The sequence below is a fragment of the Enterobacter sp. JMULE2 genome, from assembly GCF_013337145.1.
Lineage (GTDB): Bacteria > Pseudomonadota > Gammaproteobacteria > Enterobacterales > Enterobacteriaceae > Enterobacter > Enterobacter mori.
Genome location: NZ_SGWD01000011.1, coordinates 229,196 through 338,860, shown reverse-complemented (window position 1 = coordinate 338,860; position 109,665 = coordinate 229,196). Strand labels below are relative to the sequence as shown.

The 109,665-nt window shown below is 53.7% G+C and carries 126 protein-coding genes, 2 tRNA genes, 4 rRNA genes and 1 pseudogene (1 of these 133 running past the window's edge); 32 read left to right on the top strand and 101 right to left on the bottom strand.

Going from position 1 to position 109,665, the window contains the following annotated elements:
- Window positions 1-219: 219 nt before the first annotated feature.
- The 11 genes from EXW94_RS10285 to EXW94_RS10235 all read right to left on the bottom strand — a co-directional run bounded on the left by EXW94_RS10285 (window position 220) and on the right by EXW94_RS10235 (window position 6,993).
- Window positions 220-1,563, bottom strand: coding sequence for a S49 family peptidase (locus tag EXW94_RS10285; RefSeq protein WP_174340061.1), 1,344 nt, complete (start codon window positions 1,561-1,563; stop codon window positions 220-222).
- Window positions 1,564-1,573: 10 nt separating this feature from the next.
- Entirely contained in the window at window positions 1,574-1,909 is a 336-nt protein-coding gene (locus tag EXW94_RS10280; protein ID WP_174340060.1) for a head decoration protein, read from the bottom strand.
- A gap of 9 nt (window positions 1,910-1,918) precedes the next feature.
- A complete protein-coding gene (locus tag EXW94_RS10275; protein ID WP_375336643.1) occupies window positions 1,919-2,971 on the bottom strand; it encodes a major capsid protein in 1,053 nt (350 codons plus the stop codon).
- Entirely contained in the window at window positions 2,971-3,198 is a 228-nt protein-coding gene (locus EXW94_RS10270; RefSeq protein WP_174340059.1) for a hypothetical protein, read from the bottom strand. Before EXW94_RS10270 ends, EXW94_RS10275 begins: the two co-directional genes overlap by 1 nt.
- 796 nt (window positions 3,199-3,994) lie before the next feature.
- Window positions 3,995-5,398, bottom strand: a complete 1,404-nt coding sequence (locus tag EXW94_RS10265) for a helicase RepA family protein (protein WP_174340058.1) — start codon at window positions 5,396-5,398, stop codon at window positions 3,995-3,997.
- The gene (locus tag EXW94_RS10260) at window positions 5,395-5,718 is read right to left on the bottom strand and encodes a DUF4222 domain-containing protein (protein WP_174340057.1); all 324 of its coding nucleotides are present in this window, start codon (window positions 5,716-5,718) and stop codon (window positions 5,395-5,397) included. Before EXW94_RS10260 ends, EXW94_RS10265 begins: the two co-directional genes overlap by 4 nt.
- Window positions 5,719-5,782: 64 nt before the next feature.
- Entirely contained in the window at window positions 5,783-6,151 is a 369-nt protein-coding gene (locus EXW94_RS10255) for a hypothetical protein (protein ID WP_174340056.1), read from the bottom strand.
- Window positions 6,152-6,168: 17 nt separating this feature from the next.
- Window positions 6,169-6,381 carry an aminotransferase gene (locus EXW94_RS10250; RefSeq protein ID WP_174340055.1) on the bottom strand — a complete coding sequence of 71 codons (213 nt, stop codon included), beginning with the start codon at window positions 6,379-6,381 and terminating at the stop codon, window positions 6,169-6,171.
- Window positions 6,374-6,571: a hypothetical protein gene (locus tag EXW94_RS10245; protein WP_174340054.1), complete on the bottom strand. Its 198-nt coding sequence runs from the start codon at window positions 6,569-6,571 to the stop codon at window positions 6,374-6,376. Before EXW94_RS10245 ends, EXW94_RS10250 begins: the two co-directional genes overlap by 8 nt.
- Window positions 6,564-6,746, bottom strand: a complete 183-nt coding sequence (locus tag EXW94_RS10240; protein WP_174340053.1) for a hypothetical protein — start codon at window positions 6,744-6,746, stop codon at window positions 6,564-6,566. The genes EXW94_RS10245 and EXW94_RS10240 overlap by 8 nt, the downstream gene beginning before the upstream one ends.
- Window positions 6,739-6,993: a host cell division inhibitor Icd-like protein gene (locus EXW94_RS10235; protein WP_174339209.1), complete on the bottom strand. Its 255-nt coding sequence runs from the start codon at window positions 6,991-6,993 to the stop codon at window positions 6,739-6,741. The genes EXW94_RS10240 and EXW94_RS10235 overlap by 8 nt, the downstream gene beginning before the upstream one ends.
- A 129-nt stretch (window positions 6,994-7,122) precedes the next feature.
- On the opposite strand from EXW94_RS10235, the gene EXW94_RS10230 reads away from it, so the two are divergent.
- Window positions 7,123-7,296, top strand: a complete 174-nt coding sequence (locus EXW94_RS10230) for a hypothetical protein (protein WP_000106747.1) — start codon at window positions 7,123-7,125, stop codon at window positions 7,294-7,296.
- Window positions 7,297-7,399: 103 nt separating this feature from the next.
- Here EXW94_RS10230 and EXW94_RS10225 read toward each other — a convergent pair whose 3' ends face one another.
- The 3 genes from EXW94_RS10225 to EXW94_RS10215 all read right to left on the bottom strand — a co-directional run bounded on the left by EXW94_RS10225 (window position 7,400) and on the right by EXW94_RS10215 (window position 9,776).
- Window positions 7,400-7,609 (bottom strand): AlpA family transcriptional regulator, encoded by a 210-nt coding sequence (locus tag EXW94_RS10225; RefSeq protein WP_174340052.1) that lies wholly within the window; start codon window positions 7,607-7,609, stop codon window positions 7,400-7,402.
- A gap of 105 nt (window positions 7,610-7,714) precedes the next feature.
- Window positions 7,715-8,491 carry a DUF6387 family protein gene (locus tag EXW94_RS10220; protein ID WP_254797826.1) on the bottom strand — a complete coding sequence of 259 codons (777 nt, stop codon included), beginning with the start codon at window positions 8,489-8,491 and terminating at the stop codon, window positions 7,715-7,717.
- Window positions 8,492-8,555: 64 nt separating this feature from the next.
- Entirely contained in the window at window positions 8,556-9,776 is a 1,221-nt protein-coding gene (locus tag EXW94_RS10215) for a site-specific integrase (RefSeq protein ID WP_174340051.1), read from the bottom strand.
- 367 nt (window positions 9,777-10,143) lie between these two features.
- Here EXW94_RS10215 and EXW94_RS10210 point away from each other — a divergent pair, with 367 nt between their 5' ends.
- Together EXW94_RS10210 and EXW94_RS10205 are read left to right on the top strand one after the other, a co-directional pair.
- A complete protein-coding gene (locus EXW94_RS10210) occupies window positions 10,144-10,308 on the top strand; it encodes a DUF2556 family protein (RefSeq protein ID WP_003860373.1) in 165 nt (54 codons plus the stop codon).
- A gap of 139 nt (window positions 10,309-10,447) precedes the next feature.
- Window positions 10,448-12,529: a bifunctional diguanylate cyclase/phosphodiesterase gene (locus EXW94_RS10205; protein ID WP_148401053.1), complete on the top strand. Its 2,082-nt coding sequence runs from the start codon at window positions 10,448-10,450 to the stop codon at window positions 12,527-12,529.
- Here the strand turns inward: EXW94_RS10205 and envR are convergent.
- On the bottom strand, window positions 12,472-13,164 hold the full coding sequence (gene envR / locus EXW94_RS10200; protein WP_174340050.1) for an acrEF/envCD operon transcriptional regulator: 693 nt from the start codon (window positions 13,162-13,164) through the stop codon (window positions 12,472-12,474). The genes EXW94_RS10205 and envR overlap by 58 nt on opposite strands.
- 391 nt (window positions 13,165-13,555) lie before the next feature.
- Here envR and EXW94_RS10195 point away from each other — a divergent pair, with 391 nt between their 5' ends.
- From EXW94_RS10195 to EXW94_RS10165, 7 genes are all read left to right on the top strand, one after another.
- Window positions 13,556-14,695 (top strand): efflux RND transporter periplasmic adaptor subunit, encoded by a 1,140-nt coding sequence (locus EXW94_RS10195; RefSeq protein ID WP_089598434.1) that lies wholly within the window; start codon window positions 13,556-13,558, stop codon window positions 14,693-14,695.
- A gap of 10 nt (window positions 14,696-14,705) precedes the next feature.
- Window positions 14,706-17,819, top strand: a complete 3,114-nt coding sequence (locus tag EXW94_RS10190) for an efflux RND transporter permease subunit (RefSeq protein WP_174340049.1) — start codon at window positions 14,706-14,708, stop codon at window positions 17,817-17,819.
- Window positions 17,820-18,066: 247 nt separating this feature from the next.
- Window positions 18,067-18,288: a lipoprotein gene (locus EXW94_RS10185; RefSeq protein WP_006178893.1), complete on the top strand. Its 222-nt coding sequence runs from the start codon at window positions 18,067-18,069 to the stop codon at window positions 18,286-18,288.
- 488 nt (window positions 18,289-18,776) lie between these two features.
- A complete protein-coding gene (locus EXW94_RS10180) occupies window positions 18,777-19,802 on the top strand; it encodes an amino acid ABC transporter substrate-binding protein (protein WP_174340048.1) in 1,026 nt (341 codons plus the stop codon).
- Window positions 19,803-19,868: 66 nt separating this feature from the next.
- A complete protein-coding gene (locus EXW94_RS10175; RefSeq protein WP_174340047.1) occupies window positions 19,869-21,050 on the top strand; it encodes an amino acid ABC transporter permease in 1,182 nt (393 codons plus the stop codon).
- Between the two features lie 9 nt (window positions 21,051-21,059).
- Entirely contained in the window at window positions 21,060-22,163 is a 1,104-nt protein-coding gene (locus EXW94_RS10170) for an amino acid ABC transporter permease (RefSeq protein WP_010436209.1), read from the top strand.
- Window positions 22,164-22,170: 7 nt separating this feature from the next.
- Window positions 22,171-22,929 (top strand): amino acid ABC transporter ATP-binding protein, encoded by a 759-nt coding sequence (locus EXW94_RS10165; protein WP_010436211.1) that lies wholly within the window; start codon window positions 22,171-22,173, stop codon window positions 22,927-22,929.
- A 106-nt stretch (window positions 22,930-23,035) separates the two neighbouring features.
- Here the strand turns inward: EXW94_RS10165 and rrf (EXW94_RS10160) are convergent.
- From rrf (EXW94_RS10160) to EXW94_RS10135, 6 genes are all read right to left on the bottom strand, one after another.
- A 5S ribosomal RNA gene (gene rrf / locus EXW94_RS10160) occupies window positions 23,036-23,151 on the bottom strand.
- 43 nt (window positions 23,152-23,194) lie between these two features.
- Window positions 23,195-23,270: transfer RNA gene (locus EXW94_RS10155), tRNA-Thr, on the bottom strand.
- Window positions 23,271-23,284: 14 nt separating this feature from the next.
- Window positions 23,285-23,400: ribosomal RNA gene (gene rrf / locus EXW94_RS10150) — 5S ribosomal RNA — on the bottom strand.
- 72 nt (window positions 23,401-23,472) lie between these two features.
- Window positions 23,473-26,378 (bottom strand): 23S ribosomal RNA (locus tag EXW94_RS10145).
- A gap of 192 nt (window positions 26,379-26,570) precedes the next feature.
- Window positions 26,571-26,646 (bottom strand) — tRNA-Glu (locus tag EXW94_RS10140).
- Window positions 26,647-26,730: 84 nt separating this feature from the next.
- Window positions 26,731-28,270 (bottom strand): 16S ribosomal RNA (locus EXW94_RS10135).
- Together the 16S, 23S and 5S rRNA genes with 2 tRNA genes alongside form the textbook arrangement of a ribosomal RNA operon.
- A gap of 471 nt (window positions 28,271-28,741) precedes the next feature.
- Here EXW94_RS10135 and EXW94_RS10130 point away from each other — a divergent pair.
- Entirely contained in the window at window positions 28,742-29,296 is a 555-nt protein-coding gene (locus tag EXW94_RS10130) for a gamma carbonic anhydrase family protein (RefSeq protein WP_174340046.1), read from the top strand.
- On the opposite strand, the gene EXW94_RS10125 is transcribed toward EXW94_RS10130, so the two are convergent.
- Genes EXW94_RS10125 through dprA form a run of 6 tightly spaced genes read right to left on the bottom strand, consistent with a single transcriptional unit; the run spans window position 29,272 to window position 33,055 of the window.
- Window positions 29,272-29,520, bottom strand: coding sequence for a DUF1488 domain-containing protein (locus tag EXW94_RS10125; protein ID WP_100167609.1), 249 nt, complete (start codon window positions 29,518-29,520; stop codon window positions 29,272-29,274). The two genes, EXW94_RS10130 and EXW94_RS10125, sit on opposite strands and share 25 nt — an antisense overlap.
- Window positions 29,517-30,335 (bottom strand): shikimate dehydrogenase, encoded by an 819-nt coding sequence (gene aroE, locus EXW94_RS10120; RefSeq protein ID WP_174340045.1) that lies wholly within the window; start codon window positions 30,333-30,335, stop codon window positions 29,517-29,519. The genes EXW94_RS10125 and aroE overlap by 4 nt, the downstream gene beginning before the upstream one ends.
- A gap of 4 nt (window positions 30,336-30,339) precedes the next feature.
- Window positions 30,340-30,912: an L-threonylcarbamoyladenylate synthase type 1 TsaC gene (gene tsaC, locus EXW94_RS10115; RefSeq protein WP_174340044.1), complete on the bottom strand. Its 573-nt coding sequence runs from the start codon at window positions 30,910-30,912 to the stop codon at window positions 30,340-30,342.
- Window positions 30,905-31,459, bottom strand: a complete 555-nt coding sequence (locus EXW94_RS10110; protein ID WP_042717082.1) for a type I DNA topoisomerase — start codon at window positions 31,457-31,459, stop codon at window positions 30,905-30,907. The genes tsaC and EXW94_RS10110 overlap by 8 nt, the downstream gene beginning before the upstream one ends.
- Window positions 31,460-31,485: 26 nt before the next feature.
- A complete protein-coding gene (gene smg, locus EXW94_RS10105; RefSeq protein ID WP_042717081.1) occupies window positions 31,486-31,959 on the bottom strand; it encodes a DUF494 family protein Smg in 474 nt (157 codons plus the stop codon).
- A complete protein-coding gene (dprA, locus tag EXW94_RS10100) occupies window positions 31,931-33,055 on the bottom strand; it encodes a DNA-protecting protein DprA (RefSeq protein WP_174340043.1) in 1,125 nt (374 codons plus the stop codon). Before dprA ends, smg begins: the two co-directional genes overlap by 29 nt.
- Before the next feature lie 127 nt (window positions 33,056-33,182).
- Between dprA and def the strand changes: the two genes are divergently transcribed.
- The 5 genes from def to mscL all read left to right on the top strand — a co-directional run bounded on the left by def (window position 33,183) and on the right by mscL (window position 37,963).
- On the top strand, window positions 33,183-33,692 hold the full coding sequence (def, locus tag EXW94_RS10095) for a peptide deformylase (RefSeq protein ID WP_008503479.1): 510 nt from the start codon (window positions 33,183-33,185) through the stop codon (window positions 33,690-33,692).
- A 25-nt stretch (window positions 33,693-33,717) separates the two neighbouring features.
- Window positions 33,718-34,665, top strand: coding sequence for a methionyl-tRNA formyltransferase (gene fmt / locus EXW94_RS10090; RefSeq protein WP_174340042.1), 948 nt, complete (start codon window positions 33,718-33,720; stop codon window positions 34,663-34,665).
- Window positions 34,666-34,717: 52 nt separating this feature from the next.
- Window positions 34,718-36,004: a 16S rRNA (cytosine(967)-C(5))-methyltransferase RsmB gene (gene rsmB / locus EXW94_RS10085; RefSeq protein ID WP_174340041.1), complete on the top strand. Its 1,287-nt coding sequence runs from the start codon at window positions 34,718-34,720 to the stop codon at window positions 36,002-36,004.
- A gap of 22 nt (window positions 36,005-36,026) precedes the next feature.
- Window positions 36,027-37,403 carry a Trk system potassium transporter TrkA gene (gene trkA, locus EXW94_RS10080; RefSeq protein ID WP_089600737.1) on the top strand — a complete coding sequence of 459 codons (1,377 nt, stop codon included), beginning with the start codon at window positions 36,027-36,029 and terminating at the stop codon, window positions 37,401-37,403.
- Window positions 37,404-37,549: 146 nt separating this feature from the next.
- Complete coding sequence (mscL, locus tag EXW94_RS10075; protein ID WP_042717071.1) at window positions 37,550-37,963, top strand: large-conductance mechanosensitive channel protein MscL; 414 nt, start codon at window positions 37,550-37,552, stop codon at window positions 37,961-37,963.
- Here mscL and EXW94_RS10070 read toward each other — a convergent pair.
- The 31 genes from EXW94_RS10070 to rpsJ form a co-directional block, all read right to left on the bottom strand.
- A complete protein-coding gene (locus tag EXW94_RS10070; protein WP_042717069.1) occupies window positions 37,937-38,179 on the bottom strand; it encodes an alternative ribosome-rescue factor A in 243 nt (80 codons plus the stop codon). The genes mscL and EXW94_RS10070 overlap by 27 nt on opposite strands.
- Before the next feature lie 57 nt (window positions 38,180-38,236).
- Window positions 38,237-38,668 (bottom strand): Zn(2+)-responsive transcriptional regulator, encoded by a 432-nt coding sequence (zntR, locus tag EXW94_RS10065; protein WP_042717067.1) that lies wholly within the window; start codon window positions 38,666-38,668, stop codon window positions 38,237-38,239.
- 2 nt (window positions 38,669-38,670) lie between these two features.
- The gene (locus tag EXW94_RS10060) at window positions 38,671-39,039 is read right to left on the bottom strand and encodes a DUF1992 domain-containing protein (protein ID WP_174340040.1); all 369 of its coding nucleotides are present in this window, start codon (window positions 39,037-39,039) and stop codon (window positions 38,671-38,673) included.
- 106 nt (window positions 39,040-39,145) lie between these two features.
- Window positions 39,146-39,529, bottom strand: coding sequence for a 50S ribosomal protein L17 (gene rplQ / locus EXW94_RS10055; RefSeq protein ID WP_001216368.1), 384 nt, complete (start codon window positions 39,527-39,529; stop codon window positions 39,146-39,148).
- A 40-nt stretch (window positions 39,530-39,569) separates the two neighbouring features.
- Window positions 39,570-40,559 (bottom strand): DNA-directed RNA polymerase subunit alpha, encoded by a 990-nt coding sequence (locus EXW94_RS10050; protein ID WP_002919219.1) that lies wholly within the window; start codon window positions 40,557-40,559, stop codon window positions 39,570-39,572.
- Between the two features lie 25 nt (window positions 40,560-40,584).
- Complete coding sequence (rpsD, locus tag EXW94_RS10045) at window positions 40,585-41,205, bottom strand: 30S ribosomal protein S4 (RefSeq protein WP_042717062.1); 621 nt, start codon at window positions 41,203-41,205, stop codon at window positions 40,585-40,587.
- Between the two features lie 33 nt (window positions 41,206-41,238).
- Window positions 41,239-41,628, bottom strand: a complete 390-nt coding sequence (rpsK, locus tag EXW94_RS10040; RefSeq protein WP_003863312.1) for a 30S ribosomal protein S11 — start codon at window positions 41,626-41,628, stop codon at window positions 41,239-41,241.
- A 16-nt stretch (window positions 41,629-41,644) separates the two neighbouring features.
- Window positions 41,645-42,001: a 30S ribosomal protein S13 gene (rpsM, locus tag EXW94_RS10035; protein WP_003863308.1), complete on the bottom strand. Its 357-nt coding sequence runs from the start codon at window positions 41,999-42,001 to the stop codon at window positions 41,645-41,647.
- Between the two features lie 146 nt (window positions 42,002-42,147).
- The gene (rpmJ, locus tag EXW94_RS10030) at window positions 42,148-42,264 is read right to left on the bottom strand and encodes a 50S ribosomal protein L36 (RefSeq protein ID WP_000868187.1); all 117 of its coding nucleotides are present in this window, start codon (window positions 42,262-42,264) and stop codon (window positions 42,148-42,150) included.
- Between the two features lie 31 nt (window positions 42,265-42,295).
- Window positions 42,296-43,627, bottom strand: coding sequence for a preprotein translocase subunit SecY (secY, locus tag EXW94_RS10025; protein WP_003863305.1), 1,332 nt, complete (start codon window positions 43,625-43,627; stop codon window positions 42,296-42,298).
- 7 nt (window positions 43,628-43,634) lie between these two features.
- Window positions 43,635-44,069, bottom strand: coding sequence for a 50S ribosomal protein L15 (gene rplO, locus EXW94_RS10020; protein WP_003863304.1), 435 nt, complete (start codon window positions 44,067-44,069; stop codon window positions 43,635-43,637).
- Between the two features lie 3 nt (window positions 44,070-44,072).
- A complete protein-coding gene (gene rpmD / locus EXW94_RS10015) occupies window positions 44,073-44,252 on the bottom strand; it encodes a 50S ribosomal protein L30 (RefSeq protein ID WP_003863301.1) in 180 nt (59 codons plus the stop codon).
- A gap of 6 nt (window positions 44,253-44,258) precedes the next feature.
- Complete coding sequence (gene rpsE, locus EXW94_RS10010; protein ID WP_003863299.1) at window positions 44,259-44,759, bottom strand: 30S ribosomal protein S5; 501 nt, start codon at window positions 44,757-44,759, stop codon at window positions 44,259-44,261.
- Window positions 44,760-44,773: 14 nt separating this feature from the next.
- Complete coding sequence (gene rplR, locus EXW94_RS10005; RefSeq protein ID WP_003863297.1) at window positions 44,774-45,127, bottom strand: 50S ribosomal protein L18; 354 nt, start codon at window positions 45,125-45,127, stop codon at window positions 44,774-44,776.
- A gap of 9 nt (window positions 45,128-45,136) precedes the next feature.
- A complete protein-coding gene (gene rplF / locus EXW94_RS10000; RefSeq protein WP_003863296.1) occupies window positions 45,137-45,670 on the bottom strand; it encodes a 50S ribosomal protein L6 in 534 nt (177 codons plus the stop codon).
- Window positions 45,671-45,682: 12 nt separating this feature from the next.
- A complete protein-coding gene (gene rpsH / locus EXW94_RS09995; protein ID WP_006178918.1) occupies window positions 45,683-46,075 on the bottom strand; it encodes a 30S ribosomal protein S8 in 393 nt (130 codons plus the stop codon).
- A gap of 30 nt (window positions 46,076-46,105) precedes the next feature.
- Entirely contained in the window at window positions 46,106-46,411 is a 306-nt protein-coding gene (gene rpsN / locus EXW94_RS09990) for a 30S ribosomal protein S14 (protein ID WP_003863291.1), read from the bottom strand.
- 14 nt (window positions 46,412-46,425) lie between these two features.
- Window positions 46,426-46,965, bottom strand: a complete 540-nt coding sequence (gene rplE / locus EXW94_RS09985) for a 50S ribosomal protein L5 (RefSeq protein WP_001096206.1) — start codon at window positions 46,963-46,965, stop codon at window positions 46,426-46,428.
- 14 nt (window positions 46,966-46,979) lie between these two features.
- Window positions 46,980-47,294: a 50S ribosomal protein L24 gene (gene rplX, locus EXW94_RS09980; protein WP_003863287.1), complete on the bottom strand. Its 315-nt coding sequence runs from the start codon at window positions 47,292-47,294 to the stop codon at window positions 46,980-46,982.
- A 10-nt stretch (window positions 47,295-47,304) separates the two neighbouring features.
- Window positions 47,305-47,676 carry a 50S ribosomal protein L14 gene (rplN, locus tag EXW94_RS09975; RefSeq protein ID WP_004160583.1) on the bottom strand — a complete coding sequence of 124 codons (372 nt, stop codon included), beginning with the start codon at window positions 47,674-47,676 and terminating at the stop codon, window positions 47,305-47,307.
- A 166-nt stretch (window positions 47,677-47,842) separates the two neighbouring features.
- A complete protein-coding gene (rpsQ, locus tag EXW94_RS09970; protein WP_008503489.1) occupies window positions 47,843-48,097 on the bottom strand; it encodes a 30S ribosomal protein S17 in 255 nt (84 codons plus the stop codon).
- The gene (gene rpmC, locus EXW94_RS09965) at window positions 48,097-48,288 is read right to left on the bottom strand and encodes a 50S ribosomal protein L29 (RefSeq protein WP_003863282.1); all 192 of its coding nucleotides are present in this window, start codon (window positions 48,286-48,288) and stop codon (window positions 48,097-48,099) included. The genes rpsQ and rpmC overlap by 1 nt, the downstream gene beginning before the upstream one ends.
- Window positions 48,288-48,698, bottom strand: a complete 411-nt coding sequence (gene rplP, locus EXW94_RS09960; protein WP_002919759.1) for a 50S ribosomal protein L16 — start codon at window positions 48,696-48,698, stop codon at window positions 48,288-48,290. The genes rpmC and rplP overlap by 1 nt, the downstream gene beginning before the upstream one ends.
- 12 nt (window positions 48,699-48,710) lie before the next feature.
- Entirely contained in the window at window positions 48,711-49,412 is a 702-nt protein-coding gene (rpsC, locus tag EXW94_RS09955; protein WP_000529945.1) for a 30S ribosomal protein S3, read from the bottom strand.
- Between the two features lie 17 nt (window positions 49,413-49,429).
- On the bottom strand, window positions 49,430-49,762 hold the full coding sequence (rplV, locus tag EXW94_RS09950) for a 50S ribosomal protein L22 (protein ID WP_002919773.1): 333 nt from the start codon (window positions 49,760-49,762) through the stop codon (window positions 49,430-49,432).
- A 14-nt stretch (window positions 49,763-49,776) separates the two neighbouring features.
- Complete coding sequence (gene rpsS / locus EXW94_RS09945) at window positions 49,777-50,055, bottom strand: 30S ribosomal protein S19 (RefSeq protein WP_174340039.1); 279 nt, start codon at window positions 50,053-50,055, stop codon at window positions 49,777-49,779.
- 16 nt (window positions 50,056-50,071) lie between these two features.
- The gene (rplB, locus tag EXW94_RS09940; RefSeq protein ID WP_008457150.1) at window positions 50,072-50,893 is read right to left on the bottom strand and encodes a 50S ribosomal protein L2; all 822 of its coding nucleotides are present in this window, start codon (window positions 50,891-50,893) and stop codon (window positions 50,072-50,074) included.
- 17 nt (window positions 50,894-50,910) lie between these two features.
- A complete protein-coding gene (rplW, locus tag EXW94_RS09935) occupies window positions 50,911-51,213 on the bottom strand; it encodes a 50S ribosomal protein L23 (RefSeq protein ID WP_000617546.1) in 303 nt (100 codons plus the stop codon).
- Window positions 51,210-51,815 carry a 50S ribosomal protein L4 gene (gene rplD, locus EXW94_RS09930; RefSeq protein WP_003031119.1) on the bottom strand — a complete coding sequence of 202 codons (606 nt, stop codon included), beginning with the start codon at window positions 51,813-51,815 and terminating at the stop codon, window positions 51,210-51,212. Before rplD ends, rplW begins: the two co-directional genes overlap by 4 nt.
- Window positions 51,816-51,825: 10 nt before the next feature.
- The gene (gene rplC, locus EXW94_RS09925) at window positions 51,826-52,455 is read right to left on the bottom strand and encodes a 50S ribosomal protein L3 (RefSeq protein WP_042714858.1); all 630 of its coding nucleotides are present in this window, start codon (window positions 52,453-52,455) and stop codon (window positions 51,826-51,828) included.
- Window positions 52,456-52,487: 32 nt separating this feature from the next.
- The gene (gene rpsJ / locus EXW94_RS09920; protein WP_001181005.1) at window positions 52,488-52,799 is read right to left on the bottom strand and encodes a 30S ribosomal protein S10; all 312 of its coding nucleotides are present in this window, start codon (window positions 52,797-52,799) and stop codon (window positions 52,488-52,490) included.
- A 380-nt stretch (window positions 52,800-53,179) separates the two neighbouring features.
- On the opposite strand from rpsJ, the gene EXW94_RS09915 reads away from it, so the two are divergent.
- Complete coding sequence (locus tag EXW94_RS09915) at window positions 53,180-53,653, top strand: A24 family peptidase (protein WP_174340038.1); 474 nt, start codon at window positions 53,180-53,182, stop codon at window positions 53,651-53,653.
- On the opposite strand, the gene bfr is transcribed toward EXW94_RS09915, so the two are convergent.
- From bfr to fkpA, 11 genes are all read right to left on the bottom strand, one after another.
- The gene (bfr, locus tag EXW94_RS09910; protein WP_089600728.1) at window positions 53,637-54,113 is read right to left on the bottom strand and encodes a bacterioferritin; all 477 of its coding nucleotides are present in this window, start codon (window positions 54,111-54,113) and stop codon (window positions 53,637-53,639) included. The two genes, EXW94_RS09915 and bfr, sit on opposite strands and share 17 nt — an antisense overlap.
- Window positions 54,114-54,185: 72 nt before the next feature.
- Complete coding sequence (gene bfd, locus EXW94_RS09905) at window positions 54,186-54,380, bottom strand: bacterioferritin-associated ferredoxin (RefSeq protein WP_003863268.1); 195 nt, start codon at window positions 54,378-54,380, stop codon at window positions 54,186-54,188.
- A 179-nt stretch (window positions 54,381-54,559) separates the two neighbouring features.
- Window positions 54,560-55,744 (bottom strand): elongation factor Tu, encoded by a 1,185-nt coding sequence (gene tuf / locus EXW94_RS09900; RefSeq protein ID WP_014068448.1) that lies wholly within the window; start codon window positions 55,742-55,744, stop codon window positions 54,560-54,562.
- A gap of 69 nt (window positions 55,745-55,813) precedes the next feature.
- Window positions 55,814-57,928: an elongation factor G gene (fusA, locus tag EXW94_RS09895; RefSeq protein ID WP_010436278.1), complete on the bottom strand. Its 2,115-nt coding sequence runs from the start codon at window positions 57,926-57,928 to the stop codon at window positions 55,814-55,816.
- A 96-nt stretch (window positions 57,929-58,024) separates the two neighbouring features.
- A complete protein-coding gene (rpsG, locus tag EXW94_RS09890) occupies window positions 58,025-58,495 on the bottom strand; it encodes a 30S ribosomal protein S7 (protein ID WP_003861706.1) in 471 nt (156 codons plus the stop codon).
- Window positions 58,496-58,591: 96 nt separating this feature from the next.
- Complete coding sequence (gene rpsL / locus EXW94_RS09885) at window positions 58,592-58,966, bottom strand: 30S ribosomal protein S12 (RefSeq protein WP_000246815.1); 375 nt, start codon at window positions 58,964-58,966, stop codon at window positions 58,592-58,594.
- Window positions 58,967-59,090: 124 nt separating this feature from the next.
- Window positions 59,091-59,378, bottom strand: a complete 288-nt coding sequence (tusB, locus tag EXW94_RS09880; RefSeq protein ID WP_100167378.1) for a sulfurtransferase complex subunit TusB — start codon at window positions 59,376-59,378, stop codon at window positions 59,091-59,093.
- Window positions 59,379-59,385: 7 nt separating this feature from the next.
- Window positions 59,386-59,745 (bottom strand): sulfurtransferase complex subunit TusC, encoded by a 360-nt coding sequence (gene tusC / locus EXW94_RS09875; protein ID WP_108417738.1) that lies wholly within the window; start codon window positions 59,743-59,745, stop codon window positions 59,386-59,388.
- Window positions 59,745-60,131, bottom strand: a complete 387-nt coding sequence (gene tusD / locus EXW94_RS09870) for a sulfurtransferase complex subunit TusD (RefSeq protein ID WP_029485212.1) — start codon at window positions 60,129-60,131, stop codon at window positions 59,745-59,747. The genes tusC and tusD overlap by 1 nt, the downstream gene beginning before the upstream one ends.
- Window positions 60,131-60,853, bottom strand: coding sequence for a transcriptional regulator (locus EXW94_RS09865; RefSeq protein WP_023333674.1), 723 nt, complete (start codon window positions 60,851-60,853; stop codon window positions 60,131-60,133). Before EXW94_RS09865 ends, tusD begins: the two co-directional genes overlap by 1 nt.
- Window positions 60,854-61,020: 167 nt before the next feature.
- The gene (gene fkpA, locus EXW94_RS09860) at window positions 61,021-61,839 is read right to left on the bottom strand and encodes an FKBP-type peptidyl-prolyl cis-trans isomerase (RefSeq protein WP_010436293.1); all 819 of its coding nucleotides are present in this window, start codon (window positions 61,837-61,839) and stop codon (window positions 61,021-61,023) included.
- Between the two features lie 238 nt (window positions 61,840-62,077).
- On the opposite strand from fkpA, the gene EXW94_RS09855 reads away from it, so the two are divergent.
- Window positions 62,078-62,296: a protein SlyX gene (locus tag EXW94_RS09855; RefSeq protein ID WP_010436296.1), complete on the top strand. Its 219-nt coding sequence runs from the start codon at window positions 62,078-62,080 to the stop codon at window positions 62,294-62,296.
- Window positions 62,297-62,401: 105 nt separating this feature from the next.
- Here the strand turns inward: EXW94_RS09855 and EXW94_RS09850 are convergent, their stop codons facing one another.
- The 5 genes and pseudogenes from EXW94_RS09850 to kefG all read right to left on the bottom strand — a co-directional run bounded on the left by EXW94_RS09850 (window position 62,402) and on the right by kefG (window position 67,034).
- Window positions 62,402-63,559 carry a DDE-type integrase/transposase/recombinase gene (locus EXW94_RS09850; protein ID WP_174339330.1) on the bottom strand — a complete coding sequence of 386 codons (1,158 nt, stop codon included), beginning with the start codon at window positions 63,557-63,559 and terminating at the stop codon, window positions 62,402-62,404.
- A gap of 232 nt (window positions 63,560-63,791) precedes the next feature.
- Complete coding sequence (gene slyD, locus EXW94_RS09845; protein WP_174340037.1) at window positions 63,792-64,370, bottom strand: peptidylprolyl isomerase; 579 nt, start codon at window positions 64,368-64,370, stop codon at window positions 63,792-63,794.
- A 94-nt stretch (window positions 64,371-64,464) separates the two neighbouring features.
- Window positions 64,465-64,665: a YheV family putative zinc ribbon protein gene (locus EXW94_RS09840; protein ID WP_010436300.1), complete on the bottom strand. Its 201-nt coding sequence runs from the start codon at window positions 64,663-64,665 to the stop codon at window positions 64,465-64,467.
- A 13-nt stretch (window positions 64,666-64,678) separates the two neighbouring features.
- Window positions 64,679-66,484 carry a glutathione-regulated potassium-efflux system protein KefB gene (kefB, locus tag EXW94_RS09835; protein WP_100167375.1) on the bottom strand — a complete coding sequence of 602 codons (1,806 nt, stop codon included), beginning with the start codon at window positions 66,482-66,484 and terminating at the stop codon, window positions 64,679-64,681.
- A pseudogene (gene kefG / locus EXW94_RS09830) lies at window positions 66,484-67,034 on the bottom strand (glutathione-regulated potassium-efflux system ancillary protein KefG). The gene kefB and the pseudogene kefG overlap by 1 nt, the downstream one beginning before the upstream one ends.
- A 138-nt stretch (window positions 67,035-67,172) precedes the next feature.
- Between kefG and EXW94_RS09825 the strand changes: the two are divergent.
- Complete coding sequence (locus EXW94_RS09825; RefSeq protein ID WP_174340036.1) at window positions 67,173-69,077, top strand: ABC transporter ATP-binding protein; 1,905 nt, start codon at window positions 67,173-67,175, stop codon at window positions 69,075-69,077.
- A gap of 15 nt (window positions 69,078-69,092) precedes the next feature.
- Window positions 69,093-70,025 carry a LysR substrate-binding domain-containing protein gene (locus EXW94_RS09820; protein WP_121426098.1) on the top strand — a complete coding sequence of 311 codons (933 nt, stop codon included), beginning with the start codon at window positions 69,093-69,095 and terminating at the stop codon, window positions 70,023-70,025.
- A gap of 101 nt (window positions 70,026-70,126) precedes the next feature.
- Here EXW94_RS09820 and mdcH read toward each other — a convergent pair whose 3' ends face one another.
- The 8 genes from mdcH to mdcA all read right to left on the bottom strand — a co-directional run bounded on the left by mdcH (window position 70,127) and on the right by mdcA (window position 77,176).
- Window positions 70,127-71,023 carry a malonate decarboxylase subunit epsilon gene (mdcH, locus tag EXW94_RS09815; RefSeq protein ID WP_174340035.1) on the bottom strand — a complete coding sequence of 299 codons (897 nt, stop codon included), beginning with the start codon at window positions 71,021-71,023 and terminating at the stop codon, window positions 70,127-70,129.
- Entirely contained in the window at window positions 71,023-71,640 is a 618-nt protein-coding gene (locus EXW94_RS09810; RefSeq protein ID WP_174340034.1) for a malonate decarboxylase holo-ACP synthase, read from the bottom strand. The genes mdcH and EXW94_RS09810 overlap by 1 nt, the downstream gene beginning before the upstream one ends.
- Window positions 71,641-71,642: 2 nt before the next feature.
- Window positions 71,643-72,602 carry an AEC family transporter gene (locus tag EXW94_RS09805; RefSeq protein ID WP_174340033.1) on the bottom strand — a complete coding sequence of 320 codons (960 nt, stop codon included), beginning with the start codon at window positions 72,600-72,602 and terminating at the stop codon, window positions 71,643-71,645.
- Window positions 72,603-72,728: 126 nt separating this feature from the next.
- Window positions 72,729-73,529 carry a biotin-independent malonate decarboxylase subunit gamma gene (mdcE, locus tag EXW94_RS09800; RefSeq protein WP_174340099.1) on the bottom strand — a complete coding sequence of 267 codons (801 nt, stop codon included), beginning with the start codon at window positions 73,527-73,529 and terminating at the stop codon, window positions 72,729-72,731.
- The gene (locus EXW94_RS09795; RefSeq protein WP_172701511.1) at window positions 73,529-74,362 is read right to left on the bottom strand and encodes a biotin-independent malonate decarboxylase subunit beta; all 834 of its coding nucleotides are present in this window, start codon (window positions 74,360-74,362) and stop codon (window positions 73,529-73,531) included. Before EXW94_RS09795 ends, mdcE begins: the two co-directional genes overlap by 1 nt.
- Window positions 74,355-74,654, bottom strand: a complete 300-nt coding sequence (gene mdcC / locus EXW94_RS09790) for a malonate decarboxylase acyl carrier protein (RefSeq protein ID WP_010436321.1) — start codon at window positions 74,652-74,654, stop codon at window positions 74,355-74,357. The genes EXW94_RS09795 and mdcC overlap by 8 nt, the downstream gene beginning before the upstream one ends.
- Window positions 74,655-74,663: 9 nt before the next feature.
- Complete coding sequence (locus EXW94_RS09785; RefSeq protein ID WP_174340032.1) at window positions 74,664-75,521, bottom strand: triphosphoribosyl-dephospho-CoA synthase; 858 nt, start codon at window positions 75,519-75,521, stop codon at window positions 74,664-74,666.
- Window positions 75,521-77,176 carry a malonate decarboxylase subunit alpha gene (gene mdcA, locus EXW94_RS09780; RefSeq protein WP_010436323.1) on the bottom strand — a complete coding sequence of 552 codons (1,656 nt, stop codon included), beginning with the start codon at window positions 77,174-77,176 and terminating at the stop codon, window positions 75,521-75,523. The genes EXW94_RS09785 and mdcA overlap by 1 nt, the downstream gene beginning before the upstream one ends.
- A gap of 228 nt (window positions 77,177-77,404) precedes the next feature.
- On the opposite strand from mdcA, the gene EXW94_RS09775 reads away from it, so the two are divergent.
- From EXW94_RS09775 to EXW94_RS09765, 3 genes are read left to right on the top strand one after another with little or no spacing between them, the layout of a single operon-like run.
- Window positions 77,405-78,427 (top strand): hydrolase, encoded by a 1,023-nt coding sequence (locus tag EXW94_RS09775; protein ID WP_089598579.1) that lies wholly within the window; start codon window positions 77,405-77,407, stop codon window positions 78,425-78,427.
- Complete coding sequence (locus EXW94_RS09770; RefSeq protein WP_089598578.1) at window positions 78,424-78,642, top strand: YheU family protein; 219 nt, start codon at window positions 78,424-78,426, stop codon at window positions 78,640-78,642. The genes EXW94_RS09775 and EXW94_RS09770 overlap by 4 nt, the downstream gene beginning before the upstream one ends.
- Window positions 78,643-78,672: 30 nt before the next feature.
- The gene (locus EXW94_RS09765; RefSeq protein ID WP_010436329.1) at window positions 78,673-79,542 is read left to right on the top strand and encodes a phosphoribulokinase; all 870 of its coding nucleotides are present in this window, start codon (window positions 78,673-78,675) and stop codon (window positions 79,540-79,542) included.
- An 86-nt stretch (window positions 79,543-79,628) separates the two neighbouring features.
- Here EXW94_RS09765 and EXW94_RS09760 read toward each other — a convergent pair whose 3' ends face one another.
- Window positions 79,629-80,033 (bottom strand): OsmC family protein, encoded by a 405-nt coding sequence (locus EXW94_RS09760; RefSeq protein WP_010436331.1) that lies wholly within the window; start codon window positions 80,031-80,033, stop codon window positions 79,629-79,631.
- A gap of 311 nt (window positions 80,034-80,344) precedes the next feature.
- Here EXW94_RS09760 and crp point away from each other — a divergent pair, with 311 nt between their 5' ends.
- Together crp and EXW94_RS09750 are read left to right on the top strand one after the other, a co-directional pair.
- A complete protein-coding gene (gene crp, locus EXW94_RS09755; RefSeq protein ID WP_000242758.1) occupies window positions 80,345-80,977 on the top strand; it encodes a cAMP-activated global transcriptional regulator CRP in 633 nt (210 codons plus the stop codon).
- A 57-nt stretch (window positions 80,978-81,034) separates the two neighbouring features.
- Window positions 81,035-83,122 (top strand): YccS/YhfK family putative transporter, encoded by a 2,088-nt coding sequence (locus EXW94_RS09750; RefSeq protein ID WP_089598577.1) that lies wholly within the window; start codon window positions 81,035-81,037, stop codon window positions 83,120-83,122.
- Here EXW94_RS09750 and EXW94_RS09745 read toward each other — a convergent pair.
- The 4 genes from EXW94_RS09745 to ppiA all read right to left on the bottom strand — a co-directional run bounded on the left by EXW94_RS09745 (window position 83,119) and on the right by ppiA (window position 86,283).
- Window positions 83,119-84,339: an aspartate aminotransferase family protein gene (locus tag EXW94_RS09745; protein ID WP_174340031.1), complete on the bottom strand. Its 1,221-nt coding sequence runs from the start codon at window positions 84,337-84,339 to the stop codon at window positions 83,119-83,121. The genes EXW94_RS09750 and EXW94_RS09745 overlap by 4 nt on opposite strands.
- Window positions 84,340-84,426: 87 nt before the next feature.
- Complete coding sequence (gene pabA / locus EXW94_RS09740; protein WP_089598576.1) at window positions 84,427-84,990, bottom strand: aminodeoxychorismate synthase component 2; 564 nt, start codon at window positions 84,988-84,990, stop codon at window positions 84,427-84,429.
- 29 nt (window positions 84,991-85,019) lie between these two features.
- Window positions 85,020-85,604, bottom strand: coding sequence for a putative adenosine monophosphate-protein transferase Fic (locus tag EXW94_RS09735; protein ID WP_126816059.1), 585 nt, complete (start codon window positions 85,602-85,604; stop codon window positions 85,020-85,022).
- A 106-nt stretch (window positions 85,605-85,710) separates the two neighbouring features.
- Window positions 85,711-86,283, bottom strand: a complete 573-nt coding sequence (gene ppiA / locus EXW94_RS09730) for a peptidylprolyl isomerase A (RefSeq protein WP_010436347.1) — start codon at window positions 86,281-86,283, stop codon at window positions 85,711-85,713.
- A 278-nt stretch (window positions 86,284-86,561) separates the two neighbouring features.
- Here ppiA and tsgA point away from each other — a divergent pair, with 278 nt between their 5' ends.
- Window positions 86,562-87,746: an MFS transporter TsgA gene (tsgA, locus tag EXW94_RS09725; protein WP_089598575.1), complete on the top strand. Its 1,185-nt coding sequence runs from the start codon at window positions 86,562-86,564 to the stop codon at window positions 87,744-87,746.
- A gap of 3 nt (window positions 87,747-87,749) precedes the next feature.
- Here the strand turns inward: tsgA and EXW94_RS09720 are convergent, their stop codons facing one another.
- Window positions 87,750-89,066 carry a cytosine deaminase gene (locus EXW94_RS09720; protein ID WP_174340030.1) on the bottom strand — a complete coding sequence of 439 codons (1,317 nt, stop codon included), beginning with the start codon at window positions 89,064-89,066 and terminating at the stop codon, window positions 87,750-87,752.
- Between the two features lie 239 nt (window positions 89,067-89,305).
- On the opposite strand from EXW94_RS09720, the gene nirB reads away from it, so the two are divergent.
- The 4 genes from nirB (at window position 89,306) to EXW94_RS09700 (ending at window position 93,994) form a co-directional block, all read left to right on the top strand.
- The gene (gene nirB, locus EXW94_RS09715; protein ID WP_089598573.1) at window positions 89,306-91,849 is read left to right on the top strand and encodes a nitrite reductase large subunit NirB; all 2,544 of its coding nucleotides are present in this window, start codon (window positions 89,306-89,308) and stop codon (window positions 91,847-91,849) included.
- Window positions 91,846-92,172 carry a nitrite reductase small subunit NirD gene (gene nirD, locus EXW94_RS09710; RefSeq protein WP_148401269.1) on the top strand — a complete coding sequence of 109 codons (327 nt, stop codon included), beginning with the start codon at window positions 91,846-91,848 and terminating at the stop codon, window positions 92,170-92,172. The genes nirB and nirD overlap by 4 nt, the downstream gene beginning before the upstream one ends.
- A 135-nt stretch (window positions 92,173-92,307) precedes the next feature.
- Window positions 92,308-93,681, top strand: a complete 1,374-nt coding sequence (gene cysG, locus EXW94_RS09705; protein WP_172701518.1) for a siroheme synthase CysG — start codon at window positions 92,308-92,310, stop codon at window positions 93,679-93,681.
- A gap of 142 nt (window positions 93,682-93,823) precedes the next feature.
- On the top strand, window positions 93,824-93,994 hold the full coding sequence (locus EXW94_RS09700) for a YhfL family protein (protein ID WP_008503029.1): 171 nt from the start codon (window positions 93,824-93,826) through the stop codon (window positions 93,992-93,994).
- A 138-nt stretch (window positions 93,995-94,132) separates the two neighbouring features.
- On the opposite strand, the gene trpS is transcribed toward EXW94_RS09700, so the two are convergent.
- From trpS to EXW94_RS09640, 12 genes are all read right to left on the bottom strand, one after another.
- Window positions 94,133-95,137, bottom strand: coding sequence for a tryptophan--tRNA ligase (gene trpS / locus EXW94_RS09695; RefSeq protein WP_174340029.1), 1,005 nt, complete (start codon window positions 95,135-95,137; stop codon window positions 94,133-94,135).
- On the bottom strand, window positions 95,130-95,891 hold the full coding sequence (gph, locus tag EXW94_RS09690; RefSeq protein ID WP_100167359.1) for a phosphoglycolate phosphatase: 762 nt from the start codon (window positions 95,889-95,891) through the stop codon (window positions 95,130-95,132). The genes trpS and gph overlap by 8 nt, the downstream gene beginning before the upstream one ends.
- Window positions 95,884-96,561 (bottom strand): ribulose-phosphate 3-epimerase, encoded by a 678-nt coding sequence (rpe, locus tag EXW94_RS09685; RefSeq protein WP_010436362.1) that lies wholly within the window; start codon window positions 96,559-96,561, stop codon window positions 95,884-95,886. The genes gph and rpe overlap by 8 nt, the downstream gene beginning before the upstream one ends.
- A gap of 41 nt (window positions 96,562-96,602) precedes the next feature.
- Entirely contained in the window at window positions 96,603-97,415 is an 813-nt protein-coding gene (gene dam / locus EXW94_RS09680) for an adenine-specific DNA-methyltransferase (RefSeq protein WP_042715393.1), read from the bottom strand.
- A gap of 67 nt (window positions 97,416-97,482) precedes the next feature.
- Window positions 97,483-98,781 carry a cell division protein DamX gene (damX, locus tag EXW94_RS09675; protein ID WP_174340028.1) on the bottom strand — a complete coding sequence of 433 codons (1,299 nt, stop codon included), beginning with the start codon at window positions 98,779-98,781 and terminating at the stop codon, window positions 97,483-97,485.
- Between the two features lie 92 nt (window positions 98,782-98,873).
- A complete protein-coding gene (aroB, locus tag EXW94_RS09670) occupies window positions 98,874-99,962 on the bottom strand; it encodes a 3-dehydroquinate synthase (RefSeq protein ID WP_042715390.1) in 1,089 nt (362 codons plus the stop codon).
- Between the two features lie 57 nt (window positions 99,963-100,019).
- Entirely contained in the window at window positions 100,020-100,541 is a 522-nt protein-coding gene (gene aroK, locus EXW94_RS09665; protein ID WP_010436374.1) for a shikimate kinase AroK, read from the bottom strand.
- A 286-nt stretch (window positions 100,542-100,827) separates the two neighbouring features.
- The gene (gene hofQ / locus EXW94_RS09660; protein WP_126816061.1) at window positions 100,828-102,045 is read right to left on the bottom strand and encodes a DNA uptake porin HofQ; all 1,218 of its coding nucleotides are present in this window, start codon (window positions 102,043-102,045) and stop codon (window positions 100,828-100,830) included.
- Window positions 101,957-102,361 carry a HofP DNA utilization family protein gene (locus tag EXW94_RS09655; protein ID WP_120159452.1) on the bottom strand — a complete coding sequence of 135 codons (405 nt, stop codon included), beginning with the start codon at window positions 102,359-102,361 and terminating at the stop codon, window positions 101,957-101,959. The genes hofQ and EXW94_RS09655 overlap by 89 nt, the downstream gene beginning before the upstream one ends.
- Window positions 102,351-102,812: a DNA utilization protein HofO gene (locus EXW94_RS28200; protein WP_228864754.1), complete on the bottom strand. Its 462-nt coding sequence runs from the start codon at window positions 102,810-102,812 to the stop codon at window positions 102,351-102,353. Before EXW94_RS28200 ends, EXW94_RS09655 begins: the two co-directional genes overlap by 11 nt.
- A 3-nt stretch (window positions 102,813-102,815) precedes the next feature.
- Window positions 102,816-103,310, bottom strand: a complete 495-nt coding sequence (locus tag EXW94_RS09645) for a PilN domain-containing protein (RefSeq protein ID WP_126816062.1) — start codon at window positions 103,308-103,310, stop codon at window positions 102,816-102,818.
- Window positions 103,307-104,083, bottom strand: a complete 777-nt coding sequence (locus tag EXW94_RS09640) for a DNA utilization protein HofM (RefSeq protein ID WP_126816063.1) — start codon at window positions 104,081-104,083, stop codon at window positions 103,307-103,309. The genes EXW94_RS09645 and EXW94_RS09640 overlap by 4 nt, the downstream gene beginning before the upstream one ends.
- Before the next feature lie 120 nt (window positions 104,084-104,203).
- On the opposite strand from EXW94_RS09640, the gene mrcA reads away from it, so the two are divergent.
- Window positions 104,204-106,756, top strand: coding sequence for a peptidoglycan glycosyltransferase/peptidoglycan DD-transpeptidase MrcA (gene mrcA / locus EXW94_RS09635; RefSeq protein WP_120159449.1), 2,553 nt, complete (start codon window positions 104,204-104,206; stop codon window positions 106,754-106,756).
- 79 nt (window positions 106,757-106,835) lie between these two features.
- On the opposite strand, the gene nudE is transcribed toward mrcA, so the two are convergent.
- Window positions 106,836-107,396 carry an ADP compounds hydrolase NudE gene (gene nudE, locus EXW94_RS09630; protein WP_010436390.1) on the bottom strand — a complete coding sequence of 187 codons (561 nt, stop codon included), beginning with the start codon at window positions 107,394-107,396 and terminating at the stop codon, window positions 106,836-106,838.
- Between the two features lie 321 nt (window positions 107,397-107,717).
- Between nudE and EXW94_RS09625 the strand changes: the two genes are divergently transcribed.
- A protein-coding gene (locus EXW94_RS09625; protein ID WP_089598562.1) for an intracellular growth attenuator family protein crosses the window boundary here: on the top strand, window positions 107,718-109,665 show its 5' portion. 191 nt of this gene lie beyond the right edge of the window; 1,948 of the gene's 2,139 nt are visible here — the first part of the coding sequence; the start codon lies at window positions 107,718-107,720; its stop codon lies beyond the right edge, outside the window.

Here is a 109,665-nt window from a genome sequence, read left to right as displayed (position 1 = left end):
GATTTCACCTAAAGAAAGCCCGGATCATGTCCATTCTAAATTTAATTTTTTATATAAATATCAGCACTTTGAACCAAAGAAGTACGGACACGATTTTTTTCCTGAAAAAATCTCATATGTAGTGAATCCGTGCGGATAATTCACCCTCGGTGCTCTCAAGTGCTGGAAAGTACCTTTTCGGAGGGGTGTACTGCACTGCAGCATACCCCTCCTTGAAAACTATCGCCGCGGAGGTTCTCCGAATGAGCGCAGTAAAGCCATCGTCTCGCTTTCATCTTCATGCCCTGCGGTGTCATGCCCTGCGCAGGGGGCAGCGTCTGAGGCCATAAAGCGCTCAAAGCTGGCCGCCAGCACGGCGCTACCGTTTGGGGGCGGAGCCAGTGAAAGCAGCTCTACAGCTCGCTCTTGCGTCATGCCGGGCTGCGTTGAAAGCGCAGCAGCCAGCGCCTCACGTCCTTTCGCTGCATCGCTTGAGGTAATGGCGTTCGCCGCCGCGCTGTCTGGAATGCCTTGACCTGCACAGGATACAGCCTGCATAACCGCCACGGCCTGATCGACACTGGCATCCGTGAACAGCGCCAGAGCGTTGGCTAACTGTCCGTTACCGCGTGCTGCCTCGCACGTCATGATTGACGCGATACGCGCCTTTTCATCGTTCATCGCCACTCTATTAACCCTTCCGTTAAATTGTTCACTCATTATTCCGATTGCATCCATGCCGTTCACCAGCTCATGAGCCAGTCCCATTTCAACGGCTTCCCTTCCGTCATAAACCGCCGCTTCTGTTGCCAGAATTTTAGCCACCGAAATCCCGGTGTAGCTTGACACTTTTTCGGCGAAAACCTGCCTTGCTGAGTTCATCTTCTTAGAAAAATCAGCCCTGACGCTATCAGGAAGCGCACTGTATGGGTTCCCGTCAACCTTATGAGCGCCCGAGTAGATTAGTGTGATATCAACTCCGGCATTTTTCATCTGCTCCGAACGGTTAGCGTGTGCCATAAGCACGCCGATTGAGCCCATACGCCCCGTCTGCGTCGTCAGTCGCCGCGTACAGGCCGATGCCAGCAACATAGCAGCAGAACAGGCCATATCATTAGCAAGCGCCCAGATGGGCTTCTGTGCACGCAGTCGGGCTATCATATCGGCACAGTCAAATGCCCCTGCCGCCTGACCGCCTGGGCTGTCGATATCCAGCATGACGCCGCGCACCTCCGGATCATCCATCGCCTGTGTGAGCCGCGCGATAATGCCGTCGTAGCCGGTCATACCAGAGAAGGGGCGCATTGCCCCCAGCTTGTGAACCAGCGTCCCTGACACCGGTAGCACGGCGATACCGTTGCGCACTTCGTAGAACCGCGCCGCCTTGCGATCGCCTGACATAAACGACGCTGTGACCGCCTCCATGTCCTGCGCACTCAGCAGGGCGTTGTCCTGCGGGATAATGAGGCTTTCAGTGCCAATCTCTTTTCCCAGCGCAGAAAAGAAAACCCGCGCGTAGGCGGGTTCTAACATCAGGGGTTCGTTAAACGCCGTACTGGCAATGTGCGCCAAATTACGAGACATAAAACCTCACTTAGCCAGCAAGAGGCTGAACAGAGAGCGCAGAACCCGCAAAAGCAGAAAGTTTTTTTTCCAGCGTGGTGACACTTTCCGGCCAGTTGACGATATCAACATTAAAAGTCCCGGTCTTGTACACCTGCGCCCTGCTCTGAGCATTGGATTCGATGTTAAAGCATGTCAGGTACACCGCCGCACCAGCGTTAACGCCGTCCCATGGAGTCATCAAACCGCTGGTTGGCTCTATCATAAGCGGAGTGAATTGCGGGATACTTCCCGAACCACTCAGGCAGACCAGCGTCGTGCTGACCTCCGCCGTTCCTGAATAAATTTCTGGATATGGAACGCCCATCTTTCCCCCTTATGCGACGATGACGGTAACGAATCGGTTGATATTCACTGGCACAGGCTGCGGGCAGGAATGCGTCTGCACAAACTCCATACCCGGATCGCCCTGCTCCGTCCAGTTTCGGATATAATACTGCGCCTGAGTAAGCCCCTCCCGGATTGCGTGCTGATCCTGAATCGCGCCGTAGGCCATTACGCCAGTGTTTTTCGTGTGTCCGAATACCATCATATTCGGATCGAGGTAAGGCTTTTCTTCGCTAGAGGTAGACTCAGCATAAGTCCCGCTGTAAACGATAAGCGCAACGTCGCCGTAGTAACCCTTAAATGAAACGACATCACCCACGTTTTTAAGCGCAAGCTCAAGCTCAGAGTTAGAGCCGCGACGCGTATCCAGATACTCCCGGAACTTCTTGAAAGAACGCAAAAGCCGCCAAACCTCTTTACCCATGACAATGACGTTAATCGGGCCGTTGGCCTGCTCGCCATACAGCTCCAGATCATTGAATGGGTCAAAGGTCTCAGCGTCCTGCGCTGACCACGCTGCGCTACCGGCCTGGGTGATGATGTTCATTTCACCGATTGCCCAGTCAATTTCATATCGCTCGATGCTGTCACCCTCAATGATATTCTTACCTGTGGTGATAGCGTTGACCGCCAGCCACTCCGCACGTGCTTTGATAGCGTCGGTTTGCTTGGCCAGCGAATTGCTTATGTGCTTCGTGCGTCGGTAAGAAGGCGATGCAGCCAACCCAATAGGCTCTCCAGCCATCCTGGCAAATTCTTTCGACGGATCGATAACGTGCTTCGGCTTCTGATAGCCGGGTTTGAAGCTGTGTGTGCTGAAACCTTTATCACGCTGGACGGTAGCGCCGACCATTGGGGAGCAAAACGGGCTCATTACTACCCTTTCCTCTTCCAGACGATCAAGCATGATTTCAGGCGTCGAAAACAAAACCACCTTTGGAAAGAAAAGCTCTGTGAAAAGCGGGCGGAATTTAAATCTTGAGTCCTCTGGGTTATCAACCATGTTCATCATTTCAATTGGCTGCAGATTTTCGTAAGACATTACTTTTCACCCTTCAGCACATTGCGAACCAGGCGGCGGACAAAATGCCCCACAGAAGGCGTATCAACCCCCAGCGCCTCGCGCTTTTCCCGGTCGATTTCAAGATAGCCCTCAATTTGAGTGACCAAATCGCCATCGATGTACACTGAGCGGCCTTTTCGTTCGCCGTTCATTTGGATATCTAACGCCTCGTGAAGTCTGTCTGACTGTGTTTTATCTTCTTTCATGTTGGGTCTCTTGGATGAAAATCTAAACTGTATGAAAAAACAGTGTTGATCAAAGTGAAATGAAAGGCAAATCCGTTTCATAAAATGCAACGATAGGCGTCAACCTCAAATATCTCAGCAAGCGTCTTTTTATTAACATTCATTTAACACCTTGATTAAAAAATGAGTTCCGACATGAAATGAAGAAAATGAGCCAAAAACGGCGCTCGGAATGTCGGTTTGTTACGCACATAAAAATCAATTAATACAAGAAGTTAAAAGAAAAAAGAACCGACATGATTTTTCCCTGGAAAATTTTCATAAATAGCGAATCCGTGCGAGTTTTGCACCCTCGGTGCTCTCAAGTGCTGGAAAGTACCTTTTCAGAGGGGGGGGAGGGGCGACCGTTAAGCCGCCTCTTCAGGGAGGTCCGTACGTATTACGTCCGAACTTAAAATTAGGGTTAATGGTGCACGGGCATAAAAAAACCGGGCAATGCCCGGCGTGGTGGAGTATCTCCAAAAAAGCAGCTCAATGAAGATGTGAGCAGTTTTGCTCATATCTATCTCGACAGAGAGCATCTCCTGAAAATTTAGGAGATTGATTTGCCGCACATTGCGCATTTTTTGCCGCATTTATTTTTGCCGCACTTTGGTGCGGCATTTTCAGGTTAGTGCGCACTGGTAAAACCCAGTAATGGCGCGGCTTTCAGCCTGATAAAGCATCGTTGCCGCACTTTCTCCAGATATATACGGAAAAAGTGCGGTAAACGGGGTTTTTTAGGGTGTTTGCCGCACACGCCGCACTATTGCCGCACTTATTGCCTTCCAGCCATAACAACATCACCATCGGAATTGATCGTGATCAACCCGTCAGAAACCAGCTTATCAAGCCATTTATGGAATGATTTTCTGGCCTTGTCGCCAAGCATTGCCTCCATGTCGTCACGCAGTACCGCGCGGTTGCACGGCTCGCCTTTGGCCTTGCGGCTGCGGATTGACTGCCACAAGGTGGCGTGGTTTTCGCTCAGGTGTTTAATGCCCTCCAGCTCAGGATCAACGCCCTGCGGCTCCCGTGGCACGTCACGCACCACCAGCGAAGAAACCGTTTCGCCGTCTCTGTCCTGGAACAAATCCAGCTCCACCAGGTCGAACGCCGCTTGTTTCGGCTCCTCAGCGTCTTTCATCTTCGTGCAGGTCAGCACGATAGCGCCGCCCTCACCCTCGCGCCTTACGCTAAATTCTGCATCCAGAGCCGCCCTGAACGCGCTGGAGCCGCGAGCGCCTTTGGTGTCGTCCTTACCGGAATGATGCACCACCAGCAGCGTAGAGCGCGTCGCCTGTTTGATGCGGTCACACCCTTCGATGAACGCCCCCATATCCTTCGCGTCGTTCTCGTCGTTACCGCCGAAACAGCGCGCCAGCGTGTCCAGGATGATAAGGCGGATTGGCTGGCCTGTTTTCCTCTCCACGTCACGCGCAGCGTTAATCACCTGGCTGATATCCTCGGAGCGAACCGGGAACACAGGACGATTGACCAGATACAGATTATCCAGCTTAAGCCCGTATTGCTTCTCCCATGCCTTGATACGGCGCGGAACGCCGATACCACCCTCACCGACGACGTACATCACAGAGCCAGCGGAGACCGACTTTCCAGCCCACTTCATCCCGGCGGCAATGTGGCACGCCCACGATACCGCCAGAAAGCTCTTGTAGGAGCCGCTGGGCCCGTAAATGCTGGTCAGGCTCTGCGCCGGGAGATAGCTTTTCAGCGTGTAATCCTGCTCAACGTCGAATCCGTCAGATCCAACGCTCAGCGGCAGCGTGTGCGCGTACTGGCTGTTCTCCTCGATGCTCTGGCGCTGGCGGTCAAGGAAGTCGCCCCAGTCCTCCGGCTCATGCTCAGCGCTGCGGTACATCCGCGCCTCTACCACGCCAGCGGCCGCCAGGCGCATCGCCACATCACTGATTTGCTGTTCTGAGATATCCCCGGCCAGAAAGACGCGGGCGCGGTAACGGCCATCGTCAACCACCCGGATGTTGTGCAGCTGCGCCAGCTCGCGGCCACTCAGATAGACGGGCGGCGTTGTGTCTCCCGATTTTTTGCCCTCGCTCTCGATCCAGTGTCTGGCGTGCGCGTATGCGTCAGCCCCGGCAAAAATAATCGCTTCGGTATATTTGTCTTTCGGCAGAGCCTTAACGTTCGGTGCGTTTTTCATTTCAGTCCCTTATCCCATCCGTCAGATCCAACGCTCAGCGGCAGCGTGTGGCGAATTTCAGCAATGCGGCGTTTGCCTTTCTCTCTGGCCTCCGCCTGGCTTTTCTCCGTCTCCTCCGGCAGGCACGTAAATTCATTACTGAACCGGTATTCAGAGCAAACGCATTCGCTGTCATACCCGTCACGGACGTATGTCACCCGCCCGAACGCCACGCACTTAACCGTGATTTTTTCACCGTAGTTATTTGCCCAGCGGCTGTGAGCCTCGATTTTTGGCTGAGCGATGCCCTCGGGCTGAGCCCGATTAATTTTCTTAACCATATTTTTTTATTCCTTCGTGGAGCCTGTTACGCCATTCGTATTCTGTTTTTCAACTGTCGCAAGTTCATTCCGGTATTCCCCCGCTCATCCGGAATTTACCAAGAAGAGGATGGAACCAGTACGCAGAGCCATATTTACGCTTAGCACTGCGCAGCACCAGTCGAGCCGCTTCACGAAACCTTTCATCAGGAACTACGCATCCACCGGATTTCAGCTTAACCAGCATCACCCCTTTGGCTTTCGCAAGCTCCTCGGCCTTTTGGGTTGAGATACCGTATTCAGCAGCAAGCGTAGATAATGGCGTCATACCCGCCGGGATTTCACCACCCTGGCTTATTGTCAGTGCCTTAACCTGACCTTCAAGGTGCAATACCTTATCCACCAGCAGATCAAAGCGTTTAGTCAGTTCGGTAAATTTCTCATTGCTGATCATTGTTTAATACCTGCTGTTCAGTTTTCAAGGGAGTGATAATTAGAAATATCCAGTGAGTTTGCCAGTTCGTCAGACAGGCGGGCAGCAATGTGCGTTAAGCTCATTACATGATTACGTTCTTCATCGCCTTTGATTTGCGAAAGGTAAGCCGCACATGCTATTAGCGCTGCAACCTCTTGCGCCAGTGACAACAAATCTTTGTTGCTGAGATAGGTGTAAACATTATCCATTGAGCGCTCCCTTTTCCGTCTCGGCGATTAATGCAAAGCGAATTTCGTTGTTAAAATCACAGGCGATTGAAATCAAATCCACCAGCAACGGATGGCATTCTTTATTAGCCCTCTCCAGAATGATCTCGAAGAGTGAGGCAGCCAACGTTGCTTTATGCTCGGCCTGATCAAGGCTGATTGGCTCACGCATTTTGTGCCCCCTGAATAAAAGTGATACGCACGTGTTTATAGCCCGCTGCCTGCGCCAGTTGCTGCGCTGTTGTCCTGGCTTCAACTACGCTTGCGCTGGTCAGTGTGTAATGAATGCCTACCGTGTGACCGCGCTTGTTAACGCCGTATCCGGCGACATGGAAGGTTTTACGCATGGCGCACCCCCACCAGCAACCAGCTGTAATTGTCCTCAATGAATTGGCAATTCAGCGGGCTGGCCGTCCTGATTTTCGCGGCGAACGTCAGATCCCAAGATGGAAACGCGTCACGCGCTGCCTCTTCGGTGTCTGCCTGAGTGCGCAGAGTGACAGGCTTACCCGTCCACTCCTCGCCCTTAGGCTGCCCCAGAAATAGCCAGGTGAATGCCGGCCGTCCTGTTGTGGTAATATTGGCTGTAGCCATTATCGTTTACTCCTTTCGTTGATGGTTAGACGCCCTGATACTGCTCTAACAGTTCGGGGCGTTGCTTTTTGTATTATGGTAAGTACAATGGTAATTACCATGTAGCTATAGTAATTTAGGGTAATTACCATGTCAACACCATTAGAAAAACGTTCTCCTCCATACCAGATGCGTCTGCCTGAGGAGTTCAGAGCCCAGCTGGAAGAAGCAGCCAAAGCGGATGGAGATACTTCTCTGGCAACCTGGATTAAACGAGTGCTTCGAAAGGAATTGCAGCAGCGCGGCATCGAGCCAAAGGGCTGATTTTGACCACCAGATGCAAGCCTGGTAATCTTCCCTCGCTGACAACCGTATCCGCACTGGCGGCCCGGCATGGCCGCCTTTGTTTTATCTGACATATCCCACCTCACGCCGCTTTATTGCAGTTCTGCTGCCAGGCGATCACCTCAGAAAGCAGCCAGCCGACCGCACGCCCACCCAGTTTCCGGCGCGCAGGGAATTTTCCCTCTTTCTCCAGCATGTAGCGGGTTGTACGGCAGAGGCCTGTTAACTGGCGACACTCAGGTTCACGGATGGTTCGGTCTGTAAGGTGTTGAGATTGGTTAAGTTGGTTCATATAAAAATGCTCCCGTTCATTACTGTTCGGGAGCATTTTATTCAATAGAATATGTGAAACCACGGTGCAATTTTTTTTATTTTGATATCCGTTCCCACATTTTAATCAATTGTCTTTAGATAATTCTTTCCTGATTTTCTCTAAAGAATCGTAAGTCATCAACTTATCTAAAAAAGGTTTAACCGTCTGAGCAATCATGATTGAGTCCTTCTCTCCATCAGGAAAGAGAGCTACGGCCAGTACTCCAAGCGAGATCCTATTTTTGGTTGTTCTCTCCCATGAAAGCAAATCAATCATAGGGATTATTTTATATTCAATTATCTTTTTCCTGATACTTTCCCAACCACCAGTGACAGGCTTACTAGGCTCAGGTATATTTAGCTCCCTTCTCCACAATGGAAGCAATTTAGAAAACGTATCAATTAATATCTCATCCCTGTTATCTAAATCTATGGTAATAGCCACGTTATCAATAGCGTCGTTTAAAAGATTCACAGGCTCTCTCATTACCGCCCAAAACATACCATTATCCTGCTCTATCAGTTCATGCCCCGTTTCTTTGTCTATTATTATAGGTCTATCTTTAAAATACCCAGCATCAGCGTTCATTTCATTTATCAAGCTAACTAAAAATCTATCAACTGGTCTTATACCTTCCCCATAGCTGAGACTTAAAAGCTTTGGCTTGTTTTTGCTGGAATATTCCTTTTGCTTTTCTATGAACCATTGTTCTTCTAGCATTTCCCCAAAGGGATCGCCCAGCGTATCAATCATAGGATATTTCGCACCAAACTGTAACCCATAGTCAGGGACATCTACATGATTGCTTCGTAAATCTTCGCTTCTCCAATATAACTGTCTAAATAAATCTTTATCAGACATAGTTTCTAAATCATCGTATTTTTTAAATCAAATGATTCCGGAAGTTCTTTTTTATTATTAATTTTCATTTAGCTACCCTCATAATAGTTACATTGGAGTGTTCGCCAGAGATCAGCTCAAGGCGCTCCATCCACTTATTAAGCGCATCCAGTTTTTCAGGTAAATACTGGCTACGGTTGTAGATTGCCATTACGCCGCCCAGCACATGCCCGAGCAGCTGCTCGACGACGTGCGGAGCGATCCCCATATCATTAAGGGTTGTGGCAAATGTCCTGCGCAGGTCGTGAAGTGACCACGGTTCAGAATGGCCCAGCCTTTTGTAAATCCCCCTCCCCCACTGGCTAACGGCTTCCGGCCGTTTCAGTTCGCCAAGCAGATAGCCGGTGTGAGAGTTCTGATTATGCAGTGACTCTATAAATGGCCTGATCGGGAAAGGGACAGGGCGAGTGATTTTCTCCCCTCCTTTACTGTGCTCCTTCGGCACCGTCCAGACCCAGCTAACCATATCCCACTCTTTCCAGGTTGATAGCCTGACTTCCTGAGAGCGGCAGCCAAACACCACCAGCAGACGCAGCAGTGAGGCGTAATAAGGTTTATACATTTTAGAGGTGGTCGAACGCCAGATATCGGCAAGCTCATTCATCCCGTGAACCCTGTCGCCCTTCTCCTGCTTTTTCCCTACGTCCTGAATAGTCAGATCATCGAGTGCATTACTGATAGCATAGCGACGCACCCGGCAAAACTTTAACGCCTGCTTACAGGCCTGAAAAACATAACCTGCAGCAACGGGGGTTTTACGTTTCGCGCGATCAAAACATTCTAACCAGTGGCGGGTTTCACACAGCGCCAGCGGCATATCCCCTATATACGGGTAGATGTGCTTTTCAAACTGTGCCTGATGCCTTTTCCAGTTCACACGATGGTGAACAGCATATTCATTAAACCAGTGGGTCATGGCATCGCGGACGGTGACCGGCCGGAGAATTTCTTCTGTCTTTCTGTCGAGCTGAAATTTTGGGTTTTTCCCGTCCGCCAGCCACGCCCTGCACTCGTCACGTTTTTCCCTTGCCACCTTCAGCGGCATATCCGGGTAACTGCCAAGCGTCAGCCGTTCGAGCTTTGAACCGCGCCCACCCAGGCGATAGGCAAACATCCAGCTGATACCGCCGGAGCGTAAAAGCCTGGCGCTCAATCCCTCCCCGTCAGAAAGCATTTCCTCTTTGCTTCTGACGGAGCCGAGAAGGGCCCTTAATTTTTTGTCGCTGAGCTTGTTTGTGCCAGCCATAAAAACCTCAGTTCATATAAAACGAGTGATACACCGAGTGATACACGGGTGAGTGTATCCCCGCAAACAAGCACGAACAAGCGCAAACAAGAAAAGCGAAATATTTCTTTTAAATCAGGCAATAAAAAGAATTTTTGAACGTTGACGAACAGCAAAAAACCACTGTTTTCAATATACGGCATGAACTGATACTAATCAGTTAAATGCTTGTTTAAAAAGGCGCTCTTCGGCATGGGGAAGCGCCTTTTTTATTGCCCATAATGGCAACCGTCAACGCTTTGTAAACCTTCACCTCTCCCGCTTTTAAAGCGCGACTTTTCGTGTATATTTCCAGCACCTTACTGGTTCTTTCCTGCGGAATGGCACAATGATTCGTAAATACTGGTGGCTGGTTGTTTTTGCTGTCTCTGTTTTCATTTTCGATGCGCTGCTGATGCAGTGGATTGAACTGATGAGCACCGAAACCGATAAGTGCCGCAATATGAATTCCGTGAATCCTCTAAAACTGGTCAATTGCTCTGAGCTCGACTAGCCTGTGAACATCGCCAAAAACACGATAATCACACAGTAAAAACGGGGATTTAAATCCCTTTGAGTCATTACCTTACGGTGATAATGTCTCGCCCTTCCCAACCGCTCTTGCGTAACCTCACACTCGAGTAGAACCGTCCATGCTGGTAAGCCAATACAATCATATCCTGGTAGTCCTCTCCTTTGTTGTTGCCATCCTTGCTGCGTATACCGCGCTGAACATGGCTGCACGCGTTGCCGGGAGCCAGGGCGTCGCTGCCCGCGTCTGGCTGGCTGGCGGCGGTATTGCAATGGGTATTGGCGTGTGGGCCATGCATTTTATCGGCATGCTGGCGATGGACCTCTCCATGAGTATGAGCTACAACGCCACCCTGACGGTGTTATCCATGATTATCGCCGTGGGCTCTTCGCTTTTTGCGCTATGGCTCGTGAGCTGCGAGCAATTACGCTTGCGCCGACTGTTGCCCGGCGCGCTGGTGATGGGAAGCGGTATTGTTGCCATGCATTACACCGGCATGGCGGCGCTGGAAGTGATGCCCGGGATTATCTGGGACAAGGTCTGGGTGGCCATTTCGGTCGCGATTGCGCTTGCCGCTTCACTCGCGGCATTATGGCTGACCTTCCGCCTGCGTCACGAAGCCGCGCAGGTCGTGCTGATGCGCATGGGCGCCGCCATCACGATGGGAATTGCGATTGCCGGGATGCACTATGCAGGCATGAAAGCGGCGCAGTTTCCGATGTCCACAATGGTTCACCATGAAGGTATCAACGGGAGCTGGCTGGCGGTGCTGGTCAGCGTCGTCGCACTCTCTATTCTTGGGATCACCCTGCTGGTGTCGATGCTGGATGCCCGCCTTCAGGCACGTACTGCCCTTCTGGCCTCGTCGCTTGCAGAAGCGAACCGGGAACTCGCGCAACTGGCGCTGCACGATACCCTGACGCGTTTGCCCAACCGCATCCTGCTGGAAGACAGACTCGATCAGGCTATCAGTAAAGCAGACCGCGAGGGTACGCACTTTGCGCTGATGTTCATGGATCTCGACGGGTTTAAAACCATCAATGACGCCTACGGGCATGATGTCGGCGATAAACTCCTGGTCGCCGTGACGGAGCGTTTATTGCTGCCACTGAAGGGCCAGTTCACTCTCGCCCGTATCGGTGGCGATGAATTTGTTCTGCTGGCGGAGAGTGAAGGCCTGGATGATGCGGCCTCGCTGGCCAATTCGCTGGTTCGCGCTATAGATAACCCATTTAACCTGGAACCTTATGAACTGGTGGTGACCCTCAGCATTGGGATCGCGCTTTACCCGCATGACGGCAAAACCGATCGCGAGCTGATGTTCAATGCCGATGCGGCGATGTACCACACAAAACATATGGGCCGGAACGGGTATCATTTTTTCCAGCCCTCCATGAATACGCTGGCGCAGACCCATCTGCAGTTGATGAACGATCTGTGGCTGGCCATCGATCGCGATGAACTTCGTTTGCTCTATCAGCCTAAATTCCATGCACCTGCTGGCCCCCTCCTCGGTTTTGAAGCACTACTACGCTGGCAGCATCCGAAGCAGGGATTATTGACGCCCGAACTCTTCCTGCCGCTGGCAGAAAAAACGGGTCTGATTATTCCCATCGGTAACTGGGTTATCAATGAAGCCTGTCGCCAGTTGCGTGAGTGGCACCTACAGGGGCACCGTAACTGGTCGATGGCAGTGAACCTGTCGACGCTGCAGTTTGAACAACCTTCACTGGTAAAAACGGTGCTCGACTGCCTGACCCGTCACGACGTCCCTCCGGAAATGCTGATCCTTGAAGTGACCGAAACCACAGCGATGAGCAACCCTGACGAAAGCGTGCGGGTACTGACAGAACTGACCAATGCCGGGGTGAAAGCCTCCATTGATGACTTCGGAACCGGGTATTCAAGCCTGCTATACCTTAAGCGCCTACCCGCCAGTGAACTGAAAATTGATCGTGCTTTTGTGCAGGAATTGAGTGGGGAAAGTGAAGATGCCACCATTGTCTCAGCCATCGTGGCGCTGGCAAAAACGCTCAATCTAAAAGTGGTGGCGGAAGGTGTGGAAACCGAAGCACAGCAAACGTTTCTGACCGAGCTGGGCTGTCACACGCTCCAGGGTTATCTGTTAGGTAAGCCGGTCAGTGCTCAGACCATTGAGGCACTCTGTGAACATGGGGAGATGCTGCCCGGCGCGGAAGTATAAACGTCATCCTGCGGCGACACGCGTATCACAGGGAGTGTCCCCAGGATGTTGTCGACCAGAGCGGGTGCCTGCTGATAAAGATTAAAACTATCGCTATTCATTAACCAGTTTTTAATTATCCCGCTAAAAAAGCCATGGAGAACGATCAGCGTCAAATCAACATTAACCCGCGGTGAAATCACTTTCCGTGAAATGCAATTCTCCAGCGTCGCGCGCAGATAATCATTGTTAAAACCAATACGTTTACGAATTTCACATTCTGAAATCATATCATTTTTAAATTCACATTTATGATACAGGATTTGTAAAAGCGCACACTGCCGTGGTTCACGCGCGATATATTGCAACGCTGTGATAAATTGCTCACGGAGCATTAACAACGGGTCATCATTTTCGGTGAGCGATAGCCTGTCACGAATAATTTCACGCAGGGGGATCTGCTGCTCCCAAATGGCATTAAATATTTCGGCTTTACTGGAAAAATGCCAGTAGACTGCGCCGCGCGTAACCTTTGCGGCATCAGCGATGTCCGTAAGCGTCGTGTTGGCTACGCCACGTGTAGCAAACTCACCGATTGCCGCCTCGATCAGCAATTGCCGGGTTTTCTGGGCATCTTCTTTCTTTTTACGCGCCATAGACAGTTACTCGTTATTCACACGTTGAAGACTTAATTTTGGATTCAGGTAACAAAGTATTCCCTAAAATCGGTTTTAATTTTGAACAAAAAAAGTCAATCCTCTTAATTTATAATTAAGATGAATGAATGAAAGTAATTAAATTCACCCTGGATATGAATGAGACCATTAAATCCCATTTACTTGATTATTCATGCATAAGTATATCGTCTAATGGACCCGGTCTGATTCTGATTCTGATTTTTGTCTTCCCCCCTCTTCATTCGCACTTATAAATTAAAAAACATTAAATACCCTCATTATTATATGCAGCTACATTTTTGTATTTGTACCCTGCCCCTGTCACCGATTTACGGCAAATATCGGTTAATGGGTAGTTAAAGGAACAGTAATGACGAATCATTTCAGACTCTTACCCTTAGCCGGTTTTATTGTCTGCGCCGCACTGCTCACCGGATGCGATGGGCAGGAAAACCAGCAACAACATCCACAAGCCCCTCAGGTGAGTGTACACATTGTCAAAAGCGCTCCACTGGCAGTCACAACGGAACTTCCTGGCAGGACAGATGCGTATCGCGTTGCGGAGGTTCGTCCTCAGGTTAGCGGCATCATTCTGCGCCGTAACTTCACAGAAGGCAGTGATGTGAAGGCAGGCGACTCCCTTTATCAAATCGATCCTGCAACGTATCAGGCGGCCTATGACAGTGCGAAAGGCGAACTGGCGAAAGCGCAGGCGGCAGCGAATATTGCGCATCTGACGGTGAAACGCTATGTCCCGCTGGTCGGCACCCAGTATGTCAGCAAGCAGGAATACGATCAGGCAGTGGCGACGGCGCAACAGGCCGATGCCAGCGTCGTTGCCGCGAAGGCCGGTGTTGAAAGCGCGCGCATCAATCTTGCCTATACCAAAGTGACATCACCCATCAACGGACGTATCGGCAAATCCAGCGTCACCGAAGGGGCTCTCGTCACTAACGGGCAGGCTACCGCCCTGGCAACGGTACAGCAGCTTGATCCCATCTACGTCGATGTGACTCAGTCCAGCAATGATTTTATGCGCCTGAAACAGACCAGCCTGGAAAAAGGGGACGCCACCAGCACCGTTGAGCTGTTGATGGAAAACGGTCAGCCATACCCGCAGAAGGGTACGCTGCAGTTCTCCGATGTGACGGTCGACGAAAGCACCGGCTCAATTACCCTGCGCGCGATTTTCCCAAATCCTCAGCATCAACTCTTACCCGGAATGTTTGTTCGCGCGCGCATTGATGAAGGCACACAGCCGGATGCCATTTTGGTTCCGCAGCAGGGCGTGACCCGTACACCGCGCGGTGACGCAACGGTGATGGTGGTTAACGATAAAAACCAGGTTGAATCGCGGACCGTCGTTGCACCTCAGGCGATTGGCGACCGCTGGCTGGTGACGGAAGGGCTGAAAAATGGCGACCGCGTGATTGTCAGCGGCCTGCAAAAAGTCCGTCCTGGCGTCACCGTCGTGGCGACACCTGACACCGCTGCCACGCCAGCCAGTTAAGGACAACGACATGGCTAATTTCTTTATTCAAAGGCCGGTTTTCGCCTGGGTACTCGCTATTATTTTGATGATTGCGGGCGGGCTGGCTATTCTGAAACTGCCCGTTGCGCAGTATCCGACCATCGCCCCTCCTGCTGTTGCCATCACAGCAACCTACCCTGGCGCTGACGCCCAGACGGTGCAGGATACCGTGACGCAGGTTATCGAGCAGAACATGAACGGCATCGATAATCTGATGTATATGTCGTCCACCAGCGATTCTGCGGGTAACGTCACCATCACTCTGACATTCGAGTCGGGTACAAATCCGGACATCGCGCAGGTTCAGGTTCAAAACAAACTTCAGCTCGCCATGCCGCTGCTGCCACAAGAAGTACAGCAGCAAGGGATTGGCGTTGAAAAATCCAGCAGTAGCTTCCTGCTGGTTGCGGGCTTTGTATCGGACAATAAAAACCTGACACAGGATGATATCTCTGACTACGTCGCGTCGAATGTGAAAGATGCGATTAGTCGCACAACGGGTGTTGGTGACGTGCAGCTGTTCGGTGCGCAATATGCGATGCGTATTTGGCTTGACAGCAATGCGATGAATAAATACCAGCTGACGCCTCTGGATATTATCAATCAGCTGAAAACGCAGAATGACCAGATTGCGGCCGGTCAGCTAGGTGGAACGCCATCTGTTCCGGGCCAGCAATTGAACGCCTCTATCATCGCGCAAACCCGCCTAAAATCGCCGGAAGAGTTTGGCCGCGTGACGCTGAAGGTAAACCAGGACGGCTCCATGGTGCACCTGAAGGATGTGGCTCGCACTGAGCTGGGCGGCGAAAACTACAACATGGTCACCAAGATCAACGGGCAGGCGGCTACGGGTCTCGGGATCAAGCTGGCAACCGGAGCAAACGCGCTGGATACGGCGGCAGCAATTAAGAGTAAGCTGGCGCAGCTGCAGCAATTCTTCCCGCAAGGATTGAAGGTTGTCTATCCCTATGACACCACGCCGTTCGTGAAAATCTCCATCCACGAAGTGGTGAAGACTCTGTTTGAAGCGATCATTCTCGTCTTCCTGGTCATGTACCTGTTCCTGCAAAACCTGCGTGCGACGCTCATCCCGACTATCGCGGTGCCGGTCGTTCTGCTGGGTACCTTCGCGGTTCTGGCGGCGTTTGGTTTCTCCATCAATACCTTGACGATGTTCGGCATGGTGCTGGCGATAGGCCTGTTGGTCGATGATGCGATTGTGGTTGTTGAGAACGTTGAACGTGTCATGGTTGAGGACAAGCTGCCGCCGAAAGAGGCCACGCAGAAGTCGATGGAGCAGATCCAGGGCGCACTGGTGGGGATCGCCATGGTGCTCTCGGCGGTCTTTATTCCGATGGCCTTTTTTGGCGGCTCGACGGGGGCAATCTATCGCCAGTTCTCGCTGACTATCGTTTCCGCTATGGCCTTGTCCGTACTGGTTGCGCTAATCCTGACGCCCGCCCTTTGTGCAACGTTGCTTAAGCCCGTATCCGGCGACCATCATGAGAAAAAAGGTGGTTTCTTCGGCTGGTTTAATGCGCTCTTTGATAAAAGCGTGGAGCACTACAGCAACAGCGTGAGTGGTATTTTGCGTAAGACAGGGCGCTATCTGGTGGTGTACGTCATTATTGTCGGTGGGATGGCGGTACTTTTCCTGCGCTTACCTACCTCCTTCCTGCCCGAAGAGGATCAGGGGGTATTTATGACGATGGTTCAACTCCCGGCAGGTGCAACCCAGACGCGTACTCAGCAGGTCCTCGACCAGGTTCAGGATTACTACCTGACCAAAGAGAAAGCGAATGTTGAGTCCGTCTTTACCGTTAATGGTTTTAGCTTTAGCGGCCAGGGGCAAAACTCCGGTATCGCCTTCGTCAGCCTGAAACCCTGGGAAGAACGCCCGGGTGAGAAGAATAGCGTTGAAGCCATTGTAGGTCGCGCGACGAAAGCATTCAGCCAGATCAAAGATGGCCTCGTATTTCCCTTTAACCTGCCCGCAATTATCGAGTTAGGGACTGCAACGGGGTTCGATTTCGAACTGATCGATCAGGCCAACCTGGGACATACTCAGTTAACTCAGGCGCGTAACAAACTGCTCGGCATGGTAAAGGAGCATCCCGACCTGCTGGTTCGAGTGCGTCCTAACGGTCTGGAAGATACTCCTCAGTTCAAACTGGATGTCGATCAGGAGAAAGCACAGGCCTTGGGCATCAGCCTCTCTGATGTCAACCAGACGATCTCGACGGCATTAGGGGGCACTTACGTAAATGACTTTATCGATCATGGCCGCGTGAAAAAAGTGTACGTTCAGGCCGATGCCCGCTTCCGCATGTTGCCGGGAGACATCAACAACCTTTACGTACGTAGCGCAAATGGTGAAATGGTACCGTTCTCGGCCTTTAGCAACGCCCACTGGGTGTATGGTTCTCCTCGCCTTGAACGCTACAACGGCATGCCATCAATGGAGATCCTCGGTGAATCCGCACCGGGCAAAAGTACCGGTGAAGCAATGGTCATGATGGAAAGCCTCGCCTCAAAACTGCCTTCTGGAATCGGCTACGACTGGACAGGTATGTCATATCAGGAACGACTTTCAGGCAACCAGGCACCAGCGTTGTATGCTATCTCACTGATAGTGGTGTTCTTATGCCTGGCTGCGCTGTATGAGAGTTGGTCTATTCCATTCTCCGTCATGCTGGTTGTGCCATTGGGGGTGATAGGCGCGCTTCTCGCAGCATCATTGCGAGGACTGAACAATGACGTCTATTTCCAGGTCGGCCTTCTGACAACAATTGGATTATCGGCCAAAAATGCCATCCTGATTGTAGAGTTTGCCAAAGACCTAATGGAGAAGGAGGGCAAAGGGATAATTGAAGCGACGCTGGAAGCGTCCCGGATGCGCCTTCGTCCTATCCTGATGACTTCGCTGGCCTTTATTCTGGGCGTCATGCCGTTGGTAATAAGCACCGGTGCCGGGAGCGGCGCGCAAAACGCCGTCGGTACGGGCGTTATGGGGGGAATGCTATCCGCAACGCTTTTGGCTATCTTCTTCGTACCCGTATTCTTCGTGGTTGTCCGTCGGCGATTCACAAGCCATAAAGAATAACCCATTACTAAAAGGCACCTCTGGTGCCTTTTTATTTAAGGTAAACAACAGTTTTAAATTTCTTCAGCTTCATATTTTCTCCATTAATTCTTTTTGCCGCTCATTTTTCTCCATGATTTTTACAATTCACATAATTTGAGATTATTCCCCCTGCAACGCGAACTTCTACCGGTGGTAAAATAGCCACTAATTCGTTAATTGCCGTTTTGGCTTTATGGCGAATGTGAGAAAACACTGAGGTAACATCATGAAAAGATTCATTTCCGTTGCACTTCTCGCTGCGCTGCTTGCTGGTTGCGCGCACGATTCTCCATGTGTACCGGTATACGACGATCAAGGCCGACTGGTTCATACCAACACCTGCATGAAAGGCACCACCCAAGATAACTGGGAAACAGCCGGTGCTATCGCTGGCGGTGCTGCCGCAATAGCGGGTCTGACGCTGGGTATCGTGGCTCTGACCAAATAACCACTGGGGCATGACTCATTCCTGAAAGCGCGGCTCTGTCCGCGCTTTTGCTTTTAAATAGTGCACTAATTTCATATAAGTAAAAAAAGAGCCCTCTTTTATTCACGCCTGGTATTTTTTATAAGATTTACGTCACATCTTTATTGCTTATCTTGACGAATTACCAATTCCATCGTGATGATATTCACATATTAAATCCATTTAATACCCTGCCAATATTCACGGCAGAAACTACCTCTGGCTTTAACCTTATCCTTCAACCAACTTTTGCTCTAATTTGTGGCGCAGGTTGGAATTTCGCACCGTTTCGGGGCATTCGATTTATTTAAGCCTGTCTACACTCAGCATTATGCGTTCACTTGTCTTTATTTAATCGAGCGCAAAACCTGGCATTACGTTTGCTTTATAAACGTTGGCCAAAGCCACAGACAGGTAAAAGCGTTTTAAAACGCCTCTATAACGATAAATTTCGCCACACAGGATCCATTATGAAAAAGACGATGATAGCCAGCCTGGCCGCCGCGAGCGTGTTGTTTGCTGTAGCCGGACAGGCGCTGGCGGGCACGACGCTGGATGCCGTTAAAAAGAAAGGTTTTGTACAATGTGGTATCAGTGACGGTTTGCCAGGCTTTTCCTATGCCGACGCGAACGGCAAGTTTACCGGTATTGACGTTGATGTCTGCCGTGGCGTTGCCGCAGCGGTTTTCGGTGATGACAGCAAAGTAAAATATACTCCACTGACGGCGAAGGAACGTTTCACTGCGCTACAGTCTGGTGAAGTTGATATGCTCTCCCGCAATACGACCTGGACCTCCTCGCGCGACGCGGGAATGGGAATGTCATTTACCGGCGTCACCTATTACGACGGCATCGGCTTCCTTACTCACAATAAAGCCGGTCTGAAAAGCGCTAAAGAGCTGGATGGTGCGACCGTGTGCATCCAGGCGGGTACTGACACAGAGCTTAACGTCGCGGACTACTTCAAATCCAATAAAATGAAGTACACCCCAGTCACCTTTGATCGCTCCGATGAGTCGGCTAAGGCGCTGGAGTCAGGCCGTTGCGATACCCTGGCGTCTGACCAGTCACAGCTCTACGCATTACGCATCAAATTGAGCAACCCTGCCGAGTGGATTGTCCTGCCTGAAGTGATCTCCAAAGAGCCTCTTGGCCCCGTCGTTCGCCGCGGCGATGAGGACTGGTTCTCCATCGTTCGCTGGACATTGTTTGCCATGCTGAATGCCGAAGAGATGGGCATCAGCTCGAAAAACGTCGATGAGAAAACCGCTAATCCGTCCACGCCGGATATGGCACATCTTCTGGGCAAAGAGGGTGATTTCGGCAAGGACCTGAAGCTGGATAACAAGTGGGCTTATAACATCATTAAACAGGTCGGTAACTATGCCGAGATCTTTGAGCGCAACGTGGGTTCGGAAAGCCCGCTGAAGATCAAACGCGGCCAGAACAATCTCTGGAATAACGGCGGTATTCAGTACGCACCGCCTGTACGTTAAGTCTTTGCTGTAACGGGCACTGCAAGCGCAGTGCCCAGTCCAGAGTCATGGTTACCGAGGTTTTTTATGTCCCATCGCCGCTTAGCCGTAAAAGGATCGCTGTCCTTTTCTCATCCCGCGGTCCGCGCCTGGCTTTTCCAGATTATTGCTGTTGTCGTGGTTGTGGTTATCGCCATTTATTTAATCCACAACACCGTTACCAACCTGAATAACCGAGGCATCACCTCGGGTTTTGCCTTTCTGGATCGCAGCGCGGGTTTTGGCATCGTTCAGCATCTTGTTGATTATCAGGAAAGCGATACGTATGGACGCGTATTCATCGTAGGTCTGCTGAATACGCTGCTGGTGTCAGCGCTCTGTATTGTGTTCGCTTCCGTACTCGGCTTTTTCCTTGGTCTGGCCCGACTTTCTGAAAACTGGCTGCTGCGGAAACTGTCGACCATTTATATCGAAACCTTTCGTAATATCCCGCCATTGCTGCAGATTTTCTTCTGGTATTTCGCTGTCCTGCGTAACCTTCCGGGTCCTCGCCAGGCCGTGGATGCTTTCGATCTTCTTTTTCTGAGCAACCGTGGGTTATACATACCCTCTCCGCAGGTCGCTGAAGGGCTTTATGCCTTCATCATCGCAATAATTATTGCACTCGCGATTTCTGTCGGCGTGTTCCGCTATAACCGTAAGCATCAGATCAAAACCGGACAGTTGCGTAAAACATGGCCGGTTGGCGCCGCACTGATTGTTGGCCTGCCGTCAGTCGCCCACTGGCTATTTGGCGCAGCCTTGCACTGGGATATTCCGCATCTACGTGGATTTAACTTCCAGGGTGGGATGGTGTTAATTCCGGAACTGGCCGCGCTGACGCTGGCGCTCTCGATTTATACCTCCTCATTTATTGCGGAAATCATCCGCTCCGGGATCCAGGCTGTCCCTTACGGACAGCACGAGGCGGCGCGCTCGCTGGGCTTGCCAAATACCGTGACGCTTCGCCAGGTCATTATTCCGCAGGCTTTACGGGTCATCATCCCGCCACTGACCAGCCAGTATCTCAATATTGTCAAAAACTCATCACTGGCCGCAGCCATCGGCTACCCCGATATGGTGTCACTGTTCGCTGGGACCGTGCTTAACCAGACCGGGCAAGCGATTGAAACTATTGCCATTACCATGTCTGTTTATCTGATCATCAGTCTGATGATTTCATTGTTGATGAACCTTTATAACCGCCGTATAGCACTGGTTGAGCGCTAAGGATCCATGATGACAAAAGCGATATTGTCGCACTCCTCGCGTCCTGCCAGCACAACAGGTGGGCGCTTCATTATCTGGGCACGTAAGAACCTGTTCTCCAGCTGGAGTAACAGCCTGCTGACGATTGTGTGCCTGTGGTTAATCTGGGAACTGATCCCGCCGCTGCTTAACTGGGCTTTCCTGCAGGCGAACTGGGTGGGCTCCACGCGCGCGGATTGTACGAAAGCGGGTGCATGCTGGGTCTTTATCCACGAACGTTTTGGTCAGTTCATGTATGGATTGTACCCACATGAACAGCGCTGGCGGATTAATCTGGCGCTGGTTATCGGTCTGCTCTCCATCGCCGTAATGTTCTGGAAAAAGCTTCCTCACCGTGGCCGATACATTGCGAGCTGGGCTGTTGTTTATCCGATTATTGTTTGGGTGTTGTTGTATGGCGGTTTTCTGGGGCTGGAGCGTGTTGAAACCCGTCAGTGGGGCGGACTGACGCTGACGCTCATTATTGCTTCTGTGGGGATCGCTGGCGCTCTGCCGTGGGGGATTTTACTGGCTCTGGGAAGGCGTTCAAAAATGCCGGTCGTACGCGTCCTCTCCGTTATTTTCATAGAGTTCTGGCGTGGCGTACCGCTTATCACCGTTCTGTTTATGTCGTCGGTCATGCTGCCGCTGTTTATGGCAGAAGGCACAACGATAGACAAACTGATCCGCGCCCTGGTCGGGGTGATTCTGTTTCAGTCAGCCTACGTTGCTGAGGTTGTGCGTGGTGGTCTGCAGGCATTGCCTAAAGGCCAGTACGAAGCCGCTGAATCTTTGGCACTCGGTTACTGGAAAACGCAGGGTCTGGTCATTCTCCCGCAAGCACTCAAGCTGGTCATTCCGGGTCTGGTCAACACGATCATTGCCCTCTTCAAAGATACCAGCCTGGTGATCATCATCGGATTGTTCGATCTCTTTAGCAGCGTGCAGCAGGCTACCGTTGACCCTGTCTGGCTGGGTATGTCCACCGAGGGATATGTCTTCGCTGCCCTGATCTACTGGATCTTCTGTTTTAGCATGTCGCGCTATAGCCAGCATCTGGAAAAGCGCTTTAACACCGGGCGTACACCGCACTGAGGAAATTATGAGCCAGATTACTATGACACCTGCCGACGCGATGATTACGCTGGAAAACGTCAATAAATGGTACGGACAATTTCATGTCCTGAAGGATATCAATCTCAAGGTGAAGCAGGGCGAACGTATCGTACTTTGTGGTCCTTCCGGTTCAGGGAAATCCACAACTATTCGCTGTATTAACCATCTTGAAGAACATCAGCAGGGGCGTATTGTGGTTGATGGTATCGAATTGAATGAAGATATTCGCAATATCGACCGTGTACGACAGGAAGTGGGGATGGTGTTCCAGCACTTCAATCTGTTCCCGCATCTGACCGTTCTGCAAAACTGCACGCTGGCCCCCATTTGGGTTCAAAAGATGCCGAAAAAAGAGGCCGAAGCGTTGGCAATGCATTATCTGGAGCGGGTGCGCATTGCTGAACATGCCAATAAATTCCCTGGGCAGATATCCGGCGGTCAGCAGCAGCGTGTGGCCATCGCCCGTTCCCTGTGCATGAAACCTAAGATAATGTTGTTTGATGAGCCGACATCAGCGCTGGATCCAGAAATGGTGAAAGAGGTGCTGGATACCATGATTGGGCTGGCGCAATCCGGGATGACGATGCTGTGCGTGACGCATGAGATGGGGTTTGCCAGAACTGTCGCTGACAGGGTGATCTTTATGGATCGTGGAGAGATTGTCGAACAGGCACCACCGGATGAGTTCTTTGCGCATCCGAAGTCAGAACGCACGCGGGCATTTTTATCGCAGGTGATTCATTAATCCTTTGTTATGCCGGGTGGCGGCTTCGCCTTACCCGGCCTACAGTTTGTGTAGCGTAGAAACGCAAAAAGGCCATCCTTTCGGATGGCCTTCTCACTTATTTGATGTCTGGCAGTTCCCTACTCTCACATGGGGAGACCCCACACTACCATCGGCGCTACGGCGTTTCACTTCTGAGTTCGGCATGGGGTCAGGTGGGACCACCGCGCTAAAGCCGCCAGACAAATTCTTTTACTTCTTGCCGAACTTTAACCTAAGTATAAAGTGGTGCTGATACCCAGAGTCGAACTGGGGACCTCACCCTTACCAAGGGTGCGCTCTACCAACTGAGCCATATCAGCACGCTAAATTTGATGCCTGGCAGTTCCCTACTCTCACATGGGGAGACCCCACACTACCATCGGCGCTACGGCGTTTCACTTCTGAGTTCGGCATGGGGTCAGGTGGGACCACCGCGCTAAAGCCGCCAGGCAAATTCTGTTAAATCTGTATCAGGCTGAAAATATCGTGTCTGTCTCTTCGCCGAAACAGCTTCGGCGTTGTAAGGTTAAGCCTCACGGTTCATTAGTATCGGTTAGCTCAACGCATCGCTGCGCTTACACACCCGACCTATCAACGTCGTAGTCTTCAACGTTCCTTCAGGACTCTCAAGGAGTCAGGGAGAACTCATCTCGGGGCAAGTTTCGTGCTTAGATGCTTTCAGCACTTATCTCTTCCGCATTTAGCTACCGGGCAATGCCATTGGCATGACAACCCGAACACCAGTGATGCGTCCACTCCGGTCCTCTCGTACTAGGAGCAGCCCCCCTCAATTCTCCAGCGCCCACGGCAGATAGGGACCGAACTGTCTCACGACGTTCTAAACCCAGCTCGCGTACCACTTTAAATGGCGAACAGCCATACCCTTGGGACCTACTTCAGCCCCAGGATGTGATGAGCCGACATCGAGGTGCCAAACACCGCCGTCGATATGAACTCTTGGGCGGTATCAGCCTGTTATCCCCGGAGTACCTTTTATCCGTTGAGCGATGGCCCTTCCATTCAGAACCACCGGATCACTATGACCTGCTTTCGCACCTGCTCGAGCCGTCACTCTCGCAGTCAAGCTAGCTTATGCCATTGCACTAACCTCCTGATGTCCGACCAGGATTAGCTAACCTTCGTGCTCCTCCGTTACTCTTTGGGAGGAGACCGCCCCAGTCAAACTACCCACCAGACACTGTCCGCAACCCGGATTACGGGTCTACGTTAGAACACCAGCCATTAAAGGGTGGTATTTCAAGGGCGGCTCCACGCAGACTGGCGTCCACGCTTCAAAGCCTCCCACCTATCCTACACATCAAGGACCAGTGTTCAGTGTCAAGCTATAGTAAAGGTTCACGGGGTCTTTCCGTCTTGCCGCGGGTACACTGCATCTTCACAGCGAGTTCAATTTCACTGAGTCTCGGGTGGAGACAGCCTGGCCATCATTACGCCATTCGTGCAGGTCGGAACTTACCCGACAAGGAATTTCGCTACCTTAGGACCGTTATAGTTACGGCCGCCGTTTACCGGGGCTTCGATCAAGAGCTTCGCGTTGCCGCTAACCCCATCAATTAACCTTCCGGCACCGGGCAGGCGTCACACCGTATACGTCCACTTTCGTGTTTGCACAGTGCTGTGTTTTTAATAAACAGTTGCAGCCAGCTGGTATCTTCGACTGATTTCAGCTCCACCCGCAGGGGCTTCACCTACATATCAGCGTGCCTTCTCCCGAAGTTACGGCACCATTTTGCCTAGTTCCTTCACCCGAGTTCTCTCAAGCGCCTTGGTATTCTCTACCTGACCACCTGTGTCGGTTTGGGGTACGATTTGATGTTACCTGATGCTTAGAGGCTTTTCCTGGAAGCAGGGCATTTGTTACTTCAGCACCGTAGTGCCTCGTCATCACACCTCAGCGTTAATAAGGTACCGGATTTACCTGGAACCTCCGCCTACATGCTTAAACCGGGACAACCGTCGCCCGGCTAACATAGCCTTCTCCGTCCCCCCTTCGCAGTAACACCAAGTACAGGAATATTAACCTGTTTCCCATCGACTACGCCTTTCGGCCTCGCCTTAGGGGTCGACTCACCCTGCCCCGATTAACGTTGGACAGGAACCCTTGGTCTTCCGGCGTGCGGGCTTTTCACCCGCATTATCGTTACTTATGTCAGCATTCGCACTTCTGATACCTCCAGCAACCCTCACAGGCCACCTTCAACGGCTTACAGAACGCTCCCCTACCCAACAACGCATAAGCGTCGCTGCCGCAGCTTCGGTGCATGGTTTAGCCCCGTTACATCTTCCGCGCAGGCCGACTCGACCAGTGAGCTATTACGCTTTCTTTAAATGATGGCTGCTTCTAAGCCAACATCCTGGCTGTCTGTGCCTTCCCACATCGTTTCCCACTTAACCATGACTTTGGGACCTTAGCTGGCGGTCTGGGTTGTTTCCCTCTTCACGACGGACGTTAGCACCCGCCGTGTGTCTCCCGTGATAACATTCTTCGGTATTCGTAGTTTGCATCGGGTTGGTAAGCCGGGATGGCCCCCTAGCCGAAACAGTGCTCTACCCCCGAAGATGAGTTCACGAGGCGCTACCTAAATAGCTTTCGGGGAGAACCAGCTATCTCCCGGTTTGATTGGCCTTTCACCCCCAGCCACAAGTCATCCGCTAATTTTTCAACATTAGTCGGTTCGGTCCTCCAGTTAGTGTTACCCAACCTTCAACCTGCCCATGGCTAGATCACCGGGTTTCGGGTCTATACCCTGCAACTTAACGCCCAGTTAAGACTCGGTTTCCCTTCGGCTCCCCTATACGGTTAACCTTGCTACAGAATATAAGTCGCTGACCCATTATACAAAAGGTACGCAGTCACCTAACAAGTAGGCTCCCACTGCTTGTACGTACACGGTTTCAGGTTCTTTTTCACTCCCCTCGCCGGGGTTCTTTTCGCCTTTCCCTCACGGTACTGGTTCACTATCGGTCAGTCAGGAGTATTTAGCCTTGGAGGATGGTCCCCCCATATTCAGACAGGATACCACGTGTCCCGCCCTACTCTTCGAGTTCACAGCAAGTGTGCTTTCGTGTACGGGAGTATCACCCTGTACCCTGCGACTTTCCAGACGCTTCCACTAACACACAAGCTGATTCAGACTCTGGGCTGCTCCCCGTTCGCTCGCCGCTACTGGGGGAATCTCGGTTGATTTCTTTTCCTCGGGGTACTTAGATGTTTCAGTTCCCCCGGTTCGCCTCGTTAACCTATGTATTCAGTTAACGATAGTGTGTCGGAACACACTGGGTTTCCCCATTCGGACATCGCCGGGTCAAAGGTTCATATCACCTCGCCGGCGCTTTTCGCAGATTAGCACGTCCTTCATCGCCTCTGACTGCCAGGGCATCCACCGTGTACGCTTAGTCGCTTAACCTCACAACCCGAAGATGTTTCTTTCGATTCATCATCGACTTGCGAAAATTTGAGAGACTCGAACACACATAACATGTGTGTCGTTTCAATTTTCAGCTTGATCCAGATTTTTAAAGAGCAAATATCTCAAACGTCACCCGAAGATGAGTTTTGAGATATTAAGGCAGGTGACTTTCACTCACGAACCAGCAAGTGGCGTCCCCTAGGGGATTCGAACCCCTGTTACCGCCGTGAAAGGGCGGTGTCCTGGGCCTCTAGACGAAGGGGACGTGAAGTCTCAATCGCAAGACGCCTTGCTATTTACTTTTCATCAGACAATCTGTGTGGACACTACAAAGGCAGGTTCTTTAAGGTAAGGAGGTGATCCAACCGCAGGTTCCCCTACGGTTACCTTGTTACGACTTCACCCCAGTCATGAATCACAAAGTGGTAAGCGCCCTCCCGAAGGTTAAGCTACCTACTTCTTTTGCAACCCACTCCCATGGTGTGACGGGCGGTGTGTACAAGGCCCGGGAACGTATTCACCGTAGCATTCTGATCTACGATTACTAGCGATTCCGACTTCATGGAGTCGAGTTGCAGACTCCAATCCGGACTACGACGCACTTTATGAGGTCCGCTTGCTCTCGCGAGGTCGCTTCTCTTTGTATGCGCCATTGTAGCACGTGTGTAGCCCTACTCGTAAGGGCCATGATGACTTGACGTCATCCCCACCTTCCTCCAGTTTATCACTGGCAGTCTCCTTTGAGTTCCCGGCCGAACCGCTGGCAACAAAGGATAAGGGTTGCGCTCGTTGCGGGACTTAACCCAACATTTCACAACACGAGCTGACGACAGCCATGCAGCACCTGTCTCAGAGTTCCCGAAGGCACCAATCCATCTCTGGAAAGTTCTCTGGATGTCAAGAGTAGGTAAGGTTCTTCGCGTTGCATCGAATTAAACCACATGCTCCACCGCTTGTGCGGGCCCCCGTCAATTCATTTGAGTTTTAACCTTGCGGCCGTACTCCCCAGGCGGTCGACTTAACGCGTTAGCTCCGGAAGCCACGCCTCAAGGGCACAACCTCCAAGTCGACATCGTTTACGGCGTGGACTACCAGGGTATCTAATCCTGTTTGCTCCCCACGCTTTCGCACCTGAGCGTCAGTCTTTGTCCAGGGGGCCGCCTTCGCCACCGGTATTCCTCCAGATCTCTACGCATTTCACCGCTACACCTGGAATTCTACCCCCCTCTACAAGACTCTAGCCTGCCAGTTTCGAATGCAGTTCCCAGGTTGAGCCCGGGGATTTCACATCCGACTTGACAGACCGCCTGCGTGCGCTTTACGCCCAGTAATTCCGATTAACGCTTGCACCCTCCGTATTACCGCGGCTGCTGGCACGGAGTTAGCCGGTGCTTCTTCTGCGGGTAACGTCAATTGCTGAGGTTATTAACCTCAACACCTTCCTCCCCGCTGAAAGTACTTTACAACCCGAAGGCCTTCTTCATACACGCGGCATGGCTGCATCAGGCTTGCGCCCATTGTGCAATATTCCCCACTGCTGCCTCCCGTAGGAGTCTGGACCGTGTCTCAGTTCCAGTGTGGCTGGTCATCCTCTCAGACCAGCTAGGGATCGTCGCCTAGGTGAGCCGTTACCCCACCTACTAGCTAATCCCATCTGGGCACATCTGATGGCAAGAGGCCCGAAGGTCCCCCTCTTTGGTCTTGCGACGTTATGCGGTATTAGCTACCGTTTCCAGTAGTTATCCCCCTCCATCAGGCAGTTTCCCAGACATTACTCACCCGTCCGCCGCTCGTCACCCGAGAGCAAGCTCCCTGTGTTACCGCTCGACTTGCATGTGTTAGGCCTGCCGCCAGCGTTCAATCTGAGCCATGATCAAACTCTTCAATTTAAGTTTGATGCTCGTGAATTAAACTTCGTAATGAATTACGTATGTTCACTCAGAGACTTGGTATTCATTTATTGTCCGAAGACATTAAGAATCCATGTCACTTTGAGTGCCCACACAGATTGTCTGATAAATTGTTAAAGAGCAGTGCAACGCGGCTTTCGCTCACCGTTGCGAGGTGGCGTATATTACGCTTTCCTCTTTCAGAGTCAACCCGTTATTTCAGGATTTGTTCTCTTCAACCGACCCGGTTGTTTGTGAAGTGATTCACATGTTCCGTGTCGATGGAGGCGCATTATAGGGATCCCATGTTTTAGCACAAGTGTTTTTTAGATCTTTTTTTCCGACTGCTGATTTTCCGCGCTTTTCGCTGAAATCCCGCCCGATCTGCTTAAATATTGACGTATTTTGCCTTGCCACGATCCCAAAATATGATCAAAGTCTTCTGTATAGCGCCCATCAGTCGAGGTAGATATGTCTGCAGTACTACGTCCTTATAAAGATCTGTTCCCCCAGAAAGGCGATCGCGTGATGATCGATGTCAGTAGCGTCGTGATTGGCGATGTCCGAATCGCCGATGATGTGAGTATCTGGCCACTGGTTGCGATCCGGGGAGATGTTAACTTTGTGTCTATCGGCGCACGCACCAACATTCAGGACGGCAGCGTTCTTCATGTGACGCATAAATCTTCTTATAACCCGGAAGGTAATCCTTTAATCGTTGGGGAAGACGTTACCGTCGGCCACAAAGTGATGCTCCACGGCTGCACGATAGGTAACAGGGTACTTGTTGGTATGGGTTCAATTTTACTGGATGGCGTAACAGTAGAAGATGACGTGATGATTGGAGCTGGTAGCCTGGTCCCGCAAAACAAACGTCTGGAAAGCGGCTATCTCTATTTAGGCAGCCCGGTAAAACAGATCCGCCCCTTAAAAGAGGCGGAGATCGAAGGATTAAAATACTCTGCAAATAACTACGTCAAATGGAAGAATGAATATCTGGATCAAGACAACCAGACCCAGCCTTGATCGTCTTCCTGCTGATCGCGGATTAAATCGCTGGCTTCCTCTTCAAGATCCCAGCGATTTTCGCAAAATACCGCTAACGGGTCTGAACCGCCAAAACGACGCAGTAGCGTTTCCCCAGTAATTGCACAGGTCAGCTGCATTCCGTGCACCAGCACCGGGAAACAAACCGCTTGCTGATTTTCATCCCAGATTTCTCTGTCAGGAAAGTGGATCGCCTGATTCACGCCATCAGTTCCTGTTTCAGTTTTTCGATCACGGGTTCCACTGCAGGCAACACACCGTGCCAGAGCAGTACTGCATGAGCTGCCTGGCCCACCAGCATGCCCAGACCATCAGCCAGATGCTTCGCGCCGTGTTGTTCACACCAGGTCAGAAAAGGTGTTTTGCCTTTCTGATAGAACATGTCGTAGCAATAAACGTGGGCACTTACCAACGAAGCAGGGATCGCGGGCACTTCACCGCCAATACCGCTGGAGGTCGCATTAATGACAAGGTCGAACTCATGGTCGGCAAGGTCATCAAGCGCAACGGCACTGACGCTACCGGTATGGGCGAACAGCGCAGCCAGCTCTTCTGCACGGGAGAATGTTCGGTTGGTAATCGTTACCGCACAATCCATTGAAAGAAGAGGAAGCAGCACGCCCCGTGATGCCCCGCCCGCGCCAATCAGCAGGATCCGGAAACCACGCTTAATAAATGAGAGTCTTTCTAAATCGCTGAGTAAACCAATCCCATCGGTGTTGTCACCCAGAAGTCGGCCATCCTCAAGCTGTTTTAGCGTATTTACCGCACCAGCAAGCGCCGCGCGTTCGGTCAATTCATCCGCGCGTTCAAAAGCGTCTTCCTTAAAGGGGACTGTTACATTCGCACCTTTACCTCCCGCCTCGAAAAAAGCATTCAGCGTCGTCACAAATGCATCAACAGGGGCCAGCACGCGACCATACGGATGATCTATCTGCAGTTGTTCAGCAAACAGCTGATGGATCAACGGCGATTTACTGTGAGCGATCGGGTTACCAAAAACAGCATAGGTTTCCATGAGATTACCCCTGGCGAAAACGTTCGCCGGTCAAAGCGTCGCGAATTTCAGACGGATTCAGGCGCCCTCCCGTTTCACCGACCGCGACAGGAAAGTCATTCCCGAACTGCGCCAGTACTTCTTCGGTTGTCCGGCAAGGTGGCAATCCGGTCAGGTTGGCGCTGGTTGAGACCAGCGGTTTACCAAATGCCAGACAAAGCTCAACCACCAGCGGATGGTCAGTTACGCGAACGGCGAGGGAATCAAAGCATCCGGTTAACCAGCGCGGCGTTGTCGGCTGCGCCGGGAAAACGAAAGTCACCGGTCCAGGCCACGCGGAGAAGATACTGTCGCGCTGCGCCGGCGTCAGCATGGAATCATCGATGTAGGGTTTAAGCTGCTCGTAATTAGCAGCGATCAAAATTAGCCCTTTCTCGACGGGTCTTTGCTTTAGAGTGAGCAATCGGCTCACAGCGGTCTCGCTGTCAGGATCGCAACCGACCCCAAAAACAGCTTCTGTTGGATAGGCGATGACTTCTTCATTTTTCAGTACGTCCACGGCATGGGCAATGGAGCCTGATGGCAGGTTATTATTCACTGTTTTGATCCGCCGAAACCGGCTTTCCACATTGTTTACTGGCGCAGAAGCGTTTCATGCCTTGCGCGGTTTTCTTTTCTATAAGTAGCGGATAATTGCAATGAGGGCAGGTTCCCGCTACCGGTTTAAAATTGATAACGAACTGGCATTCAGGGTAGCGATCGCACGAATGGAAGTTCTTACCATAACGGGAGCGGCGTTGTACCAGCTGACCGCGCTGACACTGAGGGCACGCAATCGCCGTTTCATCTGGCTTATCAATTTGTTCCGTATGCTCACATTCGGGGTAGCGGCTACATCCAATAAACATGCCGAAACGTCCCTGCCGCAGAGCTAGTTCGCCACCGCAGAGTGGGCAATGCTGACCCTCCAGAATTTTCACGATATGTCCATCCGCCTGGCTCTTCAGGGGACGGACATAATCACATTCCGGATACTGTGAACAACCGAGAAACGGGCCGTGTTTCCCGGACCGAATGACGAGCTCAGCCCCGCACTGCGGGCAGGGCTCGTTTTTATGCACCGTGAATAGTGCTGATTTGGCCATAACAACTCTTGGTCCCGCACATTGAATTAGTGCAGCATACCTTCATTCACTTCAAAGAGTAATTCTTCCATTTGCTGATAGGCATTTTCACAGCCTGGGATATTGAACAGAACCATCAGGATCACCCACTTGAGGTCTTCCAGTTCGAATTCTGCCGTATCCAGCGCCATGACGCGCTCTATCACCATTTCTCGCGTTTCGAGGTTTAGCACCTGAATCTGCTCAAGGAATAAGATGAATCCCCGGCAGCTGGCATCCAGCCTTTCACACTCTTCAGCGGTGTAAATGCGTACAGATAAGGGATCGGAAGCAAGCTGCATCGGTTCGGCGAGGCCGTCCTGATAATCAGCCAGTTTATCCAACCACATCAACGCATTGTAAATATCTTCCCGCTCAAATCCTGCTTCGGTAAGATCCCGTGTCAATTTGTCCTGATCCACGCGCATTTCTGCTTCGTTGTGGATGTAAGTCTCAAACAAATACATCAGTACGTCGAACATGGCATGCCCTCCTTAATCGGACATAGCCGCCGGGTACAGCTGCGATCCACCCTGCTAACTCCAGTTCAAGTAGCTGTGCTACCGTTACTGGCACAGGTTGGCCGGCACGTTCAGCGACAACGTCAACAGGTGTTACCTCATCTCCTACGTTAGCCAGGAGCTTGGGAAATGGCAATGCCACCTTCTCCTGATCTGACGAATAATGTTGCTTTTTAGGTTCATCTGTTAACCAGTGCAAGCCATACCGTAAATTTTCCAGGATATCCTCTATGCAAGTCACAGGCGTTGCGCCTTGCTTTATTAGCCAGTGCGGCCCCTCACATCCTGGATTTCCTATCGGACCGGGTAGAGCAAAGACCTCTCGTCCCTGTTCAAGCGCACATCTTGCCGTAACCAACGAACCGCTTCGCAAAGCAGCCTCAACGACCAGCACGCCCTGACTTAACCCACTAATAATTCTGTTACGTCGAGGGAAATTAGCCGGTCTGGGGGGCGTAGAAAGTGAGAATTCAGACACGAGGGCCCCCTCCGAATGAATAAGCCGCCTAGCCAGGGTCTGATGGCGACGGGGATAGATGCTAAAGAGTCCATTACCCAACACCGCCACGCTTGTGCCTTGTACTGACAATGCAGCGTTGTGGGCCACGCCGTCAATGCCACAGGCCAGGCCGCTGGTAATCGTGAAACCGCATTGTGAGAGCTGTTCACTCAGGATCCTTCCCCATCGCTCACCATACCAGGAGGGCGCGCGACTTCCGACAACAGCAAGTTGAACGACATTAAGGGCCTCAAGGTTCCCCGTCACGAATAATGCCCCGGGATAATCAGGAAAAGTGCGAAGCAAAGGAGGATAAAGGGGATGGTCGGCAGTTAAGAGATAGTTCCCCGGCTGTTCCAGCCACACCAGGCTACGCTCAAGCTCACCTTCACTGAGAGCAAGAAATCGCCCAGCCTGCGTTGCTGACAATCCGGCTTCTCGAAGCGTCACGCCATCAATCGTTGTCTGTTTACTGAGCTGTGATGCGACTTCCAGCATTGCATCACCACATAGAGAACCTATGTGAATTAACCGTAACCATATCTCTGTCGACGTCATCCTTTCCCCTGCCACAAGCAGCCTCCGCAATCATTGCGATTGGTCACTGATGCTGTCAATCGATGAGGGATTTGTCTAGAATAGAGGTAGTATTCTTATCAACTCCTGAACACGACTCTGGAAATTTATGGCAGTTTTGCAAGTGTTACATATTCCGGACGAGCGCCTTCGCATCGTCGCTGAACCGGTTAAAGAAGTGAATGCAGAAATTCAGCGTATCGTCGATGATATGTTCGATACCATGTACGCCGAAGAAGGTATTGGCCTGGCGGCGACTCAGGTAGACATTCACAAGCGTATTATCGTGATTGATGTCTCTGAGAATCGCGATGGCCGCCTGGTGCTGATCAACCCGGAACTGCTTGAAAAGAGCGGTGAAACAGGTATTGAAGAAGGCTGCCTCTCCATTCCGGAACAGCGTGCTTTAGTACCGCGTGCAGAAAAAGTGAAGATTCGCGCTCTGGATCGTGACGGTAATCCGTTCGAGCTGGAAGCAGACGACCTGCTGGCTATTTGTATTCAGCATGAGATGGATCACCTGGTCGGTAAACTGTTTATCGATTACCTCTCGCCACTCAAGCAGCAGCGTATTCGTCAGAAAGTAGAGAAACTGGATCGCTTGCGTTCTCGCGCCTAAGATCCCCCCGGATACAAGGATCAACGTGTCTAAAACACTACGTATTATCTTCGCGGGTACCCCTGATTTTGCAGCGCGTCATCTCGACGCGCTGTTATCTTCTGGTCACAAGGTTGTTGGCGTCTTTACCCAACCGGACCGTCCGGCTGGCCGTGGGAAAAAGCTCATGCCGAGCCCGGTTAAAGTGCTGGGCGAAGAACATGGATTACCCATTTTCCAGCCCGCATCCTTGCGCCCTCAGGAAAATCAGCAGTTAGTGGCAGACCTGAACGCAGATGTCATGGTGGTAGTGGCTTACGGTTTAATCTTGCCAAAAGCCGTGCTGGATATGCCACGCCTGGGCTGTGTCAACGTGCATGGTTCTCTTCTTCCACGCTGGCGCGGGGCGGCACCTATTCAACGCTCTCTGTGGGCTGGCGATGCTGAAACTGGCGTCACCATCATGAAGATGGACGTAGGTTTAGACACCGGTGACATGCTGTTTAAGCTGGCCTGTCCAATTACTAACGAAGATACCAGTGCCACACTTTACGACAAGCTGGCAGATTTGGGCCCGCAGGGTCTTATTGAGACGCTGCAACAGCTTGCTGATAATACGGCGACACCTGAAGTTCAGGACGAAGCGCTGGTAACCTATGCCGAGAAACTCAGCAAAGAAGAAGCTCAGCTCGACTGGTCACTGTCTGCCGCTCAGCTTGAACGCTGCATCCGCGCTTTTAATCCGTGGCCAATGAGCTGGATGATGATTGACGATCAGCCGGTGAAAGTCTGGAAAGCCTCGGTTATTGATGGCGATACCTCTGAAGAACCCGGCACGATTATTGAAGTCAACAAGCAAGGTATTCAGGTCGCAACCGCGAAAGGCATTCTAAATCTTGAGTCTCTGCAACCTGCGGGTAAGAAAGCAATGAGCGCTCAGGATTTGTTAAATTCCCGTCGCGAATGGTTTATTCCTGGCAACCGTCTTGCCTGACCTCCTTCATTTTTAAGGCCCGGTGTTTCCGGGCATTTTTATTTTTACGGCTATGAAAAAACAAAATCTACGCAGTATGGCGGCACAGGCCGTTGAGCAAGTTGTCGAACAGGGACAGTCACTCAGTAATGTCCTGCCCTCACTGCAGCAGAAAGTGTCCGATAAAGACAAAGCGCTGCTTCAGGAGCTGTGCTTTGGCGTTCTACGCACCCTTTCTCAGCTTGAGTGGTTAATTAGTAAGCTGATGTCACGCCCTATGACCGGCAAGCAACGCACCATTCATTATTTGATCATGGTGGGCTTCTACCAGCTACTTCATACACGCATTCCTCCTCATGCCGCGCTGGCTGAAACGGTGGAAGGTGCCGTTGCGGTTAAACGCCCTCAACTTAAGGGTTTGATCAACGGCGTACTACGTCAATTCCAGCGACAGCAGGAAGAGCTTCTGGCTGAATTTTCCCACAGCGAAGCACGTTTCCTGCACCCGGAATGGCTGTTGAAGCGCCTGAAAAAAGCCTGGCCACAGCAGTGGCAGGATATTGCTGACGCCAATAACCAGCGCCCGCCGATGTGGTTACGCGTCAACCGTAATCACCATACTCGGGATGCATGGCTGGCTATGCTGGAAGAAGCCGGAATGAATGGGTTCACACATGAAGCCTACCCGGATGCCGTACGTTTAGCCTCTCCGGCACCGGTACACGTGCTTCCCGGGTTTGAAGATGGCTGGGTCACCGTCCAGGATGCTTCAGCTCAGGGGTGTATGACCTGGCTTGAGCCACAAAATGGTGAGCAGATCCTCGATCTCTGCGCAGCCCCTGGTGGTAAAACGACACATATTCTGGAAGTTGCTCCACAGGCGAGCGTAATGGCAGTTGATGTTGATGAACAGCGTCTTTCTCGCGTCTACGATAACCTGAAGCGTCTTGGAATGAAGGCTCAGGTCAAGCAAGGCGACGGACGTAAGCCTGCAGAATGGTGTGGCGAATCGCAGTTTGATCGCATTTTACTGGATGCTCCCTGCTCGGCGACGGGCGTGATTCGTCGTCATCCAGACATCAAATGGCTACGCCGCGATCGCGATATTACAGAGCTGGCCCAACTGCAATCCGACATTCTCGATGCTATCTGGCCACATCTTAAACCAGGTGGAACGCTGGTCTATGCAACCTGCTCCGTACTTCCGGAAGAAAACAGCCAGCAAATTGCGGCCTTCCTTAAGCGTACCCCTGATGCAACATTACGCGATACAGGCACGCCGGAACGACCTGGCCAGCAGAATCTCCCTGGCGCCGAAGAGGGCGATGGTTTCTTTTACGCTAAGCTAATCAAAGAGTGATGTAGAGAACAGGTCACGAGATATGAAAATTATCATTCTGGGCGCAGGACAGGTTGGCGGTACGTTAGCTGAAAATCTTGTTGGCGAAAACAATGACATCACGATTGTTGATACCAATGGCGATCGGCTGCGCGTTTTGCAGGACAAGTTTGACCTTCGCGTCGTGCAGGGTCATGGTTCACATCCTCGCGTTCTGCGTGAGGCAGGCGCTGACGATGCCGATATGCTGGTTGCCGTCACCAGCTCTGATGAAACCAATATGGTGGCATGCCAGGTTGCCTACTCGCTTTTCAACACCCCGAACAGAATTGCCCGTATCCGTTCTCCGGACTATGTTCGCGATGCAGAAAAACTGTTTAATTCTGAAGCGGTACCGATTGATCACCTGATCGCGCCAGAACAACTCGTTATCGACAATATCTATCGCCTGATTGAATATCCGGGCGCTTTGCAGGTAGTGAATTTTGCGGAAGGTAAAGTAAGCCTGGCAGTGGTGAAAGCCTATTACGGCGGGCCACTCATTGGTAATGCCTTGTCTACGATGCGTGAGCACATGCCACATATCGATACTCGCGTCGCTGCCATTTTCCGCCACGACAGGCCTATACGGCCGCAAGGCTCAACGATTGTTGAAGCCGGTGATGAGGTTTTCTTTATTGCCGCATCTCAGCATATCCGTGCGGTGATGAGCGAGCTTCAGCGTCTTGAAAAGCCTTATAAACGCATCATGCTGGTCGGCGGTGGGAATATTGGCGCAGGTCTGGCGAGACGACTGGAAAAAGACTATAGCGTGAAGTTGATCGAACGCGATCAACAGCGCGCTTCTGAACTCGCTGAAAAGCTGCAGAATACGATCGTATTTTATGGTGATGCGTCCGATCAAGAATTGCTGGCCGAAGAGCATATCGATCAAGTTGATCTGTTTATTGCCGTCACCAACGACGACGAAGCGAATATTATGTCTGCGATGCTCGCCAAACGAATGGGAGCAAAAAAGGTGATGGTACTTATCCAGCGCCGCGCCTATGTTGACCTCGTTCAGGGAAGCGTCATTGATATCGCCATTTCGCCACAGCAAGCGACAATTTCAGCCCTGCTAAGTCATGTCCGTAAAGCGGATATCGTCGGCGTTTCTTCGCTTCGCCGCGGTGTTGCTGAAGCCATTGAGGCCGTGGCGCACGGTGATGAAACCACATCACGCGTTGTGGGTCGTTCAATTGATGAAATCAAATTACCCCCGGGCACAATCATTGGGGCTGTGGTGCGCGGGAACGATGTCATGATCGCCAATGATAATTTACGCATCGAACAAGGGGACCACGTTATTATGTTCCTTACCGATAAAAAGTTTATTACAGACGTCGAACGCTTATTCCAGCCAAGTCCATTCTTCCTGTAATGATTCAGGTGCTCGGGTTAGAGCACCTGATTATTAACCTTTAAATTTCTAAGACTTTTATTTTTCATAACCTTTATTTATCCTCGATGGCAATTAGCTAATCATTTGTTAAACTTATAGTCGTCAGCTGGCACAAGGAGAACATAATGAGTTTCATGAAAGAATTTCGCGAATTTGCGATGCGCGGGAATGTTGTAGATTTAGCTGTGGGTGTCATTATTGGTGCTGCGTTCGGTAAGATCGTTTCATCACTGGTTGCCGACATTATTATGCCGCCGTTGGGGCTGTTAATTGGGGGCATTGACTTCAAACAGTTCGCCGTCACGCTCAGAGATGCACAGGGAGATATCCCGGCAGTCGTTATGCACTATGGCGTATTTATTCAGAATATTTTTGATTTCGTGATCGTGGCGTTTGCGATTTTTATGGCGATCAAGCTCATCAACAAGCTTAACCGTAAAAAAGAAGAACCGGCAGCAGCACCGCCAGCCCCTTCTAAAGAAGAAGTTTTACTGACTGAAATTCGCGATCTGTTAAAAGAGCAGAATAACCGCTCCTGACAGAACACTAAAAGCAGGAAGGCCAGTGGTAAATAAGCGATTCGCTTTTTTGCCACTGGCCTCCCAGTTACCCCGATTCCCATGTTTCCCTTTACGCAGATAACTCCCTTTCCCTTTTTTATTCTTCTCAACGCGCTGTCTGAAAAGCGGGTCGTGAAGTAATGCCTCAATGGCGTTATCCTTAATTTGTCCCTTCGTATGCTGATAGCGGCTCATAATTTCTCCTGAGCATGGTTTATGTTGACGCGAGTGTAGGCCCGGACAGAGGGAAAATCAACACCCCTGCGTTTCCGTTTCGCCACTGGCGCCCTGTTCAAGGGCTTCAAGAATAGAGCAATAAATGCTGCTGTGCGCAGTACCACAGCATGCGTCATTCAATCTTTGCAGGGAACGCTGCATTGTCTGCAATTCCTGAATTCGGGCCTCAACTTCATCCAGTCGGGCCTGGACGATGCTTTTTGATTCCTGGCAAGTGTGGTGCGCCGGATCGATGCGGATCGACAGTAACTCACGGATCGACTCCAGAGTGAAACCAAGCTGCCGTGCATAGCGGATAAACCGAAGACGCTGGAGATCGTTGTCGGTATAAAGACGGAATCCACCTTCCGTTCTCACCTCATGATCTATCATTTGCTGTTTCTCGTAGTAACGGATGGTATCTGGCGTTACGTTAGCGAGCTTTGCAAGTTCACCAATACGATACATAGTTATTCCTCATCGATTTTCTGCATTAACCTTTCACAATATTCACCGCGCAAAAAGTCAGTGCTCACACCAGCCTGGCGGAGTTTAAGCTCAATCAGCGTCAGTCGGCGGCTGAGCTCATTATGTCGTGGGTCATCTTTGCGAACACTTTTAAGTAGATCAACAAGTTCAATTGCCTCTCTTCGCTGTTCAAGTTCCGGAGGCAAACAGCCCGCATTTTTAAGTAAGCGGTATCCAGCACGTAATTCAGGTGCGATTTGCGAATCATCCTCCAACACGAGCGGTTCGCCGCTTCCTGGAAGATTATCGAATTCACCTTTGCGTTGGGCATCGCTGATATGGCGCTCTACCCATTCATCGAGTAACCACATGATGATCTCCGCGGATGAACAGAAAAGATACAGATAGTGTAGAGAGGTGATGATACTGAGGATATAAAAAAACCCGCCGGAGCGGGTTTTTTTACGTTACTACAGATTACTCTGCAGCAGCTTCTGCTTTCTCTGAACGATCAACCAGCTCGATGTAAGCCATCGGCGCGTTGTCGCCTGCACGGAAGCCACACTTCAGAATACGAGTGTAACCACCTGCACGGCTCGCGAAACGCGGGCCCAGTTCGTTAAACAGTTTTGCCACGATCTCGTTATCACGAGTACGGGCGAATGCCAGACGACGATTAGCAACGCTGTCAGTCTTGGCAAGAGTAATCAGCGGCTCAACTACGCGACGCAGCTCTTTCGCTTTAGGCAGGGTCGTCTTGATGATCTCATGACGAACCAGTGAACCTGCCATGTTGCGGAACATAGCCTGGCGATGGCTGCTGTTGCGGTTCAGTTGACGACCACTCTTACGATGGCGCATGACCTTATCCTTCTCAGTAAAACCTTAACCTGTGATCCGGTTACTCGTCAGCAATGCTTGCCGGTGGCCAGTTTTCCAGGCGCATGCCCAGAGACAGACCACGTGAAGCCAGCACGTCTTTAATCTCAGTAAGAGATTTTTTACCCAGGTTCGGCGTTTTCAGCAACTCAACCTCGGTACGCTGTACCAGATCACCGATATAGTGGATAGCTTCTGCCTTAAGGCAGTTAGCAGAGCGGACAGTCAATTCCAGATCGTCAACAGGGCGCAGCAGGATCGGATCGAATTCTGGTTTCTCTTCTTTCACTTCCGGCTGACGTACATCACGTAAGTCAACGAAAGCTTCCAGTTGTTCTGCCAGGATGGTTGCCGCACGACGAATCGCCTCTTCAGGATCGATTGTGCCGTTGGTTTCCATTTCGATGACCAGCTTGTCCAGGTCGGTACGCTGTTCTACACGCGCTGCTTCAACATTGTAGGCAATACGCTCTACAGGGCTGTAGCATGCGTCGACCAGCAGACGGCCGATTGGGCGCTCATCTTCTTCCGAATGAATTCGGGCAGAAGCCGGCACATAACCACGACCGCGCTGAACTTTGATACGCATGCTAATAGCTGCGTTCTCATCGGTCAGGTGGCAGATCACGTGCTGCGGCTTGACGATTTCAACATCACCGTCGTGGGTGATGTCGGCTGCAGTCACAGGGCCAATGCCAGATTTATTCAGAGTAAGAATAACTTCATCTTTACCCTGAACTCTCACCGCCAGCCCTTTCAGGTTGAGCAGGATTTCAAGGATATCTTCCTGAACGCCTTCTTTGGTGCTGTACTCATGAAGTACACCATCAATCTCAACCTCGGTCACCGCGCAACCCGGCATCGATGAGAGCAGAATACGGCGCAGTGCGTTACCCAGAGTATGGCCAAAGCCACGCTCTAAAGGCTCAAGGGTCACCTTGGCGTGCGTCGAACTCACTTGCTCGATATCTACCAGGCGCGGTTTTAGAAACTCTGTCACAGAACCCTGCATTGTGTCCTCTCTTTGGTACTAAGCTTTACTTGGAGTAAAGCTCGACGATCAGGTGTTCGTTAATGTCCGCAGACAGATCAGAACGTTCTGGCTGACGCTTGAACGTACCTTCCATCTTGCCAGCATCAACTTCCAGCCAGGTTGGCTTTTCACGCTGCTCAGCCAGCTCCAGAGCGGCCTTCACGCGAGATTGCTTTTTCGCTTTCTCACGAATGCTAACAACGTCATTCGCTTTAACCTGATAAGAAGCGATGTTAACAACACGACCGTTTACCATGATTGCTTTGTGGCTAACCAGCTGACGTGATTCAGCACGAGTAGCGCCGAAGCCCATACGGTATACAACGTTGTCCAGACGACCTTCCAGCAGAGCCAGCAGGTTTTCACCTGTGTTGCCTTTCAGACGTGCTGCTTCTTTATAGTAGTTACGGAACTGACGCTCCAGCACACCGTAGGTACGGCGAACTTTTTGCTTTTCACGCAACTGCACACCATAGTCAGACAGACGCGGTTTACGCGCACCGTGCTGGCCAGGAGCTTGTTCAATTTTACACTTGGTATCGATCGCGCGAACGCCAGACTTAAGGAATAAGTCGGTGCCCTCACGACGGCTCAGCTTGAGCTTAGGACCCAAATATCTTGCCATTTTCTATCTCCAACTAACCTAAAAAACGGAGCGTTATACGCGACGTTTTTTCGGCGGACGACAACCGTTATGAGGGATCGGAGTCACATCAGTAATATTAGTGATGCGGAAACCAGCGGCGTTCAGAGCGCGAACAGTAGATTCACGACCCGGACCCGGACCTTTAACCATAACTTCCAGATTCTTGATGCCGTATTCTTTTACGGCTTCAGCGCAACGCTCTGCTGCAACCTGAGCTGCGAACGGAGTGGATTTGCGAGAACCACGGAAACCGGAACCACCGGCTGTTGCCCAACCCAATGCGTTACCCTGACGATCAGTAATAGTAACGATGGTGTTGTTGAAAGAAGCATGGATATGAGCCACGCCGTCAGAGACTTGTTTTCTTACACGTTTACGTGCACGAACTGGTGCCTTTGCCATTATTCAATCACCCCGATTATTTCTTGATCGGTTTGCGCGGACCCTTACGGGTACGTGCGTTGGTCTTAGTACGCTGACCGCGCACTGGCAGACCACGACGATGACGCAAACCGCGATAGCAACCAAGATCCATCAGGCGCTTGATGCTCATGCTGATTTCACGGCGCAGATCACCTTCAACGACAAATTTGGCAACTTCGTCACGCAGCGTGTCGATTTGTTCTTCAGACAGCTCACTGATCTTAACATCTTCAGCGATACCCGCTGCAGCCAGAATGGCTTTAGAACGGGTCTTGCCGACGCCGTAGATCGAAGTTAATGCGATCACAGCATGTTTCTGATCAGGAATGTTAATGCCTGCTATACGGGCCACTATGCACTCCTACTATTTAATATGTACGCACCATGCTGAAAAGCCCGTTTTCAGGATACTCAAATGGAAACGTACAGACATACAAAAGATTGGCTGGCTAATCTAGCCAGCTCAACCCAACTTTGCAAGAAAAATATGCGAAATAATCAGCCTTGGCGCTGTTTATGCTTCGGCTCGGCACTGCAAATCACACGGATGACACCATCACGCTTAACGATTTTGCAGTTACGGCATAATTTCTTGACGGAAGCACGAACTTTCATTTTTACTCTCCGTAACTTCTCAGGCGACCATTTAGCGGCCGTAGCCTTTCAGGTTCGCCTTCTTCAATGCAGACTCATACTGACTGGACATCATCAGAGTTTGCACTTGAGCCATAAAGTCCATAATCACGACAACAACGATAAGCAGTGAGGTCCCACCGAAGTAGAACGGTACTTTCATTGCATCACGCATGAACTCCGGGATCAGGCAGATAAAAGTAATATAAAGCGCACCAACCAAAGTCAGGCGAGTCATTACTTTATCGATATACTTCGCCGTTTGCTCTCCCGGACGAATTCCTGGTACAAATGCACCGGACTTCTTCAGGTTATCTGCTGTTTCACGCGGGTTGAAGACCAACGCCGTGTAGAAGAAACAGAAGAAGATGATCGCAGACGCATAGAGTAACACATAAAGTGGTTGCCCAGGCTGCAAATACAGCGAAATTGTTGTCAGCCAGTTCCAACCAGTACCGCCCCCGAACCATGACGCGATGGTTGCCGGGAACAGAATAATACTGGAAGCGAAGATAGCCGGGATAACCCCCGCCATATTCACTTTCAGCGGTAAATGTGTGCTCTGTGCAGCATAGACACGACGACCCTGCTGACGTTTAGCGTAGTTCACCACAATGCGGCGTTGACCACGTTCAACGAAGACAACAAAGAACGTCACTGCAAATACTAATACTGCAACCAACAGCAACAGGAGGAAGTGCAGGTCGCCTTGACGCGCTTGCTCGATAGTATGGGCGATGGCTGGCGGGAGACCCGCAACAATACCGGCGAAGATGATGATTGAGATACCGTTGCCGATACCACGCTCAGTAATCTGTTCGCCGAGCCACATCAGGAACATCGTCCCTGTGACCAGACTTACAACAGCGGTGAAATAGAATGCAAAGCCCGGGTTTAACACCAGGCCCTGCATACCAGGCATATTCGGAAGACCGGTAGCAATACCGATCGACTGGAATATTGCCAGCACCAGAGTGCCGTAACGGGTGTACTGGCTAATCTTACGACGTCCAGACTCCCCTTCTTTCTTCAGCTCAGCCAGGGCCGGATGAACGACCGTCAGCAGTTGGATAATAATTGATGCCGAAATGTACGGCATAATACCCAGTGCAAAGATAGAAGCACGGCTGAGAGCACCACCAGAGAACATGTTGAACATTTCAATGATGGTGCCTCGCTGTTGCTCAAGCAGTTTGGCAAGTACAGCGGCATCGATACCAGGGATCGGAATAAAAGAGCCAATACGGAACACAATCAGCGCGCCGATAACAAACAGCAGTCTGCGTTTCAGCTCGCCAAATCCACCTTTGGCACTTTGAAAATCTAATCCCGGTTGCTTAGCCATCTGCTACTTATTCCTCAATTTTACCGCCAGCAGCTTCGATAGCAGCACGAGCACCTTTAGTAACACGCAGGCCACGAACAGTTACCGGAGTAGAAACTTCACCAGCCAGGATCACTTTCGCGAACTCGATCTGGATACCGATAATGTTTGCTGCTTTCAGCGTGTTCAGGTCTACAACGCCGCCTTCAACTTTCGCCAGGTCAGACAGACGGATTTCCGCTGTGATCGCTGCTTTGCGAGAGGTGAAGCCGAACTTCGGCAGACGACGGTACAGTGGCATCTGGCCACCCTCGAAACCGCGACGTACGCCACCGCCAGAACGAGAGTTCTGACCTTTGTGACCACGACCACCGGTTTTGCCGAGGCCAGAACCGATACCACGACCCAGGCGTTTACCCGCCTTTTTAGAGCCTTCGGCCGGAGACAGAGTATTTAAACGCATCTCTTACTCCTCAACTTTAACCATGAAGTAAACCGCGTTGACCATACCACGAACAGCAGGAGTATCCTCGCGCTCAACGGTATGACCAATACGACGCAGACCCAGGCCAAGCAGCGTTGCCTTGTGTTTCGGCAGACGACCGATTGCACTGCGGGTTTGAGTGATTTTAATAGTCTTTGCCATGGTCAATTACCCCAGAATTTCTTCAACGGATTTACCACGCTTGGCAGCGACCATTTCTGGAGAATTCATATTTTCCAGGCCATCAATAGTTGCACGAACCACGTTGATCGGGTTGGTGGAACCATATGCTTTAGCCAGAACGTTATGAACTCCAGCAACTTCCAGAACGGCGCGCATTGCACCACCGGCGATGATACCGGTACCTTCTGAAGCTGGCTGCATGAATACACGAGAACCCGTGTGAACACCTTTAACTGGGTGTTGCAGGGTGCCGTTGTTCAGCGCGACATTAATCATATTGCGACGGGCTTTTTCCATCGCTTTCTGGATCGCTGCTGGAACTTCACGCGCTTTACCGTAACCAAAACCAACGCGACCGTTACCATCACCAACTACAGTCAGAGCTGTGAAGGAGAAAATACGACCACCTTTTACGGTTTTAGATACGCGGTTAACCGCGATCAGCTTTTCCTGCAGTTCGCCAGCCTGTTTTTCGATGTGAGCCATCTTACACCTCTACCTTAGAACTGAAGGCCAGCTTCACGGGCAGCATCTGCCAGTGCCTGGACACGACCATGATATTGGAACCCGGAACGGTCAAAGGAAACATTGCTGATGCCTTTTTCCAGAGCGCGTTCAGCAACAGCTTTACCTACAGCTGCAGCGGCGTCTTTATTACCGGTGTACTTCAATTGTTCTGAGATAGCTTTTTCTACAGTAGAAGCAGCTACCAGAACTTCAGAACCGTTCGGTGCAATTACCTGTGCGTAAATATGACGCGGGGTACGATGTACCACCAGGCGAGTTGCACCCAGCTCTTTGAGCTTGCGGCGTGCGCGGGTCGCACGACGGATACGAGCAGATTTCTTATCCATAGTGTTACCTTACTTCTTCTTAGCCTCTTTGGTACGCACGACTTCGTCGGCGTAACGAACACCCTTACCTTTATAAGGCTCAGGACGACGGTAGGCGCGCAGATCTGCTGCAACCTGACCGATCAGCTGTTTATCAGCGCCTTTCAGCACGATTTCAGTTTGAGTCGGACATTCTGCAGTGATACCGGCCGGCAGCGGATGCTCAACAGGGTGTGAGAAGCCCAGAGACAGGCCTACTGCATTCCCTTTGATAGCTGCACGATAACCTACACCAACCAGCTGAAGCTTTTTAGTGAAGCCTTCGGTAACACCAACAACCATTGAGTTCAGCAGGGCACGCGCGGTACCAGCCTGAGCCCATCCATCCACGAAACCATCACGTGGACCGAAGGTCAGAGCGTTATCTGCATGTTTAACTTCAACAGCTTTGTTGAGGGTACGAGTCAGCTCGCCGTTTTTACCTTTGATCGTAATAACCTGACCGTCGATTTTTACATCAACGCCGGCAGGAATAACGACCGGTGCTTTAGCAACACGAGACATTCTTTCCTCCGATTAGGCTACGTAGCAGATAATTTCGCCACCAAGACCAGCCTGGCGCGCTGCACGATCAGTCATAACACCTTTTGAGGTAGAAACAACTGCGATACCAAGGCCAGCCATAACTTTCGGCAGCTCATCTTTTTTCTTATAGATGCGCAGACCTGGGCGGCTGACACGCTGAATGCTTTCTACAACAGCTTTACCCTGGAAATACTTGAGAGTAAGTTCCAGTTCCGGCTTGGTGTCGCCTTCAACTTTAAAATCTTCGATAAAACCTTCTTCCTTCAGCACGTTGGCAATTGCCACTTTCAGCTTGGCGGAAGGCATGGTGACCGCAACTTTGTTCGCGGCCTGACCGTTACGGATACGGGTCAGCATATCCGCGATCGGATCTTGCATGCTCATCTGTCTTTACTCCCGTGATTCAATTGGTAATTACCAGCTAGCCTTTTTCAAGCCTGGTACTTCACCGCGCATGGCGGCTTCACGCAGTTTGATACGGCTCAACCCAAACTTGCCCACATAACCATGTGGACGACCTGTTTGACGACAGCGGTTACGCTGACGAGACGGGCTGGAATCACGCGGCAGAGACTGCAGCTTGAGAACCGCATTCCAACGATCTTCGTCGGAAGCGTTCACATCAGAAATGATCGCTTTCAGTTCAGCGCGTTTAGCGAAGAATTTATCAGCTAAAGCTACGCGCTTTACTTCGCGTGCTTTCATTGATTGCTTAGCCATTCAGTAACCCTACCTTACTTGCGGAACGGGAAGTCAAAGGCAGCCAGCAGAGCACGGCCTTCTTCGTCAGATTTCGCAGTAGTGGTAATGGTAATATCCAAACCACGCACGCGGTCGACTTTATCGTAGTCGATTTCTGGGAAGATGATCTGCTCACGGACACCCATGCTGTAGTTACCACGACCGTCGAAAGACTTAGCGGACAAGCCACGGAAGTCACGGATACGTGGAACAGCAATAGTGATCAGGCGCTCAAAGAACTCCCACATGCGTTCGCCACGCAGAGTTACTTTACAGCCGATCGGATAGCCCTGACGGATTTTGAAGCCTGCAACAGATTTGCGTGCTTTGGTGATCAGCGGTTTTTGACCGGAGATTGCTGTCAGGTCAGCTGCTGCGTTATCCAGCAGTTTCTTGTCAGCGATCGCTTCACCAACACCCATGTTCAGGGTGATCTTCTCGACCCGAGGGACTTGCATGACAGAATTGTAGTTAAACTCAGTCATGAGTTTGTTAACTACTTCGTCTTTGTAGTAATCATGCAGTTTCGCCATCGTACTACTCCAAATTACTTGATAGTTTCGCTGTTAGACTTGAAGAAACGGACTTTTTTGCCGTCTTCGAATCTAAAGCCTACACGGTCAGCCTTGCCGGTAGCCGCATTGAAGATTGCAACGTTAGAAACCTGAATAGCAGCTTCTTTTTCAACGATGCCACCTGGTTGGTTCAGGGCCGGAACCGGCTTCTGATGTTTCTTAACCAGGTTGATACCTTCAACGACAAGTTTGCCGGAAGACAGAACATTTTTTACTTTACCGCGTTTACCTTTATCTTTACCGGTTAACACGATAACTTCGTCATCACGACGGATTTTCGCTGCCATGATTCGCTCCTTAGAGTACTTCTGGTGCCAGAGAGATAATTTTCATGAACTTTTCAGTACGAAGTTCACGAGTTACCGGCCCAAAGATACGCGTGCCGATAGGCTGCTCGCTGTTATTGTTTAAAATAACGCATGCATTACCATCGAAGCGAATGACAGAACCGTCAGGGCGACGAACACCCTTCCTGGTGCGCACCACTACCGCTTTCAGCACATCACCTTTTTTGACCTTACCACGTGGAATTGCTTCCTTGATGGTGATCTTGATGATGTCGCCTACGCCTGCGTAGCGACGGTGCGAGCCACCCAGAACCTTGATACACATTACGCGACGTGCACCGGAGTTGTCGGCGACGTTCAGCATAGTCTGTTCTTGGATCATTTCAGTGCTCCGCTAATGTCAACTACTACCTGAGACTCTAAAATCAGAGCCGTTAAAAAGCCCCATATCGAGGGCGCGGCATTATAACACCGCTTCTACAATATGGGTAGAAAAAATAAACGGCTCATCGCTGAGCCGTTTATTCGTATTGAGAATGCGTACTGTATTACAGAACCGCTTTCTCTACAACGCGAACCAGTGTCCAGGACTTAGTCTTGGACAGTGGACGGCATTCACGGATTTCAACCTTGTCGCCGATACCACATTCGTTGTTCTCGTCATGTACGTGCAGTTTGGTCGTACGTTTGATGAATTTACCGTAGATCGGGTGTTTCACAATACGTTCGATAGCTACAACAATGGATTTCTCCATTTTGTCGCTAACAACACGACCTTGCAGAGTACGGATTTTATCGGTCATTACGCACCCGCCTTCTGAGTCAGTAAAGTCTTAACGCGTGCAACATTGCGACGCACTTGCTTCAGCAGGTGAGTCTGTTGCAGCTGGCCACTTGCAGCCTGCATACGCAGGTTGAACTGCTCACGCAGCAGGTTCAGCAGCTCAGCGTTCAGCTCTTCAACGCTTTTTTCACGCAGCTCTTTTGCTTTCATTACATCACCGTCTTAGTTACAAAGGTGGTTTTGATAGGCAGTTTCGCTGCTGCCAGGCCGAAGGCTTCACGGGCCAGCTCTTCCGGAACACCGTCCATTTCATAAAGGACTTTGCCCGGTTGGATCAAGGCAACCCAGTACTCCACGTTACCTTTACCTTTACCCATACGAACTTCCAGTGGCTTCTCGGTGATCGGTTTGTCCGGGAATACACGGATCCAGATCTTACCTTGACGCTTAACTGCACGGGTCATTGCACGACGTGCTGCTTCGATCTGACGTGCAGTCAGACGACCACGGCCAACAGCTTTCAGACCGAAAGTGCCGAAGCTAACATCCGTACCCTGCGCCAGACCACGGTTGCGGCCTTTGTGCACTTTACGGAATTTTGTACGCTTTGGTTGTAACATCAGCGACGCTCCTTATTTACGGCCTTTACGCTGCTGCTTTTTAGGTTGAGCAGCCGGTTTTTCCGGTTGTTCAACAGCAGCCATACCACCCAGGATCTCACCTTTGAAGATCCATACCTTAACGCCGATTACACCGTAAGTGGTGTGCGCTTCAGAGGTGTTGTAGTCAATGTCAGCACGCAGAGTGTGCAGCGGTACGCGACCTTCGCGGTACCATTCGGTACGTGCGATTTCCGCGCCGCCCAGACGGCCGCTAACTTCAACTTTGATACCTTTAGCGCCCAGACGCATTGCGTTCTGTACAGCACGCTTCATAGCACGACGGAACATCACGCGACGTTCCAGCTGTGAAGTGATGCTGTCAGCAACCAATTTAGCGTCCAGTTCAGGCTTACGAACTTCAGCGATATTGATCTGTGCAGGAACGCCAGCGATATCCGCTACGACCTTGCGCAGTTTTTCTACGTCTTCGCCTTTCTTACCGATAACGATGCCAGGACGAGCAGTGTGAATAGTCACACGGATGCTCTTAGCTGGACGCTCGATAACGATACGAGATACAGACGCTTTAGCCAGTTCCTTAGTCAGGTACTGACGTACTTTAAAATCGCTGTCCAGGTTGTCAGCGAATTCTTTGGTGTTCGCAAACCAGGTAGAGTTCCATGGTTTTACAATACCCAGGCGAATACCATTAGGATGTACTTTCTGACCCATTGCTAGTCTCCAGAGTCTCAGCGATCGGACACAACCACAGTAATGTGGCTGGTGCGCTTCAGGATGCGATCTGCACGACCTTTCGCACGCGGCATAATGCGCTTCATGCTCGGGCCTTCATCTACGAAAATTTTCGCGACTTTCAGATCGTCGATGTCAGCGCCATCGTTGTGTTCAGCGTTAGCAATGGCAGATTCCAGTACTTTCTTGACCAATACCGCAGCTTTCTTGTTGGTATAGGTCAGGATGTCCAGGGCCTGCGACACTTTCTTACCGCGAATCAGGTCAGCAACAAGGCGAACCTTCTGTGCAGAAGAACGAGCATGGCGATGTTGAGCTAAAGTTTCCATCTCTTCCTCCTACCTTATTTCTTCTTCGCTTTTTTATCAGCAGCGTGGCCGCGATAAGTACGAGTCGGTGCGAATTCACCCAGTTTGTGATCAACCATTTCGTCGGTAACAAAGACTGGAACGTGCTGACGACCATTATGGACAGCGATGGTCAAACCGATCATGTTAGGAAAGATCGTTGAACGACGGGACCAAGTGCGCAGGGGCTTCTTGTCTCCGCTTTCCACCGCTTTCTCTACCTTCTTCAGCAAGTGCAGGTCAATAAAAGGACCTTTCTTGAGAGAACGTGGCATGGCTTATCCTCTAAAATTATTTGCTACGGCGACGTACGATAAATTTATCAGTACGCTTGTTGCTGCGGGTCTTCTTACCTTTGGTCTGAACGCCCCACGGAGATACCGGGTGCTTACCAAAGTTACGACCTTCACCACCACCATGTGGGTGGTCGACTGGGTTCATCGCAGTACCGCGAACGGTAGGACGAACACCACGCCAGCGTGCAGCACCTGCTTTACCCAGAACGCGCAGCATATGCTCAGCATTGCCAACTTCGCCCAGAGTAGCGCGGCAGTCTGCTTCGACTTTACGCATTTCACCAGAACGCAGACGCAGGGTGACATAAGCACCGTCGCGCGCAACGATCTGAACGTAAGTACCAGCGGAACGTGCCAGCTGACCGCCTTTACCTGGTTTCATTTCTACGTTATGAACGGTAGAACCAACCGGGATATTGCGCATCGGCAGGGTGTTACCTGCTTTGATTGCAGCATCAACGCCAGACTGAATCTGGTCGCCAGCTTTCAGGCCTTTAGGGGCCAGGATGTAACGGCGTTCGCCATCTTTGTACAGAACCAGCGCGATGTTCGCGGAACGGTTCGGATCGTACTCAAGACGCTCAACAACTGCTGGGATACCGTCTTTGTTGCGTTTGAAGTCAACAATACGATAAGCCTGCTTGTGGCCACCACCGATGTGACGAGTGGTGATACGGCCATTGTTGTTACGACCACCGGATTTGCTGTTTTTTTCCAGCAACGGAGCAAAAGGTTTGCCCTTGTGCAGCTCAGGGTTAACCACTTTAACTACGTGGCGACGACCCGGAGATGTCGGTTTACATTTAACAACTGCCATTGTATTACTCCTCCGACTTACTCAGCGCCGCCAACGAAGTCCAGATTCTGGCCTTCTTTCAGGGTGACGTAAGCTTTTTTCCAGTCGCTACGACGACCGATACGCTGTCCGTGACGTTTAACTTTCCCTTTAACTACCAGGGTGTTAACGACTTCGACTTCGACTTCAAACAGTTTCTGCACAGCAGCTTTGATTTCTGCTTTGGTCGCGTCTTTAGCAACTTTGAGAACGATGGTGTTTGTTTTTTCCATCGCAGTAGACGCTTTTTCAGAAACGTGCGGTGCGCGAAGCACCTTCAGCAGACGTTCTTCACGAATCATGCCAGCATCTCCTCAACTTGCTTAACAGCATCAGCAGTCATTACGACTTTGTCGAAGGCGATCAGGCTAACCGGGTCGATACCAGTCGCATCGCGTACGTCAACCTTGTGCAGGTTACGTGCGGCCAGGAACAGGTTCTCGTCCAGCTCACCGGTGATGATCAGCACATCTTCCAGAGCCATGTCTTTCAGTTTCTGTGCCAGCAGCTTAGTTTTAGGCGCTTCTACAGAGAATGATTCGACAACGATCAGACGATCCTGACGTACCAGTTCGGACAGGATGCTTTTCAGCGCGCCGCGGTACATCTTTTTGTTAACTTTTTGACTGTGGTCCTGTGGACGCGCAGCGAAGGTCACGCCACCTGAACGCCAGATCGGGCTCTTGATAGAACCTGAACGCGCACGGCCGGTACCTTTCTGACGCCATGGCTTTTTGCCAGAACCAGTTACTTCAGCACGAGTCTTCTGAGCACGAGTACCCTGACGAGCACCAGCTGCATAAGCAACAACAACCTGGTGAACCAGCGCTTCGTTGAAATCACGACCGAAGGTAGTTTCGGAAACAGTCAGCGCGCTCTGCGCGTCTTTCAATACTAATTCCATTGCTATCCCCTTACGCCTTCACAGCTGGTTTAACGATCAGGTCGCTACCGGTTGCACCCGGAACTGCACCTTTAACCAGCAGCAGGTTGCGCTCAGCGTCAACACGTACTACGTCCAGGCTCTGAACGGTTACACGTTCGTTACCCAGCTGACCTGCCATTTTCTTGCCTTTGAACACTTTGCCCGGAGTCTGGTTCTGACCGATAGAACCCGGAACGCGGTGAGACAAGGAGTTACCGTGAGTAGCGTCCTGGGTACGGAAGTTCCAGCGCTTAACGGTACCAGCAAAACCTTTACCTTTAGAGGTACCGGTTACGTCAACTTTTTTAACGTCAGCAAACAGCTCAACGCTAATGTCTTGACCTACGGTGAACTCTTCGCCTTCAGCAAGACGGAATTCCCACAGACCACGGCCAGCTTCAACGCCAGCTTTAGCGAAGTGACCCGCTTCTGGTTTGGTTACACGGTTAGCTTTTTTAGCACCAGTGGTCACCTGAACAGCGCGGTAGCCATCGTTAGCCAGATCTTTGATCTGAGTAACGCGGTTTGCTTCAACTTCGATTACGGTTACTGGGATAGAAACGCCATCTTCTGTGAAGATGCGGGTCATACCCACTTTTTTACCGACTAAACCAATCATTGTATCAACCTCTCAATCGCTCGATGACCTGATCAACCCAGGCTGATCTGCACGTCTACACCGGCAGCCAGATCCAGACGCATCAGAGCATCAACGGTTTTCTCAGTTGGCTCAACGATGTCAACCAGACGCTTGTGAGTGCGGATTTCGTACTGATCACGCGCGTCTTTGTTGACGTGCGGGGAGATCAGAACGGTGAAGCGCTCTTTGCGGGTCGGCAGCGGGATCGGACCGCGGACTTGCGCACCAGTGCGCTTAGCAGTCTCGACGATTTCCGCGGTTGATTGATCGATCAGACGATGATCAAACGCTTTAAGGCGGATACGGATTCTTTGGTTCTGCATGAGACCAGAGCTCCAATTATTTTATAAACGAAAATGATTACTCCTCAAACCCATTACGATTGATGGGAGAGTGTAACCGTTCTTACGTAGCTCCCCAATTGGGAGCATTGTTGAGTAACAAAATGAGTTACTCCGGTTCAGTTCGAACCAGCCGTCAATTACGACAAGCCCGCGCATTATACGTAAATCAGAGAAAGACGCAAGTGCCGTTTAGAAATTAAGCGCTAAAGGCGCGGTATGCGTAAGGACTCGCAACTTTTTACGCAATGTATCCCTTCTCGAATCTTTGTCTGGAGCCCCTACGCAATTGTGGTTTTTGTAGATTGTCGGACAGGCCGATTATAACGAGGATGCGCTCAAACCCTGTTGAGGCCTTTTCCATGTTAACTATCCTCCCCTTTCTGCTGTTCTATTTTTCGCTGACTGCCTTTCTTGTATACGCAGATATCCGCTGCGGCCTGCTCCCCGATAAATTTCTCTGCCCACTACTGTGGGTGGGCTTGCTCTTTCAGCTCTGTATCCATCCTGATTTTCTGCCGAGTGCGGTGGTGGGTGCGATGGCAGGATATGTCGGCTTTGCCGCTATTTACTGGGGCTATCGGTTTATCTTTCGCCGCGAAGGGATGGGCTATGGCGATGTTAAATATCTGGCAGCGCTGGGCGCCTGGCATGGCTGGTGCGTATTACCGCTGCTGGCGTTGGTCGCCGCGCTGATGGCACTTTTGTGTCTTCTCATCCTATCTTTAGTTCACCCTGATAAACAGACATTAAAAAACCCACTGCCTTTTGGGCCATTTCTGGCGGCAGCGGGTTTATGCGTTGGCTGGGAAAACCTGATTAGCTTTCCACTTTGATCTGCGACTGAAGGTAATTCTGTAGGCCAATTTTGGTAATGAGATCCAGTTCAGTCTCCAGCCAGTCAATATGGCCTTCTTCGTCGGCGAGGATCTGGATCATCATGTCACGACTAACATAATCATGGACGCTGTCAGCATAGGCGATGGCTTCACGAAGATCTCTTGCGCCTTCGAGCTCCAGTCTGAGATCGGAACGCAGCATCTCCTCAACATCTTCACCAATGCCCAGCTTGCCAAGATCCTGCAAGTTTGGAATGCCTTCGAGGAATAAAATACGCTCAATATATTTATCGGCGTGCTTCATCTCATCGATGGACTCATGGTATTCGACATCATTGAGGCGAGTCAGTCCCCAGTTTTTGAACATTCTTGCATGGAGAAAATACTGATTGATTGCGACAAGCTCATTTCCCAATAATTTATTGAGATAACTTATGATTTTAACATCACCTTTCATTATATAGTCCCTCCGCTTCCACTCATTGAAGCGTAGATCGGGCTACAAGGATGTCAAAAAAAAGATACGGGCTTACGCGATCTCTTTGAATTCCGGGATCTGCATCAATTCGTCCTGCATAATCTCACGCGCTGCGCGAACGCATTTACCGCATTGATTTCCCACCGGAACAAACTTGCGAAGCTGCTGGAATGACTGTGGCTGAAACTGGCGAACGGCCTGACGTATTTTTTTGTCACTCACACCATTACATAAACAAACGTACATAAAAACTCCCGTTCAAAATATGCGCAAAGTGTAAGTGAGAATGGTTATGATTACAATAGCACAAACGCCGGGATGCGAGACGGAAGCAGGCAAAAAATGCGAAAATTTGTGACAGGTTCAAACCGCCAGAAAACAAAAAAGGACGCCGAAGCGTCCTTTTTTCATTCAGGCATAATTAATTAGCCCAGAACTTTAGCAACAACGCCCGCGCCAACGGTACGACCGCCTTCACGGATTGCGAAACGCAGACCGTCGTCCATCGCGATTGGGTGGATCAGAGTCACAACCATCTTGATGTTGTCGCCTGGCATTACCATCTCAACGCCTTCTGGCAGTTCGATGGTACCGGTCACGTCAGTTGTACGGAAGTAGAACTGTGGACGGTAGCCTTTGAAGAACGGAGTATGACGGCCGCCTTCGTCTTTGGACAGGATGTACACTTCAGATTCGAACTTGGTGTGCGGCTTGATTGAGCCTGGCTTCGCCAGAACCTGACCACGTTCGATTTCTTCACGTTTGATACCACGCAGCAGAACACCAACGTTCTCACCAGCACGGCCTTCGTCCAGCAGTTTGCGGAACATTTCAACGCCAGTACAGGTAGACTTAGCAGTCTCTTTGATACCAACGATTTCAACTTCTTCACCAACTTTGATGATACCGCGCTCTACACGACCGGTAACAACGGTACCACGACCGGAGATGGAGAATACGTCTTCGATTGGCAGCAGGAACGGCTTGTCAATCGCACGCTCTGGTTCTGGGATGTAAGAATCCAGGAAGCCAGCCAGTTCGATGATTTTTGCTTCCCACTCTGCTTCGCCTTCCAGCGCTTTCAGCGCGGAACCACGAACGATTGGGGTATCGTCGCCTGGGAAATCGTACTGAGACAGCAGTTCACGAACTTCCATCTCTACCAGTTCCAGCAGCTCTTCGTCATCAACCATGTCGCATTTGTTCAGGAACACGATGATGAAAGGAACGCCTACCTGACGACCCAGCAGGATGTGCTCACGAGTCTGAGGCATTGGGCCGTCAGTCGCAGCAACAACCAGGATCGCGCCGTCCATCTGCGCAGCACCGGTGATCATGTTTTTAACATAGTCGGCGTGGCCTGGGCAGTCTACGTGTGCGTAGTGGCGAGTCGGGGTGTCGTATTCAACGTGGGAAGTGTTGATGGTGATACCACGAGCTTTTTCTTCTGGTGCGTTATCGATCTGGTCGAATGCACGAGCAGAACCACCGTAGGTTTTAGCCAGAACGGTAGTGATTGCAGCAGTCAGGGTAGTTTTACCATGGTCAACGTGGCCGATAGTACCAACGTTGACGTGCGGTTTTGTACGTTCAAATTTTTCTTTAGACACGGCTATATTCCTTACTATAGTGCTCTCCCCTTTGGAGAGAGCACGGGACTTAGGTTTTAATCCTGTGGATTACTTACCACGGGCTTCAATAACGGCCTGAGCAACGTTGTTAGGCGCATCATCATACTTCAGGAATTCCATAGTGTATGATGCACGACCTTTGGTCAGAGAACGCAGCTGAGTTGCATATCCGAACATTTCAGACAGCGGAACTTCAGCGTGGATCTTAACGCCAGTTACTTCAGATTCCTGACCACGCAGCATACCGCGACGACGGCTCAAGTCACCGATAACGTCACCGGTGTTCTCTTCAGGAGTTTCTACTTCAACCTTCATGATCGGCTCAAGCAGAACTGGTTTTGCTTTCTTAAAGCCTTCTTTAAAGGCAATAGACGCAGCCAGTTTAAACGCCAGTTCAGAGGAGTCAACGTCATGGTAAGAACCGAAGTGCAGACGAACACCCATGTCAACAACTGGATAGCCAGCCAGAGGGCCCGCTTTCAGCTGCTCCTGGATGCCTTTATCAACGGCTGGGATGTATTCGCCAGGAATTACACCACCTTTGATGTCGTTGATGAACTCGTAACCTTTAGGGTTAGAGCCCGGCTCCAGTGGGTACATGTCGATCACAACGTGACCGTACTGACCGCGACCACCAGACTGCTTAGCGTGTTTACCTTCAACATCGGTAACTTTCGCACGAATCGCTTCGCGGTAAGCAACCTGAGGTTTACCCACGTTCGCTTCAACGTTGAATTCACGCTTCATACGGTCAACGATGATGTCCAGGTGCAGCTCACCCATACCAGCGATGATGGTCTGGTTAGATTCTTCATCAGTCCATACGCGGAATGATGGGTCTTCTTTCGCCAGACGGCCCAGAGCCAGACCCATTTTTTCCTGGTCAGCTTTGGTTTTTGGTTCAACCGCGATGGAGATTACCGGCTCAGGGAATTCCATACGCTCCAGAATGATCGGGTGATCTGGGTTACACAGGGTGTCACCAGTAGTCACGTCTTTCAGACCGATCGCTGCAGCGATGTCGCCCGCACGAACTTCTTTGATCTCTTCACGTTTGTTAGCGTGCATCTGTACGATACGGCCAAAACGCTCACGCGCCGCTTTCACGGAGTTCAGGATGGTGTCACCGGAGTTAACCACACCAGAGTAAACGCGGAAGAAGGTCAGGTTACCCACGAATGGGTCGGTAGCAATTTTGAACGCCAGTGCAGAGAACGGCTCGTCATCACTTGCGTGACGCTCAGCCGGAGTATCTTTACCGTCGTCCAGGATGCCGTTGATCGCAGGTACGTCAACTGGGGATGGCAGGTAGTCAACTACTGCATCCAGCATCGCCTGAACACCTTTGTTCTTGAACGCAGAACCACAGGTTACCAGGATGATTTCGTTGTTCAGAACGCGCTGACGCAGAGCTTTCTTGATCTCTTCTTCAGTCAGTTCTTCACCACCCAGGTATTTCTCCATCAGCTCTTCAGAAGCTTCAGCAGCGGACTCGATCAGGTTCTGGTGCCATTCGTCAGCCAGGTCCTGCATGTCTGCTGGGATATCTTCGTAAGTGAAGGTAACGCCTGCGTCTTCTTCGTTCCAGTTGATGGCTTTCATTTTCACCAGGTCGATAACACCGGTGAAACCTTCTTCAGCACCAATTGCCAGCTGCAGCGGAACAGGGTTCGCGCCCAGACGGGTTTTGATCTGACCAACAACTTTCAGGAAGTTAGCACCCATACGGTCCATTTTGTTAACGAACGCGATGCGTGGAACTTTATATTTGTTCGCCTGACGCCATACGGTTTCAGACTGTGGCTGAACACCACCAACTGCGCAATAAACCATTACCGCGCCGTCAAGAACACGCATGGAACGTTCTACTTCGATGGTGAAGTCAACGTGGCCTGGGGTGTCGATGATGTTTACGCGATGCGGTTCGTACTGCTTAGCCATACCTGACCAGAATGCAGTAGTCGCTGCGGAGGTGATAGTAATACCACGCTCCTGCTCCTGTTCCATCCAGTCCATGGTGGCTGCGCCGTCATGAACTTCACCGATTTTGTGGTTTACACCGGTGTAGAACAGAATACGTTCGGTAGTAGTGGTCTTACCGGCGTCGATGTGCGCACTGATACCGATGTTACGGTAGCGTGCGATGGGTGTTGTACGAGCCATTTGATTCCTCGTTTGTTTCTTTAGGCGTTCAGTTAAGTTACCCAGAGCGGGCGGCTTCTCTGAAGCGCCCGCCTGGTGACTAATACTCCGAAGGGATTACCAACGGTAGTGTGCGAACGCCTTGTTGGCTTCTGCCATACGGTGAACGTCTTCACGTTTCTTAACTGCAGTACCTTTGTTTTCTGCAGCATCAGAAAGTTCGTTCGCCAGACGCAGAGCCATGGATTTATCACCGCGTTTACGAGCAGCTTCAACGATCCAACGCATTGCCAGAGCATTACGACGAACCGGACGAACTTCAACTGGAACCTGATAAGTAGAACCACCAACGCGGCGGGACTTAACTTCTACAGTTGGGCGAACGTTGTCGAGAGCGACTTCGAAAGCTTCCAGTTCATTTTTACCAGAACGCTGAGCCAGGGTCTCAAGCGCGCTGTATACGATTGCTTCTGCAGTAGATTTTTTACCATCTACCATCAGGATATTTACAAATTTTGCCAGCAGTTCTGATCCGAATTTCGGATCTGGAAGGATTTTACGCTGACCAATGACGCGACGACGTGGCATGGGAATACTCCGTTGTTAATTCAGGATTGTCCAAAACTCAAAGAGTTTAGTGTGACATTAAGATAAATCAGTTTGGCCTTACTTAACGGAGAACCATTAAGCCTTAGGACGCTTCACGCCGTACTTGGAGCGAGCCTGCTTACGGTCTTTAACACCTGAGCAGTCGAGCGCACCACGAACGGTGTGGTAACGAACACCCGGAAGGTCTTTAACACGACCGCCACGGATCAGGATCACGGAGTGCTCCTGCAGGTTGTGACCTTCACCACCGATGTAGGAAGTCACTTCGAAACCGTTAGTCAAACGCACACGGCATACTTTACGCAGTGCGGAGTTTGGTTTTTTAGGAGTGGTGGTATATACACGAGTACATACGCCACGTTTCTGCGGGCAGGCTTCCAGTGCAGGCACGTTGCTTTTTGCAACTTTGCGTGCACGTGGTTTGCGTACCAGCTGGTTAACTGTTGCCATTAAATAGCTCCTGGTTTTAGCTTTTGCTTCGTAAACACGTAATAAATCGACCTCATACAATATGAGGACGCGAAATTTTAGGGCTACGTCGAAAAGGTGTCAAGAAATATACAGCGATCTCAAATCACCAGTTCATTTGACTGGGGTGTGTCACAGTAAGATTGACGAAATCAGTATAGCCAACCACGTCAATTTTGGCTGAAATTTGACCAGTAAGACCTCGCGCTTCAAGATCGTCTTTCAGCGCAGAGATGGATATGGGGGCACTGCTGAGGATTTCAACGAACTGACTACCATCAAGCGCCGCAAGCACACCGTCCTGAATCAGCAGCAAATCATCCCCTTCGCGCAACATGCTCAGTAACGCGTCGATATCACATTGCCACGGGGAATGGCTCAGGGTGTGCAGCATGTCAGCCTCAGAAAGTCAGAACAGTATCATATTGAGAGAGTTGTTCGCGCAGCGCACCCGCAGGGAGGAGCGTTACATCCAACACGAAAGGCGTCTTATCATTGAGACCGCGCGCAGCCAAAGAGTCAGCACACACGTAGAAGGTTTCAATGTCGTAAAGCGGTAAAACTTTGAAGGTAGCGATGTAGTCCCGCGCCAGAATTGCCTGCGGTTGCTGGCCCGCCAGCAGCTGGAATACGCCGTCTCCCAGAAAGAATACGCCAATATCTTCGGTTAATGCGGAGGTTGCAAGCAACGCGTCCAGCCCTTCTCTGCCAGACGCACTCCCATGGGGAGCAGACGAAAAAACAAACGCAACACGCTTCATTAAAACTGCACCACTCTGTCGCAGGTTAGCGCGGCCTGGGCCAGTGCCCCCAGGCCACTCAACGAAAACCCGGGCTGCAGGTTAGCCCCTGGCAAGCCGAGACGCTCCGCTTCGGCCGCATCCGTCACGCCGCGACGCAATGCCGCAGCCACGCAGATATGCAGCTCAACGCCCTGCTTTTCGTTTAATGCCTGCCAGGCGCGGACAAGGTCAAATTCATCGCTCGCCGGTGACGTAAACTGGTTCGCGTTATAGACCCCTTCCCGATAGAAGAAGACGCTCGCCAGTTCGTGTCCAGCCTCAAGTAGCGCATGAGCAAACTGCAGCGCACTGCTGGCCTGCTGAGTGCCATACGCCGGGCCTGTCACCATTAACGCAAAACGCATTACTTGTCTTGCCCCAGGAAATCGCCGCTTTTGAACTGGCGAATGTAGAGGTAAACCGTGTGCTTGGAGATATTCAGACGATCGGCCACCTGGTTAATGGCGTCTTTGATGTCAAAAATCCCTTTCTCGTAGAGGTTCAGTACGATCTGACGGTTCTTGGCATTGTTCGATACGTTGCGGTCGGCATTCACCTCTTCAATGGTGAACTCCAGCGTCTGGGTCACCAGATCCTCAACAGAGGAGGCAAAATTCACAGAAGAGCCCACATCTGGGGTTTCTGGTGGGATAAAGGTACTCATGATTTGCGAGAACGGTACATCAAGGTTCATGTTGATGCACAGCAAACCGATGACACGATGGTCACGGTTTCGAATGGCGATAGTTTCTGATTTCATCAACACACCGCTTTTGGCGCGGGTGAAGTAACATTTGGAGACGCTGCTGTCCGCGCCGGTCATGTCATGCAACATACGCAATGCAAGGTCGGTGATTGGCGAACCAATTTTACGGCCAGTATGTTCACCATTCGCAATGCGGATGGCGGAACACTTCAGATCTTGCAGGGAGTGCAATACGATTTCGCAGTGGGAGCCAATGAGCATCGCTAACCCGTCCACCACCGCCTCGTAGGATTTCAGAATATCGAAGTCGGTCTGGTCAAAAGGACGTTGATCCAGCAAATCGAGTTCACTGGTTTCGTTGGTTAAAAGCGACCTGGACATGAAAAAAACACTCCTTTTCAGGAGCCTGTCGTTAGGTTTTCAGGGCAGGCTCATTATCTACACGGACAACTAAATTAATACAGCGTGTATAGCGCTTTCCAGTGTTAATTATATCTGCCCTACAATAAAAAAACCGCCGCCTCAAAGGCGGCGGTTTTTTTTCAGCATTACTTCTTAGCAGCAGCGGCTTTATCGTCAGCCGGAGCATCTGCCTTGGCATCCGCTTTAGGTGCCGGTTTGATGTCCAGCAGCTCTACGTCAAAGACCAGCGTAGAGTTCGCTGGGATACCCGGAACACCGGTTTTGCCGTAAGCCAGATCCGGTGGGATGACCATCTTGATCTTTCCGCCTTTCTTGATGTTCTTCAGGCCTTCGGTCCAGCCCGGGATCACACCGTCCAGACGGAAGGAAAGAGGCTCACCGCGGGTGTAAGAGTTGTCGAACTCTTTACCGTCGATCAAAGTACCTTTGTAGTTAACCACAACGGTGTCGCTGTCTTTAGGCGCATCACCGGTACCTTCTTTCTCAACTTTGTACACCAGGCCAGTAGAGGAGGTTTTTACACCTTTTTCTTTAGCAAAGGTATCGCGGTAGGCTTTGCCTTTCGCTTCGTTGTCTTTGGCATCTGCTTCCATTTTGGTCTGAGCAGCACCTTTCACACGCGCTTCAAACGCCTGCAGAGTCTGTTCGATTTCCTGGTCAGACAGTTTGCTCTTATCTGCAAACGCATCCTGAACACCCGCGATCAGCTGAGCTTTGTCCAGTTTGATGCCCAGTTTCTCTTGCTCTTTCAGAGAGTTTTCCATGTAACGACCCAGAGATGCGCCAAGTGCGTAGGCGGATTTCTGGTCGTCATTTTTGAACGCCGCTTTGCTGTCTGCAGTTGCAGCAGGCTTCGCTGCAGTGTCAGCAGCGAAAGACAGCGGTGCATTCAGTGCGACAGCCATTGTCGTCGCCAGCAGCGTTACTTTGAACAGTGATTTCATCCATATCTCCAGGGCCTGGGGACTTTCACCCCAGCATTAAACGTAAATGAGTGACGTACTATAAATCGTTGCGGAAGAAATCTACAGACAGACTCTCCCGATTCTCGTCTCTTTTCAGACTATTTTTGTTTAAATAAGTTTCTTGCCAAAGGGATGGATACTGCACTTGAGGATAAACTCAGTTAAACTTCGCCGCCGCAGGCCCATTATGGCGAGTGTGAAATTGACGAGGTGAACCATGAAGGACACATTGATTGAAGCGAGACTGGCTGAGCTGGAAAGCCGACTGGCTTTTCAGGACATCACCATCGAAGAACTTAACCAGACCGTAACCGCCCATGAACTTGAAATGGCAAAGCTGCGCGATCTGATGCGCCTGCTCACTGAAAAAGTGAAGGCAACGCAGTCGTCGCACATCGCCTCTCAGTCAGAAGAGACGCCACCACCTCATTATTGAGGCGTAAAAAAAGCGGGATTATCCCGCTTTTTTTGTGCCCGGTGGCGCGAATGTATGACCGGATACATAGGTGACAGATCAGACCGGGAACATAGGTAACACTTTTCAGTCTATCCGGAGCACACTCTCGGTTTTTCGGTCGTAGTACGCAAGCGTTATTCCGTTAAAGATGATGGCCTCAAGGCCATCATCCTGTTCTTCCAGCATGATGTACTCATCAGTCAGCGCTTCACTCAGGAACACCGTCCCCTTTTTCCCCATATAGAGTGTCCCCCTCGATTTCACCCTGTAGACCGTACCGCCTTCCGGATACGCGTATTCAGGAACACGGCCATCCCAGTGTCGGTTCGAGGGGTGCCATACCGTTCCGGGCGTTGCACCCGCCAGAGCTTCATGCGGCCTTTCGTGGTTAAATTCTTCCCGGTAGTCACTGAACCACCGCTGTTGTTCTTCCATCGTCATGAAGGTGTTGCCCTGTTTCACCGCACTTTTCAGGGAGCGGTGCATTCGCTCATGACGGCCATTTTCTTCCGGATGCCCCTTCCTGATACGCTCAGGCCTGATGCCCAGCTTGATTAGCCAGACGGCAAGACGACTTAGTCCGGCTATCCCTGTTCCCGCGAAGGGCTGACCGTTATCGGTTCTGAGCACTTCCGGCAGACCGTATTCCAGGAACGCATCCGTCAGGCACTGTCTGACGAAGGGCTCACTCTCCCGGTCGGTTCCCCGGCAGCTCAGAAGATACCGGCTGTGATTGTCGGTCAGGGTGAAGGGATGGCAGTACTCTCTGCTCAGCAGCCTGAACTTGCCTTTAAAATCAGCGCTCCAGACCTGATTGTTCTCACTGATGGTGGTCAGGGGCTGGCGATTGCCCGGGGTCCTGCGTTTTCGCTTTTTATCCGGAACCAGGCCTTCACGCTTGAGGATATCGCCGATAGTGCTGGCAGCAGGTACGGTAAAATCGACATGATGATTGAGCAGCCACATCCGCAGTTTTTTCGGACCCCAGTCAGGGTGTTTTTGCCTCAGGGCCGTAAGCTGTCCGGCGATATCATCAGGAACCGTCCGGGAGTGGGAGTGTGGCGCGCGCGACCGGTCAGAGAGAGATGACAGGTCAGCGGGGTCAAAACGCTGAAGCCATTTATAGCCGGTTTTACGGCTGATGCCAAAAAGACGGCAAAGCGCGGAGAAGGAGTCCGTACCTGCATGGCAGGCACGGATAAAATCAAGGCGTTGCATAGGTCGGGTCTCAGTCCAGGGCATAGCGAGTCTCCTCTTCTATGCCAGTTATAACTGTTACCCATGTATCCGGTCTAAAGTGTTACCCATGTTTCCGGTTCATACCCGAAGCTTACCGGGCCTACATGTCAAATACCCTATGGATTTCGAGTCGCAGGAAGGCGGCAAGCTTGAAAATCCCCGAGAGCATAGATAACTATGTGACCGGGGTTTGAAAGCGCAGCCAACGCACCAGCGGCTTGAAAGACGACGGGTATTAGTGGCAGCCGCAGCCGCCGTTGCCGCAACCACCTTTACCGTGGTCGTGACCATGGTCGTGATCGTGGCCGTGACCACCGCAGCAGCCATCGTGGTCATGGTCGTGACCGTGTGCACCGTGAACGTGGCCATGAGCCAGTTCTTCTTCGGTTGCTTCACGGATCGCAACAACTTCTACGTTGAATTTCAGGTTCTGGCCAGCCAGCATGTGGTTGCCGTCAACCACAACGTGGTCGTCTTCAACTTCAGTGATTTCAACCGGCACCGGGCCCTGGTCGGTTTCCGCCAGGAAGCGCATGCCAACCTGCAGTTCGTCAACGCCCATGAACACGTCTTTAGGAACGCGCTGAACCAGGTTGTCGTCATACTGACCGTAAGCGTCGTTCGCGCCTACAGCAACGTCAAATTTGTCGCCAACGTCATGACCTTCCAGCGCTGTTTCCAGGCCAGAAATCAGGGAGCCGTGACCATGCAGGTAGTCAAGCGGCGCACTCACCGGAGACTCATCAACCAACACACCGTCTTCTGTACGTACCTGATAGGCCAGGCTGACCACCAGGTCTTTTGCTACTTTCATGATATCTCCTGAGCGTGGGAAAATTGCTGGCGCAGATTGTAGCGGAAATCTGCACCCGTGTACCCTTTAGCTTAAAAAAACTCAGGGCATATCGCTAGTCCGGATGAAAAATGCCGATCACTTGCTCTTCTTTGCGAACGTGATCGCGGGCCTCTTTATCAGCCTCACGCATCTGGTGACCGCACTTAACACACTCAACTACATCAATATTATTCTCACGCCACATAGCCAAAGTATCTTGCGCCTGGCAGGTCGGGCATTTTGCCCCCGCGATAAAGCGTTTACGTACAGCCATCTTTCGTTACCCTTTATTCAAATTCGTCCCAGCCGTCCAGTTGGCGTCGTTCCTGTTGCATCTCTCTCTGGAAGATCTCCTCCAGCTCGCGACGCGCTTCCCGCACGCGGGAGATTTGCGCCGTATCGGTATGGACCGGCATCAGCTCGCGCAGCATCCGCATATCCAGCCGGCGGAAGTGCATCTGGGCGCGCTGTGCCTGATGCGGATGCATGCCGAGCGAGATCAGCGCCTTACGGCCCAACTCCAGCGCACTGGAGAATGTCTCACGGGAGAAGTGTTTCACACCCGCCTGCAACAATTCGTGAGCTTCAACACGTCCCCGCGCACGCGCCAGAATATGCAGATGCGGGAAATGCTGCTGACACAGCTCCACCAGCTTCATGGTATCTTCCGGGTCATTGCAGGTAATCACGATGGACTCTGCCGCTTCCGCCCCCGCCGAGCGCAGCAGCTCGAGCTGGGTCGCGTCGCCGTAGTAAACCTTATAGCCATATTTGCGCATCAGGTTGACCGCGCTAATATCGCGCTCCAGTACCGTGATGCGCATTTTGTTCGCCATCAGCAAACGCCCAATCACCTGTCCGAAACGGCCAAAACCCACGACGATAACCTGTGGCTTATCATCCTCCACCCAGGGCGCTTCATCTTCATCATCAGCTGGGTTAAACCGGCGCGACAGCAGTTTATCCACCAGCTTCATCAGCAGCGGCGTGGTCATCATCGACAGCGTGACCGTCACCAGCAGCAGCGCCATCTGGTCATCTTTGAAGAGTTTTTGGGAAGATGCGGTAGAGAACAGCACAAACGCGAACTCTCCTCCCTGGCTTAGCACGCTGGCAAACTGCATGCGTTCCGAGCTACGCAGCCCGTAAATACGGGCCAGTACGTAGAGCACCAGCGTTTTCACCGCCACCAGCACCGCCACGCTCACGGCCACCCACAGCAGATGGGTATAAAGCACACCAAGGTTCAGCGCCATGCCGACCGAAATAAAGAACAGCCCTAACAGCAGCCCCTTAAACGGATCGATGGCAATTTCCAGTTCGTGACGATATTCGCTCTCCGCCAGCAGCACCCCGGCAATGAACGTCCCCAGCGCCATCGACAGCCCCAGCGCATCCATAAACAGCGCAGAGCCAAGCACCAGCAGCAGCGTCGCGGCGGTAAACACTTCACGAACGCCCGAGGCGGCAATAAAGCGGAACACCGGACGCAGTAAGAAACGCCCGCCAATCAGCATCCCCGCGAAGGCCAGCACCTTCATGGAGATTTTTACCCAGTCAAAATGATCGTCACCGGATCCTGCCAGCAGCGGCACCAGCGCCAGCGCCGGGATGACGGCCAAATCCTGGAACAGCAGCACCGAAAAGCCCAGCTGACCGGCTTCGTTGCGATTCATTCCTTTATCACGCATCAGCTGCAGCGCCATCGCCGTCGACGACATCGCGAGGCCAATCCCGCCGATCACCGCCGCCTGCCAGGAAAACTGCGTCAGCATGAGCAGCCCGCCCAGAATCGCGGCGCTAAACAGCACCTGTGCCGCCCCCACGCCGAAGATGGAGCGTCGAAGCTGCCACAGCTTGGACGGGTTCAGTTCAAGGCCGATGATGAACATCAGGAATACGACGCCCAGTTCAGAGAAGTGGAGGATCTCATCCACATCGCTGATGAATCCCAGCCCCCAGGGGCCGATGGCGATCCCCGCCAACAAATACCCCAGGACTGCACCGATACCGATACGTGCCGCAAGCGGCACCGCAACAACCGCCGCAAATAAAAACAACACCCCGGCGAGGAGTAAATTCGATCCTTCCATCAACGACCTCCTGCCGGAATCGGTGAGGCCAGCCATTCACCGTAGGCTCTGGCGTGGCTCGCCAGCTCTTGTGGCTGCTGGCGTCGCGCCCAGTAGACAATAATCGGGCTCATCCAGTGCATACGGCACATCGCCGCCGTCAGCTCGAAGGGCCGCAGAATGTCGCTCATCGGATAGCGGTTCAGCCCGTCGTGACGGTAAGCGCTTTCTGGTTCACCGGTCGTGATGACGCTACGCCAGTACTTTCCCGCCAGCTGGTTGCCCCCACCCCGCTGGAGAAGCCCCGGCTCAGCACGCGGTCCAGCCACTCTTTCAGCAGCGCCGGGCAGCTATAGGTATAAAGCGGATGCTGGAACACAATGACGTCATGCTGACGCAGCAGTTCCTGCTCGTAAGGAATATCAATAAAGAAATCAGGATAGTGCGCGTAGAGATCGTGCACCGTTACGTTACTGAGCTGTGTAGCCGGCTTAAGCAGCACCCGGTTCGCCACCGAGTCCTGAGATTCCGGATGGGCATACAGCAGCAGCACCTTTGCTGTCTGAGACATCATTCCCCTCCCGGTCTTGTTTCTGTTTTTGTGTATCGTCGTTGTTTTGGGCTACCATGGCGGCCCGGTGGGGAAAATGGCCCACACCTTACATTATCATAATGACAAATTAACATAGTCGGAACATACGGCGCTTCTATGATTGTTTTCTCCTCGTTACAAATTCGTCGCGGCGTGCGCGTCCTGCTGGATAACGCCACTGCTACCATCAACCCGGGCCAAAAAGTGGGTCTGGTCGGCAAAAACGGCTGCGGTAAATCCACCCTGCTGGCGTTGCTGAAAAACGAGATTAGCGCGGATGGCGGTAACTTTACCTTCCCGGGGAACTGGCAGCTTGCCTGGGTAAACCAGGAGACGCCTGCGCTGAGTGAGCCGGCGCTCGACTATGTTATCGACGGCGACCGTGAATACCGCAAGCTCGAGGCAGAACTCAACGCCGCGAACGAGCGCAACGACGGTCACGCCATCGCCACCGTTCACGGCAAGCTGGACGCCATCGACGCCTGGACCATTCGCTCCCGCGCCTCCAGCCTGCTGCACGGCCTGGGCTTCAGCAATGAACAGCTGGAACGCCCGGTCAGTGACTTCTCGGGCGGCTGGCGCATGCGCCTCAACCTGGCGCAGGCGCTGATCTGCCGCTCTGACCTGCTGCTGCTCGATGAACCGACCAACCACCTCGATCTTGATGCCGTTATTTGGCTGGAGAAGTGGCTGAAGAGCTATCAGGGCACTCTGATTCTGATCTCCCACGACCGTGACTTCCTCGACCCGGTGGTGGATAAAATCATTCACATCGAACAGCAAACGATGTTCGAGTACACCGGCAACTACAGCTCCTTCGAGCGCCAGCGCGCGACGCGCCTTGCCCAGCAGCAGTCCATGTACGAAAGCCAGCAGCAGCGCGTGGCGCACCTGCAGAGCTTTGTGGATCGCTTCAAGGCCAAAGCCTCAAAAGCCAAGCAGGCCCAGAGCCGCATCAAGATGCTGGAGCGCATGGAGATGATTGCCCCGGCGCACGTGGATAACCCGTTCCACTTCAGCTTCCGCGAGCCTGAAAGCCTGCCGAACCCGCTGCTGAAGATGGAGAAGGTCAGCGCGGGCTATGCCGAGCGCATTATTCTCGATTCCATCAAGCTCAACCTGGTGCCGGGTTCGCGCATTGGTCTGCTGGGGCGTAACGGCGCCGGTAAATCGACGCTGATCAAACTGCTGGCGGGCGAGCTTTACCCGGTCAGCGGTGAAATCGGCCTGGCGAAGGGCATCAAGCTGGGCTACTTCGCCCAGCATCAGCTGGAATTTTTACGCGCGGATGAATCGCCGATTCAACACCTGGCGCGTCTGGCGCCGCAGGAGATGGAGCAGAAACTACGCGACTATCTCGGCGGCTTCGGGTTCCAGGGCGATAAGGTGACGGAAAACACCGAGCGCTTCTCCGGGGGTGAAAAAGCCCGTCTGGTGCTGGCGCTGATCGTCTGGCAGCGCCCGAACCTGCTGCTGCTCGATGAACCGACCAACCACCTGGATCTCGACATGCGTCAGGCGCTGACCGAAGCGCTGATCGAGTTCGAAGGCGCGCTGGTTGTGGTTTCGCACGACCGCCACCTAATCCGCTCTACAACGGACGATCTCTACCTGGTGCACGGCGGCAAAGTTGAACCGTTCGACGGCGATCTGGAAGACTACCAGCAGTGGCTGACGGACGTGCAAAAGCAGGAGAACCAGCCGGAAGAGTCAGCGAAAGACAACGCCAACAGCGCGCAGTCGCGTAAAGACCAGAAGCGCCGTGAAGCGGAGCTGCGCACCCAGACGCAGCCGCTGCGTAAAGAGATTGCCCGTCTTGAAAAAGAGATGGAAAAGCTCAACGCCACGCTGGCTACCGTTGAAGAGAAGCTGGGCGACAGCGAGCTTTACGACCAAAGCCGCAAAGCGGAACTGACCGACTGTCTGCAAACCCAGGCGAAAACCAAATCCAGCCTCGAAGAGTGCGAAATGGCGTGGCTGGACGCGCAGGAACAGCTGGAAGCCATGCTTCAGGCCGACTAAACCATCGGGAGGGTTATGCGTTTCGATACGACGAGCGATATTACATTCCGCAAGCTCAGCATCTTCATGACGTTTATGGAGAAGGGGAATATCGCACGTACCGCCGAAACGCTGGGCCTGAGCGGCGTCAGCGTGCACCGCGCGCTGCACACGCTGGAAGAGAACGTGCGCTGCCCGCTCTTTACCCACAAGGGGCGTAACCTGATTGCGCTCCCCTCCGCGTGGACGCTGCTGGAGTATTGCCAGGAGGTGATGCAGGTGATGGAGCGCGGGCTGGAGGAGTCTCGCAAAATCGCCGGTATCGGCCAGGGGCGCTTACGCGTGGGCACGCTCTACTCGCTCACCCTGGAAACCGTACCGCGTCTGATTATGGGCATGAAGCTGCGCCGTCCGGATCTGGAGATGGATCTGACGATGGGCTCCAACGACACCCTGCTGCACATGCTGGATGAAGGCTCGCTGGACGCGATTCTTATCTCCATCTCCGAAAGCGATATCGATCGCAACAGCCTTGAAGTTCTGCCACTGTTCCATGACGACATCTTCCTTGCCGCACCGGCTTCCGCCACGCTGAATACCCACGGGCCAGCGGATCTGCGTGATTATAAAGATCAGAAATTTGTCGCGCTTGCAGAAGGCTTTGCGACCTACGCCGGCTTCCAGGAAGCGTTTCATATCGCCGGGTTCGAGCCGGAAATCGTCACGCGCGTAAATGACATTTTCTCGATGCTGAGCCTGGTGCAGGCGGGCGTCGGCTTTACGCTGATGCCGGGAAGGATGAAGAAGGTCTACGAGAATTCCGTGCAGCTGTTGAAGCTGGCGGAGCCGTACCAGATGCAGCAGCTGATCGCGATTGTCTTCGCCCGCAACCGCGAGCAGGACCCGAGCCTGCGGGCATTAGCCGCCGAAGGGCGGATGTATGCCAGAAGTTTGCAGGACGGAGCCTGAGGCCTTGCCGGGTGGCGACGCGTTGCGTCTTACCCGGCCTACAAAATAATACAACCGAACCCGTAGGCCCGGTAAGGCGCAGCCGCCACCGGGCAAAAAACTCATCGCTGAAGCCGCCCCGCCAGATGCACCGCCACGTCCACCCCGCTGCGCTCCAGTGAAAGGGTTTCCCCTTCCCACGCGGCCTGGCGCGTCAGGCAGGTCAATATGCCGCCAGGCGGCATTTCAATCGCCAGCCGCGCTTCGCGTTCGTTAGCGGAGATCACCGCCTCCTGCCAGCGCACGGTTCGCGCCATGTTCATCGCCAGATCGTCGGCAATCTTTTCCGGCTGCCAGAGCACGCGACCGGTACTGCCGCTCAGGTAGGCGCAGCGTGGACGAGCCAGCGTAACGGGCTCAAACGCCGACGCCAGCTTTTTCGCCGGTTCCGCCAGCAGCGCGCAGTGCGACGGCACGCTAACCGCCAGCCGCCTGGCCTTGCTCGCCCCTTTTGCCAGCGCGCGTTCTGCCACCTGCGCCATCCCCTCATCGGTTCCGGCGATGACGATCTGCGTTTCGGCGTTCAGGTTAGCAACGTAGGTTCCGGTGCCTTCAATCAGCGTTTCCACCTGCGGCAGGGTCAAGCCCATGATGGCCGTCAGGCCGTAGCCGTGCGGATACGCCTGCTCCATCAGGTCACCGCGCAGCGCCACCAGCCTCAGCGCGTCCGAAAAATCCAGCGCGCCCGCGATAACCGCCGCCGGATAAGCGCCGATGGACAGCCCGCTAACAATATCCGGCGTCACGCCGCGACGCTCCAGCTCGCGCGCCCAGGCCACGCCGGAAATCAGCAGCGAAAGCTGAACCGCGCGGGTGTGAGCGAGTGAGGCTGCACTGTCCAGCGTATCCACTTCGGCGCCAAGCACCTCTCGCGCCTGTTCCAGCTCCGTTCCCGGCAAATTTTGCAGCATGCCTTCGTGCTGCGTGCCCTGCCCCGGAAAGGTAAACAGTATTTTCATCACTCCTCCCTGCGCCACGGATCCGCCACCAGGCGCGGTCCGCATTGAGTTTTTAGCAGCGTTTTGCCGTCGCGCAGCCACTCCGCCAACGCAAATCCCCCTTCGGGCGTATCCACCTGCGTATCCGCCCGACACAGCGCCCGGCCAAGCTGAGACTGCCAGCCAGCAAACGCATCAGGGGAAACGGGGTGCGGAGCGCGGATCAGCAGATCGAGATCGCTGTCGGCATGAATAACCGGAATACCGGTCGCCAGCGCGTAGCCGGTGCTGCCGGTAATGCCCCACGTCCACGGCCACGCCTGCTGAGCCAGCTGCAGCGCCACCTGAACCGGCGGCTGGGTCACAAAGGGCGAGCGCAGCAGATCGGCGGTGGCACACAGGTCTTCCGGTGATACCACACGCAGCACGTTTTCCGGCTTCACCCATCCGGCCGCTCGCTGGTCGCGACGCAGGCCGCGCACGCCAACGGGAATACGGCCTTCATTATCAACATCACGCCGCACCACTACCGGCAGGCCGATATGCCATGCCGCCTCCACCCAGGATTCGGTGATGCCTTCCAGCGCGTCGCGTGCGGTAAGCCAGATGAGGTCGTGCGGGCGTAATGTTGTGGTCATGATTACATTCCTGAAGTCAGCGAGATAAACAGCGGCAGCGACAGGATACACAGTACGGAACTTAACAGCAGCACGGCTTCAGCATCCGGCGACTGCACGCCAAAGCGGTTACCGAACACCACGCCGAAGAAGCCCGCGGAGAGCGCAATCATCAGGATAGCGGTAATCGCCACCGAGCCGTGCAGACCGAAGGTCAGCACGATACCCCAGGCAATCGCGGGCTGAATCAGCAGCTTGGCGATGGTTGACGTAATCACCATGGTGTTGATCTGCAGCTTGCGGGCAGAGAGGATCACCCCGGTCAGGAACAGCGCCGCAGCGGTGGCGGACAGCCCCAGCGGTTTAATCGCGGCAAGCACCAGTTCCGGCATTTTGATGCCGATGGCGGAGAGAATCACGCCCAGCAGCGGACCCATCACGATCGGTTTTTTAATGGAACGCCACATCAGCACCGGCAGCATGGAGAGCGTTGAGCCGGAATTATTCCCCTCGGCGCGCGCTTTCTCGCGCTCCAGGATCAGCAGGCAGAACGGGGTCATCAGCACCGAACCGCAGGCAATAGAGACCGCAACGGAAAGCGACGTGGAAGATCCTTCACCCAGCACGCTGCCCAGAATCGGCAGACCGAGCGCCGCGTAGTTTGGCAGGGCAACGGTAAGCGTCAGCACCGCCGCGTCCTGCGGGGATTTCTTAAAGATTTTGGTGGCAAGGAAGTAGATGACCGCATAGGTGATCCACATCGCCAGGGTCAGCACCAGGATCAGCGGCGACTGCGCCACGATGCCGGTCCACGGCGTTTGCACGGTGGCGCTAAACAGCGCGGCAGGCAGTGCAAAATCCATCACGAAGATATTGAGCAGGGAAACGTTTTTGTTATCGACCATCTTTGCCTTACCGGCCCAGAATCCCAGCAGCATGATGACGAAAATCGGTGCAAGAGCATGAACAATTACGTAAGTCATAAATCACCTGTAGTAAAAAAGTTTTAGCACTGGTGCGATGTTTATTATTTTTCAGGATGCAGGCTCCCACGCGGGCGCAGCGGGCGCGCCCACGAGGGTTTGCATCTCTGGCAGGTCTTTTTTTACTTACCAGCTGGCTCGCATACGTTCGCGTACGAGCGCCGAGCTGCGGCGGTTGTCAGCACCCAGACGGTTTTTCAGCGTGGTGTCCTGACGAGCGTCACTGATGGCCTGTTGCAGAGTGGTTTTCACCTGCGCCAGATCGTGATCGGATGGGGCATCCGGGTTGCTGATGTCCAGCAGGTTAGAAAGCAGCCCCAGCGTGGCGTAGTTGCTGATGTCATACGCCATTGGCGGAATGGTTGCCGCCAGTTTTTCCAGCGCCTCGACGGTACGCAGCGTAATGCGCGCCGCAGACTCTTTGCCCATCGCGTGGATCAGCACACCTTTGTCGTTAAAGGCAATCAGGCGGTTGGCCTGGTAGCCGTGCGCCAGAAACGCACCGGACATCGCCTTGCCGACGATAAGCCCAATCACCGGATGACCGGCCAGGCGCGCGTTCGCATACGCGGCAGCGGCTCCCGCCAGCGCCTGGTGAATACCAAACGCCTCTTCACGACGGCCGTAGGCCTGGCTTGGGACGTCAATCACCGCCACAATCGGGCGCTTAACGGCCTTATCGGCATCCGCCGCGACGGTTTCGCTGACCACTTTCGCCAGGGTCCAGCCCTCCAGCAGACCGACTTCGCCTTTCGCGGCGCGCGGGAAGTGGTTGTTGGCATCCGGCACCACGGCCACAAAGCGCACCGCTTCACCATTAAGCTCGCCGTCTGCCGCCTGCACGGACGGGCATAACCCTTCCACACGTTTGGCGTTCGGGGCGAGAGTTTTCAGCCAAAGCTCGCCGCGGCTCATTGCGTTACTCATCATTTCACCTCCCGGGCAAAAAGCGCGTTAATCTGTTCGGCATCGGCCTGTTTGCGGGTGTCGAAATTCGTCAGACGGTTCAGGTAATCGTCGTAGTTATCGGTGCGGTGTTTCGCCGGTACGCCTTTCGCAATCGCCTCGATCATCGCCGCTTTCACCGCGTTTACGCCGTCGCCTACCAGCGCATCCACCAGACCGCTTTGATAGCGCACTTCGCCGCCGGTCATGCTCCAGATAAACGGACGGTCGCGGGAGTCGTACTCATCAATGCCCGCTTCCTGCTCGATAACCTGCGGGCCGTTGAGGCCAAGACGCGCTTCGCGGGTCACGATCAGGTAGCTGCACAGCGCTGCGGCGATGGACATCCCGCCGAAGCAGCCCACGGTCCCGGCAACAATCCCGACCACCGGGGTATACCGGCGCAGGTCAACAATCGCGGCGTGGATATCGGCAATCGCCGCCAGGCCGAGGTTAGCTTCCTGCAGACGCACGCCGCCGGTTTCGAGGCACAGCACCGCCTGCGTCGGAATGCCGTTGCGGTTATCTTCTGCCGCCAGCTCCAGCGCCGCCGCCATTTTGGCGCCGGACACTTCACCCATGCTGCCGCCCTGGAACGCGCCTTCAATCGCGACGACGACCGCAGGCTGACCGTTGATGGTGCCTTTTGCGACGACCATGCCGTCATCGGCCTGCGGAACAATCCCCTGCGGCCCAAGCCACGGAGAGATAATGCCTTCAAACGGGTCCAACAATTCGCGGTAGCTGCCCTCGTCAAGCAGGGCCTGCGCGCGCTGGCGCGCTTTTAGTTCGATAAAGCTGCTGTCGTTACGCATGGCTCACCCCCTCAAAGACCTGTTCGATGCGAATGCGCGCCACGCCCGGCGTCGCGCCGAAGTCGTGGATGGTCAGTTTGCCTGCGGGCAGGCTGCTGACGGTGTGCAGACGGTTGAACAGCGCCTCCCAGCGACCACGGCTGTTGTCGACTGAAGTGGTGATATCAACGGTTAAGGTCTGGCCCGGTTCGGCGGCGAACAACACCTCCATATCCCCGGAGCCGACGACGCCTGCCAGCGCCCTGCCGCTTACTTCGCGGCTGGCGGGCACGGTCAATGTAATTTTTTCCATAACATCCTCTTAATGCTTTGAATAAGGCGTTTCGACGCGGTCGAGAAACAGCGTGGCGGCAAGCAGGTCGGCAGCGCCGCCCGGTGAAGCGTTGAGCGAGAGCATCTGGCGGTCTAAGCTCGCCAGCGCCTGCTGCCCTGAAGGCGTTGCGCATCCTCCGGCGTTCAGTACCCCACGAGCACCGTTCTGCATGGTGTCCAGTCCCTCCATTCCGGCGCGCGACAGCACGCAGGTGTCGGTGAGTGACGTCATGATCGCCATCAGCGCGTCGAGCCTCGCATGCGTTTCGCTGCTGCCGTTGAGACGGCTGAGGCGAAGCTGCGGCAGCGCGCGCTGCATAACGTGCGGGAACGCCTGCTGCGCCTCTTCGCGCGCGCCCGGCACGCGGTAGCGGTGCGTGGCGCGCAGCCCTTTGCTGAACACTTTCGGCGCCGCATCGTCCGGGAGTTTCGCCAGCTGAGCGGCGGTATTCGCGACGGCCTGCGCAGTCGCCTCACCGCCCAGCATCGCTACCGCGCTCACCAGCAATCCCAGCGCCCAGATCGCACCACGGTGGGTATTAACCCCGTCGGTGGCTGCCATCATCTGCTGCTCGCCTTCGCGGCCAAGACGGCCAACGGTTTGCCGAAGCGCAATGTCCGCCGGACGCTGCCAGCTCTGCTGCGCCAGCGCCTGAAACGTGAGGGTCAGGCTGTGCGCGGAGCGCTCCATCAGCGCAAGGGATAAATCGTGGTGCGCGCCGTTCCCCCGACTGTCCACCAGACCGGGTTTCGGGCTTAAACGTGCTTCGTCAATCAGACACTGCGTGGCGGTTCGCGCCAGCCATTCGGCACCGCCTTCAACCTGAATCTGGGGCAGAAGTTTCATTACCAGCTCCGGAATTTAGCAGGTGGGTTATACAGACCGCCGGACCACTCAACGAGGTCTGACACGCTGCCCGCCGCCAGAAGAGAGCGGGTGGCGTCGGTGCGACGAATCCCCATATCTTCCGGATACACCACTTTTCCGCTCTGGCGCAGTTCCGCCACGCGTTTGGCGTCAACGCCCAGGCCGATATCGGTGATCCCCGCGACGGCGGCAACCATGGCCCGACGCTCTTCCAGATCTTTCGCCCGGTAGAGGTAGGCAATACCCTCTTCCGTCAGCACGTGCGTCACGTCATCGCCGTAAATCATCACCGGTGCCAGCGGCATGCCGGAGGCTTTCGCCACGTCGACGGCATCGAGTTTTTCCACGAAGGTCGGCTTCACGCCTGCCTGGAAGGTTTCCACCATCTGCACGACCAGCTTTTTACCGCGCTGCATCGGATCCGGCTCGGTGATCATGTTCAGCCAAGCCGGGGTCGCATGACGACGACCGTGCGGGTCATGGCCCATGTTTGGCGCACCGCCGAAGCCGGAAAGACGACCGCGGGTCACGGTTGAAGAGTTGGCGTAGCCGTCAACCTGCAGCGTAGAGCCGATGAACATATCCACCGCGTACTGGCCTGCCAGCTGGCAGAAGGCGCGGTTGGAACGCATGGAGCCATCGGCACCGGTAAAGAAGACATCAGGACGGGCGCGGATGTACTCTTCCATCCCCAGCTCGCCGCCGAAGCAGTGCACGCTTTCCACCCAGCCGCTTTCAATGGCGGGGATCAGCGTCGGATGCGGATTCAGCGTCCAGTGTTTACAGATTTTGCCCTTCAGGCCGAGCTGTTCGCCGTAGGTGGGCAGCAGCAGCTCAATCGCCGCGGTGTTAAAGCCGATACCGTGGTTCAGGGACTGCACCTGGTGTTCCGCATAGATGCCTTTGATCGCCATCATCGCCATCAGGATATGTTCCTGTTTGATCAGGCGCGGGTCGCGGGTGAACAGCGGTTCAATAAAGAACGGCTTGTCCGCAACGACCACGTAGTCGATCCAGGAGCCCGGAATATCGACGCGCGGCAGATCGCACTCGTCGTCCACCAGCTCGTTCACCTGCGCGATGACGATGCCGTCGTGGAACGCGGCGGCTTCCACCAGCGCCGGGGTATCTTCGGTACTCGCCCCGGTGTAGAGGTTGCCTTTGCGGTCGGCTTTAAAACCGGCAATCAGCGCCACGTTGGGGGACAGGTCGACGTAGAGGCGCGAGTAAAGTTCGATGTAGGTGTGAATTGCACCGATTTCGAGCTGACCGTCTTCCAGCAGCTGCGAGATACGCAGGCTCTGTGTTCCGGAGAAGGAGAAGTCCAGCTTGCGGGCGATGCCTTTTTCAAAGATATCCAGATGCTCGCTGCGGCCAACGCTCGGCATGATCATATGCAGGTCGTGAACGATTTGCGGGTTCACTTCAGCCAGCGAGCGGGAAAGGAAATCCGCCTGCTTCTGGTTGTTGCCTTCCAGCACAACTTTGTCGCCCGGAGCGATCAGTTTTTCCAGCATGGCGACAAGATCGCCGGTTGGCAGTACTTTGCCCTGCACCGGTACGGACGCCAGACGACGCGCTTTCTCGCTGCGTCGTGTGTTCCATTGCCGGGTGGGTGTTTGCCCAGATAACATTATTAACCTCCTGATTCAGCACATCATTCTGATTTGCTTAACGTTGAGTAAAGTCTGCGCTCTGGCGAGAAAGGCATCAATTAAGCGTAGAGCTGAATCATTAGCCTGAGAGTAATAATCAAGGTAAAGATTTGTGATCGAGATCAGTTCATGGTTCGGAAATCCAGGCTAAACGGGGTACAATTCGGAAGGTATAGTAAATTTCTGACAAGAATCAGCATCGCCCTTATGACCCAAATCATTCCATCAGACTTCGACATTGCAGCCGAAGAGAGCGCAGAGTTCGTGCCCATGCGCGGCGTGGCTAACCCCCACCTGCAAACCATGCTGCCGCGCCTGATCCGCCGCAAGGTGCAGTTCACCCCGCACTGGCAGCGCCTGGATTTGCCGGACGGCGACTTTTTAGATCTCGCCTGGAGCGAAGCGCCGGAGCAGGCCCGACACAAACCTCGCCTGGTGGTGTTTCACGGTCTGGAAGGCAGCCTGCACAGTCCCTACGCCCACGGTTTAATCGAGGCGGCGAAAGCCCGCGGCTGGCTGGCGGTGGTGATGCATTTTCGCGGCTGCAGCGGCGAGCCGAATCGCCAGAAGCGTATTTACCACTCCGGCGAAACCGAAGACGGCACCTGGTTCTTACACTGGCTGAGAGATAATTTTGGCACGGTGCCAACGGCGGCGGTGGGCTATTCGCTGGGCGGCAATATGCTGGCCTGCCTGCTGGCGAAAGAAGGTGATGCCGTCCCGCTGGATGCCGCTGTTATTGTCTCCGCTCCCTTTATGCTCGAGCAGTGCAGCTACCATATGGAGAAAGGGTTTTCCCGCGTCTATCAGCGCTACCTGCTCAACCTGCTGAAGGCCAACGCCGCGCGCAAGCTGAAGGCCTACCCTGATACCCTGCCGGTTAGCCTGCAGCAGCTCAAGCGCGTGAAGCGTCTGCGCGAGTTTGACGATCTGATTACCTCGAAGATCCACGGTTTTGCCGATGCGATTGACTATTATCGTCAGTGCAGCGCCATGCCGCTGTTGAATCAAATCACCACGCCGACGCTGATTATCCACGCCAAAGACGATCCGTTTATGGATCATCACTCCATTCCGGCACCGGAGCATTTACCGGCTAACGTGCAGTATCAGCTCACCGAGTACGGCGGGCACGTCGGCTTTGTTGGCGGCACGCTACGCAGGCCGAAAATGTGGCTGGAAACCCGCATCCCTGACTGGCTCACCTCTTTTCTGGACGGTAAAAAATGATTATCCCCTGGCAGGATCTCGCTCCCGAAACGCTCGATAATCTGATTGAAAGCTTTGTATTACGTGAAGGCACCGATTATGGTGAACAAGAACGTTCGCTCGAACAAAAGGTCAGCGATGTTAAGCGCCAGCTGAAAAGTGGCGACGTGGTGCTGGTGTGGTCCGAACTGCATGAGACGATCAATATCATGCACCGCAACGCGTTTCACGGCTGATCTGTAAACCTTTCCAGTCAGGGAGTTGCTATGTCTGCCAGACATCCGGTTATTGCCGTAACGGGCTCAAGTGGTGCGGGTACCACCACCACCAGCCTCGCCTTTCGCAAGATTTTCGCACAGCTGAATCTCCGGGCGGCAGAAGTGGAGGGCGATAGCTTTCACCGCTATACGCGCCCGGAAATGGACATGGCCATCCGCAAGGCGCGCGATCTGGGCAAACACATCAGCTATTTCGGGCCGGAAGCCAACGATTTCAGCCTGCTGGAACAAACCTTCCGCGAATACGGGCAGAGCGGGACCGGGCAGTCCCGCAAATACCTGCACACCTACGACGAAGCGGTTCCCTGGAATCAGGTGCCGGGGACGTTCACCCCGTGGCAGCCGCTGCCGGAGCCGACCGACGTGCTGTTTTACGAAGGGCTACACGGCGGCGTGGTCACGCCTCAACACGACGTCGCGCGTCACGTGGATCTGCTGGTCGGCGTGGTGCCGATTGTTAACCTTGAATGGATCCAGAAGCTGACGCGTGACATGAGCGAGCGCGGGCATTCTCGCGAAGCGGTGATGGATTCCGTCGTGCGCTCCATGGAGGATTACATCAACTTCCTGACGCCGCAGTTCTCCCGCACCCACATCAACTTTCAGCGCGTGCCGACGGTGGATACCTCCAACCCGTTTGCGGCCAAAACGATCCCCTCGCTGGATGAGAGCTTTGTCGTCATCCATTTCCGCAATCTCGAAGGCATTGATTACCCCTGGCTGCTGGCGATGCTGCAGGGCTCGTTTATTTCGCACATGAATACGTTGGTGGTGCCGGGCGGAAAAATGGGGCTGGCGATGGAGTTAATTATGACGCCGCTGGTCCAGCGACTGATGGAAGGGAAGCAGATCGCGTGAGTTGTTTTGCCCGGTGGCGCTGCGCTTACCGGGCCTACGGTCGTGCTTTTGTAGGGCGGGTCAGCGAAGCGCCACCCGCCAAAAGATTAAGCCTCGATCACTTCATACGAATGCGTGATTTTTACCGCTTTCTCCAGCATTAACGCCACAGAGCAGTATTTCTCCGCAGAAAGGTCTACGGCGCGTGATACTGCGGCGTCTTTCAGTTCTTTACCGGTCACGATAAAGTGCAGATTAATGTGCGTGAACAGGCGTGGCGCCTCTTCGCGACGTTCGGAAGTAAGCTTCACTTCGCAATCGGTCACATCATGACGACCTTTTTGCAAAATCGACACCACGTCAATTGCGCTGCATCCGCCCGCCGCCATCAGCACCATCTCCATCGGGCTTGGGGCTTTGTCGCCGGAGTTACCGTCCATCAAAATCTGATGTCCAGAAGCGGATTCGCCCAGGAACGTTAAACCTTCAACCCATTTGACACGCGCTTGCATATTCATTAACTCCAACGTTGCATTTTTGGTGACAGATTACGCGTGCATTACATTTCTCGCAACGGAAGGCGACCTGCATCATGCTGAAGCGAGACACCAGGAGACACGCGGCAAAAGCTATGCTAAAACACTCTGGATGCTACAGTAATACATTGACGTTACACATGTATGCAGAGGACATCAAACTTTACTGGCTGCGAAACGTTACGACAGCCGACTTCCCAGGGTATGGGTAAGAATTCGATTGCAACCCCAGAGTCCGGATGCATCTTATGACTCTGGTGACAGCTTATAACAGAGGATAACAGCGCATGGTGCTTGGCAAACCGCAAACAGACCCGACTCTCGAATGGTTCTTGTCTCATTGCCACATTCATAAGTACCCATCGAAGAGCACGCTGATTCACCAGGGTGAAAAAGCGGAAACGTTGTATTACATCGTTAAAGGCTCGGTGGCAGTGCTGATCAAAGATGAAGAAGGGAAAGAGATGATCCTTTCTTATCTGAACCAGGGCGATTTCATCGGTGAACTGGGCCTGTTTGAAGAGGGCCAGGAACGTAGCGCCTGGGTTCGTGCAAAGACAGCATGTGAAGTGGCTGAAATTTCTTACAAGAAATTCCGTCAGCTGATTCAGGTTAATCCTGACATCCTGATGCGTCTTTCTTCCCAGATGGCGCGCCGTCTGCAGGTGACGTCTGAGAAAGTGGGTAACCTCGCCTTCCTGGACGTAACCGGCCGTATCGCGCAGACCCTGCTGAACCTGGCAAAACAACCAGACGCCATGACCCACCCTGACGGCATGCAAATTAAAATTACCCGCCAGGAAATTGGTCAGATCGTCGGTTGCTCCCGTGAAACAGTGGGTCGTATCCTGAAAATGCTGGAAGACCAGAACCTGATCTCCGCCCACGGTAAAACCATCGTGGTTTACGGAACGCGTTAATTCCGCTCAAACGGCGTGCCATCGCAAGGTGTCACGCCGTTTTTGTCTCTACTCCTCATGTGGCGCAGGCTGATCTATCACCCGGAAGTTAACTACGCACTGCGACAAACGCTGGTGTTGTGCCTTCCTGTGGCCGTGGGCCTGATCCTCGGACACCTCCAGCAAGGTCTGCTGTTTTCCCTCGTGCCCGCCTGCTGCAACATTGCCGGTCTGGACACGCCGCATAAGCGCTTTTTCAAACGCCTGATTATCGGTGGCTGTCTGTTTGCGGGCTGTAGTCTCGCCGTACAGCTCCTGCTTGCCCGTGATATCCCGCTGCCCCTGATCCTGACCGTGCTGGCGATGACGCTTGGCGTGACGGCGGAAATCAGTTCGCTGCACGCGCGCCTGCTGCCCGCCTCGCTGATTGCGGCTATCTTCACCCTGAGCCTCGCCGGGAATATGCCGGTGTGGGAGCCGCTGCTGATCTACGCCCTTGGCACGCTCTGGTACGGGGTGTTTAACTGGTTCTGGTTTTGGCTCTGGCGGGAACAGCCGCTGCGTGAATCCCTGAGCCTGCTCTATGTGCAGCTTGCGGATTACTGTGAAGCCAAATACACCCTGCTCACCCAGCATACCGACCCGGAGAAATCCCTGCCGCCGCTGCTGACGCGCCAGCAAAAGGTTGTCGACCTGATTAGCCAGTGCTACCAGCAGCTGCACATGCTTGCCGCCAACAAGAACCACGAATACAAACGGCTGCTGCGCACTTTCCAGGTGGGGCTGGACCTGCAGGAGCATATCTCCGTAAGCCTTCACCACCCGCAGGAGGTACAAAAGCTGGTAGAGCGCAGCCATGCAGAAGCGGTGATCCGCTGGAACGCCCAGACCGTCGCCGCGCGGCTTAGAGTACTGGCTGACGATATTCTCTATCACCGCTACCCCACGCGTTTTAACATGGATAAACAGCTCGGCGCGCTGGAGAAAATCGCCCGTCAGCATCCGGATAACCCGGTAGGCCAGTTTGCCGCCTGGCACTTCAGCCGTATCGCCCGCGTATTGCGTACGCAGCGCCCGCTTTATCCCCGCGACCTGATGGCGGATAAGCAGAAACGTCTGCCGCTGCTGCCTGCGCTCAAAAGCTATCTGTCACTGAAATCCGCCGCCCTGCGCAACGCGGCGCGGATAAGCGTGATGCTGAGCATTGCCAGCCTGATGGGCATGGCGCTGCACCTGCCTAAACCCTACTGGATCTTAATGACCGTGCTGTTTGTCACGCAGAACGGCTACGGGGCCACGCGAGTGCGTATCTTCCACCGGGCTGGCGGAACGCTAGCCGGGCTGATTATTGCGGGCGTGACGCTTCACTTCCACGTGCCGGAAGGCTATACGCTGGTCGGGATGCTGGCGATCACCATGGTGAGCTATCTGATCATCCGTAAAAATTACGGCTGGGCGATGGTGGGCTTTACGGTCACGGCGGTGTACACCCTGCAGCTGCTCACGCTCAACGGCGAGCAGTTTATCGTGGCTCGTCTGGTCGATACGCTGATTGGCTGCCTGATTGCCTTCGGCGGTATGGTCTGGCTGTGGCCGCAGTGGCAGAGCGGATTGCTCAGGCAGAACGCCCATGACGCGTTGGAAGCCGACCAGCAGGCCATTCGCCTGATCCTCAGCGACGATCCGCAGCCCTCCCCGCTGGCGTATCAGCGGATGAAGGTCAACCAGGCACACAATGCGCTGTTTAACTCGCTCAATCAGGCGATGCAGGAGCCGGGGTTTAACTCGCACTATCTTGCAGACATGAAGCTGTGGGTGACACACAGCCAGTTTATCGTCGAGCACATTAACGCCATGACCACGCTGGCGCGCGAGCACACGATGCTGACGCCGGATCTGGCGCAGCGCTATTTGCAGTCGTGTGAAATTGCGTTGCAGAGGTGTCAGCAGCGTCTGGAGTATGACTCGCCGGGTGAATCGGGAGATTCGAATATTCTGGAAGCGCCTGAAACGCTGACCCACGGGCCGATGAGCACCCTTGAGCAGCATCTGCAGCGCGTTCTGGGGCATTTGAACACCATGCACACCATTTCATCGGTGGCATGGCGTCAGCGCCCGCATCACGGGATTTGGTTAACGCGCCGGTTAAAGCGAACCGAGTATTAGCCTTTAACGATCTTCGCGACCGCCGCGGCAAAGCGGGTTAATCCGTCTTCAATATCTTTATCTTCCACCACCAGCGACGGCGCAAAGCGCATCACGTCAGGTCCGGCATTGAGCACCATCACCCCTTCGTGCGCGGCGGCGTGCAGGAAATCACGCGCGCGGCCTTTGAACTGCGGCTTCAGCTCGGCGCCAATCAGCAGCCCCATGCCGCGGATCTCGCTGAAAACATCATATTCATCGTTAATCTGCTGGAGATGCTTCACGAACAGCTCACGCTTCGCGCGAACGCCGTTCAGCACTTCAGGCGTATTGATAATATCAAACGCGGCACCCGCCACGGCGCTCGCCAGCGGGTTGCCGCCGTAGGTAGAGCCGTGAGAGCCGACGTGGAACGCAGAGGCAATCTCCTGCGTCGTCAGTACCGCACTCACCGGGAAACCGCCGCCGAGCGCTTTGGCGCTGGTCAGGATGTCCGGCGTCACGCCGTAATGCATGTAGGCAAACAGATCCCCGGTGCGCCCCATGCCGCACTGCACTTCATCAAAGACCAGCAGCGCCTGATGCTCGTCACACAGTTCGCGCAGCCCTTTCAGGAATTCCGGCGTCGCTGCGGTCACGCCGCCTTCGCCCTGAATAGGCTCGACCACCACCGCGCAGGTGTGGTCGTCCATTACCGCTTTCACGGCATGCAGATCGTTAAACGGCACGTGGACAATGTCTGCCGGTTTCGGGCCGAAGCCGTCTGAATACTTCGGCTGGCCGCCAACGGAGACGGTAAAGAAGGAGCGTCCGTGGAAGGCATTGTGGAAGGCGATGATTTTGGTTTTGTACGGGCTGTGGCGCGTGGTGGCGTAGTAGCGCGCCAGCTTAAAGGCGGTTTCGTTGGCTTCGGTGCCGGAGTTCATAAACAGCACGCGTTCCGCGAAGGTCGCATCGATGATCTTACGCCCCAGACGCAGCGCCGGTTCGTTGGTGAACACGTTGCTGGTGTGCCACAGGGTTTCGCCCTGGGTTTTCAGCGCCTCCACCAGCGCGGGATGGCAATGGCCCAGCGCCGTCACCGCAATCCCGCCCGCGAAATCAACATACTCTTTGCCTTCCTGATCCCAGACGCGGCTGCCTTTCCCCTTCACAGGGATAAACTCAGCCGGTGCATAAATCGGCAGGATCACTTCATCAAATGTTGCACGGGTAATTGCTGGTTGTTCAGTTGCCATGTCATGACCATCCATTTTTATGTCACAGTGATTGTGAAAATATAATCACAAAATATGCATAAAAAATCATAGCAAGGCAACAGATATTCAGCGATTGAGGAAATTTGCCAGCAGCGCGTGTCCCTGCTCGCTGAGGATGCTTTCCGGATGGAATTGCACGCCTTCGAGATCCCACTCGCGGTGACGGATACCCATGATCTCCTGCGTCTCGCTCCAGGCGGTGACCTCAAAGCAGGCGGGTAGCGTCGGCGGGTCAATGACCAGAGAATGGTAGCGCGTCACGGTTAACGGATTATTTAACCCTGCGAATACGCCCGTGCCGGTGTGGGTGACCGGAGAGGTTTTCCCGTGCATCACTTTCGCAGCGCGCACGATGGTGGCACCAAACGCCTGGGCAATAGCCTGATGGCCCAGGCAGACGCCCAGAATCGGCAGTTTGCCTGCATAGTGGCGGATAACATCCAGAGAAATGCCTGATTCCGAGGGCGTACACGGCCCCGGCGAAATCACGATTTTCTGCGGGGCCAGCGTGTCGATATCGGCCAGGGTGAGGTCATCATTACGGCGGACAACCACCTCTGCACCCAGTTCACAAAAATACTGGTAAAGGTTCCAGGTGAAGGAATCGTAGTTATCAATCAGCAGAATCATGGCGGCTCCCGAAAAAATGCCGCCCTATTCTACTCAGATTCCCGCGCTTCGCTCACTACTTTGGCAAAGATAACGCTCAGCGCGGTCAAATCGCCCATCGCGCCGCTTCGGTTAGCCGCCACCCACTGCTCGGGATCGATATCCCGCCAGTCCAGCGCGTAACCCGCGTGGAGCGCCAGCTGCTCGAAGAAGACGCGTTGGGCAATGCCGTTGCCGCGCATAAAAGGATGCAGCATATTGATTTCACAGTAGTAATGACTAACCTTGTCAACAAAAGCCGCCTTCTCAAGGCCCACAAGATACTTTTCGCTTTCAAGCGCCGCCATCAGCTCGTTGCCCATCTTCTCGATGTACTCGAAATGGCAGAAGGGAATGTCACCCTTAAAAATATCGTCGGTACGGAATTCGCCTGCCCGCTTCATCTCGCTGTGATACAGATGGCGGTGAATCAGGCACAGATGGGGCAACCCGGGCGCGGATGGCCCAAGCTCCAGCGTTTCGATGTGGGGCGCTGAAGGACCATGACCTTTTTCAAGGAGACAACTGGCCTGCAAATTGACGCTACGCTGCTGTTCCCAGAGACGGGATTTTTGCTTGTCGGTGAGTTTTTTCACTTAACGCCTCCCTGAATAGTCCGTTTGCCACAAGTATAAGCAGCAAAACGCGCTTTCGCAGGGAGGGCGACATAACGCGGGCAGAAGAAACCCGCGTTCAGAAGAGTTACGGCAGAACTTTTGCGGAAAGGATAACGATCGGTTTTGACGGGACATTCTGATACGGGCCGACGTCGTGAGTAGGCACCTGAGAAATCTTGTCGGCCACGTCCATCCCTTTCACGATTTTACCGAAGACGGCATAGCCAAAGTCGCGCTGGCCGTGGTCAAGGAAGGCGTTATCCGCCACGTTGAGGAAGAACTGGCTGGTCGCGCTGTCTTTATCTGCGGTACGCGCCATGGAGATAGTGCCGCGCTTGTTCAGCAGGCCGTTGTCCGCTTCGTTCTTAATCGGCGGGTTAGGCTGCTTCTGCTGCATCTGCTCGTTGAAGCCGCCGCCCTGCACCATAAAGCCCGGGATCACGCGGTGGAAAGTGGTGTTGTTGTAGAACCCACTGTTCACGTAGTCGAGGAAGTTTTTCACCGAAACAGGGGCTTTCTGGCTGTTCAGTTCCAGCTCAATATTCCCGGCAGAGGTGGTCAGCAGGACGTGAGGGTCACCCTTGGCTGCCAGCGCAGCAGGGGAAACGGCAGAAAGAGCAAACACAGCTGCAACAGCCGCCAGTGTTGATTTGAGCATGAGAATTCCTTAACAAAGCGCAGTATAAAAAGCGAATGGCTTGATTCTAAAGAGCAGTATGAACGGAGACCAGCCTTTTACCTAATTTTACGAAATTGAAACAGTTGTTACCGCGCAAACGATTGGTAATAGCGCCATTTTACGTGATCTGCATCACACAAAAATATGCAAATGTGATCAATATTTTCTGAAAAGATTTAATTAGATCACTTTCGAGTCTAAAATCTGCCCGCTCTCAGCGCCTTCCCGGCGCTTTTCTTTTTCTGAACAGGCCAGACATGACTAACAGCAATCGCATCAAGCTCACATGGATCAGCTTCTTCTCCTACGCCCTGACCGGCGCGTTGGTGATCGTCACCGGGATGGTGATGGGAAATATCGCAGACTACTTCCAGCTGCCCGTTTCCAGCATGAGTAACACCTTTACCTTCCTCAACGCGGGGATCCTGATCTCTATCTTCCTGAATGCCTGGCTGATGGAAATTGTGCCGCTGAAAACCCAGCTGCGCTTTGGTTTTGTGCTGATGGTCGCCGCCGTGGCGGGCCTGATGCTGAGCCACAGCATCGCGCTGTTCTCCGCCGCCATGTTCGTGCTCGGTCTGGTCAGCGGGATCACCATGTCGATCGGTACGTTCCTGATTACCCATATGTATGAAGGCCGCCAGCGCGGCGCGCGCCTGCTGTTTACCGACTCCTTCTTCAGCATGGCCGGTATGATCTTCCCGATGGTGGCTGCCGTTCTGCTGGCGCGCAGCATCGAGTGGTACTGGGTTTATGCCTGCATCGGTCTGGTCTACGTGGCGATCTTTATCCTGACCTTCGGCTGTGAGTTCCCGGTACTGGGCAAGAAAGCGCAAACTACCGCAGAGCCCGTTGTGAAAGAAAAGTGGGGCATCGGCGTGCTGTTCCTCTCCGTTGCCGCCCTGTGCTACATCCTGGGCCAGCTGGGCTTTATCTCCTGGGTACCGGAATACGCAAAAGGGCTGGGCATGAGCCTGAACGACGCGGGTAAACTGGTGAGCGATTTCTGGATGTCTTACATGTTCGGCATGTGGGCGTTTAGCTTCATCCTGCGCTTCTTCGACCTGCAGCGCATTCTGACCGTGCTGGCGGGCCTGGCAACCGTGCTGATGTACCTGTTCATCAACGGTTCGCCGGAGCATATGCCGTGGTTCATTCTGACCCTGGGCTTCTTCTCCAGCGCCATTTATACCTCGATCATCACCCTGGGCTCCCTGCAGACCAAAGTGGCCTCGCCGAAGCTGGTTAACTTCGTCCTGACCTGCGGCACCATCGGCACCATGCTGACCTTCGTGGTGACGGGTCCGATTGTCGCCCACAGCGGTCCGCTGGCGGCGCTGCACACCGCTAACGGTCTGTATGCCGTGGTGTTCATCATGTGCTTCATCCTGGGCTTCGTGACCCGCCACCGCCAGCACAACGTTGCAGCGGCGTCTCACTAACGTCTACGCCCCTTTGCGCTCGGCAGAGGGGCTGTTTCTGGCAAAGCTCACCTCTTCTCCCCCGACATCCATCTGGATCCACGTCTGCGCCAGCTGCGTCGTGGCAATCACGCGTCCCTGACGAATCGACCAGCGTACCGGCACCTGGCAGCGTACCGCTTCAAACCCGCTCTCCGCAGGCAGAATAATCAGGTTTGCCGGGTTCCCCGTCTTAATACCGTAATCGCTCAGGCCAAAGGTCCGGGCGCTGTTATGGGTGATCAGGTTCAGGCCGTTGTCGATTTGCGGATAGCCCATCATCTGACAGACGTGCAGTCCCATATGCAGCACCTGCAGCATATTGCCAGTCCCGAGCGGATACCACGGGTCAAACACATCATCGTGACCAAAGCAGACGTTAATGCCAGCGTCCTGCAGCTCTTTCACGCGCGTGATGCCGCGGCGTTTCGGGTAGTCATCAAAGCGCCCCTGCAGGTGGATGTTCACCAGCGGGTTAGCGACGAAGTTAATCCCTGACATTTTCAGCAGGCGGAACAGCCGCGAGGTGTACGCGCCGTTGTAGGAGTGCATGGCGGTAGTATGGCTGGCCGTCACGCGCGGACCGATGCCTGCTTCATATGCCAGCGTCGCCACCGTCTCGACAAACCGCGACTGTTCGTCGTCAATTTCATCGCAGTGAATATCCAGCGGGCGGTCATATTTCTTCGCCAGATCAAAAGCGATATGCAGCGACTGGACGCCATACTCACGGGTGAACTCGAAGTGCGGGATCGCCCCCACCACGTCGGCCCCCAGCTTTAACGCCTCTTCCAGCAGCGCCGCGCCGTTCGGATAGGAGAGGATCCCCTCCTGCGGGAAGGCGACGATTTGCAGCGTCACCCACGGCGCGACCTCCTGCTTCACCTCCAGCATCGCCTTCAGGGCGGTGAGCGTCGGATCAGAGACATCCACATGGGTGCGGACAAACTGGATGCCGTTGGCGATTTGCCACTTCAGCGTTTTCCAGGCGCGCGCTTTCACATCCTCATGGCTGAGCAGCGCCTTGCGCTCAGCCCAGCGCTCAATACCTTCGAACAGGGTGCCGGACTGGTTCCAGTTTGGCTCCCCCGCCGTCTGGGTGGTATCGAGATGAATATGCGGCTCGATAAACGGCGGGATCGCCAGCCCGCCGCGCGCATTCAGGATTTCGTAACTTTCGGCATGGGTATCATCCATTGGTGTGATATCACCAAAACGACCGTTCTCGATGGCGATTTGCCACAGCCCTTCCCGACCCGGTAAGCGAACATTCTGGACAAGCCAAAGCGGTGTTGTAGACATACCTTTCTCCCGAAAAACACGGCTGATATTTAGGAGTACGCATTTTCAAAAAACGCACTCTATTTTGTACACAAAATCGACGAATACGAAAAGCCAGCAAATTCCATAACTTATAAAAATCCTGACAAATCAGTTATATACCACCTTGTGGGTAGGTGAAGACGTATTTGATTTGCATCAATAAGTGCCCCTGCTGAATCGTTAAGGTAGGCAGTAATAGAAAAGAAATCGAGGCAAAAATGAGCAAAGTCAGACTCGCTATCATCGGTAACGGCATGGTCGGCCACCGCTTTATTGAGGATCTTCTCGATAAAGCCGACGCCGACCGTTTCGACATTACCGTGTTCTGTGAAGAACCCCGCAAGGCGTACGACCGCGTGCACTTGTCTTCCTACTTCTCCCATCATACCGCCGAAGAGCTCTCTCTGGTGCGTGAAGGTTTCTACGAGAAGCATGGCGTGAAAGTGCTGGTGGGCGAACGCGCTATCACCATCAACCGTCAGGAAAAAGTGATCCACTCCAGCGCCGGGCGTACGGTTTTTTACGACAAGCTGATCATGGCGACAGGCTCCTATCCGTGGATCCCGCCTATCAAAGGCTCGGAAACGCAGGATTGCTTCGTTTATCGTACCATTGAAGACCTCAACGCCATCGAATCCTGCGCCCGTCGAAGCAAGCGCGGCGCGGTGGTCGGCGGCGGACTGCTGGGTCTGGAAGCGGCTGGCGCGCTCAAAAACCTCGGCGTTGAAACCCACGTTATCGAATTTGCCCCGATGCTGATGGCCGAACAGCTGGACCATATGGGTGGCGACCAGCTACGCCGTAAAATCGAAAGCATGGGCGTGAAGGTTCACACCAGCAAGAACACCAAAGAGATCGTGCAGGAAGGCACAGAGGCGCGCAAAACCATGCGCTTTGCCGACGGCAGCGAGCTGGAAGTGGACTTTATCGTCTTTTCCACCGGTATTCGTCCGCGCGACAAGCTGGCGACCCAGTGCGGTCTTGCCGTGGCGCAGCGCGGCGGGATCATGATTAACGATGCCTGCCAAACCTCCGATCCGGATATTTACGCCATCGGCGAATGCGCTAGCTGGAACAACCGCGTTTACGGTCTGGTCGCGCCGGGTTACAAAATGGCGCAGGTCGCCGTTGACCACATTCTCGGCACCGAAAACGCGTTTACCGGCGCAGACATGAGCGCCAAGCTGAAGCTGCTGGGTGTGGACGTAGGCGGTATTGGCGATGCGCACGGTCGTACCCCGAATTCCCGCAGCTACGTCTACCTCGACGAAAGTAAAGAAGTCTACAAACGCCTCATCGTCAGCCAGGACAACAAAACCCTGCTCGGTGCGGTACTGGTCGGGGATACCAGCGACTTCGGCAACCTGCTCCAGCTGGTGCTGAACGCCATCGAGCTGCCGGAGAACCCGGACGCGTTGATCCTCCCGGCGCATGCCTCCAGCGGCAAGCCGTCTATCGGGGTGGATAAACTGCCCGACAGCGCGCAGATTTGCTCCTGCTTCGACGTCACCAAAGGCATGCTGATTTCCGCCATCAACAAAGGCTGCCACACCGTGGCGGCGCTGAAAGCGGAAACCAAAGCCGGTACCGGCTGCGGCGGCTGTATTCCTCTGGTCACTCAGGTGCTGAACGCCGAGCTGGCGAAACAGGGCATCGAAGTGAACAACAACCTGTGCGAGCACTTCGCGTATTCTCGCCAGGAGCTGTACCACCTGATCCGCGTGGAAGGCATCAAGTCCTTCGACGAACTGCTGGCGAAGCACGGCCAGGGCTACGGCTGTGAAGTGTGTAAACCGACCGTCGGCTCCCTGCTGGCCTCCTGCTGGAACGAATACGTGCTCAAGCCGGAGCACACGCCGCTGCAGGACACCAACGACAACTTCCTGGCGAACATTCAGAAAGACGGGACCTATTCCGTTATCCCACGTTCTGCCGGTGGCGAAATCACGCCGGAAGGGCTGGTGGCCGTGGGCCGTATCGCCCGTGAATTTAACCTGTACACCAAAATCACCGGCTCCCAGCGTATCGGCCTGTTTGGCGCGCAGAAGGACGACCTTCCGGAAATCTGGCGTCAGCTGATTGAAGCGGGCTTTGAAACCGGCCACGCGTATGCCAAAGCGCTGCGCATGGCGAAAACCTGCGTGGGCAGCACCTGGTGCCGCTACGGCGTGGGCGACAGCGTGGGCTTCGGCGTGGAGCTGGAGAACCGCTACAAAGGCATCCGCACCCCACACAAAATGAAGTTTGGCGTCTCCGGCTGTACCCGTGAATGTGCGGAAGCGCAGGGTAAAGACGTGGGGATCATCGCCACAGAGAAAGGCTGGAACCTGTACGTCTGCGGCAACGGCGGGATGAAACCACGCCACGCGGACTTGCTGGCTGCGGATCTTGACCGCGACACGCTGATTCAATATCTCGACCGCTTCATGATGTTCTACATCCGCACCGCCGATAAGCTGACCCGTACCGCTTCCTGGCTGGATAACCTGGAAGGCGGCATCGACTACCTGAAGTCCGTCATCATCGACGATAAGCTGGGCCTGAACGAACAGCTGGAAGCCGAAATGGCTCGCCTGCGCGAGGCGGTGATCTGCGAGTGGACTGAAACCGTGAACACGCCTGCGGCGCAGACGCGCTTCAAACACTTTATCAACAGCACCCAGCGCGACCCGAACGTGCAGGTAGTGCCGGAGCGTGAACAGCATCGCCCGGCAACGCCGTATGAACGCATCCCAGTGACGCTGGTGGAGGAAAACGCATGAGCCAGTGGATAAACATTTGCGATATTAACGACATTATCCCCGCCACCGGCGTATGTGCGCTGCTGGGCCGCGAGCAGGTCGCGATTTTCCGCCCTCGCCACGATGAACAGGTTTATGCCATCAGCAATATTGACCCGTTCTTCGAGGCCAGCGTGCTCTCCCGTGGATTGATTGCCGAGCATCAGGGTGAACTGTGGGTTGCCAGCCCGCTGAAAAAGCAGCGCTTCAGCTTAACTGACGGACGCTGCATGGAAGATGAAAATGTCTCCGTGAAGCACTACGACGCCCGCGTGAAGGACGGTAAGGTGCAGCTGAAAGGCTAATCCCCCGCCTTTTCAATACGAAAAGCTTATGACCCCTTATGGGTAACGGCAGGAAAAACCGTATGTTCTGTGCGATTCCTGCTGTTATCCTGACGTCAATTATTACCCCCTCCATGAATGCTGCGAGGTAACGTCGTGGATCACCTGCCGATTTTTTGTCAATTACGCAACCGCGACTGCCTGCTCGTGGGCGGCGGCGACGTGGCTGAACGCAAAGCGCGCCTGCTGTTAGAGGCTGGCGCCCGACTCACCGTCAACGCCCTCGACTTCGCCCCACAGTTTGAGGTCTGGGCTCAGGAAGGGATGCTCACGCTGGAACAGGGTGAGTTTAATGAATCCCTGCTGGATACCTGCTGGCTGACCATCGCTGCGACGGATAACGATGAAGTGAACCAGCGCGTCAGTGACGCCTGCGAAGCGCGACGTATCTTCTGTAACGTGGTGGATGCGCCGAAAGAGGCCAGCTTCATCATGCCGTCGATTATCGACCGTTCGCCGCTGATGATCGCAGTGTCGTCCGGCGGTCGCTCGCCGGTTCTCGCCCGCCTGCTGCGGGAAAAGCTGGAGGCCGTGCTGCCCCAGCATCTTGGTCAGATAGCTCATTACGCCGGGCAGCTTCGTACCCGCGTGAAGCAAACTTTCTCCACCGTGGGCGAGCGTCGTCGCTTCTGGGAAAAATTCTTTGTTAACGACAGGCTGGCACAGTCGCTGGCGAATCAGGACGCGAAAGCCGTTGAAGAGACGACCGAACAGCTGCTGAGCGAACCGCTGGATCACCGCGGTGAAGTGGTGCTGGTGGGCGCAGGTCCCGGCGATGCAGGTTTGCTGACGCTGAAAGGGCTGCAGCAGATCCAGCAGGCCGATATCGTGGTTTACGATCGCCTTGTCTCCGATGACATCATGAACCTGGTGCGCCGCGACGCCGACCGCGTGTTCGTCGGCAAACGCGCGGGCTACCACTGCGTGCCCCAGGAGGAGATCAACCAGATCCTGCTGCGTGAAGCGCAAAAAGGTAAGCGTGTGGTGCGCCTTAAGGGCGGCGATCCGTTTATCTTTGGCCGCGGCGGCGAAGAGCTGGAAACCCTGTGCAACGCGGGCATTCCGTTCTCTGTCGTGCCGGGCATTACGGCGGCGTCAGGGTGTTCAGCCTACTCTGGCATTCCGCTGACCCATCGCGATTATGCCCAGAGCGTGCGTCTGGTGACGGGGCACCTGAAAACCGGCAGCGAGCTGGACTGGCACAACCTGGCCGCCGAAAAGCAGACGCTGGTGTTCTATATGGGGCTTAATCAGGCCGCGACTATTCAGGCGAAACTGCTGGAACACGGCATGGAGGCAGATATGCCGGTCGCGCTGGTGGAAAACGGTACCGCCATTACGCAGCGCGTGGTGGATGGCGTGCTGACGCAGCTCGGTGAACTGGCGCAGCAGGTAGAGAGTCCGGCGCTGATTATTGTTGGCCGCGTGGTTGAACTGCGCGAAAAACTCAACTGGTTCTCTAATCACTAACGCATATCCGTTCTTCTTCGAGTAGTCCTTAACCGGACTACTCCCCTGTTACCGCTGTCGATAACATACCGCCCTGAAATGGAACTTTTCCATTTATTCCCTCGTGTTACATCCAATTTAAGTTTCAAGACAAGGAATGCGTATGTTCAAACTGGCAAAAGCCGCCGTTCTGGTTGGCCTGTTATCGACTCTGACCGCCTGCACCGGTCACGTGCAAAACACCAAAAATAACTGCAGCTACGATTACCTGCTGCACCCGGCGATCTCCATTTCGAAGATCATCGGCGGTTGCGGCCCGGCGGCGCAGCAGTAAGCGATTTTCAGGCGTAAAAAAACCGGGGATTTCCCGGTTTTTTTGTTTGGGCGGTTTTTCGTCGGGTGGCGCTGACGCTTACCCGACCTACACGATCCCGTAGGCCGGGTAAGCGTCAGCGCCACCCGGCAAGCAGACTCAAGGTTTCGCGACAAATCCAATCGCTTCGTACACCGCTTTCAGGGTTTCGGACGCGTGCGCGCTGGCTTTTTCCGCGCCGTCTTTCATGACCTTCTGCAGGAAGGCTTCGTCGTTGCGATAGCGGTTATAGCGCTCCTGGAGCTCGGTCAGCATGCCGGAAACGGCGTCTGCCACTTCACCTTTCAGGTGACCATACATTTTGCCTTCAAAGTGCTGCTCCAGCTCAGGAATGCTCTGGCCGGTGACACCGGAGAGAATATCCAGCAGGTTGGAGACGCCCGCTTTGTTCTGCACATCGTAGCGCACAACAGGCGGCTCGTCGGAATCGGTGACCGCACGCTTGAGCTTTTTAACCACCGATTTCGGGTCTTCCAGCAGGCCGATAACGTTGTTGCGGTTATCGTCAGACTTGGACATCTTCTTGGTCGGCTCCAGCAGCGACATCACACGCGCACCGGATTTCGGAATGAACGGCTCTGGCACTTTAAACACATCGCCGTAAATCGCGTTGAAGCGCTGGGCGATATCACGGCTCAGCTCAAGGTGCTGCTTCTGGTCTTCACCCACCGGCACCTGGTTGGTTTGATACAGCAGGATGTCAGCTGCCATCAGCACCGGATAGTCAAACAGACCGGCGTTGATGTTTTCAGAGTAACGCGCGGATTTATCCTTGAACTGGGTCATGCGGCTCAGCTCGCCGAAATAGGTGTAGCAGTTCAGCGCCCAGCCCAGCTGTGCGTGCTCTGGCACGTGAGACTGAACGAAGATGGTGCTCTTCTCTGGATCGATACCGCAGGCCAGATATAAAGCCAGGGTATCCAGCGTGGCTTTGCGCAGCTTCTCAGGATCCTGACGCGCGGTAATAGCGTGCAGATCCACGATGCAGTAAATGCAATGGTAGTCATCCTGCATGCTGACCCACTGACGTAACGCACCCATGTAGTTACCAATGGTCAATTCACCTGACGGCTGTGCGCCACTAAAAACGATGGGCTTAGTCATTATTCAATTCCTGATGTTCACTGTGCGAAAGCCCGAGTGCGGGCAACAAATCTTTGAAGTGGTCGAACACGACATCCGGCTCACTCAGCGTGATGGCCTCACCGTAGTTGTAGCCATAGGTTAATCCCACGGAAGGACAGCCTGCCGCTCTGGCAGCCAGAATATCATTACGGGAATCACCGACAAAGAGCAGCTCCGCAGGCGTTAAGGATAATTTTCCTGCCACCAGCAGAAGCGGTTCCGGGTGCGGCTTTTTGTTCTGCACGTCGTCGCCGCCCACAATCACGGAGAAATACTTCGCGATATCCAGCGCTTCCAGAAGCGGTGCGACAAACGGCGTCGGCTTGTTCGTCACCAGACCCAGCGGGATGCCTTTGGCGTGAAGTGCGCTCAGCGTTTGTTCAACATCCGGGAACAGGAAGCTGCCCTCTTCAACGGTCTCTTCGTAGAAACGATCGAACAGTTTACGCAGAATACGCAGCTGCTCATCTTTAGGAATGTCGGCGTGATCGACGCTCGGTTTACCCTGCGCAGCACGCTGCGATGCGCGTTCCTGACGCGCCCAGGTCAGGGCGCGATCCATCAGCACATCTGCGCCGTTGCCAATCCACGTCACCACGCGCTCTTCGCCCGCAACGGGTAATTCGAGCGCATACAGCGCCTGATCGACGGCGCTCGTTAAGCCAGGCGCGCTGTCGACCAGCGTGCCGTCGAGGTCAAATGCGATACCTCGGGTTGCCTGCAATTTATCCATGACTTACCTTCGCCAGTTCACGGCGCATTTCATCAATGACTTTTTTGTAATCCGGTTGGTCGAAAATCGCTGAGCCTGCAACGAACATATCCGCGCCCGCAGCCGCAATTTCACCAATGTTATTCACTTTCACGCCGCCATCCACTTCCAGACGAATATCGTAACCTGACTCGTCAATACGACGGCGCACTTCACGCAGTTTATCGAGCGTCTGAGGAATGAACGACTGGCCGCCAAAGCCCGGGTTAACGGACATCAGCAGGATCACGTCCAGCTTATCCATCACGTAGTCGAGATAGCTCAGCGGCGTAGCCGGGTTAAAGACCAGGCCCGCTTTACAGCCGTTCTCTTTGATCAGCTGCAGCGTGCGGTCAACGTGTTCTGAGGCTTCCGGGTGAAAAGTGATGATACTGGCGCCCGCCGCGGCGAAATCAGGCACGATGCGATCAACCGGTTTTACCATCAGGTGCACGTCAATCGGTGCGGTAATGCCGTAGCTACGCAGCGCTTTAAGCACCATAGGACCGATGGTCAGATTGGGAACGTAGTGGTTATCCATAACGTCAAAATGGACGACATCCGCGCCAGCCGCCAGTGCGTTGGCGGTGTCTTCACCCAGGCGGGCAAAATCGGCCGACAGAATTGAGGGAGCAATCAAAAACTGTTTCATCCGCATCTCCTTGAAATGTATTTACCGGCGGGCAAAACGGCTCAGGGGCGATAAAGAGCCAGAAGTTCGTCCACCTTTTTACGTGTGCCGCCGTTGCTGCTAATGCTACGCCGCACCTTGACCTGAAAATGCTTCGCGGCTTTGTACCATTCGCGCGTATCAGGGGTATCGTGATTCGAAATTAACACCGGAATTCTTTTGCTGACCAGCTTTTCCGCCATCTCCGCCAGACGCGCCTGCTCGGCAGGGCTGAAGCTGTTGGTGTGATAAGCGGTAAAATTTGCCGTCGCAGAGAGCGGGGCGTAAGGCGGGTCGCAGTAGACGACCGAGTTTACGCCAGCCAGCTCCATGCACTCCTCATAGGAGAGACAGTGGAATTCTGCATTCTGCGCTTTTTCAGCAAAGTGGTACAACTCATCCTGCGGGAAGTAAGGACGCTTGTAGCGACCAAACGGCACGTTAAATTCACCGCGCAGATTATACCGGCACAGGCCGTTGTAGCCATGGCGGTTGAGGTAGAGGAACAACAGTGCGCGACGGAACGGATCCTGGCTCTGATTAAACTCAGTGCGGAACTGATAGTAAACGTCAGGATGGTTGTTCTCAGGGGTAAACAGCTTCCGCGCCTCTTCCACATACTCATCGGTACGCAGCTTAACAATGTTATAGAGGCTGATAAGGTCGCTGTTGATATCCGCCAGGATATAACGAGAAAAATCGGTATTCAGGAATACCGATCCAGCGCCCACGAAGGGCTCGATAAGACACTCGCCTTTCGGCAGGTGCTTTTTAATATCGTCGAGCAGGGGGTATTTCCCCCCTGCCCATTTCAGAAAAGCGCGATTTTTTTTCATGCTGACTAACTGATTACACCTTCTCCGGCTGTGGAGAAAGCTCCGACAGCATCCTGCGCTTTAAACATTACTTCAGATCGGCCTGCACCTGATGAATCGGCTTCGCCCACGGGTTCTTCGCCTGGACATCAGCGGGCAATGTTGCAACGGCGCGTTTCGCTTCATCTTTAGAAGCATACACACCGCTCACCAGCACATACCACGGCTGCCCGTTGCGGGTCGTCTGATAAACAACGTAGTTTTTCAGATTTGATTTCTTCGCCCAACCGTTGAGGTTGTCATAGTTAGACGAACTGCTCAGCTGCAGGGTGTAATTGCTGGATGGCGCAGATTTCAGAGACCCCACGTTGCCTGCCGTTTTACCTGCTGCTGCGCTGGAAGTGGTTGCCGTTGCAGTTGGTGCTGCCGTCGCTGCAGGTGCCGTTGTGGTTGCTGTCGCTTTTGGCGCTGCTGTTGCCGTTGGCGCTTTCACCGGCTCGCTCACTGCAGGTTTGGTCTGCGCTGGCGCTTTCACTTCAGGCGCTTTAGCCACAGTCTGCGGCTTGCTTTCACGCTTCGGCTCAATCACGGCCTGTTTGCGTTCCTGACGCGGTGCAGTCTGCGTCTGGCGCGGTTTGGTTTCCGTTGTCGGCGCGTTTGCCGTTGCTTGCGGTTGTGCATTGCTACCGCGAATCGGCGCGACGGTTGCAGGTTCAGTTGGCAGCGTAGAGTTGACCACCACGTTGTTCATCTGATCCTGGTTCTGAGGCTGCGTCAGTGCGTTGTTCAGATCGCCCTGAACCTCTACACGCTGCTGGCCCTCTGGCGTAGCAGGTGCCTGCCCTTCGGTCGGGGTAGAAGAGACTGGCGGCAAAGACACATCCTGCGGAGTCGTTGTATTACCCGCAGTCTGCTCTGCAGACGTGGTACCCGGTGCAGGCTGCGCACCGTTTGCCTGGTCGGTCGCATCGTTACCTGACAGGTTGATGCTCTTCTCGGTAGAAGCCGTCTGATCGGCTGAATTCGTTGAGGGTGCTTTCAGCGCGGAACCAATGCCGACAATCAGCAGCAGCAGTACCAGAACGCCCAGCCCCATCATGATGTACTGGCGGGAAGCCGGTTTCGCCGCTACCGCTTTTTTACGTTTACGCGGGCGACGCTCTACAGGCTCTTCGTCCATTGAATCTTCTTCGGACTCATAATCCTCTTCTTCTCGCTCATCACGCGCGTTACGGCTGCGTGAAGGGCGACGATCGTCTGCATCCAGATCAACATCGTCAAAGTTGATCTGCGGCTCGTTATCACGTTCTGAAGATTGACGAGAACGACCAGTACGACGATCGCTGGGATCGGGTTTCAGCTCGTCTTCTGGTTTGAATTCATCCATTTAACACCCCACTCAAAGGCTTATGCCAACGACTTTGCATTTCACCTGAAGCTAAACGACCACCGGTAACAGTGGCCTGACCTTTCTAGTTGTTACGCCTGCTGACAATCAGCGATAGCGCCAAGAACGACATCGTGCGGCACTCCGCCGCGCATTTCACTCTTCCCTATTGCAAGCGGGAGTACCAGACGCATCTCACCTGCCAATACTTTTTTATCGCGCATCATGTGGGGTAGATACGCCTGCGCAGACATCTCCTGCGGCCCTGTCACTGGCAACCCGGCACGTTCAAGCAGCGCAATAATGCGCGCTGTCTCTTCCGGTTTGAACTGACCCAGGCGCTCAGACGCACGCGCAGCCATGACCATACCGGCCGCGACCGCTTCGCCATGAAGCCAGTTGCCGTAGCCCATTTCCGCTTCGATCGCGTGACCAAACGTATGCCCCAGATTCAGTAAAGCACGTAAGCCCGTTTCGCGCTCGTCTGCTGCAACGACTTCTGCTTTCAGCTCACAACAACGACGAATACAGTACGCCAACGCTGGCCCGTCAAGGCGCAGCAGGGCATCCATATTCTCTTCCAGCCAGGTGAAGAACTCACCGTCAAGAATAATGCCGTATTTGATCACTTCTGCAAGACCAGACGCCAGCTCACGCTCAGGTAAGGTTTTCAGACAGTCGAGATCCACCACCACCGATGCCGGCTGGTAGAATGCGCCAATCATGTTTTTACCGAGCGGATGGTTGACGGCGGTTTTGCCACCAACAGAAGAATCGACCTGTGACAGCAAGGTCGTTGGGATCTGAATAAAGCGCACGCCACGTTGATAGCTGGCGGCTGCAAAGCCTGTAAGATCGCCTACAACACCGCCGCCGAGGGCGAGCAGTGTCGTATCGCGACCGTGCGGTTTTTGCAGAAGTGCGGTAAAGACGGTATCAAGCACCGTCAGGCTTTTATACTGCTCGCCATCGGGCAGAATCACACTGTCGACCTTCACGCCCGCCTGCTCAAGCAGGTGGCGCACGCGGTCAAGATAAAGCGGAGCCAGTGTCTCATTGGTGACCAGCATCGCCTGATCACCCGCTTTCAGTGGTAAGAAGGAAGCTGGGTCGTTAAACAAACCAGCCGCGATGGTGATAGGGTAACTACGTTCCCCGAGAGTAACTGTAATCCTCTCCATGACGCGACATCCACCTTAAATGCTTTTACCCGCAGGCGAGTGTATATAAAGCCAGAATCAGTTGCTTTCCAGCATATGAATAATCTGGTTTGCAACCACTTTAGCGCTCTGATCGTCAGTACGAATGGTCACATCAGCAATCTCTTCGTACAGAGGATTGCGTTCGCCTGCCAGGGCTTCCAGAACTTCACGTGGTGGCGTTTCAACCTGCAGCAGCGGGCGCTTTTTATCGCGCTGCGTACGTGCCAGTTGTTTTTCGATAGTTGTCTCAAGATAGACCACTACACCACGGGCGGAGAGACGGTTGCGGGTTTCGCGAGATTTAACAGAGCCGCCGCCAGTTGCCAGCACAATGCCCTGTTTTTCCGTGAGTTCGTTGATCACTTTTTCTTCTCGGTCACGGAAACCTTCTTCGCCTTCTACATCGAAGACCCAGCCCACATCCGCTCCGGTTCGTTTCTCAATCTCTTGATCAGAATCGTAAAATTCCATATTGAGTTGTTGAGCTAACTGACGCCCAATAGTGCTTTTGCCGGCACCCATAGGCCCAACCAGAAAGATATTGCGTTTCTCTGCCATTTTTTCGGTACTACTAAGACTATTCGTTAATGGTAATCCCCGCTTCGCAGACACCCAGCGTAGCAGGACATGAACTGAAACCTCATATGCAATAGAGCGAGAGTCAGACTAAAAATTATCTCAATACTCCGGCTTGTTTGGCAACTGATTAAATCACCGCACCAGACGCATAAGGTAATAAGACGTAAGTCCAACTCAAATCGGTACTCCTTGTATGCTAATTCATGCCCCACGTCAAACATCTGCAACAAACTGAATGCAAAATCATTGCGGGGATCGTTACCCATTAATGAATACCGACCAGGCGTGGCGTAATAAACACCACCAGCTCGCGCCGCTCGTTATCTTTGCCGTCGTGACGGAACAGTTGCCCAATCCAGGGGATTTTCCCCAGCCCAGGCACGCTATCACTCCCGGTTTTATTCTTTTGCGAGAAAATGCCGCCCAGCGCCAGCGTTTCTCCGCTTTTTACCTCCACCTGCGTTTCTATCTCTTGCTTATCAATTGCCAGCGTTTCACCATCGGCCTGCTGAAGCACCTGGCCCGGCATGTTTTCGCTGATGTGAAGCTTCAGACGCACGCGCCCTCCCGGCAGCACTACCGGCGTGACCTCCATCCCAAGCACGGCCTCTTTAAATTCCACTGAGGTCGCGCCGCTCTCGCCGCTGGAGACCTGATACGGAATTTCGCTGCCCTGCTTGATGCTGGCCGGTTGCATATGGGACGCCAGCAACCGTGGACTGGCGATAATATCCACCTGCTGTTTTTGCTCCAGAGCCGACAGTTCCAGATCCAGCAGCCTGCCGTTGATGCGCCCAATGTTAAACCCGACGTGCGTGGTTGCACTGGCGACCGACAGATCTGCCCCGAGCGTCGTGACCTGCCCCACTTTACCGGCCTCTGTAGCCTCTGCGAGATTCCATTTCACCCCCAGTTCACGCAGGCTTTTTTCGTTAATGGTGACGATATGGGCCGAAAGCTCCACTTGCTCAACGGGCAGGTCCATCTGCTCCGCCCAACGCTTTAGCACGTCCACGACGCTCTGATTATCCCGCACCCACAGTCGATTTGTGCGCTTATCGACGGATAAACTGCCCTTCGGGCTCAGGAGCCTTTCAGCGTTTTTTTGCACGTCTCCGGCATCCGCCCAGGTGAACGGAATGCTCTGTGAGACGAGCGGTGCCTCAAGCAACCGCCGTGCCTGCTGCTCGCGCTGCCAGGCGGCAGTATGGACATAAAAGATGCCGCCATCTTCCTGAAGGACCAGCCCGGCACTGGTCACCACCGTCTGTAGCGCCTGTCGCCAGGGCACGCGCGTTAAATTCAACGAAAGCGAGCCCGTCACATCCGGCGATACCACCAGATTACGGTTCTCCTGCGCCACTAGCGCCTGCAGCACCTGTACGACAGGGACATCATCCACCACGAGGGTGACGGGTTTTGGCGCGGCGGCCCACAGGGGCTGGCTGATCGCCAGCAGTAACAGCAGTATCCTTAACGTCACTTTTATGCGTTCCTTCTCGTTGCCATGTCCATTGCGTCGGTTCACACAGGTCCCCGACATCCACGGTCAGCTGTTGTTGATCCATCTTGCTCACCCGCCAGCCAGGCGGTAAACGTTCATCCCTTTTCACGCGGTGCCAGCGCTGTTGCCCGTCGCGCAAAATGCCGGTTTCCATGCTGCCACTCACCATTCCCTGATATCGCCACCGGGCGAGCTGTCCAACCGCGCAGCTATCCTCCGGGGGCTGGAAGGGATCGCGCATTCCAGTCAGAAACAGCAGCGAAAAGAGAATCAGGTAGCGCACCTTACTGCGCATGATCGCTCTCCAGCTGCAGGCTCAGGCGTAGCGTTGCGCCTTCAGGGACAAGGTTAAATGCGCTGATGCTCACCGCCTGCTGCGCGAGACGGGAAAACAGCGCTGGGACATCTGACCATAGCGCATCCAGCACCAGTTCCCCGCCGTTCTGCTGCGGTTTCCAGTGCACCAGTGCGGTTCTCTTGTCCTGAAAATCCAGCGGCGAGAAGGGTTGAACAGGCGGTATCTCGCGCCGGGCTGGCGCCACGGGTTGCCGTCCGGCCCCAGGCCACAACGCGGCATTCAATTGCCTGGCGCGAATGGATAACGCCTCAAGTTCTGCACACTTCAACCCAGCGGGCCGGACCAGAAGCCCCCATACGGCCACGGCAATAACCCCGGACACCACGCACCAGCAGATCACCCGCACAGAAGAGCGGATTTCTACCCAGCGTTGCAGACGTTGCTCCACGGCCTACCCCCGGCGCTTAAGCTGAAAAGTGAACACCCAGCGGCCCTGGCTATCCTGCTGCAGTTCACCAGCAGACCCGAAGCTAAACCCTGCCACCTGTTTCAGCGCATCCGTCATGGCCGCAAGCGCCGGGAGGGCGGAGGCATACCCGCTCACCGTAAGCACAGGCGGTTGATAACGTAACGCTGAAAGCCAGGCTTGCGCTGGCATCACGGCAGAGAGTGACTCCAGTGCCGGTTGCCATGCGACGGGCCGAGACGCCACCCCAGCCGTTGCTGGGGGTGCAGAGGGGCGCTGACGTGTTTTCAGTATTTGCTGCACCGCGTTGATTCCCGCCAGTTCACTCTGTAGCGCACGCAGCCTCACGTCATGGTTCATCCGCAGGCCAAGCCCGACGGTCAGCGTCACCAGCAATGAAGCGATAAACAGCACGCCCCAGAAGCGCAGGCAGCGCATCCGGCGCTGCTGTCGCCACGGTAAAAAATTCGCCGTGCTCATTCAGGCACCTCACTCATGGCCAACGCCAGCGCGACGGTAAAATCAGCACCGCACTCGGGTAAGGGAGGCTGGCAACTGACCAGCAGTTTCCAGGGGTCACGTGTGGCATCGAACTGAACGATGTCATCAGAAGAGAGCGCAAGCAGGGCCGCCAGCTCGATGACATCTTTCGCGTCTGTGACGTAGCGCCGTCCCCACTGGTGGCGCATCGCCCACAGCCACTGGTGCCGATCCCGCCAGGCGACGCACTGAGCAGGGGCAACGGCAGGCAGAAGATTCCCTAACGCGCCTGCATCCGGCGTGATAGCCGCTAACCGCAAGCGCAGCGTTTTTGCCAACAACAAAAGGGCATCGACTTCGTTGTTTTGCGCCGCCGTAACATGAAATGTGTTGCTGAACGTGTCCTCCACATAGTCAAAGCACAGCCCGTCTGTGGACATCTCCAGCTCCCGGGACAGCGTGGAAGCCACCCAGGAAACCTGCTCGCTGTCACGAAGGGCCATGGACGGGCGCGGCAGCGAGCGTTGTAACGTGCGCGCAGCGGGAAATGAGAGGAATACCCGGTGGTAATGGGGCAACGCCCGCCGCCAGTCGCGTAACGCGGCAACCAGATGTTCTGGCTTGAGAATTTTCCCGTCGCGGATAATCCCGTCTGCCAGGGAAACAGCCCACCAGCGCCGTAAACGCCACCCTGACTTCTCTTTGGTCAGCGCTACGATGAGCACCCTATCTTGTTGAATATGAATGCCCGTTTGCCAGGTTTTGAAAGCCATACTTCACGATCTCCTTATCGCCCGTCAGAGTGACGGCTATATCAATGAATCAGGCTTGCCTTTATACTACCGCGCGATTGTTTAGAAACTGCCCAAGTGAAACCAGATGGGAAATCTCCGGTGAAGTTCGTAAAGTATTTATTGATCCTTGCAGTCTGTTGCATTCTGCTGGGAGCAGGCTCGATTTATGGTTTGTACAAATATATTGAGCCGCAGCTACCTGATGTCGCCACGCTTCGTGATGTGCGACTCCAGATCCCAATGCAGGTCTATAGCGCCGATGGCGAGCTCATGGCGCAATATGGCGAAAAACGCCGTATCCCGCTGACCTTAAAGCAAATTCCTCCCGTGATGGTGAACGCTTTTATCGCCACCGAGGACAGCCGTTTTTACGAGCACCACGGCGTCGATCCGGTGGGGATTTTCCGCGCCGCCAGCATAGCGTTGTTCTCCGGTCATGCCTCTCAGGGGGCCAGTACCATTACGCAGCAGCTGGCGCGTAACTTCTTCCTCAGCCCTGAAAAGACGCTGACGCGTAAGATCAAAGAGGTGTTCCTCGCGATCCGCATCGAGCAGTTGCTGAGCAAAGACGAGATCCTTGAGCTTTACCTCAACAAAATCTATCTCGGTTACCGCGCCTATGGCGTTGGCGCTGCTGCGCAGGTGTACTTCGGTAAGCCGGTAGAACAACTCACGCTGAGCGAAATGGCGACCATCGCCGGTCTGCCGAAAGCGCCATCCACGTTCAACCCGCTCTACTCCATGGACCGTGCGACTGCGCGTCGTAACGTGGTGCTGTCGCGTATGCTGAGCGAAGGCTACATCAGCCAGACCGAGTACGACCAGGCACGCAGCGATGTTATCGACGCCAACTACCATGCGCCGGAAATCGCCTTCTCCTCACCGTATCTCACCGAGATGGTTCGTCAGGAGATGGTGAGCCGTTATGGCGAGAAGGCCTATGAAGACGGCTATCGCGTATACACCACAGTGACCCGCAAAGTTCAGCAGGCGGCACAGCAGGCCGTGCGTAACAACGTGATGGATTACGACATGCGCCACGGCTACCGCGGCCCGTCGAACGTGTTGTGGAAAGTGGGCGAAAGCGCGTGGGACAGCAAGAAAATCACCGACTCGCTGAAAACACTACCAACCTATGGCCCGCTGCTGCCAGCCGTTGTCACACAGGCCGATCCGCAGGAGGCCGTCGCTCTGCTGGCTGACGGCACGTCCGTCTCGCTGCGAATGGACGGGATCCGCTGGGCCCGTCCGTACCGCTCTGACACGCTGCAAGGCCCGACGCCGCGCAAAGTGACAGACGCGGTGCAGACGGGTCAGCAAATCTGGGTTCGCCAGGTGGGCGATGCGTGGTGGCTGGCACAGGTGCCAGACGTGAACTCCGCGCTCGTCTCCATTAATCCGCAAAACGGTGCGGTGATGGCGCTGGTCGGCGGGTTTGACTTCAACCAGAGCAAATTTAACCGTGCCACTCAGGCGCTGCGTCAGGTTGGCTCTAACATCAAGCCGTTCCTCTACACCGCCGCGATGGATAAAGGGCTGACGCTCGCCAGTATTCTCAACGACGTACCGATTTCCCGCTGGGATGCCGGTGCGGGTTCTGACTGGCAGCCGAAGAACTCTCCACCGCAATATGCAGGCCCAATTCGTCTTCGTCAGGGTCTGGGACAGTCGAAAAACGTGGTGATGGTTCGCGCCATGCGCGCCATGGGCGTTGACTATGCGGCAGAGTATCTGCAGCGCTTCGGCTTCCCGGCGCAGAATATCGTCCATACCGAATCGCTGGCGCTGGGCTCCGCGTCCTTTACGCCGCTTCAGGTCGCGCGCGGTTATGCGGTAATGACGAACGGCGGGTTCCTGATCGATCCGTACTTCATCAGTAAAATTGAGAACGACCAGGGCGGCGTGCTGTTCGAGGCGAAACCAAAAATCGCCTGTGCAGAGTGCGATATTCCGGTCATTTACGGCGATACGCAGAAGTCTAACGTACTTGAAAACAAAGACATGGAAGATGTCGCCATTTCTCAGGAACAGCAGAACTCAGCGGTACCACAGCCTCAGCTGGAGCAGGCTAATCAGGCGCTGGTTGCCCAGACCGGTGCGCAGGAGTATGCCCCGCACGTGATCAACACGCCGCTGTCGTTCCTGATTAAGAGCGCGCTGAATACCAATATCTTTGGTGAACCGGGCTGGCAAGGCACCGGCTGGCGTGCCGGACGTGATCTGCAGCGCCGCGACATCGGTGGGAAAACGGGGACCACCAACAGCTCGAAAGATGCGTGGTTCTCCGGTTACGGGCCGGGTGTGGTCACTTCTGTCTGGATCGGCTTTGACGATCACCGCCGCGATTTGGGTCGCACCACCGCCTCCGGCGCGATTAAAGATCAGATCTCCGGTTACGAAGGCGGCGCGAAGAGTGCGCAACCGGCGTGGGATGCATACATGAAATCCGTTCTGGAAGGCGTGCCGGAGCAGCCGCTAACGCCTCCGCCGGGCATTGTGACGGTCAACATTGACCGCAACACCGGGCAGCTCGCCAATGGCGGAAATAGCCGTGAAGAGTATTTCATCGAAGGCACGCAGCCAACCAGGCAGGCGGTGCATGAGGTGGGAACAGAAATTATCGATAACGGCGAAACGCACGAGTTGTTTTAAGCATAAAAATGCCCGGTAAAAACCGGGCAAAGAATTCCAGGCCGGGTAAGGCGAAGCCGCCACCCGGCTTTTTTATGGCCTACAGCCGCCCCTGCCCTTTCAACCACTCGCGTACCAGGAACAGGGCGCTCACGTTACGCGCTTCGTTAAAGTCTGGATCTTCCAGTAAATCCATCAGGTGCGCCAGCGGCCAGCGAACCTGCGGCAGCGGCTCCGGCTCGTCTCCTTCCAGCGATTCTGGATAGAGATCTTCCGCCACCACGATATTCATTTTGCTGGAAAAATAGGACGGTGCCATGCTCAGTTTTTTCAGGAACGACAGCTCATTCGCGCCAAAACCGACCTCTTCTTTCAGTTCACGGTTGGCGGCTTCGAAAACCGTCTCGCCAGGATCGATCAGTCCCTTGGAGAATCCAAGTTCGTAAGATTCAGTTCCTACCGCGTATTCACGGATCAAGATCAGGTGATCGTCAACGATGGGGACAATCATCACTGCTTCACGCGAAGAGGGGCGCATACGTTCGTAAACGCGACGCACACCGTTGCTGAACTCCAGGTCCACACTTTCCACATTAAACAGGCGCGATTTAGCGACGGTTTCAACGCTCAGAATGGTGGGTTTTTGTAGTGGTTTGCTCATCTTGACGGGTCTTTGCTGTGTGAACTGGCGTTATTGTGCGATATGCCGCACGGTTTGGGCAATGTCAATTGTACTTTATTTACATTTATGCAACGTAACTGGAATCAATCCTTAATTCAAAACAAATGTCAAGAGGTTGAAATGTTTCCAGGAATTTGCTGATATCGCGCCATCACAGGCTTTGCTATTATCATCGGTCACTGGGATGCGCTTCAGAATGCTCAAGTTCGACTCCATACTTGCCGATAGCCAACCACAGACTCTCATTCATGTTAAAGGTGCTACTGACTACACCTGTAAGATAAGTAAGATGGGGAAAGCATGAGCACCATTTTGATTGTTCTCACTGCTATGCTGGCCGCCGCGCTGGTTGCAGGGTGGGCGTACAGGCGTCGCGTACAGCGTCGATATCGACTGCCCTTTTTAAACGCTTTTGCGGGTGCGACGACACGTAAGCTCGCGCCTGAAGAACGCAGCGCCATTGAACACTACCTCGATAACCTGAACCGCGCTCAGCAGTCGCCAGGGCCAACGGGTGCCAGTACTGCGCCGGTTTCCCTCAATCTTAACGCACAAAGCGACACCGTGCTCTGCGTGACGCGCTCGATCACCCGTTACGGCATTACGACTGACGACCCTAACAAATGGCGTTATTACCTGGATTCTGTCGAGGTCCATCTCCCGCCATTCTGGGAACAGTACATTAATGATGAAAACAGCGTAGAGCTGATTCATACCGACTCCCTGCCGCTGGTTATCTCGCTAAACGGCCATCACCTCAATGAGTACGTGCATGAAGCGCCGCGCTTCGCTCTGGAACGGGCAAGTTCAACGCAGGCCAGCATTCGCGGTGAAGAGACAGAGCAGATTGAACTGCTGAACATTCGTCAGGAGACGCATGAAGAGTACGCCTTAAGCCGTCCGGATGGTATTCGTGAAGCGGTGCTGATTGTTGCGGCATTTCTGCTCTTTTTCTTCTGTCTGCTCACGCCAGATGTTTTCGTTCCCTGGCTGGCGGGCGGCGCAGTTCTGCTCCTGGCGGCCGGATTGTGGGGTCTGTTTGCCCCTCCGACGAAAACGTCGCTGCGTGAAATTCACTGCCTGCGTGGAACGCCAAAGCGCTGGGGTCTCTTCGGCGAGAACGATCAGGAGCATCTCAATAATATCTCGCTCGGTATTATCGACCTTATCTATCCGCGCCACTGGCAGCCGTGGATCGCCCAGGATTTAGGGCATAAAACCGATATCGATATCTACCTCGACCGCCACGTGGTGCGTCAGGGGCGTTATCTGTCTCTGCATGATGAAGTGAAAAACTTCCCGCTTCAGCACTGGCTTCGCAGCACGGTCATTGCTGGCGGCGCAGCGCTGGTCTTTTTGATGCTGCTACTTTTCGTGCCGCTGGATATGCCCATTAAGTTCACCCTGTCATGGATTAAAGGGGCGCAGACGGTGGAAGCCACCAGCGTGAAGCAATTGGAAGACGCCGGCATACGCGTGGGTGATACGCTGCGTCTGCAAGGGACCGGAATGTGTAACATCCATGCGCCTGGCGCATGGAACACGCGTCAGAATTCGCCGTTTATGCCGTTTGATTGTTCGCAAATTATCTGGAACGATGCGCCTCCGCTGCCGCTGCCTGAATCCGATGTCGTGAATAAAGCCACGGCGCTCACCGAGACGGTCAGCCGCCAGCTGCATCCGAAACCGGATGACGATTCCCGCGTTAGCCCTGCCCTGCGTTCGGCAATTCAGAAATCTGGCATGGTACTGCTGGATGACTTTGGTGAAATCGTTCTGAAAACAGAGGATCTCTGTTCTGCTCAGGACGAGTGCGTGCGGCTTAAAAATGCACTGGTGAATCTCGGGAACAGCAAGGACTGGGATGCACTGGTGAAACGCGCGGAAGCAGGACGCCTGGACGGCGTCAACGTGCTGCTGCGTCCGGTCAGCGCTGAATCTCTGGATAACCTGGTCGCCACCTCCACCGCGCCGTTTGTGATGCGCGAAACCACCCGAGCAGCCCAGGCGTTAAACAGCCCGGCTCCGGGCGGCTTTGTGATTGTCAGCGATGAGGGGAGCGATCTGGTTGATCAGCCTTATCCGCAAGTTGCGTTATATGACTACCCGGCTCAGGAGCAGTGGGGAGAGTTCCAGCGCCTTGCTCAAATGCTGATGCAAACGCCGTTCAGCGCGGAAGGGATCGTCACACGTATCTTCACAGACGCCAATGGCACGCGCCATGTCGACCTGCACCGAATGCCGGATA

Bases quoted from the DNA above. Each gene is read 5' to 3' on its own strand.
- rplN (WP_004160583.1), bottom strand. From the start codon at position 47,676: ATGATCCAAGAACAGACTATGCTGAACGTCGCCGACAACTCCGGTGCA.
- rpmJ (WP_000868187.1), bottom strand. From the start codon at position 42,264: ATGAAAGTTCGTGCTTCCGTCAAGAAATTATGCCGTAACTGCAAAATC.
- rplV (WP_002919773.1), bottom strand. From the start codon at position 49,762: ATGGAAACTTTAGCTCAACATCGCCATGCTCGTTCTTCTGCACAGAAG.
- EXW94_RS09915 (WP_174340038.1), top strand. From the start codon at position 53,180: ATGTTAACTATCCTCCCCTTTCTGCTGTTCTATTTTTCGCTGACTGCC.
- dprA (WP_174340043.1), bottom strand. From the start codon at position 33,055: ATGACGTCGACAGAGATATGGTTACGGTTAATTCACATAGGTTCTCTA.
- EXW94_RS10240 (WP_174340053.1), bottom strand. From the start codon at position 6,746: ATGCGTAAAACCTTCCATGTCGCCGGATACGGCGTTAACAAGCGCGGT.
- EXW94_RS10190 (WP_174340049.1), top strand. From the start codon at position 14,706: ATGGCTAATTTCTTTATTCAAAGGCCGGTTTTCGCCTGGGTACTCGCT.
- EXW94_RS10175 (WP_174340047.1), top strand. From the start codon at position 19,869: ATGTCCCATCGCCGCTTAGCCGTAAAAGGATCGCTGTCCTTTTCTCAT.
- ppiA (WP_010436347.1), bottom strand. From the start codon at position 86,283: ATGCTCAAATCAACACTGGCGGCTGTTGCAGCTGTGTTTGCTCTTTCT.
- EXW94_RS09760 (WP_010436331.1), bottom strand. From the start codon at position 80,033: ATGCAAGCGCGTGTCAAATGGGTTGAAGGTTTAACGTTCCTGGGCGAA.
- rplR (WP_003863297.1), bottom strand. From the start codon at position 45,127: ATGGATAAGAAATCTGCTCGTATCCGTCGTGCGACCCGCGCACGCCGC.
- EXW94_RS10260 (WP_174340057.1), bottom strand. From the start codon at position 5,718: ATGGTTAAGAAAATTAATCGGGCTCAGCCCGAGGGCATCGCTCAGCCA.
- rpsD (WP_042717062.1), bottom strand. From the start codon at position 41,205: ATGGCAAGATATTTGGGTCCTAAGCTCAAGCTGAGCCGTCGTGAGGGC.
- mscL (WP_042717071.1), top strand. From the start codon at position 37,550: ATGAGTTTCATGAAAGAATTTCGCGAATTTGCGATGCGCGGGAATGTT.
- bfd (WP_003863268.1), bottom strand. From the start codon at position 54,380: ATGTACGTTTGTTTATGTAATGGTGTGAGTGACAAAAAAATACGTCAG.
- tusC (WP_108417738.1), bottom strand. From the start codon at position 59,745: ATGAAGCGTGTTGCGTTTGTTTTTTCGTCTGCTCCCCATGGGAGTGCG.
- mdcE (WP_174340099.1), bottom strand. From the start codon at position 73,529: ATGAGTAACGCAATGAGCCGCGGCGAGCTTTGGCTGAAAACTCTCGCC.
- rplB (WP_008457150.1), bottom strand. From the start codon at position 50,893: ATGGCAGTTGTTAAATGTAAACCGACATCTCCGGGTCGTCGCCACGTA.
- EXW94_RS09775 (WP_089598579.1), top strand. From the start codon at position 77,405: ATGACCCAAATCATTCCATCAGACTTCGACATTGCAGCCGAAGAGAGC.
- rpsQ (WP_008503489.1), bottom strand. From the start codon at position 48,097: ATGACCGATAAAATCCGTACTCTGCAAGGTCGTGTTGTTAGCGACAAA.
- EXW94_RS10210 (WP_003860373.1), top strand. From the start codon at position 10,144: ATGATTCGTAAATACTGGTGGCTGGTTGTTTTTGCTGTCTCTGTTTTC.
- EXW94_RS10195 (WP_089598434.1), top strand. From the start codon at position 13,556: ATGACGAATCATTTCAGACTCTTACCCTTAGCCGGTTTTATTGTCTGC.
- rpmD (WP_003863301.1), bottom strand. From the start codon at position 44,252: ATGGCAAAGACTATTAAAATCACTCAAACCCGCAGTGCAATCGGTCGT.
- EXW94_RS09850 (WP_174339330.1), bottom strand. From the start codon at position 63,559: ATGCCCTGGACTGAGACCCGACCTATGCAACGCCTTGATTTTATCCGT.
- bfr (WP_089600728.1), bottom strand. From the start codon at position 54,113: ATGAAAGGTGATGTTAAAATCATAAGTTATCTCAATAAATTATTGGGA.
- EXW94_RS10285 (WP_174340061.1), bottom strand. From the start codon at position 1,563: ATGTCTCGTAATTTGGCGCACATTGCCAGTACGGCGTTTAACGAACCC.
- rplD (WP_003031119.1), bottom strand. From the start codon at position 51,815: ATGGAATTAGTATTGAAAGACGCGCAGAGCGCGCTGACTGTTTCCGAA.
- tsgA (WP_089598575.1), top strand. From the start codon at position 86,562: ATGACTAACAGCAATCGCATCAAGCTCACATGGATCAGCTTCTTCTCC.
- mdcH (WP_174340035.1), bottom strand. From the start codon at position 71,023: ATGAAAATACTGTTTACCTTTCCGGGGCAGGGCACGCAGCACGAAGGC.
- envR (WP_174340050.1), bottom strand. From the start codon at position 13,164: ATGGCGCGTAAAAAGAAAGAAGATGCCCAGAAAACCCGGCAATTGCTG.
- EXW94_RS10245 (WP_174340054.1), bottom strand. From the start codon at position 6,571: ATGCGTGAGCCAATCAGCCTTGATCAGGCCGAGCATAAAGCAACGTTG.
- pabA (WP_089598576.1), bottom strand. From the start codon at position 84,990: ATGATTCTGCTGATTGATAACTACGATTCCTTCACCTGGAACCTTTAC.
- trkA (WP_089600737.1), top strand. From the start codon at position 36,027: ATGAAAATTATCATTCTGGGCGCAGGACAGGTTGGCGGTACGTTAGCT.
- secY (WP_003863305.1), bottom strand. From the start codon at position 43,627: ATGGCTAAGCAACCGGGATTAGATTTTCAAAGTGCCAAAGGTGGATTT.
- nirD (WP_148401269.1), top strand. From the start codon at position 91,846: ATGAGCCAGTGGATAAACATTTGCGATATTAACGACATTATCCCCGCC.
- aroK (WP_010436374.1), bottom strand. From the start codon at position 100,541: ATGGCAGAGAAACGCAATATCTTTCTGGTTGGGCCTATGGGTGCCGGC.
- damX (WP_174340028.1), bottom strand. From the start codon at position 98,781: ATGGATGAATTCAAACCAGAAGACGAGCTGAAACCCGATCCCAGCGAT.
- EXW94_RS10165 (WP_010436211.1), top strand. From the start codon at position 22,171: ATGAGCCAGATTACTATGACACCTGCCGACGCGATGATTACGCTGGAA.
- EXW94_RS10130 (WP_174340046.1), top strand. From the start codon at position 28,742: ATGTCTGCAGTACTACGTCCTTATAAAGATCTGTTCCCCCAGAAAGGC.
- rplP (WP_002919759.1), bottom strand. From the start codon at position 48,698: ATGTTACAACCAAAGCGTACAAAATTCCGTAAAGTGCACAAAGGCCGC.
- EXW94_RS09750 (WP_089598577.1), top strand. From the start codon at position 81,035: ATGTGGCGCAGGCTGATCTATCACCCGGAAGTTAACTACGCACTGCGA.
- rplF (WP_003863296.1), bottom strand. From the start codon at position 45,670: ATGTCTCGTGTTGCTAAAGCACCGGTCGTTATTCCTGCCGGCGTTGAT.
- EXW94_RS10180 (WP_174340048.1), top strand. From the start codon at position 18,777: ATGAAAAAGACGATGATAGCCAGCCTGGCCGCCGCGAGCGTGTTGTTT.
- rpsG (WP_003861706.1), bottom strand. From the start codon at position 58,495: ATGCCACGTCGTCGCGTCATTGGTCAGCGTAAAATCCTTCCAGATCCG.
- EXW94_RS09720 (WP_174340030.1), bottom strand. From the start codon at position 89,066: ATGTCTACAACACCGCTTTGGCTTGTCCAGAATGTTCGCTTACCGGGT.
- fkpA (WP_010436293.1), bottom strand. From the start codon at position 61,839: ATGAAATCACTGTTCAAAGTAACGCTGCTGGCGACGACAATGGCTGTC.
- EXW94_RS10235 (WP_174339209.1), bottom strand. From the start codon at position 6,993: ATGGCTACAGCCAATATTACCACAACAGGACGGCCGGCATTCACCTGG.
- EXW94_RS09640 (WP_126816063.1), bottom strand. From the start codon at position 104,083: ATGGCTTTCAAAACCTGGCAAACGGGCATTCATATTCAACAAGATAGG.
- aroB (WP_042715390.1), bottom strand. From the start codon at position 99,962: ATGGAGAGGATTACAGTTACTCTCGGGGAACGTAGTTACCCTATCACC.
- EXW94_RS09805 (WP_174340033.1), bottom strand. From the start codon at position 72,602: ATGACTTACGTAATTGTTCATGCTCTTGCACCGATTTTCGTCATCATG.
- EXW94_RS10060 (WP_174340040.1), bottom strand. From the start codon at position 39,039: ATGTGGTTACTCGATGAATGGGTAGAGCGCCATATCAGCGATGCCCAA.
- EXW94_RS09700 (WP_008503029.1), top strand. From the start codon at position 93,824: ATGTTCAAACTGGCAAAAGCCGCCGTTCTGGTTGGCCTGTTATCGACT.
- crp (WP_000242758.1), top strand. From the start codon at position 80,345: ATGGTGCTTGGCAAACCGCAAACAGACCCGACTCTCGAATGGTTCTTG.
- slyD (WP_174340037.1), bottom strand. From the start codon at position 64,370: ATGAAAGTAGCAAAAGACCTGGTGGTCAGCCTGGCCTATCAGGTACGT.
- tusB (WP_100167378.1), bottom strand. From the start codon at position 59,378: ATGCTGCACACCCTGAGCCATTCCCCGTGGCAATGTGATATCGACGCG.
- rsmB (WP_174340041.1), top strand. From the start codon at position 34,718: ATGAAAAAACAAAATCTACGCAGTATGGCGGCACAGGCCGTTGAGCAA.
- EXW94_RS10280 (WP_174340060.1), bottom strand. From the start codon at position 1,909: ATGGGCGTTCCATATCCAGAAATTTATTCAGGAACGGCGGAGGTCAGC.
- rpsC (WP_000529945.1), bottom strand. From the start codon at position 49,412: ATGGGTCAGAAAGTACATCCTAATGGTATTCGCCTGGGTATTGTAAAA.
- rpe (WP_010436362.1), bottom strand. From the start codon at position 96,561: ATGAAACAGTTTTTGATTGCTCCCTCAATTCTGTCGGCCGATTTTGCC.
- EXW94_RS10250 (WP_174340055.1), bottom strand. From the start codon at position 6,381: ATGGATAATGTTTACACCTATCTCAGCAACAAAGATTTGTTGTCACTG.
- def (WP_008503479.1), top strand. From the start codon at position 33,183: ATGGCAGTTTTGCAAGTGTTACATATTCCGGACGAGCGCCTTCGCATC.
- mdcC (WP_010436321.1), bottom strand. From the start codon at position 74,654: ATGGAAAAAATTACATTGACCGTGCCCGCCAGCCGCGAAGTAAGCGGC.
- rpsH (WP_006178918.1), bottom strand. From the start codon at position 46,075: ATGAGCATGCAAGATCCGATCGCGGATATGCTGACCCGTATCCGTAAC.
- EXW94_RS09765 (WP_010436329.1), top strand. From the start codon at position 78,673: ATGTCTGCCAGACATCCGGTTATTGCCGTAACGGGCTCAAGTGGTGCG.
- EXW94_RS10225 (WP_174340052.1), bottom strand. From the start codon at position 7,609: ATGAACCAACTTAACCAATCTCAACACCTTACAGACCGAACCATCCGT.
- kefB (WP_100167375.1), bottom strand. From the start codon at position 66,484: ATGGAAGGATCGAATTTACTCCTCGCCGGGGTGTTGTTTTTATTTGCG.
- EXW94_RS10275 (WP_375336643.1), bottom strand. From the start codon at position 2,971: ATGTCTTACGAAAATCTGCAGCCAATTGAAATGATGAACATGGTTGAT.
- rpsN (WP_003863291.1), bottom strand. From the start codon at position 46,411: ATGGCTAAGCAATCAATGAAAGCACGCGAAGTAAAGCGCGTAGCTTTA.
- zntR (WP_042717067.1), bottom strand. From the start codon at position 38,668: ATGTATCGTATTGGTGAACTTGCAAAGCTCGCTAACGTAACGCCAGAT.
- trpS (WP_174340029.1), bottom strand. From the start codon at position 95,137: ATGACTAAGCCCATCGTTTTTAGTGGCGCACAGCCGTCAGGTGAATTG.
- rpsE (WP_003863299.1), bottom strand. From the start codon at position 44,759: ATGGCTCACATCGAAAAACAGGCTGGCGAACTGCAGGAAAAGCTGATC.
- nudE (WP_010436390.1), bottom strand. From the start codon at position 107,396: ATGAGCAAACCACTACAAAAACCCACCATTCTGAGCGTTGAAACCGTC.
- rplW (WP_000617546.1), bottom strand. From the start codon at position 51,213: ATGATTCGTGAAGAACGTCTGCTGAAGGTGCTTCGCGCACCGCACGTT.
- EXW94_RS10185 (WP_006178893.1), top strand. From the start codon at position 18,067: ATGAAAAGATTCATTTCCGTTGCACTTCTCGCTGCGCTGCTTGCTGGT.
- rpsL (WP_000246815.1), bottom strand. From the start codon at position 58,966: ATGGCAACAGTTAACCAGCTGGTACGCAAACCACGTGCACGCAAAGTT.
- EXW94_RS09825 (WP_174340036.1), top strand. From the start codon at position 67,173: ATGATTGTTTTCTCCTCGTTACAAATTCGTCGCGGCGTGCGCGTCCTG.
- EXW94_RS09745 (WP_174340031.1), bottom strand. From the start codon at position 84,339: ATGGCAACTGAACAACCAGCAATTACCCGTGCAACATTTGATGAAGTG.
- EXW94_RS09865 (WP_023333674.1), bottom strand. From the start codon at position 60,853: ATGTCCAGGTCGCTTTTAACCAACGAAACCAGTGAACTCGATTTGCTG.
- rplX (WP_003863287.1), bottom strand. From the start codon at position 47,294: ATGGCAGCGAAAATCCGTCGTGATGACGAAGTTATCGTGTTAACCGGT.
- rpsJ (WP_001181005.1), bottom strand. From the start codon at position 52,799: ATGCAGAACCAAAGAATCCGTATCCGCCTTAAAGCGTTTGATCATCGT.
- EXW94_RS09785 (WP_174340032.1), bottom strand. From the start codon at position 75,521: ATGAAACTTCTGCCCCAGATTCAGGTTGAAGGCGGTGCCGAATGGCTG.
- gph (WP_100167359.1), bottom strand. From the start codon at position 95,891: ATGGATAAATTGCAGGCAACCCGAGGTATCGCATTTGACCTCGACGGC.
- EXW94_RS10270 (WP_174340059.1), bottom strand. From the start codon at position 3,198: ATGAAAGAAGATAAAACACAGTCAGACAGACTTCACGAGGCGTTAGAT.
- EXW94_RS09770 (WP_089598578.1), top strand. From the start codon at position 78,424: ATGATTATCCCCTGGCAGGATCTCGCTCCCGAAACGCTCGATAATCTG.
- EXW94_RS09645 (WP_126816062.1), bottom strand. From the start codon at position 103,310: ATGAGCACGGCGAATTTTTTACCGTGGCGACAGCAGCGCCGGATGCGC.
- EXW94_RS09820 (WP_121426098.1), top strand. From the start codon at position 69,093: ATGCGTTTCGATACGACGAGCGATATTACATTCCGCAAGCTCAGCATC.
- aroE (WP_174340045.1), bottom strand. From the start codon at position 30,335: ATGGAAACCTATGCTGTTTTTGGTAACCCGATCGCTCACAGTAAATCG.
- rplC (WP_042714858.1), bottom strand. From the start codon at position 52,455: ATGATTGGTTTAGTCGGTAAAAAAGTGGGTATGACCCGCATCTTCACA.
- EXW94_RS09795 (WP_172701511.1), bottom strand. From the start codon at position 74,362: ATGCGTAACGACAGCAGCTTTATCGAACTAAAAGCGCGCCAGCGCGCG.
- EXW94_RS09840 (WP_010436300.1), bottom strand. From the start codon at position 64,665: ATGGCTGTACGTAAACGCTTTATCGCGGGGGCAAAATGCCCGACCTGC.
- tusD (WP_029485212.1), bottom strand. From the start codon at position 60,131: ATGCGTTTTGCGTTAATGGTGACAGGCCCGGCGTATGGCACTCAGCAG.
- mdcA (WP_010436323.1), bottom strand. From the start codon at position 77,176: ATGTTATCTGGGCAAACACCCACCCGGCAATGGAACACACGACGCAGC.
- smg (WP_042717081.1), bottom strand. From the start codon at position 31,959: ATGTTCGACGTACTGATGTATTTGTTTGAGACTTACATCCACAACGAA.
- rpmC (WP_003863282.1), bottom strand. From the start codon at position 48,288: ATGAAAGCAAAAGAGCTGCGTGAAAAAAGCGTTGAAGAGCTGAACGCT.
- EXW94_RS10170 (WP_010436209.1), top strand. From the start codon at position 21,060: ATGACAAAAGCGATATTGTCGCACTCCTCGCGTCCTGCCAGCACAACA.
- rplQ (WP_001216368.1), bottom strand. From the start codon at position 39,529: ATGCGCCATCGTAAGAGTGGTCGTCAACTGAACCGCAACAGCAGCCAT.
- EXW94_RS10205 (WP_148401053.1), top strand. From the start codon at position 10,448: ATGCTGGTAAGCCAATACAATCATATCCTGGTAGTCCTCTCCTTTGTT.
- fusA (WP_010436278.1), bottom strand. From the start codon at position 57,928: ATGGCTCGTACAACACCCATCGCACGCTACCGTAACATCGGTATCAGT.
- EXW94_RS09810 (WP_174340034.1), bottom strand. From the start codon at position 71,640: ATGACCACAACATTACGCCCGCACGACCTCATCTGGCTTACCGCACGC.
- EXW94_RS09855 (WP_010436296.1), top strand. From the start codon at position 62,078: ATGAAGGACACATTGATTGAAGCGAGACTGGCTGAGCTGGAAAGCCGA.
- nirB (WP_089598573.1), top strand. From the start codon at position 89,306: ATGAGCAAAGTCAGACTCGCTATCATCGGTAACGGCATGGTCGGCCAC.
- EXW94_RS10070 (WP_042717069.1), bottom strand. From the start codon at position 38,179: ATGAGCCGCTATCAGCATACGAAGGGACAAATTAAGGATAACGCCATT.
- rpsK (WP_003863312.1), bottom strand. From the start codon at position 41,628: ATGGCAAAGGCACCAGTTCGTGCACGTAAACGTGTAAGAAAACAAGTC.
- rplO (WP_003863304.1), bottom strand. From the start codon at position 44,069: ATGCGTTTAAATACTCTGTCTCCGGCCGAAGGCTCTAAAAAGGCGGGT.
- EXW94_RS10265 (WP_174340058.1), bottom strand. From the start codon at position 5,398: ATGAAAAACGCACCGAACGTTAAGGCTCTGCCGAAAGACAAATATACC.
- EXW94_RS10220 (WP_254797826.1), bottom strand. From the start codon at position 8,491: ATGTCTGATAAAGATTTATTTAGACAGTTATATTGGAGAAGCGAAGAT.
- EXW94_RS10230 (WP_000106747.1), top strand. From the start codon at position 7,123: ATGTCAACACCATTAGAAAAACGTTCTCCTCCATACCAGATGCGTCTG.
- EXW94_RS10110 (WP_042717082.1), bottom strand. From the start codon at position 31,459: ATGGCCAAATCAGCACTATTCACGGTGCATAAAAACGAGCCCTGCCCG.
- dam (WP_042715393.1), bottom strand. From the start codon at position 97,415: ATGAAAAAAAATCGCGCTTTTCTGAAATGGGCAGGGGGGAAATACCCC.
- EXW94_RS09655 (WP_120159452.1), bottom strand. From the start codon at position 102,361: ATGCGCAGTAAGGTGCGCTACCTGATTCTCTTTTCGCTGCTGTTTCTG.
- EXW94_RS10255 (WP_174340056.1), bottom strand. From the start codon at position 6,151: ATGATCAGCAATGAGAAATTTACCGAACTGACTAAACGCTTTGATCTG.
- rplE (WP_001096206.1), bottom strand. From the start codon at position 46,965: ATGGCGAAACTGCATGATTACTACAAAGACGAAGTAGTTAACAAACTC.
- EXW94_RS10215 (WP_174340051.1), bottom strand. From the start codon at position 9,776: ATGGCTGGCACAAACAAGCTCAGCGACAAAAAATTAAGGGCCCTTCTC.
- rpsS (WP_174340039.1), bottom strand. From the start codon at position 50,055: ATGCCACGTTCTCTCAAGAAAGGTCCTTTTATTGACCTGCACTTGCTG.
- EXW94_RS10050 (WP_002919219.1), bottom strand. From the start codon at position 40,559: ATGCAGGGTTCTGTGACAGAGTTTCTAAAACCGCGCCTGGTAGATATC.